General features: G+C 71.8%; 92 protein-coding genes (1 of these 92 running past the window's edge). 42 read left to right on the forward strand and 50 right to left on the reverse strand.

What is annotated here, in order from left to right; all coding sequences use genetic code 11:
* Nucleotides 1-369 precede the first annotated feature (369 nt).
* Nucleotides 370-1,653, reverse strand: coding sequence for a citrate synthase (locus tag ADL15_RS25505; RefSeq protein WP_067696233.1), 1,284 nt, complete (start codon nucleotides 1,651-1,653; stop codon nucleotides 370-372).
* A gap of 183 nt (nucleotides 1,654-1,836) precedes the next feature.
* On the opposite strand from ADL15_RS25505, the gene ADL15_RS25510 reads away from it, so the two are divergent.
* The 7 genes from ADL15_RS25510 (at nucleotide 1,837) to ADL15_RS25535 (ending at nucleotide 10,255) form a co-directional block, all read left to right on the forward strand.
* Entirely contained in the window at nucleotides 1,837-2,712 is an 876-nt protein-coding gene (locus ADL15_RS25510; RefSeq protein WP_067696236.1) for a universal stress protein, read from the forward strand.
* Nucleotides 2,713-2,793: 81 nt separating this feature from the next.
* Nucleotides 2,794-5,139, forward strand: a complete 2,346-nt coding sequence (locus ADL15_RS25515) for a putative bifunctional diguanylate cyclase/phosphodiesterase (RefSeq protein ID WP_067696239.1) — start codon at nucleotides 2,794-2,796, stop codon at nucleotides 5,137-5,139.
* A 112-nt stretch (nucleotides 5,140-5,251) separates the two neighbouring features.
* Nucleotides 5,252-5,377 (forward strand): hypothetical protein, encoded by a 126-nt coding sequence (locus ADL15_RS56525; RefSeq protein WP_269748377.1) that lies wholly within the window; start codon nucleotides 5,252-5,254, stop codon nucleotides 5,375-5,377.
* Nucleotides 5,378-5,402: 25 nt separating this feature from the next.
* A complete protein-coding gene (locus tag ADL15_RS25520; RefSeq protein WP_067696242.1) occupies nucleotides 5,403-6,176 on the forward strand; it encodes an exodeoxyribonuclease III in 774 nt (257 codons plus the stop codon).
* A 49-nt stretch (nucleotides 6,177-6,225) separates the two neighbouring features.
* Nucleotides 6,226-7,917 carry a PP2C family protein-serine/threonine phosphatase gene (locus ADL15_RS25525; RefSeq protein ID WP_067696245.1) on the forward strand — a complete coding sequence of 564 codons (1,692 nt, stop codon included), beginning with the start codon at nucleotides 6,226-6,228 and terminating at the stop codon, nucleotides 7,915-7,917.
* Entirely contained in the window at nucleotides 7,914-8,966 is a 1,053-nt protein-coding gene (locus ADL15_RS25530) for a cobalamin B12-binding domain-containing protein (RefSeq protein ID WP_067696248.1), read from the forward strand. The genes ADL15_RS25525 and ADL15_RS25530 overlap by 4 nt, the downstream gene beginning before the upstream one ends.
* A gap of 359 nt (nucleotides 8,967-9,325) precedes the next feature.
* Nucleotides 9,326-10,255, forward strand: a complete 930-nt coding sequence (locus ADL15_RS25535) for an ADP-ribosylglycohydrolase family protein (protein ID WP_067696250.1) — start codon at nucleotides 9,326-9,328, stop codon at nucleotides 10,253-10,255.
* Nucleotides 10,256-10,271: 16 nt separating this feature from the next.
* Here the strand turns inward: ADL15_RS25535 and ADL15_RS51735 are convergent, their stop codons facing one another.
* The 5 genes from ADL15_RS51735 to ADL15_RS25555 all read right to left on the reverse strand — a co-directional run bounded on the left by ADL15_RS51735 (nucleotide 10,272) and on the right by ADL15_RS25555 (nucleotide 17,282).
* Nucleotides 10,272-10,514, reverse strand: a complete 243-nt coding sequence (locus ADL15_RS51735; RefSeq protein WP_083971721.1) for a hypothetical protein — start codon at nucleotides 10,512-10,514, stop codon at nucleotides 10,272-10,274.
* Between the two features lie 399 nt (nucleotides 10,515-10,913).
* The gene (locus tag ADL15_RS25540) at nucleotides 10,914-11,645 is read right to left on the reverse strand and encodes a LamG-like jellyroll fold domain-containing protein (protein ID WP_067696256.1); all 732 of its coding nucleotides are present in this window, start codon (nucleotides 11,643-11,645) and stop codon (nucleotides 10,914-10,916) included.
* Between the two features lie 66 nt (nucleotides 11,646-11,711).
* A complete protein-coding gene (locus ADL15_RS25545; RefSeq protein WP_067696258.1) occupies nucleotides 11,712-12,092 on the reverse strand; it encodes a DUF6401 family natural product biosynthesis protein in 381 nt (126 codons plus the stop codon).
* Nucleotides 12,093-12,187: 95 nt separating this feature from the next.
* A complete protein-coding gene (gene hrpA, locus ADL15_RS25550; RefSeq protein WP_067696261.1) occupies nucleotides 12,188-16,120 on the reverse strand; it encodes an ATP-dependent RNA helicase HrpA in 3,933 nt (1,310 codons plus the stop codon).
* A 64-nt stretch (nucleotides 16,121-16,184) separates the two neighbouring features.
* Nucleotides 16,185-17,282, reverse strand: a complete 1,098-nt coding sequence (locus ADL15_RS25555; protein WP_067696264.1) for an LCP family protein — start codon at nucleotides 17,280-17,282, stop codon at nucleotides 16,185-16,187.
* Between the two features lie 163 nt (nucleotides 17,283-17,445).
* Here ADL15_RS25555 and ADL15_RS25560 point away from each other — a divergent pair, with 163 nt between their 5' ends.
* Complete coding sequence (locus ADL15_RS25560; RefSeq protein WP_083971723.1) at nucleotides 17,446-17,826, forward strand: response regulator; 381 nt, start codon at nucleotides 17,446-17,448, stop codon at nucleotides 17,824-17,826.
* 25 nt (nucleotides 17,827-17,851) lie between these two features.
* Here ADL15_RS25560 and ADL15_RS25565 read toward each other — a convergent pair whose 3' ends face one another.
* Together ADL15_RS25565 and gsmA are read right to left on the reverse strand one after the other, a co-directional pair.
* On the reverse strand, nucleotides 17,852-20,185 hold the full coding sequence (locus tag ADL15_RS25565) for an ATP-binding protein (protein ID WP_232344327.1): 2,334 nt from the start codon (nucleotides 20,183-20,185) through the stop codon (nucleotides 17,852-17,854).
* A gap of 78 nt (nucleotides 20,186-20,263) precedes the next feature.
* Nucleotides 20,264-21,406, reverse strand: a complete 1,143-nt coding sequence (gsmA, locus tag ADL15_RS25570; RefSeq protein WP_067696271.1) for a sporangiospore maturation cell wall hydrolase GsmA — start codon at nucleotides 21,404-21,406, stop codon at nucleotides 20,264-20,266.
* 197 nt (nucleotides 21,407-21,603) lie between these two features.
* Between gsmA and ADL15_RS25575 the strand changes: the two genes are divergently transcribed.
* On the forward strand, nucleotides 21,604-22,530 hold the full coding sequence (locus ADL15_RS25575; protein ID WP_067696534.1) for a phosphatase PAP2 family protein: 927 nt from the start codon (nucleotides 21,604-21,606) through the stop codon (nucleotides 22,528-22,530).
* Nucleotides 22,527-23,192: a general stress protein gene (locus tag ADL15_RS25580; RefSeq protein ID WP_232344328.1), complete on the forward strand. Its 666-nt coding sequence runs from the start codon at nucleotides 22,527-22,529 to the stop codon at nucleotides 23,190-23,192. Before ADL15_RS25575 ends, ADL15_RS25580 begins: the two co-directional genes overlap by 4 nt.
* Before the next feature lie 1,217 nt (nucleotides 23,193-24,409).
* Here the strand turns inward: ADL15_RS25580 and ADL15_RS25585 are convergent.
* On the reverse strand, nucleotides 24,410-25,198 hold the full coding sequence (locus ADL15_RS25585) for an RNA polymerase sigma factor SigF (RefSeq protein ID WP_067696275.1): 789 nt from the start codon (nucleotides 25,196-25,198) through the stop codon (nucleotides 24,410-24,412).
* A gap of 270 nt (nucleotides 25,199-25,468) precedes the next feature.
* Between ADL15_RS25585 and ppgK the strand changes: the two genes are divergently transcribed.
* A complete protein-coding gene (ppgK, locus tag ADL15_RS25590; RefSeq protein ID WP_067696278.1) occupies nucleotides 25,469-26,239 on the forward strand; it encodes a polyphosphate--glucose phosphotransferase in 771 nt (256 codons plus the stop codon).
* Nucleotides 26,239-26,706, forward strand: coding sequence for a PPOX class F420-dependent oxidoreductase (locus tag ADL15_RS25595; protein ID WP_067696281.1), 468 nt, complete (start codon nucleotides 26,239-26,241; stop codon nucleotides 26,704-26,706). The genes ppgK and ADL15_RS25595 overlap by 1 nt, the downstream gene beginning before the upstream one ends.
* A 173-nt stretch (nucleotides 26,707-26,879) precedes the next feature.
* On the opposite strand, the gene ADL15_RS25600 is transcribed toward ADL15_RS25595, so the two are convergent.
* Nucleotides 26,880-27,482 (reverse strand): hypothetical protein, encoded by a 603-nt coding sequence (locus ADL15_RS25600; protein WP_067696284.1) that lies wholly within the window; start codon nucleotides 27,480-27,482, stop codon nucleotides 26,880-26,882.
* 437 nt (nucleotides 27,483-27,919) lie between these two features.
* Here ADL15_RS25600 and ADL15_RS25605 point away from each other — a divergent pair, with 437 nt between their 5' ends.
* Genes ADL15_RS25605 through glgB form a run of 4 tightly spaced genes read left to right on the forward strand, consistent with a single transcriptional unit; the run spans nucleotide 27,920 to nucleotide 35,137 of the window.
* Nucleotides 27,920-29,884: an alpha-1,4-glucan--maltose-1-phosphate maltosyltransferase gene (locus ADL15_RS25605; RefSeq protein ID WP_067696540.1), complete on the forward strand. Its 1,965-nt coding sequence runs from the start codon at nucleotides 27,920-27,922 to the stop codon at nucleotides 29,882-29,884.
* 11 nt (nucleotides 29,885-29,895) lie between these two features.
* Complete coding sequence (gene treS / locus ADL15_RS25610; protein ID WP_067696287.1) at nucleotides 29,896-31,653, forward strand: maltose alpha-D-glucosyltransferase; 1,758 nt, start codon at nucleotides 29,896-29,898, stop codon at nucleotides 31,651-31,653.
* Nucleotides 31,650-32,963 carry a maltokinase N-terminal cap-like domain-containing protein gene (locus tag ADL15_RS25615; protein WP_067696289.1) on the forward strand — a complete coding sequence of 438 codons (1,314 nt, stop codon included), beginning with the start codon at nucleotides 31,650-31,652 and terminating at the stop codon, nucleotides 32,961-32,963. The genes treS and ADL15_RS25615 overlap by 4 nt, the downstream gene beginning before the upstream one ends.
* Before the next feature lie 23 nt (nucleotides 32,964-32,986).
* Nucleotides 32,987-35,137 (forward strand): 1,4-alpha-glucan branching protein GlgB, encoded by a 2,151-nt coding sequence (gene glgB / locus ADL15_RS25620; RefSeq protein ID WP_232344329.1) that lies wholly within the window; start codon nucleotides 32,987-32,989, stop codon nucleotides 35,135-35,137.
* Nucleotides 35,138-35,178: 41 nt separating this feature from the next.
* Here the strand turns inward: glgB and ADL15_RS25625 are convergent, their stop codons facing one another.
* The 3 genes from ADL15_RS25625 to ADL15_RS25635 all read right to left on the reverse strand — a co-directional run bounded on the left by ADL15_RS25625 (nucleotide 35,179) and on the right by ADL15_RS25635 (nucleotide 38,983).
* Nucleotides 35,179-35,742 carry a GNAT family N-acetyltransferase gene (locus ADL15_RS25625; RefSeq protein ID WP_067696545.1) on the reverse strand — a complete coding sequence of 188 codons (564 nt, stop codon included), beginning with the start codon at nucleotides 35,740-35,742 and terminating at the stop codon, nucleotides 35,179-35,181.
* Nucleotides 35,743-35,837: 95 nt separating this feature from the next.
* The gene (locus ADL15_RS25630) at nucleotides 35,838-38,162 is read right to left on the reverse strand and encodes a discoidin domain-containing protein (RefSeq protein WP_067696291.1); all 2,325 of its coding nucleotides are present in this window, start codon (nucleotides 38,160-38,162) and stop codon (nucleotides 35,838-35,840) included.
* Nucleotides 38,163-38,263: 101 nt separating this feature from the next.
* On the reverse strand, nucleotides 38,264-38,983 hold the full coding sequence (locus tag ADL15_RS25635) for a PP2C family protein-serine/threonine phosphatase (protein ID WP_067696295.1): 720 nt from the start codon (nucleotides 38,981-38,983) through the stop codon (nucleotides 38,264-38,266).
* 245 nt (nucleotides 38,984-39,228) lie between these two features.
* Here ADL15_RS25635 and ADL15_RS25640 point away from each other — a divergent pair, with 245 nt between their 5' ends.
* Nucleotides 39,229-41,730: a Tex family protein gene (locus tag ADL15_RS25640; protein WP_067696548.1), complete on the forward strand. Its 2,502-nt coding sequence runs from the start codon at nucleotides 39,229-39,231 to the stop codon at nucleotides 41,728-41,730.
* A 93-nt stretch (nucleotides 41,731-41,823) separates the two neighbouring features.
* Here ADL15_RS25640 and ADL15_RS25645 read toward each other — a convergent pair whose 3' ends face one another.
* Complete coding sequence (locus ADL15_RS25645) at nucleotides 41,824-43,695, reverse strand: serine/threonine protein kinase (protein ID WP_232344330.1); 1,872 nt, start codon at nucleotides 43,693-43,695, stop codon at nucleotides 41,824-41,826.
* Nucleotides 43,696-43,943: 248 nt separating this feature from the next.
* On the opposite strand from ADL15_RS25645, the gene ADL15_RS25650 reads away from it, so the two are divergent.
* Both ADL15_RS25650 and ADL15_RS25655 read left to right on the forward strand, forming a co-directional pair.
* Nucleotides 43,944-44,192, forward strand: coding sequence for a PspC domain-containing protein (locus ADL15_RS25650; RefSeq protein ID WP_067696297.1), 249 nt, complete (start codon nucleotides 43,944-43,946; stop codon nucleotides 44,190-44,192).
* A gap of 67 nt (nucleotides 44,193-44,259) precedes the next feature.
* Nucleotides 44,260-44,532 (forward strand): hypothetical protein, encoded by a 273-nt coding sequence (locus ADL15_RS25655; RefSeq protein WP_067696300.1) that lies wholly within the window; start codon nucleotides 44,260-44,262, stop codon nucleotides 44,530-44,532.
* Here ADL15_RS25655 and ADL15_RS25660 read toward each other — a convergent pair.
* From ADL15_RS25660 to ADL15_RS25670, 3 genes are read right to left on the reverse strand one after another with little or no spacing between them, the layout of a single operon-like run.
* Nucleotides 44,529-45,065, reverse strand: coding sequence for a TlpA family protein disulfide reductase (locus ADL15_RS25660; protein WP_083971740.1), 537 nt, complete (start codon nucleotides 45,063-45,065; stop codon nucleotides 44,529-44,531). The genes ADL15_RS25655 and ADL15_RS25660 overlap by 4 nt on opposite strands.
* 26 nt (nucleotides 45,066-45,091) lie before the next feature.
* A complete protein-coding gene (locus ADL15_RS25665; protein ID WP_067696302.1) occupies nucleotides 45,092-46,570 on the reverse strand; it encodes an NADH-quinone oxidoreductase subunit NuoF family protein in 1,479 nt (492 codons plus the stop codon).
* Complete coding sequence (locus ADL15_RS25670; RefSeq protein WP_067696304.1) at nucleotides 46,567-48,333, reverse strand: translation initiation factor III; 1,767 nt, start codon at nucleotides 48,331-48,333, stop codon at nucleotides 46,567-46,569. The genes ADL15_RS25665 and ADL15_RS25670 overlap by 4 nt, the downstream gene beginning before the upstream one ends.
* 375 nt (nucleotides 48,334-48,708) lie before the next feature.
* Here ADL15_RS25670 and ADL15_RS25675 point away from each other — a divergent pair, with 375 nt between their 5' ends.
* Nucleotides 48,709-49,506: a hypothetical protein gene (locus tag ADL15_RS25675; protein WP_067696305.1), complete on the forward strand. Its 798-nt coding sequence runs from the start codon at nucleotides 48,709-48,711 to the stop codon at nucleotides 49,504-49,506.
* 51 nt (nucleotides 49,507-49,557) lie between these two features.
* Nucleotides 49,558-50,133 carry a DUF3455 domain-containing protein gene (locus tag ADL15_RS25680; protein WP_198171009.1) on the forward strand — a complete coding sequence of 192 codons (576 nt, stop codon included), beginning with the start codon at nucleotides 49,558-49,560 and terminating at the stop codon, nucleotides 50,131-50,133.
* Between the two features lie 4 nt (nucleotides 50,134-50,137).
* On the opposite strand, the gene ADL15_RS25685 is transcribed toward ADL15_RS25680, so the two are convergent.
* From ADL15_RS25685 to ADL15_RS25710, 6 genes are all read right to left on the reverse strand, one after another.
* A complete protein-coding gene (locus tag ADL15_RS25685) occupies nucleotides 50,138-50,887 on the reverse strand; it encodes a PP2C family protein-serine/threonine phosphatase (RefSeq protein ID WP_067696310.1) in 750 nt (249 codons plus the stop codon).
* Nucleotides 50,884-51,492 carry a hypothetical protein gene (locus ADL15_RS25690; RefSeq protein ID WP_067696313.1) on the reverse strand — a complete coding sequence of 203 codons (609 nt, stop codon included), beginning with the start codon at nucleotides 51,490-51,492 and terminating at the stop codon, nucleotides 50,884-50,886. Before ADL15_RS25690 ends, ADL15_RS25685 begins: the two co-directional genes overlap by 4 nt.
* Nucleotides 51,489-51,953 (reverse strand): MarR family winged helix-turn-helix transcriptional regulator, encoded by a 465-nt coding sequence (locus tag ADL15_RS25695; RefSeq protein WP_067696316.1) that lies wholly within the window; start codon nucleotides 51,951-51,953, stop codon nucleotides 51,489-51,491. Before ADL15_RS25695 ends, ADL15_RS25690 begins: the two co-directional genes overlap by 4 nt.
* A gap of 97 nt (nucleotides 51,954-52,050) precedes the next feature.
* Nucleotides 52,051-53,850, reverse strand: a complete 1,800-nt coding sequence (locus ADL15_RS25700; RefSeq protein WP_067696319.1) for a glycoside hydrolase family 6 protein — start codon at nucleotides 53,848-53,850, stop codon at nucleotides 52,051-52,053.
* Nucleotides 53,851-54,920: 1,070 nt separating this feature from the next.
* Nucleotides 54,921-55,655 carry an HAD family hydrolase gene (locus tag ADL15_RS25705; protein WP_083971726.1) on the reverse strand — a complete coding sequence of 245 codons (735 nt, stop codon included), beginning with the start codon at nucleotides 55,653-55,655 and terminating at the stop codon, nucleotides 54,921-54,923.
* 36 nt (nucleotides 55,656-55,691) lie between these two features.
* Nucleotides 55,692-56,252 carry a hypothetical protein gene (locus ADL15_RS25710; protein ID WP_067696321.1) on the reverse strand — a complete coding sequence of 187 codons (561 nt, stop codon included), beginning with the start codon at nucleotides 56,250-56,252 and terminating at the stop codon, nucleotides 55,692-55,694.
* Nucleotides 56,253-56,475: 223 nt separating this feature from the next.
* Between ADL15_RS25710 and ADL15_RS25715 the strand changes: the two genes are divergently transcribed.
* Entirely contained in the window at nucleotides 56,476-57,960 is a 1,485-nt protein-coding gene (locus ADL15_RS25715; RefSeq protein ID WP_232344331.1) for a sensor domain-containing diguanylate cyclase, read from the forward strand.
* Between the two features lie 29 nt (nucleotides 57,961-57,989).
* Here the strand turns inward: ADL15_RS25715 and ADL15_RS25720 are convergent, their stop codons facing one another.
* Nucleotides 57,990-59,132, reverse strand: a complete 1,143-nt coding sequence (locus tag ADL15_RS25720; protein ID WP_067696327.1) for an acyl-CoA dehydrogenase family protein — start codon at nucleotides 59,130-59,132, stop codon at nucleotides 57,990-57,992.
* Between the two features lie 44 nt (nucleotides 59,133-59,176).
* Between ADL15_RS25720 and ADL15_RS25725 the strand changes: the two genes are divergently transcribed.
* Nucleotides 59,177-62,125, forward strand: a complete 2,949-nt coding sequence (locus ADL15_RS25725; protein ID WP_067696329.1) for a glycine--tRNA ligase — start codon at nucleotides 59,177-59,179, stop codon at nucleotides 62,123-62,125.
* Between the two features lie 83 nt (nucleotides 62,126-62,208).
* The gene (locus tag ADL15_RS25730) at nucleotides 62,209-64,980 is read left to right on the forward strand and encodes a hypothetical protein (protein WP_067696332.1); all 2,772 of its coding nucleotides are present in this window, start codon (nucleotides 62,209-62,211) and stop codon (nucleotides 64,978-64,980) included.
* A gap of 148 nt (nucleotides 64,981-65,128) precedes the next feature.
* On the opposite strand, the gene ADL15_RS25735 is transcribed toward ADL15_RS25730, so the two are convergent.
* The 3 genes from ADL15_RS25735 to ADL15_RS25745 all read right to left on the reverse strand — a co-directional run bounded on the left by ADL15_RS25735 (nucleotide 65,129) and on the right by ADL15_RS25745 (nucleotide 67,698).
* Complete coding sequence (locus ADL15_RS25735) at nucleotides 65,129-65,851, reverse strand: DUF2306 domain-containing protein (RefSeq protein WP_083971730.1); 723 nt, start codon at nucleotides 65,849-65,851, stop codon at nucleotides 65,129-65,131.
* A gap of 96 nt (nucleotides 65,852-65,947) precedes the next feature.
* On the reverse strand, nucleotides 65,948-66,598 hold the full coding sequence (locus ADL15_RS25740; protein WP_067696335.1) for a response regulator transcription factor: 651 nt from the start codon (nucleotides 66,596-66,598) through the stop codon (nucleotides 65,948-65,950).
* Nucleotides 66,595-67,698, reverse strand: a complete 1,104-nt coding sequence (locus tag ADL15_RS25745) for a sensor histidine kinase (protein WP_067696337.1) — start codon at nucleotides 67,696-67,698, stop codon at nucleotides 66,595-66,597. Before ADL15_RS25745 ends, ADL15_RS25740 begins: the two co-directional genes overlap by 4 nt.
* Nucleotides 67,699-67,862: 164 nt before the next feature.
* Here ADL15_RS25745 and ADL15_RS25750 point away from each other — a divergent pair, with 164 nt between their 5' ends.
* On the forward strand, nucleotides 67,863-68,960 hold the full coding sequence (locus ADL15_RS25750) for a glycerophosphodiester phosphodiesterase (RefSeq protein WP_067696559.1): 1,098 nt from the start codon (nucleotides 67,863-67,865) through the stop codon (nucleotides 68,958-68,960).
* A 315-nt stretch (nucleotides 68,961-69,275) separates the two neighbouring features.
* Here ADL15_RS25750 and ADL15_RS25755 read toward each other — a convergent pair whose 3' ends face one another.
* The 6 genes from ADL15_RS25755 to ADL15_RS25780 form a co-directional block, all read right to left on the reverse strand.
* On the reverse strand, nucleotides 69,276-69,584 hold the full coding sequence (locus ADL15_RS25755; RefSeq protein WP_067696338.1) for a hypothetical protein: 309 nt from the start codon (nucleotides 69,582-69,584) through the stop codon (nucleotides 69,276-69,278).
* Between the two features lie 11 nt (nucleotides 69,585-69,595).
* Nucleotides 69,596-70,840, reverse strand: coding sequence for an inorganic phosphate transporter (locus ADL15_RS25760; protein WP_067696340.1), 1,245 nt, complete (start codon nucleotides 70,838-70,840; stop codon nucleotides 69,596-69,598).
* A 246-nt stretch (nucleotides 70,841-71,086) separates the two neighbouring features.
* Nucleotides 71,087-73,156 carry a PQQ-dependent sugar dehydrogenase gene (locus tag ADL15_RS25765; RefSeq protein WP_067696343.1) on the reverse strand — a complete coding sequence of 690 codons (2,070 nt, stop codon included), beginning with the start codon at nucleotides 73,154-73,156 and terminating at the stop codon, nucleotides 71,087-71,089.
* Nucleotides 73,156-74,058 carry a sugar phosphate isomerase/epimerase family protein gene (locus ADL15_RS25770; protein ID WP_067696345.1) on the reverse strand — a complete coding sequence of 301 codons (903 nt, stop codon included), beginning with the start codon at nucleotides 74,056-74,058 and terminating at the stop codon, nucleotides 73,156-73,158. Before ADL15_RS25770 ends, ADL15_RS25765 begins: the two co-directional genes overlap by 1 nt.
* A gap of 210 nt (nucleotides 74,059-74,268) precedes the next feature.
* Nucleotides 74,269-75,564 (reverse strand): aspartate aminotransferase family protein, encoded by a 1,296-nt coding sequence (locus ADL15_RS25775; protein ID WP_067696348.1) that lies wholly within the window; start codon nucleotides 75,562-75,564, stop codon nucleotides 74,269-74,271.
* A 38-nt stretch (nucleotides 75,565-75,602) separates the two neighbouring features.
* Nucleotides 75,603-76,967, reverse strand: coding sequence for an aminotransferase-like domain-containing protein (locus ADL15_RS25780; RefSeq protein ID WP_067696351.1), 1,365 nt, complete (start codon nucleotides 76,965-76,967; stop codon nucleotides 75,603-75,605).
* A gap of 188 nt (nucleotides 76,968-77,155) precedes the next feature.
* Between ADL15_RS25780 and ADL15_RS25785 the strand changes: the two genes are divergently transcribed.
* From ADL15_RS25785 to ADL15_RS25815, 7 genes are read left to right on the forward strand one after another with little or no spacing between them, the layout of a single operon-like run.
* Nucleotides 77,156-77,998, forward strand: a complete 843-nt coding sequence (locus ADL15_RS25785; protein ID WP_067696354.1) for a nitrilase-related carbon-nitrogen hydrolase — start codon at nucleotides 77,156-77,158, stop codon at nucleotides 77,996-77,998.
* Nucleotides 77,995-79,395: a dihydropyrimidinase gene (gene hydA, locus ADL15_RS25790; RefSeq protein ID WP_067696357.1), complete on the forward strand. Its 1,401-nt coding sequence runs from the start codon at nucleotides 77,995-77,997 to the stop codon at nucleotides 79,393-79,395. Before ADL15_RS25785 ends, hydA begins: the two co-directional genes overlap by 4 nt.
* A 13-nt stretch (nucleotides 79,396-79,408) precedes the next feature.
* On the forward strand, nucleotides 79,409-80,404 hold the full coding sequence (locus tag ADL15_RS25795; protein ID WP_067696360.1) for a TIGR03842 family LLM class F420-dependent oxidoreductase: 996 nt from the start codon (nucleotides 79,409-79,411) through the stop codon (nucleotides 80,402-80,404).
* Nucleotides 80,401-81,243: an ABC transporter permease gene (locus tag ADL15_RS25800; RefSeq protein ID WP_067696363.1), complete on the forward strand. Its 843-nt coding sequence runs from the start codon at nucleotides 80,401-80,403 to the stop codon at nucleotides 81,241-81,243. Before ADL15_RS25795 ends, ADL15_RS25800 begins: the two co-directional genes overlap by 4 nt.
* Complete coding sequence (locus ADL15_RS25805; RefSeq protein ID WP_067696366.1) at nucleotides 81,240-82,010, forward strand: ABC transporter ATP-binding protein; 771 nt, start codon at nucleotides 81,240-81,242, stop codon at nucleotides 82,008-82,010. Before ADL15_RS25800 ends, ADL15_RS25805 begins: the two co-directional genes overlap by 4 nt.
* Nucleotides 82,007-82,774, forward strand: a complete 768-nt coding sequence (locus tag ADL15_RS25810; RefSeq protein ID WP_067696369.1) for an ABC transporter permease — start codon at nucleotides 82,007-82,009, stop codon at nucleotides 82,772-82,774. Before ADL15_RS25805 ends, ADL15_RS25810 begins: the two co-directional genes overlap by 4 nt.
* A gap of 31 nt (nucleotides 82,775-82,805) precedes the next feature.
* Nucleotides 82,806-83,945 (forward strand): ABC transporter substrate-binding protein, encoded by a 1,140-nt coding sequence (locus ADL15_RS25815; RefSeq protein ID WP_067696372.1) that lies wholly within the window; start codon nucleotides 82,806-82,808, stop codon nucleotides 83,943-83,945.
* Nucleotide 83,946: 1 nt separating this feature from the next.
* On the opposite strand, the gene ADL15_RS25820 is transcribed toward ADL15_RS25815, so the two are convergent.
* The 7 genes from ADL15_RS25820 to ADL15_RS25850 all read right to left on the reverse strand — a co-directional run bounded on the left by ADL15_RS25820 (nucleotide 83,947) and on the right by ADL15_RS25850 (nucleotide 93,337).
* Nucleotides 83,947-84,723, reverse strand: a complete 777-nt coding sequence (locus ADL15_RS25820) for a hypothetical protein (protein WP_067696560.1) — start codon at nucleotides 84,721-84,723, stop codon at nucleotides 83,947-83,949.
* 48 nt (nucleotides 84,724-84,771) lie between these two features.
* Nucleotides 84,772-85,656: an SCO6745 family protein gene (locus ADL15_RS25825; RefSeq protein WP_083971733.1), complete on the reverse strand. Its 885-nt coding sequence runs from the start codon at nucleotides 85,654-85,656 to the stop codon at nucleotides 84,772-84,774.
* Entirely contained in the window at nucleotides 85,644-86,150 is a 507-nt protein-coding gene (locus tag ADL15_RS25830) for a hypothetical protein (protein ID WP_067696375.1), read from the reverse strand. The genes ADL15_RS25825 and ADL15_RS25830 overlap by 13 nt, the downstream gene beginning before the upstream one ends.
* A gap of 36 nt (nucleotides 86,151-86,186) precedes the next feature.
* The gene (locus ADL15_RS25835) at nucleotides 86,187-88,511 is read right to left on the reverse strand and encodes a putative bifunctional diguanylate cyclase/phosphodiesterase (protein WP_067696378.1); all 2,325 of its coding nucleotides are present in this window, start codon (nucleotides 88,509-88,511) and stop codon (nucleotides 86,187-86,189) included.
* On the reverse strand, nucleotides 88,508-90,352 hold the full coding sequence (locus ADL15_RS25840; RefSeq protein WP_067696381.1) for a sensor domain-containing diguanylate cyclase: 1,845 nt from the start codon (nucleotides 90,350-90,352) through the stop codon (nucleotides 88,508-88,510). Before ADL15_RS25840 ends, ADL15_RS25835 begins: the two co-directional genes overlap by 4 nt.
* A 98-nt stretch (nucleotides 90,353-90,450) precedes the next feature.
* The gene (locus tag ADL15_RS25845) at nucleotides 90,451-91,851 is read right to left on the reverse strand and encodes a serine/threonine-protein kinase (RefSeq protein WP_067696384.1); all 1,401 of its coding nucleotides are present in this window, start codon (nucleotides 91,849-91,851) and stop codon (nucleotides 90,451-90,453) included.
* A 475-nt stretch (nucleotides 91,852-92,326) separates the two neighbouring features.
* Nucleotides 92,327-93,337, reverse strand: coding sequence for a LacI family DNA-binding transcriptional regulator (locus tag ADL15_RS25850; RefSeq protein ID WP_067696387.1), 1,011 nt, complete (start codon nucleotides 93,335-93,337; stop codon nucleotides 92,327-92,329).
* 201 nt (nucleotides 93,338-93,538) lie between these two features.
* Between ADL15_RS25850 and ADL15_RS25855 the strand changes: the two genes are divergently transcribed.
* Genes ADL15_RS25855 through ADL15_RS25865 form a run of 3 tightly spaced genes read left to right on the forward strand, consistent with a single transcriptional unit; the run spans nucleotide 93,539 to nucleotide 96,594 of the window.
* Nucleotides 93,539-94,537 (forward strand): GlxA family transcriptional regulator, encoded by a 999-nt coding sequence (locus ADL15_RS25855; RefSeq protein WP_067696390.1) that lies wholly within the window; start codon nucleotides 93,539-93,541, stop codon nucleotides 94,535-94,537.
* A gap of 4 nt (nucleotides 94,538-94,541) precedes the next feature.
* Nucleotides 94,542-95,534 carry a type I glyceraldehyde-3-phosphate dehydrogenase gene (gap, locus tag ADL15_RS25860; RefSeq protein WP_067696393.1) on the forward strand — a complete coding sequence of 331 codons (993 nt, stop codon included), beginning with the start codon at nucleotides 94,542-94,544 and terminating at the stop codon, nucleotides 95,532-95,534.
* 43 nt (nucleotides 95,535-95,577) lie between these two features.
* Entirely contained in the window at nucleotides 95,578-96,594 is a 1,017-nt protein-coding gene (locus ADL15_RS25865; RefSeq protein WP_067696396.1) for a LacI family DNA-binding transcriptional regulator, read from the forward strand.
* Nucleotides 96,595-96,829: 235 nt separating this feature from the next.
* Here ADL15_RS25865 and ADL15_RS25870 read toward each other — a convergent pair whose 3' ends face one another.
* From ADL15_RS25870 to ADL15_RS25880, 3 genes are all read right to left on the reverse strand, one after another.
* A complete protein-coding gene (locus tag ADL15_RS25870) occupies nucleotides 96,830-97,276 on the reverse strand; it encodes a hypothetical protein (protein WP_067696399.1) in 447 nt (148 codons plus the stop codon).
* Nucleotides 97,277-97,378: 102 nt separating this feature from the next.
* Nucleotides 97,379-99,577 carry a polycystic kidney disease 1-like 3 gene (locus ADL15_RS54425; RefSeq protein ID WP_067696402.1) on the reverse strand — a complete coding sequence of 733 codons (2,199 nt, stop codon included), beginning with the start codon at nucleotides 99,575-99,577 and terminating at the stop codon, nucleotides 97,379-97,381.
* Entirely contained in the window at nucleotides 99,574-99,966 is a 393-nt protein-coding gene (locus tag ADL15_RS25880) for a hypothetical protein (RefSeq protein WP_157441599.1), read from the reverse strand. Before ADL15_RS25880 ends, ADL15_RS54425 begins: the two co-directional genes overlap by 4 nt.
* Before the next feature lie 157 nt (nucleotides 99,967-100,123).
* On the opposite strand from ADL15_RS25880, the gene ADL15_RS25885 reads away from it, so the two are divergent.
* Nucleotides 100,124-100,837 carry a hypothetical protein gene (locus ADL15_RS25885; RefSeq protein WP_067696408.1) on the forward strand — a complete coding sequence of 238 codons (714 nt, stop codon included), beginning with the start codon at nucleotides 100,124-100,126 and terminating at the stop codon, nucleotides 100,835-100,837.
* A gap of 128 nt (nucleotides 100,838-100,965) precedes the next feature.
* Here ADL15_RS25885 and ADL15_RS25890 read toward each other — a convergent pair whose 3' ends face one another.
* A complete protein-coding gene (locus ADL15_RS25890) occupies nucleotides 100,966-102,126 on the reverse strand; it encodes a hypothetical protein (RefSeq protein WP_067696411.1) in 1,161 nt (386 codons plus the stop codon).
* 395 nt (nucleotides 102,127-102,521) lie between these two features.
* On the opposite strand from ADL15_RS25890, the gene ADL15_RS25895 reads away from it, so the two are divergent.
* Nucleotides 102,522-103,235, forward strand: coding sequence for a DUF1963 domain-containing protein (locus ADL15_RS25895; RefSeq protein ID WP_067696414.1), 714 nt, complete (start codon nucleotides 102,522-102,524; stop codon nucleotides 103,233-103,235).
* A gap of 280 nt (nucleotides 103,236-103,515) precedes the next feature.
* On the opposite strand, the gene ADL15_RS25900 is transcribed toward ADL15_RS25895, so the two are convergent.
* The 6 genes from ADL15_RS25900 to ADL15_RS25925 are packed head-to-tail and all read right to left on the reverse strand — an operon-like array spanning nucleotide 103,516 to nucleotide 110,387.
* A complete protein-coding gene (locus ADL15_RS25900) occupies nucleotides 103,516-104,808 on the reverse strand; it encodes a pectate lyase family protein (RefSeq protein WP_067696417.1) in 1,293 nt (430 codons plus the stop codon).
* A 13-nt stretch (nucleotides 104,809-104,821) separates the two neighbouring features.
* Nucleotides 104,822-105,157, reverse strand: coding sequence for a cupin domain-containing protein (locus ADL15_RS25905; protein ID WP_067696420.1), 336 nt, complete (start codon nucleotides 105,155-105,157; stop codon nucleotides 104,822-104,824).
* Nucleotides 105,135-106,220, reverse strand: a complete 1,086-nt coding sequence (locus ADL15_RS25910) for a Gfo/Idh/MocA family protein (protein WP_067696423.1) — start codon at nucleotides 106,218-106,220, stop codon at nucleotides 105,135-105,137. Before ADL15_RS25910 ends, ADL15_RS25905 begins: the two co-directional genes overlap by 23 nt.
* The gene (locus ADL15_RS25915; RefSeq protein WP_067696426.1) at nucleotides 106,217-107,668 is read right to left on the reverse strand and encodes a mannitol dehydrogenase family protein; all 1,452 of its coding nucleotides are present in this window, start codon (nucleotides 107,666-107,668) and stop codon (nucleotides 106,217-106,219) included. The genes ADL15_RS25910 and ADL15_RS25915 overlap by 4 nt, the downstream gene beginning before the upstream one ends.
* Nucleotides 107,665-109,074: a glucuronate isomerase gene (gene uxaC, locus ADL15_RS25920; RefSeq protein ID WP_198171010.1), complete on the reverse strand. Its 1,410-nt coding sequence runs from the start codon at nucleotides 109,072-109,074 to the stop codon at nucleotides 107,665-107,667. Before uxaC ends, ADL15_RS25915 begins: the two co-directional genes overlap by 4 nt.
* On the reverse strand, nucleotides 109,071-110,387 hold the full coding sequence (locus tag ADL15_RS25925; RefSeq protein WP_067696433.1) for a Gfo/Idh/MocA family protein: 1,317 nt from the start codon (nucleotides 110,385-110,387) through the stop codon (nucleotides 109,071-109,073). Before ADL15_RS25925 ends, uxaC begins: the two co-directional genes overlap by 4 nt.
* Nucleotides 110,388-110,599: 212 nt before the next feature.
* Between ADL15_RS25925 and ADL15_RS25930 the strand changes: the two genes are divergently transcribed.
* The 5 genes from ADL15_RS25930 to ADL15_RS25950 form a co-directional block, all read left to right on the forward strand.
* Nucleotides 110,600-111,625 (forward strand): LacI family DNA-binding transcriptional regulator, encoded by a 1,026-nt coding sequence (locus tag ADL15_RS25930; protein ID WP_067696436.1) that lies wholly within the window; start codon nucleotides 110,600-110,602, stop codon nucleotides 111,623-111,625.
* A 9-nt stretch (nucleotides 111,626-111,634) separates the two neighbouring features.
* Nucleotides 111,635-112,915, forward strand: a complete 1,281-nt coding sequence (locus ADL15_RS25935) for an ABC transporter substrate-binding protein (RefSeq protein WP_067696439.1) — start codon at nucleotides 111,635-111,637, stop codon at nucleotides 112,913-112,915.
* A gap of 5 nt (nucleotides 112,916-112,920) precedes the next feature.
* Nucleotides 112,921-113,895, forward strand: a complete 975-nt coding sequence (locus tag ADL15_RS25940) for a carbohydrate ABC transporter permease (RefSeq protein WP_067696566.1) — start codon at nucleotides 112,921-112,923, stop codon at nucleotides 113,893-113,895.
* Entirely contained in the window at nucleotides 113,895-114,761 is an 867-nt protein-coding gene (locus ADL15_RS25945) for a carbohydrate ABC transporter permease (protein WP_067696442.1), read from the forward strand. Before ADL15_RS25940 ends, ADL15_RS25945 begins: the two co-directional genes overlap by 1 nt.
* An 86-nt stretch (nucleotides 114,762-114,847) precedes the next feature.
* A protein-coding gene (locus ADL15_RS25950) for a hypothetical protein (protein WP_067696445.1) crosses the window boundary here: on the forward strand, nucleotides 114,848-115,343 show its 5' portion. 92 nt of this gene lie beyond the right edge of the window; 496 of the gene's 588 nt are visible here — the first part of the coding sequence; its start codon is at nucleotides 114,848-114,850; the stop codon falls past the right edge of the window.

Below are 115,343 nucleotides of genomic sequence, written 5' to 3' on the forward strand. Positions count from 1 at the left end.
GGGTGGGGGTGGGCTGTGGATGGTGGTGAGGTGTGGAAATGGGGACTCGCCTCGTCATGGGCAGGAGCTGGGGGTTTCCGGGACCACCCGCGGACGTCGCCCCGGAGGGTTTCGCGTTCTGGACGCGTAGCGGCCAGCGGAGCCCGCAGGGGTCCCGGCGGGAGCGACGGTCCGCACCACAGCGGACGCACGACAAAAAGCTCTTGATCTTCTGTACGTGGCCGGGGACGACAAACGCCCCACCGACCATCCGGTGGGGCGTGCTTCACGTCGGTCGTGCGGCGCCGCCTCGCCCGGGCCGCGCCGATCATGCCGCCGTCCCGGGAGCGGCTGCGCCTCTTCAGCCGCGCCGGGATATGACGGTGGAGCTCAGCGGTCGCCGATCGCGGTGATGTCGCGGACCGGGGCGCCGGTGTAGATCTGCCGCGGGCGGCCGATCTTGTTGGCCGGGTCGTGCATCATCTCCTGCCACTGGGCGATCCAGCCCGGCAGCCGGCCGATGGCGAACAGCACCGTGAACATCTTCGTCGGGAAACCCATGGCCTTGTAGATCAGGCCGGTGTAGAAGTCGACGTTCGGGTACAGCTTGCGGGAGACGAAGTAGTCGTCGTTGAGCGCGATCTCCTCGAGCTGGAAGGCGATCTCCAGCAGCGGGTCCGGCTTGTCCAGGGTCGACAGCATCTCCTGGGCGGCCTTCTTGACGATGGCGGCGCGCGGGTCGTAGTTCTTGTAGACCCGGTGGCCGAAGCCCATCAGCTTGACGCCCTTCTCCTTGTTCTTCACTCGCGTGACGAAGGAGTTGACGTCGCCGCCGTCCTTGCGGATCTGCTCGAGCATCTCGAGCACCGCCGCGTTGGCGCCGCCGTGCAGCGGGCCGGAGAGCGCGCCGATGCCGGCCGAGACCGAGGCGAACAGGTTGGCCTGCGCGGAACCGACCAGACGGACGCTCGACGTGGAACAGTTCTGCTCGTGGTCGGCGTGCAGCACGAACAGCATGTCCAGGATCTTGGCGATCTTCGGGTCGACGTCGTAGTTGACGGTCGGCAGGCCGAACGTCAGACGCAGGAAGTTCTCCACGTAGTCCAGCGAGTTGTCCGGGTACGGCAGCGGGTGACCGATGGACCGCTTGTAGATGTACGCGGCGATCGTCGGAAGTTTCGCCATCAGCCGGATCGCGGAGATCTCCACCTGCTCGTCGTCGAGCGGGTCGAGCGCGTCCTGGTAGTACGTGGACAGCGCGGTGACCGCCGAGGAGAGCACCGCCATCGGGTGCGCGTCACGCGGGAATCCGGAGAAGAAAGTGCGCATCTCCTCCTGCAGGAGCGTGTGCACCCGGATCTTGTCCCCGAAATCACGCAGCTGCGTGGCGTTCGGCAGTTCGCCGTTCATCAGGAGATAGGACACCTCCAGGAACGTGGACTTCTCGGCCAGCTGCTCGATCGGGTAACCCCGGTACCGCAGAATGCCGGCGTCGCCATCGATATAGGTGATCGCCGACGTGGTCGACGCGGTGTTCACGAAACCCTGGTCCAGGGTGACGTACCCGGTCTCCTTCAGCAGAGCACTGACGTCGATGCCGCCCGGCCCGTCGACGGCCTCGCGTACCGACATCGACAATTGGCCACCAGGGTGGTCGAGCTTGACATCCGTCATGTATTTCCCTCACTTCACCGGCAGATGTCCCAAAGATTTTGCCGTTCACCGTAAACCCTCAACCTGAATGGGTCATCAGGTGGCCACCCGTTGAGGCATTGGTCACCAGTACGTACAGCCCGTTGCGCCATAGATGACGATCGGTATATTGCGAGAACGTTACGGGGAGCGGAGGTTCGACCGATGCAGATCCCGAATCGGCCACCCGTGGTGGTCGGGGTCACCGGAACCGCGGCCGGCCTGGCCGCCGTACGCCTAGCCGCGCGAGAGGCGGTCTCCCGCGGCACCTCGTTGTCGGTCGTGCACGCGTTTACCTGGACGGAGTCCGAGGTCGCGTGGGCTTCGGCCCGTCACGCCGCCGCACACGTCGTCGAGGCGGCGGTCGCCACCGCCCAGCGTTCCACACCCGGCGTCGACGTGCGCGGTCAACTCGTGGATGGACCCGCCGGCCGGGTGCTGCGCAAGCTCAGCCGCACCGCCGTGCTCCTGGTGCTCGGCGACGACGACCTGGCCGCCACCGGCCGGCTCACCGCCGGATCCGCCCTGATGGAGGCGGTGACGCAGGCCTGGTGCCCGGTCGCGGTGGCCCGCGGCCCGCGCCCGCCGTCCGGCCGGGTGCTGGCCGCCGTGGACGGTTCCGCGTCATCTGTACTCGCGCTGCGGTTCGCCGGCGAGGACGCCCACCGGCGCGGCGTCCCGCTGGACGTGGTGCACGTGGTCGCACCGGGCCGCGAGGCCGCCGGGCACCGGCTGCTGGACGAGATGATCGCCGCGGTGCCCGGCCTGCCCGCGCCGCGCCGCCGGCTGCTGACCGGCCCGGCGGCGGCGGCCCTGGTCAGCGCGTCGCGCCGGGCCGGGCTGATCGCGCTCGGACCGCGCGGGGCCGGTGGCGCCGCCCGGTTCGGCGCGGTGGCGGGCGAGCTGCTGCGCCGCGGCGGCTGCCCGACCGTCTTCGCGCACGGCCGCCGCGCGCCGGCCCGGCACATCGGCGCGCCCGGGTCGGGCCGGGAGACGGAAACCGGGTCGGGGCGCGGGATCGAAACCCGGTCGCTCAACTAGGCCGTTTCCCCTCCGATGCCGATACGCCCATTGCTACGGTGATCAAACTTTATTCTTTGGGCAAAACGGGAGGAATGGCCGGTGCGTTCCGTGCTCCCGCCCGGCATCGCCCGCCGCCAATGGCAAGCGATGGCCGCGATCGGGATCGTGGTGCTCGCGCTCTACGCGTCCCGATCCGCATCGGACATGGCCTCGGCGAGCCTGGTGACGCTCGGTGTGCTCACCGTGGTGGCGTGCTTCTTCGGGCCCCGCCGCTGGGGTGCCGAGCCGCCGGTGGCCTGGCTGCTGATGGCCGTGGCCGCGCTGCTGTTCCTGGTCGGGCTGGTGATCCGCCCGATCGTCACCGACCTGGCGATGCCGCTGCCGCTGCTCGCCGACGCGGCCAGCTTCACCGCGTACCTGCTGCTCGGCGCGTTCCTGTTCATGCTGCTGCGGGCCCGGCAGAGCCTGGAACGGCACGCCGTGCTGGACGGGCTGATCGTCTGCCTGGCCGCCGGGCTGACCAGCACCCTGCTGCTGGCCGCCCCGGCCGCCGCGATCTCCGGCCGGCCCGCGCTGCTCTCCATCATCCAGGGCACCTATCCACTGCTCGACGTGGTGCTCGCCCTGCTCGTGATCAACCTGGCCTTCACCACCAAGAGCTGGCCGGTCAGCATGGTCGCGCTGCTGGTGATGATGGTCGGGCTGTTCGTCGGCGACACCGCGTACGCGATCGTCGGCGTGAACGGCCAGATCTACGCGTCGCCACTGCTCAACCTGCCGTACGTGGTGGCGTACACGGCGCTCGGCGTGGCCGCCCTGCACCCGAGCGTGACCGAGATGAGCCGCGCCGACCGGCTGCCGGTACAGGCCTGGTCCTGGCAGCGGCTGGCGATCCTGCTGCCCGCGCTGTTCCTGCCGTTCGGCCTGCTGCTGACCACCGGCACCAGCGCGGTCTCGCACCGGGCGATGGTCGCCGTGGCCGGCGCCCTGATGGTGGTGCTGCTGCTGGCCCGGGCGATCTCCGCGGTGCAGGCCCAGGTCGCCGCCGAGCTGCACTCCGAGCACCAGGCGCTGCACGACCCGCTCACCTCGCTGCCGAACCGGCAGTCGATGTCGGCCGCGATCGAACGGCTGGTCACCTCGGTCGACACGCACACCACCGAGCGGGTCTGGGTCTACATGCTCGACCTGGACGGCTTCAAGTGGGTCAACGACTCCTGGGGCCACGACACCGGCGACCAGCTGGTCATCGAGGTCGGTCGCCGGCTGCGCGCCGCGGTGCCCGAGTCGGTGCCGGTGGCCCGGGTCGGCGGCGACGAGTTCCTGCTCGCGTTCGTCGGCGACAAGGCCGGCGCGCTGCGGCTGGTGGACGACATCCGCGGCTGCTTCGCCCGGCCGCTGCCGGTCCGTGACACCGAGGTCGTGATCAGCGCGTCGATCGGCATCGCGCACTCGGTCGGCGACGCGGCCCGGTCCGCGGTGACCGCCGAGGCGCTGATGCGGGACGCGGACACCGCGATGTACCGGGCCAAGAGCGAGGGACCGGGCCGGTCCACCATCTTCGACACCTCGATGCACGAGCAGGTCCGCGAGCGGATCGAGCTGGAGGTGGCGCTGCGCCAGGCGCTCGCCAAGAACCAGCTGCACGTGGCGTACCAGCCGATCGTCCGGCTGGAGACCGGGATGCCGGTCGGCGCCGAGGCGCTGGTCCGCTGGGAGCACCCGGAGCGCGGCTCGATCCCGCCGATGCTGTTCATCCCGATCGCCGAGGACTCCGGCATGATCTCGGAGATCGGTACGTTCGTCCGCAACGAGGCGCTGCGCCAGCTCGGCGTGTGGCGCTCGCAGGGTGTCGTCTCGGAGAGCTTCTACCTGTCGGTGAACGTGTCGCCGCGCCAGCTCAGCGAGCCGGAGCTGCCGCTGATCTTCTCCGGCGAGCTGTTCCGGTACGGCGTGCCGGCCCAGTGCGTCGCGCTGGAGATGACCGAGTCGGTGATGGTCGACGGCTCCAGCGTCACCGCCCGGGTGCTCTTCGAGCTGCGCCAGCTCGGCGCCAAGCTGCTGGTCGACGACTTCGGCACCGGGTTCTCCGCGCTCGGCTACCTGCGTCGTTTCCCGGTCACCGGCGTCAAGATCGACCGCTCGTTCGTGACCGGCCTGGGCAAGAACGACCAGGACGACGAGATCGTCCGCGCGGTGGTGGCGATGAGCCACGCGCTCGGGCTGAGCGTGATCGCCGAGGGTGTCGAGACGAAGCTGCAGCGCGAGGCGCTCTACCAGGTCGGCGTGGTGAACGGGCAGGGCTGGCTGTGGGGCAAGGCGGTCCGGGCCGAGGAGTTCGCCGCGGTGTGGCACCTGGGCGCGGCGATCCCGGCGATCCCGCTGCCGGTCGCCTCGGTGACCGACAACTCCGGCCGGCACCGCCGCGGCGACGCCGACCGCTGACCGGCGCCCGTTGCCCGCCGGGCGACAAACCCTCCCGGTGGACTGGTGCGACACCGGCGACTGGGGCATTATTCGCTCACGGAGCAGCCAGCGGAATCCCCCGGGAGGCGACATGACGCACCTGATCGGCACCGAGGGCCGGGCGGTCTGGCTGGTCATGCTGCTGCTGATGCTGGCCGGAGGCCTGGCGGTGGCCCTGGTCGCCGCGACTCGCGGAGGCATCCCGCCGCGCCGATGAGCCCGCCGGGCGGCACACTTGACGGATGCGCTTCGCCACCTGGAACGTGAACTCGGTCAAGGCCCGGCTCCCCCGCCTGCTCGACTGGCTGGAGACGGCCGCCCCCGACGTGGTCGCCCTGCAGGAGACCAAGGTCGGCGAGGACGCGTTCCCGGCCGGCGAGGTCGCGGAGCTGGGCTACCAGACCGCCGCGTACGGTCAGGGCCGCTGGAACGGCGTCGCCCTGCTGTCCCGCACCGAGCTCACCGACGTCCGCCGCGGATTCCGCGGCGAGCCCGGGTTCCCCGGCCCGGAGGCCCGCGCGATCAGCGCGGTCTGCGACGGGATCAGATTCCATTCGCTGTACGTGCCGAACGGCCGCACCCCCGACGACCCGCACTACGCCTACAAACTGACCTGGCTGGCCGCGCTGCGCGACGTGCTCGCCGAGGACCTGGCGGCCGGCCCGCTGGTGGTGGCCGGCGACTTCAACGTGGCGCCCACCGACGCCGACGTCTGGGATCCGGCGCTGTTCGCCGGGTCCACGCACGTCACGCCGCCGGAGCGGGCCGCGATCGCGGCGCTGCGCGACCTGGGGCTCACCGACGTGCCGGCCCGGGCCATGAAGGGCGACCACCCGTTCACCTATTGGGATTACCGCGCCGGCATGTTCCACCAGAACAAAGGCATGCGGATCGATCACGTCTACGTCGGCGCCGACCTGGCCTCCGCGGTGACGGATGCCGTGGTGGACCGCGAGGCGCGCAAGGGCAAGGGCCCCTCCGACCACGCACCGGTGATCGTCGAGCTCAAGCGCTGACGGCTCGCAAAAGGCGCGTTCCCCGGCGAGTCCCCGTAGGCTGGCACCCATGCCGCTCCGCAGACCTCGGGTTTCGACCGTCCCGGTGGCCACCCCGGCCCTCCTCCGGGCCGTGTTCGACGCCGCCGCCGAGGCCATGCTGCTCTGCTCGGCCGAGGACGACACCGTCCTGCTGGCCAATCCGGCGGCGATCGCGCTGGTGCCCGGCCTGACACCGGGCGGCCCGCTGACCGAGGCGCCACTGCCCGCGCTGGTCACCGCCGCCGCCGCGGGCGACGACAGCTTCCGGTCCGACCATCACCACCGATTCTTGTACGGCATGCGCCGCGACCTGGACGCCGCCCACTACGCCTGGTATCTCCGCGACCACACCGACGAGCGGGACCGGACGGTCGCGCTGGAGGCCGAGCGGGCCCGCGCGGCGTTCCTCGCCGACGCCGGTCGCCGGCTCTCCGCCTCGCTGCACCTGCGCCGCGTCCTGCGCACCACCGTCGAGCTTGCCGTCGAGCACCTGGCCGACGCCGCCGTGGTGGTCCTCCCGCCCACCAAACGGCAGAGCGGCTGGATCCGGCTGCTGCCCGGCCACCCGGTCGAGGAGGGCACCCTCGCCGAACGCAACCTCGCCGACGTCCCCGGCCTGATCGAGGCGCTGGACGGCTTCCCGCCGATCCCCAGCCGCTGGCTCGACCCGGCTCAGGCGCCCGGCTGGCTCTTCCCGGCCGCGCTCGGCCCGATCGGCGCGCTGCTGGTCATCCCGCTGCCCGGCAACGCCGAACCGGCCGGCGCGCTGATCCTGGCCCGCACCGGAACCCGGACGTTCCAGGAGGACGACGAGGCCCTGACCCGCGTGTTCGCCTCCCGGGCCGGCGCCGCGCTGGCCGCCGCCGGGCTCTACCGCGACCAGGTCGACGTCACCGAGGTGCTGCAGGCCGACCTGCTGCCGCCGGAGCTGCCGGAGACCGAGGGCTTCGAGCTGGCCGGGTCGTACCAGGCGGCCAGCGACGTGCTGCGCATCGGCGGCGACTTCTACGAGGTGTTCGGCCCGTCCGCGGCGCACACCGACACCATGATCGCGCTCGGCGACGTGTGCGGCACCGGGCCGGAGGCGGCCGTGCTGACCGGCAAGGTCCGCCAGACGCTCCGCGCGCTGCGCCTGGTGCAGGCCGGCCCGGAGACCATGCTGCGGGTGCTCAACCAGGCGCTCACCGAGAGCGGCCGGTCGCAGCGGTTCGTCACCCTGGTGGTCGGCTCGGTCTCCCGGGCCGAGCAGGGCCGGGTCCGGCTCGAGCTGGCCAGCGGGGGCCACCCGCCGCCGCTGGTGCTGCGGACCGACGGCACGGTCGAGGAGGTGCCGGCCCGCGGCACCCTGATCGGCGTGCTGCCGAAGACGACCGTGCACCCGGCCACCGCCGAACTCGCCCCCGGCGAGCTGTGCCTGCTCTACAGCGACGGGCTGACCGAGGCGCGCGGCGGGCCGACCGGCACCGAGCAGTTCGGCGAGGACCGGCTGCGGCGGGCGCTGGCCGACTGTGCCGGGCTGCCCGGCGCGGTCACCCTGGAACGCCTGCGCCAGCTGGTCTCCGACTGGCTGCACGGCGGGGCCAGCGACGACATCGCCATGCTGGCGGTCCGCGCGCGCACCCGGCCGCCGCTCAGCCTGCGCGGCGGCGGCGTGCCGAACCAGTCGCCGTACCTGATGACCAACCGCCGAGCCGACCGGCGGGTGCGCCCCCGCGCATGATCACCTCGATCACCTCGCACCCGCTCGACGACCCGGAGCTGTTCGAGGAATACCTCGCCCTGGTCGGGGACGGCGACGAGTACGCCGCCACCGGGATCGCCGTGGCGCTGCTCGACGCCGGCGTGCCCGCGCAGCGGATCATGGTCGAGTTGATCGGCGGCACCCAGGCCCGGGTCGGTGAGCTGTGGGCCGGCAACGACTGGTCGATCGCCCGCGAGCACGCCGCCACCGCGGTCAACGAGCGGGTGCTGGCCGCCGTCACCGGCCGCCTGCGGGTCAGCCCGTGGCGCGGCCGGATCACCCTGGCCTGCGTCGACGGCGAATGGCACGGCCTGCCCGCCCGGATCCTGGCCGAGACGCTGCGCCTGGACGGCTGGCGGGTCGACTACCTCGGCGCCAGCGTCCCGGGCCGCCACCTGATCACCCACCTGCACCAGACCGGCCCGGACGCGGTCGCCCTGAGCTGCATGATCCCGACCCGGCTGCCCCGCGCCCACGCCGCCATCACCGCCTGCCGCGCCGCCGGTGTCCCGGTGATCGCCGGCGGCCGCGGCTTCGGCCCGGGCAGCCGCTACGCCGAACGCCTCGGCGCCGACGCCTGGGCGTCCACCGCCGCGGAGGCGGTCGACCGGCTCGCCTCGCACTGGCCCCCGCCCCCGGCGCCGGAGTTCCCCGGCTCCCCGGTCCGCGACTATCTGGCCGGCGAGGAGTACACCCACCTGGTCCGCTCCCGCGCCCAGCTGATCGCGACCGCGATGCAGCGCCTGGCCGACCGCTACCCACCGGCCCGGGACTACGACGAGTACCAGCGCGAGTCGACCGCCGAGGACTTCGGCCACCTCGCCGACTTCCTGGCCGCGTCGCTCTACATCGGCGAGCCCCAGGTCTTCCTCGACTTCACCCACTGGACCGCGGCGGTCCTGACCGCCCGGCAGGTGCCGATCTCCGCCTTCCGCGGCGGCCTGCACCTGATCCGCGACCAGCTCGTCGACTTCCCCACCGCCACCAGCACCCTCGACCAGGCCCTGGCCAACCTCACCACCCCCTGACCGCCGGCGACCCGCGGTCCGCACCGCCGCTCCCGGCCGCCGGTGGTCCCTGTCCTCCCCCGAGGTGGGCATCCGGTCCCGGCACCTGGTCCGGCGCGGGCATGCGGGGGGCCGGTTCCAGCCACACGGTACGTCGTGGAGCACGCGACGTTCCGCGTTCCAGCACGGCACCGGCGCGAGTCGCGGCCCCCGGCTGGCCCTCACGGCCCTTTTCCGCCCGTCACCACGGCCGTCAGAACCAGCTGAACCCGACCGGCTCGCTCCGCGACAGCGCAAGCACCACCGGCGCTCGCCGGGACGGGAGGCGCGGGGCAACCCGGTGGCGCCGGCGGGCCGGGTGGGGAGATCATCGGGCCGTGATGAATCGGGTGGCCGCGGTGGCGGCGGTGCGGGGGCTGGCGCTCGGGGACGCGTTCGGGGAGGCGTGGCTGCTGCGGCCCGCTGCGGAGTTCGAGAGCGCGGTTCTCGAGCGGCGGCTGCCGGACGGGCCGTGGCCCTGGACCGATGACACCGCGATGGCGCTGTCCGTGCTGCGCACCCTGGACCGGCACGGACACATCGACCAGGACGTGCTCGCCACGGCATTCGCCGATGCTTACGCCGAGGACCCGTACCGTTCCTACGGCGGTTCCATGCATGAGGTGCTGCGCGCGATCGGCCAGGGCGAACCGTGGCCGGTCGTCACCCGGCGCAAGTTCGGCGGGATGGGATCCTGGGGCAACGGCGCCGCCATGCGGGTCGCGCCGCTCGGCGCCTGGTTCGCCGACGACCTGGACGCCGTCACCGTCCAGGCGACCCGCTCGGCGGAGGTGACCCACGCCCATCCGGAGGCGGTCGCCGGGGCCGTCGCGGTCGCTCTCGCCGCCGCGGCCGCCGTCCGGGGCGCACCGGCCGGCGACCTGATCACCACGGTCGCCGCCGGCACGCCGGACAGCGAGGTCGCCTCGCGTCTGCGCCGTGCCGCCCGGATCGCCCCGTCCGCCGACCCCCGGCACGTGGCCGGCATGCTCGGCTGCGGCGAGCAGATCTCCGCGGTGGACACCGTCCCCTACGCGATCTGGTGCGCCGCCCGGCACCTCGACGACCTCACCGAGGCCCTGTGGGCCACCGTCCTGCCCGGCGGCGACACCGACACCACCTGCGCCATCGCCGGCGGCATCATCGCCGCCCGCACCACCCTGGCCGGCATCCCGAGCGCCTGGCTGACCGCCTGCGAACCCCTGCCACCCTGGCTGACCCCGGAGCCCGACACCGCCGCGGACGACGACAACCAACCATGGCCCGACTGATCGCCGGCCGCGGGGATCAGCTGCGGCGGAAGGCGTAGCTGCGCCCGCCACCGGCCCCGGCAGCCCTCCCGGACCGGGCCCGCTCCGATCGCTGCCGAGCAGCCAGCCGTTCATCCCGGGCACCGTGATGCGCCACCTCCACCGCACCACCCTGCCCACTGTCCGCACCGGACGACACCGGCCGGGTCAGCGCCGCCGCGATGTCCCGGCGCGCGAGTTCATCACGGTCCGGTCGTACCGAAAAAGCTACTGCAGGCATGCCGCCACCTCCAGGGAAATCAGAGTCTGATGCCCGGTCCGGGGTCCGGGCGAACCCGGCGCCGATCCATCCGCCTGAAGCAGCGGGAATGATCGAAGGCCGGAAGAAAGGCGACCGCAACGGACCTCCAGGCGTCCCCATCGGACACCGAGATCAGCAAGTAAAGCGCAGGTCGCCAGGCACGAATCACAGCATGCCGCCAACCTATGCCCGAAGCAGAAAGCCCCGCCACTGATTTAATCCAGCACCCGCGGCACCCACCCTGACCAGGCAAGGCTTTGGGCGGGGCCGGCCCCGCCCAAAAGGCCACGCCGCACAAAGCCATGCCGCACAAAGCCATGCCGCACAAAGCCAAGCGGGCCAGCCCAAAAGAGGGCCGGCCCGCATCATGGAAAAGAATCAGCCCACCTGGATGTAAACGTCGTCCAGCTGGCCGTGGTACATGTCGCTGGACGCCCCGAAGTTCGGCCCGCCCACCCGCAGCGGCATGGTGTTGTCCACCGCGAGCGTCGCCGGGATCGTCACCTTGGCACCGGCCTCCCCGTCCACCGAGATCGACAGGCTGGTGGCCGACCGCTCACAGACGATCTTCTTCCAGGCGCCGTCGGCCACCGGCTTCGCCGAGGTGGCGCTGAAGGTCTGCCCGGTGCCCTTGCCGGTCATGATGCACTGCGCCCGCCCGGTCTTCCCGGTGAGCTGCAGCTTCCAGACGCTGGCGGCGCCGGCCAGGCCCTTCTGCATGATGTTCGCCTTGCCGCGCAGCTGCGCCGCGGTCACCCGGACGCTGGCCGCCCACCGGAACGTCCGGATGCCCGGGTTCAGGTCGGGCGCGTTCGGGGCCTCGAGCAGGGCCCGCCCGCAGGTGCCGGTGGTCGGGCACAGGGCGGGGAAGGAGGCGTACCGTCCGGCGCCCTCGGTGTTGATCGCGACGGTGCCGTTGTCGGCACTGCGGACCGTCAGGCTGGAGCCCTTGCCGGACAGGTCGGAGATCTTGCCGGCGACCGCGCCGCCGTCGAAATTGTAGCGAGCCACCAGTGTCGGTGGCTGGTCCACCGAGGGCGCGGCGACCGCGGGGGCGGCCAGTGCCGGGACCGTCAGAAGAACCAGAGTCGTGAGCTTGAACATCCTCATGTCCCAGAAGATGCCTCATCGTGCCGGTTTGTGGGGTAAACAACCCGACTAAGTAGATCGTACGGGTCAGAGAACACCCGCGGACACGGCGATCTGGCACACAGCAACCAGTCGCAGGAGCGGCCAACCGGCGTTGGTCCATTCGGCCACCGTCATCGGAGCCTCGCCCGCGGCGGGCAGCGGACGGCGCATCCGGACCGCGGCGAAGGCGATGCTGCGGGCGTACGCTGCCAGCCCCTCGGCGTCGATCGCCCGGTCCGCGTCGTGCAGCGACTCCCGGATCGCGGCCGCGTGCTGGTCGACGGTGGCGAGCAGACCCGGCTCGGCGAACGCGGCGGTGAGGCCGTCCACGCCCACCCGGGCCATCATCTCGTCGAGGTACGCGTCGGCGGAAACGGTGGCGATCGGGGCGGCGATCGGGGCGAAGGCGATGCTCTCGTTCGTCATGGGAGAGACGTTATGGGGCGCCGCCCGGTCACGACAGGGACGTGACCGAACGGCACCACAGGCGCACCGAGCTGCACCTGAACGACCCGCCGAGGCTAGAGCGGCAGCGCGTCCATGGCCTTGAATATGCGCTTGTCAGAGACCGGGTACGCGGTCCCCAGCGCCTGCGCGAAGAAGTTGATCCGCAACTCCTCGAGCATCCAGCGGATCTCCCGCAACCCCTCCGAGGCCGGCCCGCCGACCGGCGCCTCGGCCTTCAGCTCGCGGTACTCCGTCTCGATCTCGTGGAACTGCGTGGTCAGCTGCCGGTCCCGCCCGGCGCCGGCCGCGAGCCGGTCCAGCCGGTGCACGATGCCGCGCAGGTACCGCGGCAGGTGGTGCAGCTGACGCCACCCGGTCTCGGTCACGAACCCCTGGTAGACGAGCCCCTTGAGCTGGCCACGGATGTCGGCGAGCGCGGGCAGCAGCGCCGGGTCCTTGACGACCCGCAGGCGCTGCTCCACGTCGTACGCGGAGGAGAGCACGGCCTGGACCTGGGTGACCACGTTGGCCACCGCGTCGACGAGGTCCTCCCGGACCGTGTCGCGCAGTGACGCGAACTCGACCGACGACCAGACCGGCCCGCCGGCGTCCGCGACCAGCTTGTCCACCGCCGCGCCGGCGCAGTCGTCGAGCAGGTCGGCGATCGACCGGTACGGGTTCGACCGGGACAGCTCCAGCTTCGCCCGGTTGTCCAGCCGGCCCTGCAGGAACCGGGCGGCCGGCGGCAGCGTGAGCAGCAGCAACCGCCGGGTGCCGGCCCGCATCGCGACCTGCTGCTCGGCCTCGGTCTCGAACACCTTGACGCCGATGCTGGCGCCCTCGTCGACCAGGGCCGGCCAGACGTTGACCTGGTAGCCGCCGCGGGTCTGCGCGACCCGGCGCGGCAGGGCGCCGAAGTCGTTCGTGGTGATCCCGGTGCGTTCCAGGTTGCCGGCCGCGCGGGAGATGGTGGCCTGCACCTTGGGCGCCAGCTGGCGCCGGAGCACCTCGATGTCGCGGCCCTCGGCGACCACCTCGCCGTGCTCGTTGATCACCCGGAAGTTCATCCGCAGGTGATCCGGGACCTGGTCGGGGCGCCAGGCGTCGCGGGGCACCACGGTGCCGGTGAGCCGGCGCAGCTCGGCGCCGATCGCGTCGGGCAGCGGGCCGCGCCGCACCGGTGCCCGGTCGAGGGCCGCCTCGGCCCAGTCCGGCACCGGGACGAAGCTGGTGCGCAGCGCCTTGGGCAGGGCCCGGATCAGCGCGACGACCACGTCCTTGCGGAACCCGGGCACCGACCAGCCGAAGTCGTCCGCGTCGATCTTGTTGATCAGGTCGAGCGGCACCTTCACGGTGACGCCGTCGGCGTGCGAGGTCGGCTCGAACTCGTAGATCAGCGGCAGTTTGACGCCCGCCGACATCCAGGCGTCCGGGAACGCGTTCGGGTCGACGGTGTCGCGGCCCGCGTTGACCACGTCATCGCGGGTGAAATGCAAGAACTGCGGATTGTCGTGCTTGGCCTTTTTCCACCAGCCGTCGAAATGGCGGGAGGACACTACGTCAGCCGGGATGCGCGCGTCATAGAGCGCATAAACCGTCTCGTCGTCGACGGCGATGTCCCGGCGTCGCGCGCGGTTCTCGATCTCGGTGATCTGCTTCAGCAGGCGCTGGTTGGCAGCGAAGAACGGGTGGTGCGTCTCCCAGTCGCCCTCGACCAGGGCGTGCCTGATGAACAGGTCACGGGCCGCCTCCGGGTCGACCTTTCCGTAACCGACGCGGCGGCGCGGGATGATCGGCAGGCCGTACAGGGTGACCTTCTCGAACGCCATCACGGCGCCCAGCCTGCGGTCCCAGTGCGGTTCACTGTAGGAATGTTTGACCAGGTGAGGGGCGAGTTTTTCGGCCCACTCCGGCTCGATCCGGGCGTTCACCCGGCCCCACAGGCGGCTGGTCTCGACCAGCTCGGCCGACATCACCCAGCGTGGCTGCTTCTTGAACAACGCCGAGCCCGGGAAGATCGCGAACTTCGCGCCGCGGGCGCCCAGGTATTCACGTTTGTCGGTGTCCTTGAGCCCGAGGTGGCTGAGCAGACCCGCGAGGAGGGCGGTGTGCACCGGTTGCGGCGCGACTCCGGCTTCCCAGTTCTCCTGGAAAGGCAGATCGAGGGTACGGACGACCTGCCGCAGCTGGGCATAGATGTCCTGCCATTCCCGGATCCGCAGGTAGTTCAGGAACTCCGACTTGCACATCCGGCGGAACTGGTTGCCGGAGAGCTCCTGCTGCTGCTCGCGCAGATAGCGCCACAGGTTGAGGTAGCTGAAGAAGTCCGATTCCTTGTCGGTGAACCGGGCGTGCTTCTCGTCGGCCTGCTGCTGCTTCTCGGCCGGCCGCTCCCGCGGGTCCTGCAGCGACAGCGCGGCCGCGATCACCATGACCTCGGCGACGCACTCCTGCTTACCGGCCTCGATCACCATCCGGGCCAGCCGCGGGTCGACCGGCAGCTGGGCCAGCTGGCGGCCCATCGGGGTGAGCTTGCGGTCCTCGAGCGCGCCCAGCTCCTCCAGCAGCTTCACGCCGTCGTTGACGTTGCGCTTGTCCGGCGGGTCGATGAACGGGAACTTGGCCAGGTCACCGAGGCCCAGGTTGGTCATCTGCAGGATGACCGAGGCCAGGTTGGTCCGCAGGATCTCCGGCTCGGTGAACTCCGGGCGCCCGGCGAAGTCCTCCTCCGAGTACAGCCGGATGCAGATGCCGTCCGAGGTGCGCCCGCAGCGGCCCTTGCGCTGGTTCGCGCTGGCCTGCGAGACCGCCTCGATCGGCAGCCGCTGCACCTTGAGCCGGCTGGAGTACCGGCTGATCCGGGCGGTGCCCGGGTCGATCACGTAGCGGATGCCGGGCACCGTCAGCGAGGTCTCGGCGACGTTGGTGGCCAGCACGATCCGGCGGCCGGTGTGGCGTTCGAAGACCTTGTGCTGCTCGGCCGCGGAGAGCCGGCCGTAGAGCGGGACCACCTCGGTGTTGCGCAGGTTCTTCTTGTTCAGCGCCTCCGCGGCGTCCCGGATGTCGCGCTCGCCGGAGAGGAAGACCAGGATGTCGCCGTCGGCCGGCAGCTCGTCGACGGCCGCGCTGATCCCCTCGAGCTGGTCGATCGGCTCCTCGCGCAGCTCCTCGTCGTCGAGCACGGTCGTGGTGACCAGCGGGCGGTACCGGACCTCGACCGGGAACGTGCGCCCGGACACCTCGATCACCGGCGCCGGTTTCCCGTTCGCGTCGGCGAAGTGCTCGGCGAACCGCTGCGTCTCGATGGTCGCCGAGGTGATCACGAGCTTGAGGTCGGGCCGCTTCGGGAGCAGCTCACGCAGGTAGCCCAGGATGAAGTCGATGTTGAGGCTGCGCTCGTGGGCCTCGTCGATGATCAGCGTGTCGTACCGCCAGAGCATCCGGTCGGTCTGGATCTCGGCCAGCAGGATGCCGTCGGTCATCACCTTGACCAGGGTGTCCTCACTCACCTGGTCGGTGAACCGGACCTTGTAACCGACCGTCTTGCCGAGCGGCCGGTCGAGCTCCTCGGCGATCCGCTCGGCGACGGTCCGGGCCGCGATCCGGCGCGGCTGGGTGTGCCCGATCTGACCGCGGACGCCCCGGCCCAGCTCCAGACAGATCTTGGGGATCTGGGTGGTCTTGCCGGAGCCGGTCTCGCCGGCCACGACCACCACCTGGTGGTCGCGGATCGCCGCGGCGATGTCGTCCTTGCGGGCGCTGACCGGCAGCAGCGGCGGATAGGTGATCGGGGGCACGCCGGCGATCCGGCTGGCCAGGCGCGACTGCGCCCGGTCCACCTCGGCGGCGATCTCGGCGATCGCCGCGGACCGGGCGGTGTCCTCGCGGATCCGCCTGGTCCCGTCGAGGCGGCGCCGGAGCCGGTGTTCGTCACGGGGCAGGAGCTGGGAGATCCGGTCGCGGAGCTCGTGCGTGGGAGCCGGAGCGGGAGGAGGCGTTATCGACATGGCGCGACAAGAATAGGCGGATCCGCAGCGGAACGCCTGGTGATTAACGCCGCCCTCGGCCCGGTCAGTTGCTTGCCGTGCTGTCCGGGTTCGCCAGCAGCCACTGATCGATGGTGTCGTTCTTGATCGCGGCGAACATCGCGGTCGAGGCGTCGTAGTCGAGATCCACCGCGGAGCCGGCCGGCGTCTTGAGGTTCGACGAGGCGTACGGCACGGTCGCGAACGTGATGTTCGCCGGGCGGATGTCGCGCACCGCCAGGGTCAGGTCACGCAGGTCGAGGTTCTCGTCGACGGTCAGCGAGTCGGCCGCGATGCCGAGCAGCGAGTCCAGGGCGAGCGGCTTGAACAGCATGTTGTTCTTGGCCACCTTGGCGATCACCGCCTTGACCACGAGCTGCTGGTTGCGGATCCGGCCGAAGTCGCCGCCGGGCACGTTGTAGCGCTGCCGCATGAACTCCTCGGCGACGTCACCGTCCATGTCGTGGCAGCCCTGCTTCCACTCCCGGGCCGAGAACGTGGACTTCACGTCGTACGGGACGCAGACGTTGACCCCGTCCACCGCGTCGACCAGGTCCACGATGCTGGCGAAGTTCGCGATCATCGCGCCGTCCAGCGGGACGCCGGTGAGCTTGCGTACGGTGGCGGCGGTGAGCGCCGCCCCGCCGAACGCGAACGCCGCGTTGATCTTGTTCTTGCCGCCCTTCCAGCTCCCGCCGGCCGGCACGTCGACGTAGCTGTCCCGCGGGATCGAGACGATCGTCGCCTTGTCCCGGCTCTTGGCGATGTGCACCAGCATGATGGTGTCCGACCGTTCGCCGATCGGGCTGGTCCCGCCGGGCTCGGTGGCCCGCGAGTCGGAGCCGAGCATCAGCAGGTTCAGCGCGCCGGAATCCCAGTTCTCCTTGCTCTGCTCGGCCTCCCCGGCCGGGACGGACGGCAGCAGCGCGGCCCGGTCCACCTTGCCGGAGTACCGGCTGACCAGCAGGTACCCGCCACCGACCACGCCGGAGACGGCGACCACCAGCAGCACCGAGAGCACGATCAGGGCTTTCTGCCATCCCGGCCGTCGCCGGAAGCGCCCCTTTCGTCCGGTCGGGGTCTCGGTGGCCGGCTCGGCGGTCGCGTCGGGCGCGGTACCGGGATCCTGATGATCTGAATTCACCCGCCTCACTGTCGGGGCGGCGGGCCCGCCGGTCAAGCCGGAGGCCTCCCCCGTTCAGCCCTTTCGCACCGGCCGAGGCGGCCGGTGACATCCCGTTTCCCCGGGGCGCCCTGGATCGATATCCCGGATGACGGGATACCGAGTAACCGAATCGAGGTCGAGGGTGATCGTTGTCGCAGAGGACCACGACGACATCCGGTACGTGCTCAAACGCTCCCTGGAGCGGGCCGGGCACCGGGTGGTGGTGGCCGCGGACGGAGCGGCGGCCCTGGAGGCGATCCGGGAGCATCGGCCGGATCTGGTGGTCACCGACGTCGACATGCCGCAGATGACCGGGCTGGACCTGTGCCGGGCGATCCGGGCGGACGACGACCTGCGGCACATCCCGGTGGTGGTGGCCAGCGGGTCGCTGATGCCCGGGGACAAGCAAGCCAGCGACGCGGGTGCGTCGGCGACACTGCTCAAGCCGTTCGTGCCGGCGCAGCTGCTGGCCCTGGTGGCGGCGCTGCTGCCGCAGACCGCCAAGGACGGTGTCAGCGGATAGGGATGCCGGTCAGCCCTGGTGCCGGTCAGTCCTGTTGCTGATGGTCGGGCACCGGGGCGTGCAGGCGGGCCGCCGCCGGGTCGTGCGACGACGGCGCGGCGGACGGCAGCGCGCCCATCCCGGGCAGCCGGCTGTCCAGGATCGCGGCCCGCTCGGCCAGGGCCCGGTCCAGCGCGGCGCGGACCTCGGCGTCCTCGTCCCCGACGGGTTCGGCCGGAATGTGGTTCATCGTGTCGTCCTCTCCGACGGCCGCGGCCGGCAGGGTGAAGTGGAAGCGGGTGCCCCCGCCGGGGTTGTCCTCGACGCCGATCTCGCCGCCGTGCCGGTCCACGATCCGCTGGCAGATGGCCAGGCCCAGGCCGGTGCCGGCGTAGGCGGCCGACCCCTGCGCCCGGTGGAACGACTCAAAGATCCGGGCCTTGTCCGGGTCCGGGATGCCGATCCCGGCGTCACTGACCTCGATCCGCGCCCAGCCCGGCGCCGCCACGCCGGACGTGACGGTCGCGCGCGGCACGGCGCCCGGCCGGACGTACTTGAAGGCGTTGCCGATCAGGTTGTCCAGCACGTGCCGGAGCATCGCCGGGTCGGCCCGGACCGCGGGCAGCGGCTCGACCGACCACTCGGGTTCCGGCCCGCTGCCGCGCAGCGCCGCGGCCCGCTCCTGCAGCACCTCCCGGATCAGCGGCTCCAGCGCGACGTCGCCGATCCGCAGCGGCGCGTCCCGCGCGGTGCTGTACGCCAGCAGCGTCTCGATCAGCGTGTCCATCCGGTCCACCGACCGGATGATCCGGCTCAGCGAGTACTGCAGCTCCTGCTCGTCACCGTGATCCTCGATGGCCAGCTCGCAGTGCCCGCGCACGATGGCCAGGGGTGCCTTCAGGTCGTGCGCCACCACGCCCGCGAAGATCGCCAGGTCCTTCTCGTACCGGCGCAGGTCGGTGATGTCCCGGGAGACCGCGACCGCGCCGCGCAGCCCGGCGCTCGGGTCCAGCGGCCGCCCGTCGACGCTGAGCAGCACCCCGTCCGGGCGCCCGGCGTTGCGGATGAACACCTCGACCCCGTCGGTCTGCTCGCCGTGCAGCGCCCGGATCAGCGGCATCTCCTCCAGCGGCATCGGGGTGACCCCGTCCGCCCGGTACGCGCCGTAGTGCTCCTGCCAGGTCTCCGGGTGGCCGCCGATGTCGCCCACGCCCATCAGCCGCCTGGCCGCCGGGTTCTCCAGCAGCAAACGGCCGTCGCCGTCGACGACGCTGACCCCGTCACCGAGGGTCGTCATGATCGCGCCGAGCAGCCCGGCCTGCCGGCGGCTCTCCACCTCGGCGGCGCGCAGCTCGGCGGTGGCCTGCTCGACCCGGGCGCGGGCCCGGGCCCGGCCGGTGGCCAGCACCAGGACCAGCCAGCCCAGCAGGCCGGTGAGGATCAGCCCGCCGGTCAGCACGATGGCCGGCAACCGGCTACCGGCGCCGGGCAGCCGTGCCGAGTCGGCGCGCAGGCCGAGCTCCCAGACGTGGTCGGCGACCGGGACCGGATCCACCCGGCTCAGGTCCGGATCGCCGGGGACGCTCAGCCGGGCCACCTCGGCGCGGCTGCCGTCGTTGTTGACCGCGACCAGGCTGCCGTCCAGCTGGCCCTGGCTGACCGTGTCCAGCACCCCGGCCAGGAAGTCGCCGCCGCGCAGGCCGAGGACCACCCAGCCGCGGAACACCGGGGCGTTGGCCCGGGTCCAGACCGGCGCGGCGAAGACGAACGACTGCTGCTGCCGGCCCGCGGGCAGGCCGCGGTCACGGACCAGGACGTACGTGTCGGAGACCGTGGGGCGCATGGTCTGCTCGGCGGCCCGCAGCGCGGCGGCCGGCTGGGGCACCCCGCCCAAATCGGTTCCGGTCCGGCCGGCGCCGTCCTGCTCGTTCAGCATCCGGGTGAAGACCGGGAAGTAGTGGTCGTCGCGCCCGGGCTCGGGACGCAGGGTCAGGTCGCTGGCGCCGGCCGCGCGCCAGTGCGCCTGGGCGGCCGGGATCTGCGCGGTGGTGACCGGCACGACGTACGCGACGGCGACCGCCCCGATCAGCCCGGCGGACGCCAGCGGCGCACTGGCCAGGTCGAAGTCCGCCCAGTTCAGCTCGTCACCGGCGGCGATCCCGGCGGCCGTGGTCGCGAGCAGGGTGCGGTACCGGTCGGTCTCGGCGCGGACCGCGGCGAGGGCCATCTGCGCGCGCTGGTCCATCACCCGCTGGCTGCCGTCGTGTTGCGCGGAGCGCAGCCCGGCCACCACGAACAGGGTGGCGAGCACACCGCCGAGCACGACGGCGGCCGCCAGCGCCGGGCCGGTCCACCGGCTCCGGACCCGTCCCGCGGTCACCCCTCGCTCCACCATGAGGAGCGTAAGCCGCAAAACGCCCCCATCGGCCTGACTTCGGCCAATGGGGGCGCGGCGGGGCTATTTCCAGGTGTCGTACTGATAAAGGTTGTAGGTCGCCATGATCCCGGTGACCTTGGTGTAGTAGTTCGGGTCGGTGGCGTAGCCGGCCTTCCACACCTGCCAGATGAAGTTGTTGGCGTCCTTGGTGTAGACGAACGCCGGGGTGTACCGCTTGTTGACCTTCAGGAAGTTGCCGTGGTCGCGGAACGAGTGGGTCATGCTCGCGTAGGTCCGGAACGCGTCCGCGGTGGCGAAGCACTTGCCGGTCTTGTCGCACTCGGTGGTCTGGTAGACGTGGCAGCCGCTGGCGATCGTCCCGTACCCGCCGCTCTGGCACTTGATCCCGAAGTAGTTCTTGTCGACCGAGGCCAGCCCGCTCCGGCCCCAGCCGGACTCCAGCACGGCCTGGGCGATGGTGACCGACGGCGGGACGCCGTACTGGCGCCAGCCGAGCTGCGCGCCGGGCACCGCCGCCGCGATGAACTGGGCCGGCGTCAGGGCCGGTGCGGTGGTGGCGGGCGTGGTGGCGGGTGCGGTCGCGCAGGCCTTCAGGGTGGCGGCGACGACGTACGCGTGCGACACGTACATCCCGTCGGTCAACCGGTCCCACTGGGTCGTGGTCCGGACGGTCCCCCGCACCGAGGTGCCGGGCACGGCGCAGACCAGCTGCACCGCCGCCCCGTTCAGCACCTTGCGCACCGAGGCGCCCTGCGTCGACGGCGCGGTACGCACGTTCACGCCGCCGTCGGCCGTCTTCACCCTGGCCAGGACGTACCCCGGATCCTGGGTCCTGGGTTTGGTCTTGACCTTCTCGGCGGCCGGCGTCCCGGAACACGACGGGATGCTCCGCGCGCTGGTGATGTACGAGTGCGACACGTAGTACCCGCTGCTCAGCCTGTCCCAGGCGGTCGTGGTGCGCAGCTTGCCGCGCACGTTCTGGCCGGTGACCGAGCAGACCACGGTGATCTTCTGGCCGTCGTGCAGGGTGCCCTTCACCGCAGACGCCAGCGACGGCGTGGCCCGCACCTTGAGCTGGCTGTTCACGTCGACCACGGCGGAGACGCCGGCTGCCTGCGCGGCCGACGGGGCAGCGCCCAGCCCGGCCCCGGCGGCGAGCACCAGCAGCGCGCCGGTGAGCAGTCGTCGGGAGCTGTGCCTCATGAAGATGGTCCCCTTCGGTCCGGATGTCGTCGTTCGTCTACGAAGATCCGGTCCGGGTGGTGCGTAGCAAGAGCGCAACAGGGTGCGAGTAGGTTGCTGTGACCGGTGAGGCGGATGTGACCCGCGACGCGCTTGAAAACCGGCGCTTCGGGGAAAGCCCGTGACCACATCCGAGCGTTGATGATCAAGGAGTGGCGATGACTGTGGTCGCACCACGTCAGGCACGCGGCGACACCACGGCCCCGAGCGGCAGCTCGACCACCCCGAGCCGGTGGCACGCCATATCGCCGCTGCTCGTCGCCCTGCTCGCGGCGGGCGGCGCCGCGCTGATGTACGAGGTGTTCATCCGTACCGGCCTGGGCCAGACCGTGGACACCAACGCGATGCGCGGCGGCGACGTGCACCACGAGCAGTTCACCGAGGTGCTCAGCCGTACGCTCAACGCCACCCAGCTGGTCGTCCTCGGCGTGGTCTGCCTGATCGCGGTCATCGTCGGTGCGCTGCGCCGGCGGTTCGACCTCGCGATCGGCGTGGTCCTGCTGGTGATCTCCGCGAACATCGCGGTGCAGCAGCTCAAATCGCACCTGGGCCGCCCCGACCTGGACGGCTCGGGGATGTCCAACTCGTTCCCCAGCGGGCACACCGCGGCCGCCGCGTCGGTCGCCTTCATCCTGATCATGGCGTTCCCGCGGGCACTGCGCGGCGCGATGGGCCTGCTCGGCGCCACCTACGTCACGATCGTCGCGGTCGCGACGGTCTGGGCCGAGTGGCACCGCCCCAGCGACACCATCGCGGCCCTGCTGATCGTGCTGGCCTGCGGCTCGCTGATCATCTGGGTGATCCGGCTGCGCCGCTTCGGCAACCCGCGCGCCTCGTTCACCCCGGCCCGGGTGGCCACCCTGCCGCTCACCCTGGTCGGCGCCATCTCCACCGCGGCCGCCCTCTTCGGGCTGGCCACGCTGGCCGTGTCCGAACGCGTCATGCCGGACCTGGTGTCCGGCCGGTTCGCGTTCCTGACCGGCGTGGCGGGCATCGTCGCCGCCGTCGCCGGAACGTTCTATTTCTGGGTCCGGCTCACCGCGGGTGACCCGCTACCCGGACCCGTCGAGGGAGGCACCACATGACCAGCCCCACACCCGCTTCTGACGGCACCGCCGGCCCCGCTTCCGGCCCCGTTTCTGATGGCACCTCCGCACCGGCCACCGGCACCCCGCCGATCGTCGACGAGCCGGCCGCCGCCGCACCGGGCACCTCCGCCGGCACGGTCCCGCCCGGCCCGGCCGGCGTGCCGCTGCTGCCCGCGCAGACCCCCGGCCGGAAGGGCCACACCGGCCCCACCGTGGTCGTCGGCACCTACGCCGACTACCCGCTCGCCCAGCAGGCCGTCGACCACCTCTCGGACAACAAGTTCCCGGTCGAGCGCACCTCGATCGTCGGCACCGACCTGCGCCTGGTCGAGACGGTCCTGGGCCGGCTCACCACCGCCCGGGCCGCGGCGGCCGGCGCGGCCAGCGGCGCCTGGTTCGGCCTGTTCATCGGCGTCCTGTTCGGCCTGTTCAGCGATTCGAACTGGTTCGCGGTCATCCTCACCACGGTCATCGTCGGCGGCGTCTGGGGCGCGATCTTCGGCGCCATCGCCCACGCCGCCACCGGAGGCCGCCGCGACTTCAGCTCCCGCAGCTCCCTGCAGGCCGCGCAGTATGCGGTCATCGCCGACGCCGAGGTGGCCGACGAGGCCCGCGCCCTGCTGGTCCGCCTGAACTGGAAGGCCAGCGGCGCGGAGTAAGCCGCCGAGACAAGATCAAATTCAAGAACGGGATGTCGTGCGTCCGCCGGGGTGCGGACCGCCGCTCCCGCCGGGACCCCTGCGGGCTCCGCAGGCCGCGGGCGCGGCCAGAACGCGAAGCCCTCCGGGGCGACGCCCGCGGGTGGTCACGGAAAACCCCTGGTGGTGGGGGTGCGGCGAAAAGCGCTGCGTCCACAGTCCGGCACCATCCACAGGACACCACCCCGCCCCTCCCCTCCCCCACCACACTGTCTGTGGGGGAGCCCCCAGGGAGGGGCGGGCTCTGCGTCTGGGCCAAGATCGCCACAGCCGGGGCCGGCTCCACCCGCCCCAAGCGAGGGCGCACCCCGTGAGCGTGTGAAGTTACGGCGCGCTCCGCACCCAAACTCCCCACACAACGGCCGAAACCACCAACCGTGTGAAGTTGAGGTGCGCAGCGCACCCAAACTCCCCACACAACCGCTGAAACCGCCGACCGTGTGAAGTTAAGGTGCGCAGCGCACCCAAACTCCCCACACAACCGCCGAAACCACCGACCGTGTGAAGTTCAGGCTCGGAGCCGACACGACCACGACCACCGCGACTCACCCAGCGGGTCGAATGACTGCGGAAGCCCCCAACACCGCTACAAGAGCCAGCCACAACCGCCCGGCTGGTGCTCACGGCCGGCAAAACGGACTTGAGACACCCCTCAGCACCAGCCGAGACCGTCCGGCTGGTCCTCAGGGCTGTCAAAACGGACCCGAGACACCCCTCCACGCCAGCCGAGACCGTCCGGCTGGTGCTGAGGGGTGTCAAAACGGACTTGAGGCGACCCTGAGCACCAGCCGGGGACACCTGGCTGACGTCAGCCGAGGCTCGAGACGACCGTGGGGACCACAGCTGGGGAATGCCGCGCCGGGCCACGGGACGGCAACGCGGCGTATCCCGTACACAAGCTGCCCCCGATGACCTCGCACCGGACCCACCATCGGGACCGAGCACCCACCCAGGACCACGACCGGCGCAGCGAACCGTCACCGGCAGACTCCGGCGCCCAGCAAGCCGCCCAGCAAGCCGCCCGCAGCCACCCACTGCCAGCAACCAGCCGGCGAAACACCAACCGGCGAGACACCAGCCGGCCGAGCAGCAACCGGCCGAGCAGCAACCGCGGCAACGCCGGAAAACCACGAGCACAAGCGGTGCGGAGACAAACCCCCGCACCGCTCAACGACCGGTCAGAGCTCGTTCGCCAGCTGACTGCGCAGCTTGCCGAGCGCCTTGGTCAGCAACCGCGACACGTGCATCTGGGAGATGCCGATCTGGTCGGCGATCTGCGACTGGGTCAGGTTGCCGTAGAACCGCAGGGTCAGGATCTTCTGCTCGCGCTCGTCCAGGGACGCCAGCGCCGGCCCGAGGGCGACCCGGGTCTCGGCGAGTTCGTACTCGTGGTCCTCGCCGCCGAGGGTGTCGCCCAGCTCGGTGCTGCCGTCGGCGCTGATCGGGGTGGAGAGGCTGGTGGCGTTGTAGGCGCGGGCGCCTTCCAGGCCTTCCAGCACGTCGTCCTCACTGATGCCGAGGTGGCGGGCGATGTCCGGGACCAGCGGGGAACGGCCCAGCTTGTGGGTGAGCGTGGCGTTGGCCTCGGTGATCGCGAGGCGGAGCTCCTGCAGGCGGCGCGGGACCCGGACCGACCAGGTGCGGTCGCGGAAGTGCCGCTTGATCTCGCCGATGATGGTCGGGATCGCGTAGCCGGCGAAGTCGACGCCGCGCTCCGGGTCGAATTTGTCGACCGCTTTGATGAGGCCGACGGTGGCGGTCTGCACCAGGTCGTCGGTGGGCTCACCGCGGCCTGAGTACCGGTTGGACAGATGCCGGGCGAGAGGCAACCACGCCTCGATCGCCCGGTCCCGCAGCCGGGCGCGGGCCCGGCCGGCCGGCGCGACGGCCATCGCGGCCAGCAATTCGGTGGCGGTCGCCTCGGGTGAGAGGTGCGCCGGCGGGGTATACGGCTCGGTGACTGTCATGGGTGGTCCTCCATCAGCGGGCAGAGAGCCGTGCCCGCACGCGGCGACCGTTCTGAAAGTGCAGTGCCTCTGAGACGCAACGCTAGCCGACAAGCCTAGGCCTGCCTAGCCGAAAGTATGAGTGACATTACGTGAATGCGGGATCTACAGAGCGGATTCATCCTAGGGAGTCACCCGCTCTTCCGCAGGGGCGCGCAGGATTTGCTGTCGGACCCTCGTGGTAGACAGCACGGCAGAGTGACCAGCAGCAAGAAGACGGGAAGACAACGGATGACCATCCTCGGCATCGACATCGGCGGCTCGGGCGTCAAGGGAGCACGGGTCGACACGGTGCGCGGCGAGCTGCTCGACGAGCGGTTTCGCGTGCCCACCCCGCAGCCCGCTGACGTGGACAGCGTGGTGGACGCGGTCGCCGAGGTGGCCGCCCAGTTCGAGGGGTTCGACAGCGTCGGCGTGACCTTCCCCGGCGTGGTCGTCGACGGTGTCACCCGCACCGCCGCCAACGTGCACAAGTCCTGGATCGACGCGCCCGCCGCGGAGCTGTTCCGCGAGCGGCTGGGCAAGCCGGTGACGGTGCTCAACGACGCGGACGCGGCCGGCGCGGCCGAGGTGGCGTTCGGCGCCGGGCGCGACCAGTCCGGCCTGATCATGATGGTGACCCTGGGCACCGGCATCGGCACCGCGCTGTTCCTCGACGGCGTGCTGCTGCCGAACACCGAGCTCGGCCACCTGGAGATCGACGGCAAGGACGCCGAGTTGCTGGCCTCCGACCGGATCCGCGAGTCCGAGGACCTGAGCTGGGAGAAGTGGGCTCACCGGGTCAGTAAGTATCTCCGTCACGTGGAGATGCTGCTCGCCCCGCGGCTGTTCATCATCGGTGGCGGCGTCAGCAAGAAGTCGGAGAAGTATTTCCCGCTCCTGGAGGTGCGCACCCCGATCGTGGCGGCCACCCTGCTGAACAACGCCGGCATCATCGGCGCGGCCGTGTCCGCCAGCCAGGCGCTCACCCTGGACACGATGACCGCCGGGCAGGCCGGCTGATGGCCCGCTCGATCGCCACGAACACCACGGTGAGCCGCGAGGAGCTCGTCGCGTTCCTGCGCCCGCGGCACCACGCGATCCTGATGACGGTCCGCCGGGACGGCCGCCCGCAGTCCTCGCCGAACACCTGTGGTGTCGACGCCGAGGGCCGGATCGTGATCTCCAGCTATCCGGAGCGCGCCAAGGTCGCCAACCTGCGACGCAACCCGCAGGTCACGCTCTGCGTGCTCTCCGACGAGTGGAACGGGCCGTGGGTCCAGGTCGACGGCACCGCCGAGGTGATCGAGCTGCCGGAGGCCGTCGAGCCGCTCGTCGACTATTTCCGCAGCATCTCCGGCGAGCATTCCGACTGGGAGGAGTACCGCCAGGCCATGCGCGACCAGGGCAAGTGCCTGATCCGGGTGACCATCGACTCCTGGGGCCCGCTCGCCACCGGCGGCTTCCCGCCCCGGCTGGCCGAGAGCTGACGTCAAAGACAGAAGGACAAAAGGCCGCGCGGCCCGGCACCCCAGGAGGACGAGGGTGCCGGGCCGCGCGGCTTCCAACCCGCTTCCCGCGCTGTCCGGCGGGCCTGAGCCCCAGCGCACCGTACGAAGAGGGTTGAGCGCGATCCCTGCCGAGCGGAGCGAGGCCAGCAGGCTCAGCTGGTCTGGTTGCCGCCGAGCTGCGCGAGACCGTCCGACGGGACCTCAGCGTCCAGCAGATAGAGCAGCGTGTCGCGGTGCATGGCGGCGATCGGGTCCAGCAGGTCGGGGTGACGCAGCAGCGTGGCGGCCTCCCGGTCCCGGGCGTCCGGCTGCAGCAGCCGCCGGAACTCGGTGGGCAGCCCGCCGGCGCGGCGCGAGTGCGGCCGCGGCCGGGGCTCCGGGATCGGCATCGCGGCGATCACCGAGTCGACACCGCGGCGGGCCAGCATCGGGTCGGCGAGCAGGCACGCGGCCCAGCTGACGACGACCTCGTCGACCCAGGTGCGCCAGCCCTCGCCCTCGGCGAACTCGTCCTCCGGCTCGCTGCCGGCCTTCCAGTCCAGCACCGCGGAGCCGCCCGGCCCGGCGATGGCGACCAGCGCGGCGTCGATCTCGGTCGGGTAGCGCAGCCAGGCGGCGACCGTCACGGCCTGCCGGGCCTGCAGCTCGGCGAGCGTGTGTGCGACCGTGTTCGACTCCCCACCGGGGTACGCCCGGGCCAGCCAGTGGGTGCTGGCGGCGATCACCGGGGACAGTGCGGTCGACGGTCCGGCCACGACGTTCTCCTTGCCTCAGGCGCCGCCGATGCGTCGGTGGCGTCACCGGAATAGCTCGGTCGCGCCGTACCCGCCGTTAGCGGGGTTCCTCGATGGCAACGCACGGCAACCGACACACTCCCGAGCGCGGGAGACGCCGCCGGCGCGGGCGGTGGTCACGACCGCGGGGCGACACCCGGCAGTCGATGGGGAGGTCACCCATTCCGGGGTACGAGGTGAGCGCGCGGGGTGGAGCTGTAACGCCCAGGTGAACTTGTCGTGTTTTCCAGCGGCGCGCGGCCGCGTATGGATGCGAATCGGTACGGGGTCTCCGGTAGGTTTGGCGGTAACGGCGATCGGCCGTTTCAAAAACTCCACTCCGGAGAAGTCATAGGACGACCGCGGTGGTTTTTCCGGTCGCCGGGTCCTGCCCAGCCCCTCTGACTACGGTGGAGATCATGACCGGTCGCTTCCCCATCGAAGACGTGACACCGGCGGTGTCCGGTGGCCGCTACCCCGCTAAAGCGGTGGTCGGCGAGCTCGTACCGGTATCCGCGGTGTCCTATCGCGAAGGTCATCACGCACTTGGTGTGAACGTGGTATGGCGCGGCCCCGACGGGGAGACGCAGCCTTTCACCCGAATGACCCCCGGCGCGCCGGGGCTCGACCAGTGGCACGCCACGATCCGGCCGGACCGGGTCGGCCGGTGGACGTTCACCGTGGAGGCGTTCGACGATCCGTACCGGACGTGGCGCGACGCCGTGGTGAAGAAGATCGGCGCCGGGCAGGGCGCCGAGGACCTGGCGAACGATCTCGCCGACGGTTCCGACGTGCTGGACCTGGCCACCAAGATCGTCCCGGCCGAGTTCGAGGAGCGGGTCCGCGACGCGGCCGCCGCGCTGCGCGACGAGCAGCGGTCGCTGTTCTCCCGGGTCACCCCGGCGCTCGACCTCGAGGAGCTGCTCTGGCACAACCCGGTGCGGCACCTGGTCACCACGACCCGGTCGTTCGCCGTCTGGGTGGATCGCACCCGGGCGCTGTACTCGGCGTGGTACGAGTTCTTCCCGCGCTCGGAGGGCGCCGTGGTCGGGCCGGACGCCACCCCGATCAAGCACGGCACGTTCCGTACCGCCGCGGAGCGCCTGCCGGCCGTCGCGGCAATGGGCTTCAACGTCGTCTACCTGCCGCCGATCCACCCGATCGGCAAGATCAACCGTAAGGGCCGGAACAACACGCTGATCGCGCGCCCGGAGGACGTCGGCTCCCCCTGGGCGATCGGCTCGGACGAGGGTGGCCACGACGCGATCCACCCGCAGCTGGGCACGCTCGAGGACTTCATCGCGTTCCGCGAGAAGGCCGAGGAGCTCGGCATGGAGGTCGCGCTCGACCTCGCCCTGCAGGCCGCGCCGGACCACCCGTGGGTGAAGGAACACCCGGAGTTCTTCACCACCAAGGCCGACGGCACGATCGCGTTCGCCGAGAACCCGCCCAAGAAGTACCAGGACATCTACCCGATCAACTGGGACAACTCGTACCGCGCGCTGCGCGACGAGGTGTACCGCGTGGTGATGCACTGGGTGAACGCCGGCGTGAAGATCTTCCGGGTGGACAACCCGCACACCAAGGCGGTCAACTTCTGGCAGTGGCTGATCCCGAAGGTCAAGGAGACCGACCCGGACGTGCTGTTCCTGGCCGAGGCGTTCACCCGGCCGGCCATGATGAACGGGCTCGGCAAGATCGGCTTCACGCAGTCGTACACGTACTTCACCTGGCGCACCACCGCCGCGGAGATGCGCGAGTACATGCAGGAGCTGCTCACCTCGATCGACTGGATGCGGCCGAACTTCTGGCCCAACACCCCGGACATCCTGCACGAGTCGCTGCAGCACGGCGGCCCGGCGATGTTCAAGATCCGCGCCGTGCTGGCGTCGATGCTCGCCCCGTCCTGGGGCCTGTACTCCGGTTACGAGCTGTTCGAGCACGTGGCCCGGCCCGGCGCCGAGGAGTACATCGACAACGAGAAGTTCGAGCTCAAGCCGCGCGACTACGCCGCCGCCGAGAAGGCCGGGCGCTCGCTCGCGCCGTACCTCACCAAGCTGAACCGGATCCGCGAACAGAACCCCGCGCTTCACTGGCTCCGCAACCTGCGATTCCACGAGATCGACAACGGCTCGCTGCTGTGTTTCTCCAAGCGTGACCCGGAGACCGGCAACACCGTGCTGGCGATCGTCTCGTTCGACTCTGCCAACGTGCAGTGGGGTAACACCACTCTGGACATGCCGGCGCTCGGCCTCGACTGGCACGAGCGTTTCACCGTGATCGATCAGATCAGCGGGGCGACGTACGAGTGGGGGCAGTACAACGCGGTCCGGATCGACCCCTATGTCGAGCCGGCGCACATCTTCGTGGTGCAGGCGGGGTAAGGGGACACCTGATGGAGTTGACGAGCGAGCACGACCCGGCAGAGGGCAGTCACACCGAGGACGGCGTGGTCGAACACCCGTCCGCGGACGACTTCGGCCATGCCCGGGCGCTGCCGGCGGACCGCACCTGGTTCCAGCGTGCGGTCTTCTACGAGGTTCTGGTCCGGGCGTTCTACGACTCCGGATCGGACGGCGGCGGCGACCTGCGCGGCCTGATCGAGAGACTGGACTACCTGCAATGGCTCGGCGTCGACTGCCTCTGGCTGCCGCCGTTCTACGACTCGCCGCTGCGCGACGGCGGGTACGACATCCGTGACTTCTACAAGGTGCTGCCCGAGTTCGGCACGGTCGAGGACTTCGTGGCGCTGCTGGACGCGGCGCACAAGCGCGGCATCCGGGTGATCACCGACCTGGTCATGAACCACACGTCCGACTCGCACCCGTGGTTCCAGGCGTCCCGGCACGAGCCGGACGGCCCGTACGGGGACTTCTACGTCTGGAACGACACCAGCGACAAGTACCAGGACGCCCGGATCATCTTCGTCGACACCGAGGAGTCGAACTGGACGTTCGACCCGGTGCGGCGGCAGTTCTACTGGCACCGGTTCTTCTCGCACCAGCCGGACCTCAACTACGAGAACCCGGCCGTGCAGGAGGCCATGCTCGACGTCCTGCGGTTCTGGCTGGACCTGGGCATCGACGGGTTCCGGCTGGACGCGGTGCCGTACCTCTTCGAGGAGGAGGGCACCAACTGCGAGAACCTGCCGGCCACCCACGCGTTCCTCAAGCACTGCCGCAAGGTGATCGACGACGAGTTCCCGGGCCGGGTGCTGCTGGCCGAGGCGAACCAGTGGCCGGCCGACGTCGTCGAGTATTTCGGTGACGCGAAGTCCGGCGGCGACGAGTGCCACATGGCGTTCCACTTCCCGCTGATGCCGCGGATCTTCATGGCGGTGCGGCGCGAGTCGCGCTTCCCGATCTCGGAGATCATGGCGCAGACGCCGGCCATCCCGGAGAACACCCAGTGGGGCATCTTCCTGCGCAACCACGACGAGCTCACGCTCGAGATGGTCACCGACGAAGAGCGCGACTACATGTTCTCGGAATATGCCAAGGACCCGCGGATGAAGGCCAACGTCGGCATCCGCCGCCGGCTGGCCCCGCTGCTGGAGAACGACCGGAACCAGATCGAGCTGTTCACCGCCCTGCTGCTGTCGCTGCCCGGCTCGCCGGTGCTGTACTACGGCGACGAGATCGGGATGGGCGACAACATCTGGCTCGGCGACCGCGACGGCGTGCGGACCCCGATGCAGTGGACGCCGGACCGCAACGCCGGCTTCTCCACCGCGACTCCCGGCCGGCTCTACCTCCCGGTCAACCAGGATCCGGTGTACGGGTACCAGGCGGTCAACGTGGAGGCCCAGCGGGACAGCGCCACGTCCCTGCTGAACTGGACCCGCACCATGCTGGCAGTGCGCCGCAGGCACGAGGCGTTCGCCGTCGGCACGTTCCGTGAGCTGGGCGGATCCAACCCCTCGGTGCTGGCCTACCTCCGGGAGTACGGCGACGACGTGGTGCTCTGCGTGAACAACCTGTCGCGGTTCCCGCAGCCCATCGAGCTCAACCTCCAGCACTGGAACGGGTACACCCCGGTGGAGCTGACCGGGCACGTCAACTTCCCGCGCATCGGCCAGTTGCCGTACCTTCTGACCCTCCCGGGACACGGTTTCTACTGGTTCCAGTTGTGCGGGTCTGAGGAGAAGCAATGACGCTGCCCTACGCCGAATGGTTACCGACACAGCGCTGGTACGCGGGACGCAGCCGGGTGCTCGCCTCGGTGAAGCAGGCCTCGGCCACCCCGCTGGGTGACAGCCTCGAGCTGGTCCTGCTCGACGTCTCGTACACCGACGGCAGTTCGGAGCGCTACCAGCTGGTGGTGGCGTACGGATCCCTGCCGATCCCGGAGTACAGCGCGGTGGCCACGATCGGCACCGACGACGAGGGCCGGACCGGCTACGACGCGCTCTACGACGCGTCGGCCGCCCGGCACCTGCTCGAGCTGATCGACCGGTCCGAGCCGGTCGGCGACCTGATCTTCACCAAGGAGCCGGGCGTCGACCTGCCGCTGGACAGCTGGCCGCGGGTGTTCGACGCCGAGCAGAGCAACACCAGCGTGATCTTCGAGCAGGACGCGATCCTCAAGCTGTTCCGCCGGGTCACCTGCGGGATCAACCCGGACATCGAGCTGAACCGGGTGCTGGGCCGGGCGGAGAACCCGCACGTGGCGCGCTTGCTCGGGTCGTTCGAGGCCTCCGACGACGGTGGCCAGTGCTCGCTGGGCATGGTCACGGCGTACGCGGCGAACTCGGCCGAGGGCTGGGCGATGGCCACCGCGTCGGCCCGTGACCTGTTCGCCGACGCCGAGCTCGCCGCCGACCAGGTGGGCGGGGACTTCCAGGGCGAGTCGTACCGGCTGGGCGAGGCGGTCGCCTCGGTGCACCTGACCCTCGCCGCCGAGCTGGGCGCCGGACCGGCGCCGTTCCCGCTCGACGCGGTCCTGGCCCGGCTGCGCACCGCCGCCAACGCGGTGCCCGAGCTGCAGCAGCACGTCCCGGCGATCACCGAGCGGTTCACCGCGCTGACCGGTGAGCAGGTGACCGTCCAGCGGGTGCACGGCGACCTGCACCTCGGCCAGGTGCTGCGCACCCCGGAGGCCTGGCTGCTGATCGACTTCGAGGGTGAGCCGGGCCAGCCGCTGGACGAGCGCCGGCTGCCGGACTCCCCGCTGCGCGACGTGGCGGGCATCCTGCGCTCCTACGAGTACGCGGCCTACCAGCTGCTCGTCGACCAGGACGACGACGAGCACCTGGCGGCCCGGGCCCGCGAGTGGGTGGACCGCAACCGGGCCGGGTTCTGCGACGGGTACGCGCACGCGGCCGGCGTCGACCCGCGCGAGCAGCCGGCGCTGCTGGCGGCATACGAGCTGGACAAGGCGGTCTACGAGGCCGCGTACGAAGCCCGGCACCGTCCCGGATGGCTGCGGATCCCCCTGCGGTCCATCACGCGGCTGGTCGGCTGAGACCCCCTGTGAAGGAAGCGAAGATGATCGGGCACACCACCCCTGCGCTCGCCGCCGACCAGCGCGCGATGAACGCGGTGATCTCCGGCGACACCCACGATCCGCACGCCGTGCTCGGCGCGCACCCGGGCGGGGGCCATACCGTCATCCGGACCCTGCGCAAGGGCGCCGAGAAGGTCACCCTCCTGGTCGAGGGCGAGCCGCACGAGATGACCAAGGTCCACGACGACGGGATCTTCGCGGCCGAGCTGCCCGGGACGGTCCTGGACTACCGGCTCGACGTGGACGGGACGCAGCACGACGACCCGTACCGGCACCTGCCCACCCTGGGCGAGCTGGACCTGCACCTGATCGGTGAGGGCCGGCACGAGAAGCTGTGGACGGTGCTCGGCGCCCAGGCGCGCGAGACCGGGGTGGCGTTCGCGGTGTGGGCGCCGGGCGCCCGCGGTGTCCAGGTGGTCGGCGACTTCGCCGGCTGGGGGCCGCAGGACGGCTGGCCGATGCGCTCGCTCGGCTCCAGCGGCGTCTGGGAGGTCTACGTCCCGGCCGCGCACACCGGCACCAAGTACAAGTTCAAGATCCTCGGACGGGACGGGGTGTGGCGCGAGCACGCCGACCCGATGGCCCAGCACAACGAGATCCCGCCGGCCACCGCCTCGGTGGTGTTCCAGTCCTCGTACGAGTGGCAGGACGCCGCCTGGATGCGCGAGCGGGCGACCAAGTCCTGGCACCAGGAGCCGGTCAGCTGCTACGAGGTGCACCTCGGCTCGTGGCGGCCCGGCCTGTCGTACGTGGAACTGGCCGAACAGCTGGTCGCGTACGTCGTCGAGACCGGCTTCACCCACGTCGAGCTGATGCCGGTGATGGAGCACCCGTTCGGCGGCTCGTGGGGCTACCAGGTCACCGGCTATTTCGCGCCGACGTCCCGGTTCGGCAGCCCGGACGAGTTCCGGTTCCTGGTCGACAAGCTGCACGAGGCCGGCATCGGGGTGATCCTGGACTGGGTCCCGGCGCACTTCCCGAAGGACGAGTGGGCGCTGGCCCGCTTCGACGGCACCCCGCTCTACGAGCACGGCGACTGGCGGCGCGGCGAGCACCCGGACTGGGGCACGTACGTCTTCGACTTCGGCCGCAAGGAGGTCCGCAACTTCCTGGTGGCCAACGCGCTCTACTGGTGCGAGGAGTTCCACGCCGACGGCCTGCGGGTCGACGCCGTCGCGTCGATGCTCTACCTGGACTACTCGCGCAAGGAAGGCGAGTGGACCCCGAACCAGTACGGCGGCCGGGAGAACCTGGACGCGATCAGCTTCCTGCAGGAGATGAACGCGACCGTCTACAAGAACCACCCCGGCGTGATCACCATCGCCGAGGAGTCCACCGCGTGGCCGGGTGTCACCCGCCCCACCCACCTGGGCGGCCTGGGCTTCGGGTTCAAGTGGAACATGGGCTGGATGAACGACACCCTCTCCTACATGGAGAAGGAGCCGATCCACCGGCAGTGGCACCACCACCAGATGACCTTCGCCACGGTGTACGCCTGGAGCGAGAACTACGTCCTGCCGATCAGCCACGACGAGGTGGTGCACGGCAAGGGCTCACTGACCGGCAAGATGCCCGGTGACCAGTGGCAGAAGCTCGCCAACACCCGGGCGCTGCTCGGTTTCATGTGGGCGTTCACCGGCAAGCAGCTGCTGTTCATGGGCGCCGAGATGGGCGACCTGCGGGAGTGGAGCGAGGAGCGCGGGCTCGACTGGGATCTGCTCCAGGACCCGCAGTTCGGCGGGATCAAGGGCCTGGTCAGCGACCTGAACCGGGTCTACAAGCAGTCGCCGGCGATCTGGACGCAGGACACCTCGGCGTCCGGCTTCCGCTGGATCACCAGCGACGACTCGCAGCACAACACGTTCTCGTTCGTCCGCTTCGCACCGAACGGCGACACCCTGGCGTGCATCGTCAACTTCGCCGCCGTCCCGCACGACAACTACCGGATCGGCCTGCCCCGGGCCGGTCGCTGGACCGAGGTCATCAACACCGACAGCGAGCTGTACGGCGGCTCCGGCGTCGGCAACATGGGCGCGGTCGAGGCCGAGCACATCCCGTGGCACGGCTTCGACTCCTCGGCGGCCCTGCGGGTGCCGCCGCTCGGCGCCCTCTGGCTCAAGCTGGAGAGCTGATCGTCGCGGGCGCGTCCCCGGCCGGGGGCGCGCCCGCCCGGTCAGACCAGGTCGGCGTCGAGGTGCGCGGCGGAGTCGCGGGCCAGCCACTCCTGATCGAGGATCCCGAAGATCAGGTCGTCGGTCCACTCGCCCTTGATGAAGGTCTGCTGCCGCAGCAGCCCCTCCCGGGTGAAGCCGAGCCGCTCCATCAGCGCCGCCGACGCCACGTTGCGCGCGTCGCACTCCCCCATCACCCGGTGCAGCCCCTGCAGCCGGAACAACCGGTCCAGCACGGCGCTCACCGCCTCGGTCGCCAGACCCCTTTTCTGGTACGCCGTGGCCAGCGTGAAACCGATCTCCGCCTGCCGCCCGTTGTCGTGCAGCCGCACCGCCACGTCCCCGACCAGCACCCGTTCCGCGGTCAGCTCGATCGCGTACTGGAACCAGCCCGGCTTGTCCGGCGAGCTCTCGGCGAAGTTCCGCACCGCGAGGTCGGCCTTGTTCAGCGGGAACGGCGCGTCCCACGACTGGTACCGCGCCACGCCCGGATCCGACCGGTACTCGGCGAGCGCCTCCGCGTCCGACGCCCGAAACCTCCGCAGGATCAACCGCTCCGTAGCCATCAGCACCCGACGAGGATACGTCGTACCTTCGGCAGGAACGCTGCGGCGGCGGCTCCGGGACGCGGGGCGCCCCGGAGCCGGGTGGGCCGGGTGGGTCAGGAGCTGAGCAGGATGTCGTCGACGACGATGGTGTCGCCGACCGGGGCGGTGCCGCCGCTGGCGAAGGCGTACCCGAGCAGCGCGGTCGTCCCGGTGACCGTGGGCGCGACGGCGGTGGCGACCACCGTGCCGCCCACCGCGACCGTCGCGGCGGCCGGGGTGGCCTGCACCCGGATCGTGCTCCACCGGCCGACCGGCACCACGCCGGCGCCGGTGAGCACCCGCCAGGCCGACCCGTCGTACCGGGCCAGGCTGCCGTCGGCGCGGACCGCGAAGTGGTACGCGACCACCGACGCGCCGGCACTGGTGCGTCCCAGCACGTCGACGAGGAATCCGCTGGTCAGCGCGACCGGCTCGGCCCGGAACTCCAGCGTGCGGGTCGCCGCGGCGGCGGCCGGCCAGGCCACCTTGGCCATCGCGGTCGCCGACGAGTCGGACAGCCGCAGCGCCCGGCTGCTGCCGTCGACGCCGCTGCGGGTCACCCACGCCTGGCTGAGGTCGGTGAAGCCGCGCGGCCGGTTGTTCACCGGGTCGTTCTCGAACGAGTTCACCGTCGAGTACAGCTCCAGCTCGTTCAGGAACACGCAGCCGGCGCCGAGCTCGGCCTCGCACGACGCGGACGGGTCGACGACCACCCGGAGGTAGCGCGCCGTGACCGCGGCCAGGGTGAAGTACTCCAGCGCCAGGTGGGTCCGGTTCGCCGCGGTCACGATCGGGGCGCCCCAGGTCACGCCGTCGGTGGAGGCGTAGACCGTGGCGCTGGACGCCAGGCCGTGGCGCAGGCTGAGCCCCAGCCGGGTGAGCTGGTACTCGCGGTCCAGCCGCAGCTCGTAGGTGCCCGCTCCGCTGCCGGCCGCCCGTACCGCGCTGGACCAGTAGTCGGTGCTGCCGTCGAACGCGGCCGCCGGGCCGGTGCGCGGGTGCGCCGCGGGTGCGGCGGTCAGGTCCGTGGTGACCTGCACCTGGCCGAGGCGGTACTTGGTGGCCAGGTCGATCTTGCCGACGTCCGGGGTGAGGACGTCGACGTAGCGGCGCCAGATCCGGTTGCCGTCGTCGATCGTGTACCCGCTGTCCCCGGCCGGGCAGGACCAGGTCACGTCGCAGTTGTCACCGACCTGCAGCAGCCGGTTGCTCTCCACCCCGGCCACCGCGGTGTTGCCGGTCGAGCCGTGCGAGCGGTACCCGTCGGTCGGGCAGTTGCGGTAGGTCAGCTGGCCGACCCAGCCGGTGCCCTGGCCGTTGGTGGAGATCGCCACCCAGTTGTCCGGCCGCCCGCTGCTGAGCACCATCACGCCGTTCGGCATCAGCTGCAGCTGCGGGAAGATGCCGAGCAGCTTCGGGTTGGCGTCGTCGAACTGGTCGTACCCGTTCGGGAACGACACCGCGAGGGTCTGCAGGGCGGCCCAGGTGGCGCCGCCGTCGGTGGACGTCGTCCAGCGCGGGGTGTCCAGGTTGAAGGCGGTCGCGCCGTTCCAGAGGTGGTGCCGGGTCACCGCGAGCAGCTTGCCGCTGGGCAGGGCCGCGATGCCGGCCTCCGGGTAGCCGTGCGTGCCGGTGCTGTCGTAGGCGATGGTGCCGCGGGTGACGAAGCTGCGCCCGCCGTCGGTGCTCGCGGCCACGTACGACGCGTGCTGCCCGGCCCGGCCACCGCCCGGGTGGTTCGCGCCGAACGAGAGGTAGTAGCTGACCAGCACGGTGCCGTCGCCGAGCTGCAGGGGCGCGCCGTGCGTCCGGATGCCGCCGTCCAGGACGGCGCCGCCGAGCTGCACGACGGCCGGGGTGGTGGTCCAGGTGAGACCACCGTCGGTGGACCGGTGCACGCCGAACGTGGCGCTGCTCGTGGTGATCGCGGCCGGGATGAAGTCGATGCCGAGCAGCGACCCGTCCCGCAGCGAGGTGACCGGGACGCCGGGGTCGTGGGTGTAGGAGGCGGCCGGGAACGTCAGCCCGCCGTCGGTGGAGGTCACCTGGCCGGGCGGGGTCCGGTCGCTGCCGACGTCCAGGCCCTCGCTGAAGGTGGCGGTCACCGTCCGGCGCGGGCTGCCGTCCGCGTTCACCTCGTCCCGGGCACTGACCTTGGGGAAGGCCGCCTGGGCGCCGGTCGTGGCGTGGACCGTGCCCAGCTCACCGGCCCCGCCGACGTTCAGCACGTAGTCGGTGGCGCTGGGGCCGGTGCCGGAGACCGGGCTGCCGGTGACCGGGGTGGCGCAGGTCGCGTCGTCCGAGGTGGCCGCGTGCGCCGCGGACGGCGGCAGGGCGAGCCACCCGGACACCGCGATGAGTACCGCGACCGTCAGTGCTCCCGTGAATCTGCGTGACATCAAGTCCTCGTCTCGTGCCGGATCGACGGCACGAGACTAAGGAGGAGATCGATGCCCCGCGCTACCGGGGCCGACGACGGGCGTCGATGTTCACCGAGTGTTCAGACCTCCACGACGTCGGCGATGATCACGGTGACGTTGTCCGGGGCGCCGTTCTCCAGGGTGCGGTTGACCAGCTCGGCGGCGCAGGTGCGCCGGTCCGGGTTGTCGCGCAGGGTCTGCGCGATCACCGCGTCCTCCACGTAGTCGGACAGGCCGTCGCTGCAGAGCAGGTACCGGTCGCCGACCCGGGCCGGGATCATCCGGCCGGCCGGGCGGAACGGGCCGCCCTGCACGGCCTGGGTGACCAGCGCCCGCTGCGGGTGCCGGCGGGCGTCGTCCGGCGTCAGCACGCCCTGGTCGACGAGCGCCTGCACATACGTGTCGTCGCGGGTGAGCTGCTGGAAGTCGCCGTCGCGCAGCAGATAGCAGCGCGAGTCGCCGACGTTCAGCGCGGCCAGCCGCTCGCCGGAGAGCAGCAGGGCGGTCACCGTGGTGCCCATCCCGTCGCGGGCGTCGTCGTCGGCGACGGCCTTCTCGATCTGCTTGTTCGCGGTCTGCAGCGCCTCGATCAGATCCTGTAGGGGCTCCCCGGTGTCCGGCTTCTGATCGACCTCGCCGAGCGCCTGAACCAGGATGTCGCTCGCAAGCTCGCCGGCGGGCAACCCGCCCATGCCGTCCGCGACCACGAAGAGGCGATTGCCAACGAAGACAGCGTCCTCGTTGTTGGACCGGACCAGGCCCTGATCGGTGGCGGCGACCGCCCGGACAGCAAGCGTCATGGTGCAAGAGTGCCAAAGCCCCGTTGGGTTGTCTCTAGTAAACGTGCACCTCCGCGTACGGCGTGTCGGGCGATCCGGCGTTTCCGCAGGTCACGACGGTGCACGCGGTGGGGCGGTTCACCCGTGGGCCGAACTTGCGCGCGGCGCGGCGCGCCGGGCGGCCCGCCGCCGTACGGGTGATCATCTTCTCGGCGGTCTGCGGGGCGGCGCGACAAGCTCCGGCGGACTCGGTAACAATCGTCACCGTGACGACAGCGATCCATCAGCGCATTGCCTCCGAGCTCGGGGTCCGCGAAGGGCAGGTCACCGCCGCGGTCGAGCTGCTCGACGGCGGGGCCACCGTGCCGTTCATCGCCCGCTACCGCAAGGAGGTGACCGGCACCCTCGACGACACGCAGCTGCGCAACCTCGAGGAACGGCTGGGTTATCTGCGCGAGCTGGAGGACCGGCGGGCCGCGGTGCTGGAGTCGATCCGCTCCCAGGGCAAGCTGGACGAGGCGCTGGAGCAGCAGATCCTCGAGGCCGACACGAAGGCCCGGCTGGAGGACATCTACCTGCCGTTCAAGCCGAAGCGCCGGACCAAGGCGCAGATCGCCCGGGAGGCCGGCCTGGAGCCCCTCGCCGAGGGTCTGCTGTCCGACCCCACGGTCGACCCGAAGGCGGCCGCGGCGGCGTTCGTGGACGCCGAGAAGGGTGTCGCCGACGCGCAGGCCGCGCTGGACGGCGCCCGGTCGATCCTGATCGAGCGGTTCGCCGAGGACGCCGACCTGATCGGCGAGCTGCGCGAGCAGATGTGGACCCGGGGCCGGCTGGTCGCCAAGGTCCGCGACGGCAAGCAGACCGACGGCGCCAAGTTCTCCGACTACTTCGAGTTCGGCGAGCCGTACACCAAGCTCCCCTCGCACCGCATCCTGGCGATGCTGCGCGGCGAGAAGGAGGAGGTCCTCGACCTCACCATGGAGCCGCACCCGGAGGAGGACGAGGGCTACTTCGAGGGCCGGATCGCCGGGCGCAACGGGGTCACCGACCACGGCCGGCCGGGCGACAAGTGGCTGATCGACACGGTCCGCTGGGCCTGGCGCACCCGGATCCTGATCCACCTCGGCGCCGACCTGCGGGTCCGGCTGCGCGAGGCGGCCGAGGACGAGGCCGTCCGGGTCTTCGCCGCGAACCTGCGCGACCTGCTGCTGGCCGCCCCGGCCGGCACCCGCACCACGATGGGCCTGGACCCGGGTTTCCGCACCGGCGTGAAGGTCGCCGTGGTCGACGCGACCGGCAAGTGCGTCGCCACCGACGTGATCTACCCGCACGTGCCGCAGAACAAGTGGGACGAGTCGATCCACCGGCTGGCCGCGCTCGCCTCGAAGCACCAGGTCGACCTGATCGCGATCGGCAACGGCACCGCGTCGCGGGAGACCGACAAGCTCGCCGCCGAGCTGATCAAGCGGCACCCGGAGGCGAACCTGACCAAGGCGGTGGTCTCCGAGGCCGGCGCGTCGGTCTACTCCGCCTCCGCGTACGCCTCGCAGGAGCTGCCCGGCATGGACGTGTCGCTGCGCGGCGCGGTCTCCATCGCCCGCCGCCTGCAGGACCCGCTCGCCGAGCTCGTGAAGATCGACCCGAAGTCGATCGGCGTCGGCCAGTACCAGCACGACCTGTCCGAGGTGAAGCTGGCCCGCTCACTGGACGCGGTCGTCGAGGACTGCGTGAACGGCGTCGGCGTGGACGTCAACACCGCCTCCGCGCCGCTGCTCACCCGGGTCTCCGGGATCACCGCGGGGCTGGCCGAGAACATCGTGATGCACCGCGACCAGAACGGCCCGTTCCGGAACCGCAAGGAGATCAAGAACGTCGCCCGGCTCGGCCCGAAGGCGTTCGAGCAGTGCGCCGGCTTCCTGCGCATCCGCGACGGCGAGGACCCGCTCGACTTCTCCAGCGTGCACCCCGAGTCGTACCCGGTGGTCCGCACGATCGCGGCCGACGCCGGCGCCGAGATCAAGGCGCTGATCGGCAACAGCCCGCTGCTGCGCGCCGTCCGGCCGGACAAGTTCGTCACCGAGGCGGTCGGCCTGCCGACCATCACCGACATCCTCAAGGAGCTGGAGAAGCCGGGCCGCGACCCGCGCCCGGCGTTCACCACGGCCACCTTCGCCGAGGGCGTCGAGAAGATCGCCGACCTGACGCCGGGCATGGTCCTGGAGGGTCAGGTCACCAACGTGGCGGCGTTCGGCGCGTTCGTCGACATCGGCGTGCACCAGGACGGCCTGGTGCACGTGTCGGCGCTGTCCGAGAAGTTCGTGCAGGACCCGCGCGAGGTGGTCAAGTCCGGCGACGTGGTCAAGGTCCGGGTGCTCGAGGTGGACCCGCAGCGCAAGCGGATCTCGCTGACCATGCGGCTCTCCGACGAGCCGAACCGGGGCCGGCAGCCGCGCGAGGACCGCGGCGGGCAGGGCGGCCAGACCGGTCAAGGCGGTCAGAACGCCCAGGGCGGCCCGCGTGGCGGTCAGGGCGGACAGGGTGGCCAGCGCGGCGGCCAGGGCGGTCAGCGTGGCGCTCAGGGCGGTCAGGGTGGCCAGCGCGGCGGCGGCCAGGGTGGTCAAGGCGGTCAGCGCGGTCAGGGTGGCGGCCAGCGCGGCGGCCAGCCGCGGCAGGGCGGTGGTCAGCGCGGTGGCGGCAGCAGCGGTGGCGGCTTCGGCAACGACGCGATGGCCGACGCGCTGCGCCGGGCCGGGCTGACGAAGGACTGACGGCAGGCGGGGCTTCCGGTCACGGCGATTTCTCGTACGTACGGAAGCCCCGGCCGCAGCCGTGACCCGCGACGAGCCGGGACGGGCGAGCGGTCAGTTCCAGATCTTGATGTCGCTGAAAGCGACCTGGTACGGACCCAGCACGGGAGCGTCGCGCTCGCTGAAGACGCCCAGGTGCAGCTGGCCCGCGCCGAGATCCTTCTCGGTCAGCGCGGCCGAACCCACCTCGGCGCCGTCGCGGCTCACCGTCACCGTGCCGCCCCGCACCCGCAGGGTGATCCGGGTCGGCTCGGCGTTCAGCGCGATCGGCTCGGGCAGCACGAACGTCCGCAGCGTGCTGACGTCACCGTCGGTCTGGTGCAGCCCGACGTAGATGTGGTTCTCGCAGACCCGGGCCTGGTAGCCGTGCAGTTTCGGCACCCGGACGAACCGGAACCAGATCCCGGCGCAGCTGCCCGGCGCCTCCAGGCGCACCCCGACCTCGGCGGTCAGGTCGGCCGGCAGCACGTCGGCCGGACCCTTGCAGCGGTACACGTCGTTGTTCTCCCGGACCGCCACCAGCTCGCCGTCGACGAACGCGCAGTGCGCGCCCTGGTTGACCGGCGCCTTGTCCAGAGCGGTCGGGATCCAGAACTTCGGGGCGGCCAGCGCGTCGCTGATCAGCGGAGCGCCGAGCGCGGCACCCTCGGTCACCCGGGGCGTGGCGGCCGCGTCCTTCGCCGCGTCGCCGGACCGGGACTTCATCACCGCGGCCGCGATCGCGATGCCCGCCACCAGCGCCACCGCGAGCAGGGCCACCGCGGCCGGGAGCACCCAGCGGCGCGCCGGCTCGGGCGACCGGGAACCGCCGGACACCGTGGTCGAGGCGGCCGGCGAGATCGGCACCGTGACGATCGAGTTCTCGTCGTACCCGACCAGGCCGGGCGGGATGTCCAGGACCGGCGCCGTGGTCGCCCCGGCGGCGGTCGCGGCGACCGGCGTGGTCACCGGCGCGGCGGTCCGGCCGGTCACCGCGAACCCGGTCACCGCCTGCGCCTCGACCGCGGCGGCCTGCAGGTCGGGCTGGTCGGCCAGGGCGGCCGCCACGGCCGCCGGGTGCTCGCCGGAGATCAGCAGGTCGAGCAGCTCCCGGGCGCTGGGCCGGTTGGCCGGGTCCTTCTCCAGGGCGTGCGCGACCAGGTTGCGCAGCGGGCGGTGCAGGCCGTGCAGGCGGGGCGGCTGGGTGAGGATCCGGGCCGCGGTGGCCGGCGGCGAGTCCGCGTAGAACGGGGTCTTGCCGGTCCCCGCGTACGTCACCACGCTCCCCCAGGCGAACACGTCCGCGGCCGGGGTGATGATCGGGGTGTCCGCGTCGGTGTTGAACCGCTCCGGCGCCATGTACGCCACCGTGCCGACCATCTGGTCGGGCCGGGTGTTCTCGCTGGCCATCGCCATGGCGCGGGCGATCCCGAAGTCGATCACCTTGGGGCTGCCCGGCGCGAGCAGCACGTTGCGCGGCTTGAGGTCACGGTGGATCACGCCGGCGCCGTGGATCGCGGTCAGCGCGGTGGCCACGCCGATCGCCACGCTGTGCAGGTTGGCCGAGGTCAGCGGGCCGCGCTGCTCGACCACCTCGGCCAGGGTGGGTCCGTCGACGTACTCCACCACCAGGTAGGGGCGCTCGTGGTCGGGGTCGGCGTCGAGCACCTCGGCGGTGCAGAACGGCGGCACCTGCCGGGCCCGGTCCACCTCGCTGCGGAACCGGCGGCGGAACTCGTCGTCGTGCGCCAGGTCGAGCCGGACCACCTTGACCGCGACCAGCACGTCGCTCTTCTGCCGGCGGCCCAGATAGACCGTGCCCATTCCGCCCTCGCCGAGGCGGCCGAGCAGCTCGTAGTCGCCGAGCATGCCCGGATCGTGCGGACGCAACGGTTGCGTCCGTTCCCCCGGCAACGTGCTGTCGACCATGTTCTTCGCGCCCCCCATATTCCCCGCTGGCACTGTAACGGGCGGCTCCGCGGTCGCAGTAGACCCGGTGGCCCGGTTGGCACCGAACCGACACCAGAAATCGAGCGCGCTCCGGGGTGGCTCTGCGACGGCTCTGCGGGTCAACCCTGAGAGCGCGGATCAGGGGGCGATCCGGGCGGTGCCGGATGGAAAGTGCCGGATCCGGGTAGCAAGCTTGAGGCATGACTTCCCCACCCCGGGGACGAGACGAAGGAAAGCGAGACCCCATGAACGCCGTGCACGACACGATGGCCCGCCAAGGCCTGGTCCGCCCGCGTGACGGCCGCATGGTGGGCGGCGTCTGCGCCGGTCTCGGCCGGCGCTTCGGGCTCGACCCGTGGATCGCCCGCCTGCTCTTCGTGCTGATCCTCTTCGTGATCCCGGGCAGCCAGATCCTGGTCTATCCGATCCTCTGGGTCCTGATGCCGTCCGAGCAGACGGAGTTCTCGGCGACCACCCCGCCGGCCACCTGGTGACGCACCGGGCCGGGGCAGCCTCGCTGTCCCGGCCCGGTTTTTTCCGTGCTGATGTGAGGAGCGCCGCATGACCGTCGTCGCCACGCTGGTGATCGAGGGACCGTCCCGGTCGCTCACCACCTTCGCCCGCGCCGTCCCGATCACCGTGGACGGCCAGGCCAAAGGTCAGGTGCGGGCCGGCAAGCGGCTGACGCTGGCCCTGGCGCCCGGCTCGCACACCGTCCGGGCACACGGCGGCGCGGAGCTGCCGGTCCGGCTCGGGCCGGGCCTGACCACCCGGGTCCGGGTGGAACGCGACGCGGCCGGCCGCTGGCACGTCACCGACGCCGGTCCGGGCTAAGCGACCAGCTTCTTCAGCGCCGCGGTGAGCTGCTGGTCGTCCAGGTAGCTCCGGGTGACCATGGTGCCCGCGGCGTCCAGCAGGACGTAGGTGCTCTGCTCGAAGATCGCGAAGCGCTTCCAGATCTTGCCGGTCGGGTCGTTCAGGTGGGTGACCGCGCCGACGTCCATGTCCGCGACGAACTCGCGCATGGCCTTGGTGGTGCCCATCCCGGCGACGCCGAGGAAGGTGAGCCGGCCGGCGTACTCCTCCTGGTCGTCGGCCACCGACTGGGCCTCGCCGGCGCAGGTGGCGCACCAGGGCGCCCAGAACCACAGCACCGCCGGTTTCCCGGCCAGCTGGGCGGCGTCGTAGGTGGCGCCGTCCAGTGTCGTACCGGAGAACTTCAGCGTCTCGGGCACCGGCGGGGCCGGCGGCGAACCGGCCACCGGCGACCCACCGGCGGCCGGCCGTGCGGCCGCCGGAGGCGACGTGGCACAGCCGGCGGCCAGCATGGCCAGCGGAAGCGTCAGCAGAGCCCGACGGGTACCCACCAGCGCTCCTTCCGGCATCGGTGTCACTAGTGGGCCGCGGCGGCCGGGTCGATCAGCCGCAGGGCCAGCGCCGGGCAGACGTTGACGGCCTTGCGGGCGCCGTCCTCCAGCCACGGCGGCAGCGGCGTCTGCGGGAACGCCGGGAAACCGTTGTGGTCCAGCCGGATGATCTCCGGGGCGACCGCCGAGCAGAGCCCGTGCCCGTCGCACCGCGACCAGTCCAGCGCCAGCCTCCGGGCGCCCTTCTCCGCGGTGTACGGCAGCGGCAGGATGCCCCGCACCTGCTTCCCGCAGCCCTCCCCGTTCGCGTGCGCCTCGACGTCCTTGTGGAACACCTCGAGCGCGGAGAGCGCGAACCGGGACGTGCCGTCCGGGTGGCTGCACGCGCCCCGGCCCTTGACCAGACCGGCCGCCTGACGCACCTGCTCCAGCGCGGAACCGCCGAGCGACACCAGGGTGACCGCCCGGGCCAGGTCCGGCAGGCCGAGCCGGCACGGGCCGCACTGCCCGGCCGACTCACCGGCGAGATACTGCACGACCTGGGCGACCTCGCCGAGCGCGCAGGTCTTGGAGCCGATCGGGATCAGCATGCCGGCGCCGAGCGTGCCGCCCACCTTGGCGAACCCCTTGCGGGAGATCGTCACGGTGGCCGCCTGCTCCGCACTGATCCACTTGCCGTGGTAGCCGCCGACCAGCAGCCCCGGGCCGATGTCCGCGCCGCACATGGTGAGCACGTCCATCAGCGGGGTGCCGCTGGGCGCCTCGACGACCGCGGGCGCGGTGGCCGAGCCGCCGACGGTCAGCATGACCGTGCCGGGCTCCTCCGGGATGCCGACCGAGTTGTACTCCCACGGCCCGAGCCGGGCCGCGATCGCCAGCTGCGAGTACGTCTCGGCGTTGGAGAGCAGGGTGGGCAGGCCCATCACGCCGTTGTCGCTGGACCGGACCTTGCGGCCGGGCGGGATGTGCGCCTCGCCGTTGATCCCGCGGACCAGCGCGCCGCCCTCACCGGAGATGAACCGGTGCGGGACCGTGACGATCCGGGTCGGGCAGGGCATCTTCCGCTCGGCCAGGGCCGCGGTCAGCGAGTTCTGCCCGATGCCGTCGTCGGCGATGCCGATGACGATCTCCTCCGCGTCCAGGGCGGCGGCGGCCAGAGCCGCGCCGTCCAGGATCAGGTGCGGACCGCGGGTCAGGATCGACTTGTCCTTCCAGGACGGCGGCTCACCCTCGGTGGCGTTCACCACGATCACCGGAGGCAGGTCCTGCCGCTTGCAGGAGTCGATCACCGCGCGCACCTTGCGGGCGAACGGGAAGCCCGCGCCGCCACGTCCGCGCAGCTCGATCCGGTCGGCGAGCCCGATCAGCTCACCCGACGAGAGGGCCGCGAACCCGCCGTGCACCTCCTGGTGCGCCTGCAGGTCGAGGCGGCCGTACTCGTCGAAGCCCGCGGTGATCCGCGGGACGCCGATCGAGGTGACCGGTGGGACTTGTGCCGTGCTCAATTCGATTCACCGCGCAACTGCGAGAAGTAGGCGTCGTCGTCGTCGCCACCGCGGCCACGGCCACGACGGGACGGCGCGACGGGGGCGCCGCCACCGCGGACCACCTCGGTGGACGGCCGGCGGGCACGCCGGGATCCGGTGTCGACCAGGGAGTCGTCATCGGTGTACTGGTCGTCGGCCAGGTCGACGAACTGGCTGCGGCTGTGCCGGCCGTCGTCGGCGCGGCGGCGGCCACCGGTGGGTTCCTCCTCCTCGTACCGGGGGGCACGCGGGCGGGGGGTCTCCTCGTACACCTCGTCGGCACGACGGCGGGCACGCGGAGCGGCCTCCTCGTAGTAGTCGTCGTCGGCACGGCGGCGGGCCCGGGGGGCGGGCTCGTCGTCGTCGGCGTACCGGCGCATCCGGGTCTGGGTGTCGTCCATCCGCATCCGGGTGCCGGTCTCGGACAACTCGTCCCGGCGCATCCGGGTCTGGGTGTCCTCCATCCGCATCCGGGTGCCGGTCTCCGACAACTCGTCCCGGCGCATCCGGGTGCCGGTCTCGTCCGGGCGCAGCCGGGTTCCGGTCTCGTCGGGGCGCAGGCGGGCGCCGGTGTCCTCCAGCGACGAGCGGCGGGCCCGGGGGTCCTCCTCGTCGTCCGCGTACCGGCGGCTGCGCGGGCGCGGGCCGTCGTCGTAGTACTCCTCGTCACGACGGCGCGCGCGGGGGGCGGGCTCCTCGTACCGGTCGTCCTCGAACTCGCGGCGGGAGATCGCCCGGGTCGGCTCGTCGAAGCGCTCGTCCTCGACGGGACGCCGCTGGCGCGGGGCCGGGGCCTCGAGCTCGGCGAGCATGGCCGGTTCCGGGATGACCTGGGCGGGCGGGGCCGGAACGGGCGGTGCGACGGGCGGGGCCGGCGGCGCTGCGGCGGGCACCCAGCTGCTCAGGGTGGCCGGCTCGGCGGGCGCTGCCAGGTCGGCGCCACCACGGCCGCCGCCACCGCCGAAGCGGTTGCGGGTGGTGCCGGCGGTGGGCGCCGTGCTGGCCGGTTTGACGGCGCCGAGGCCGGCGGCGGACGAGAAGTCCTTGCGCCGGTTCAGGCTGACCGACAGTCGCACCGCGAGGCCGATGAGCACGGCCAGGACGCAGATGACGTAGCTGACGATGACCCAGGTGGCCGCGGCCCGGCCGGCGCCGAGGCCGTGCATCAGGGCGATCGGCCACATCAGGTACGAGACCGAGTGGATCGCGCGCCACATCCACGGCTTGCCGCGGCCGATGAACCGGGCCCGGATCAGGCCGCTCCAGGTGACCATGAACAGGACGTACCCGGAGATCTGCCCCAGCCCGATGTACAGCGTGTTCGTCGGGGTGAGGAACGGGATGAAGATGTCGATCACCCGGATGTGGTGCTCGACGGTCTTGGTCCACAGGTGCACCACGAGCGACGAGATCGCCATCACGCCGGTGGTGCGGTGGGTGGACTGCAGCAGCACGCGCTGCCGGATGGAGAGCACCAGCCGGTCGGTGGAGACGAGCCCGACCATGATGGTGATGGAGAGGGACACCAGGGTGAGCACACCCATGTAGAACTCTGCGTACGTGAAGAAATAGACGTACCCGACGCGGCCGGGCTTGGTCATCATCGCGACCGCCCAGATTGCCGCCAGGACGCTTACCACCAGCAGGATGACCGCGCCCGTGGGCACGGTGCGAGTACCGGTGGAGCCGATGTCGACCGCCACCCTACTGGCGGTGCGCTCATTGTTCTTCGACCGGGCCATTGACTCCTCTTTTTCCGCAACGGTCACGTCCCGTGGGCGGTGGGACGCCGGTGTCCGTGGGGAACACCCCGTGCTCAAGTTGTTCTGGACCCGGCCGTGGCGTGCTTTCCCCTGCGATGCCCCGGCCGTGTCCTCCCCGGATTACGTGCCGGGCGGGGCTTCGGATGAACGCGTGCGAAATTTCTGGCCGACTCTTTTCGGTGATCGCGTCGCTACTTTTTGCATTTGGCACCTGAGCTGCGAAAACAGGGGTTCACCGGGGTTCTTAAGGCAAAAATAAGATGCGCCATGGAGTGACCCGGGCCACGAGGTGAACCATTCGGGGCAGCCCGGCGAACTTACTGGGTGAGGGGACCACGAACGAGGGGGGACGCTGTGCGGATTTTCACCGCGCTGCTCGGGGCCACGATCGCGGGGGCGACACTGGGCGCGGCCGGACTGACGGCGGCGCCGGCGCGTGCCGACGTGCCGGGCTTCGGCGTACGGGTCACCGCACCGGCCACGTTCAAGGCGAGCGGCAACACGAAGACCCTGACCGCGGTCAGCACGTCCGACCAGCGCCAGTGCCGCAAAGTGCGCTGGACCCTGATCGTACGAGGCGGCGACGTCCCGCTGGACCGGATCCGGGTGACCCGGATCGAGAACAACACCGCGTTCGCCACCCGGGTCAGCCTGGACGGGGACACCGCGACGCTCGTCGACGAGCAGCTCGACCCGGGCACGCTGTGCCGGGGCCGGACGGTGACCGGCCAGTGGCAGATCGGCTTCGCCGGGCGTGACGGCGGCCGGGTCCGGTTCGAGGTGCGGGCGTTCGACGAGGCGAACACGCTGCTCACCGCGGGTGGCGCGACCACCGAGGTGACCGGCCAGGTGGCCACGTCGTCACCGACGCCGTCACCGTCGAAGACCTCCGCCTCGCCGGAGCCCACCGAGGACGAGGAGGAGGAAGCGACGCCGGCCGACACCACGCCGCCCACCCGGGCGGCCGTGACGCAGAGCCCGCAGGCCCTCTCCCCCGCGGCGAGCGACAGCAACCTGCTCGGGCCGGGCCTGATCGTCGGCGGGGTGTTCTTCTTCCTCGGCCTGCTCCTGCTGCTGCGGCTGCGGTCCCGGACGAAGGCGGCGCGCCAGCAGGCCCAGACGCTGCCGACCGGTTTCTACACGATGCCGTAGACGGCCGAAATACCCGACAAACGGCGCGAAAGGGACTAAAGTTCCCTTATTGTGATCGTTCCTCGGGAGGACTTCGTGGCCCGTACCGCCAGGATCGCGGGTGTGTTCAGCGCGCTCGCCCTGATCTCCGCCGCCCTGCCCGCCGGGGTGGCGTCCGCCGCGCCGGCCGTGGGCACCCCCGGTGCGCCGGTCGTGCCGGCCGCGCTGCAGCCACCGGCCGGCAACGCGGTGCACGCCGTGCTCCGGGCGCGTGGCGTGCAGATCTATGAGTGCAAGCGCAGCATGTGGCAGCCGCTCGAGCCGGCCGCGTCCCTGACCGGGACGACGGTGAACCCGGCCCGCAAGGTCACCGCGGTGCACTTCCGCGGCCCGGCCTGGGTCTCCGACCAGGACGGCTCGATGGTCCAGGGCACCGACCCGGTCACCGAGCCGGCCACCGAGCCCGGCAGTCTGCCGCTGTCGCTCTACCGGGCCACCGGCAACCGGGGCGGCGGCCTGTTCGGCCCGGTCACCTGGATCCAGCGCATCGACACGCACGGCGGCGCGGCCCCGGCCACCTCCTGCGGCGGCGACCAGCCGGTCGCGGTCCCCTACCGCGCGCTCTACCGCTTCTTCACCAAGAAGTGACCCGTCACTGCGTGACCGCCAGGACGATCGCGGTCGCGTTGTCCTGACCACCGGCCGCCAGCGTCGCGTCCAGCAGGGCCCGGACCGCGGCGGCCGGCCGGCCTTCGCCCAGCAGGCGGGCCAGCTGCTGGTAGCCGAGCTGGCCGGACACCCCGTCGGTGCAGAGCAGCAGACGGTCACCGGGGCGCAGCGGCACGTCGAGCACGTCCGGGTCGGGCCGGTCCGGGTGGCCGGCGTACCGGGTCAGCCGGTACCCGTCGGCCTGCGCCTGCGGGTCGGCGGCGGCGTACCAGCCGTGCACCAGGCCGAGCCAGGCGACCGTGTGGTCGACGGTGAGCAACTCCAGCAGGCCGGCGCGCAGGCGGTAGGCGCGGGAGTCGCCGAGCTGCACGATCCGGACGGCGGCTTCGCCACCGCCGTCACCATCCACGCCGGTCACGGCGGTCAGGGTGCATCCGGTCAGGTCACTCAGGGTTCGTGCTTTGTCTCGTACGAGGGAATGCACCTCGGCGACGACTCCCCGCAGCGCGGCCGGAGCCGGATCGGCGCACCGCGTCGCGAACGTCTCCACCGCGAGCCGTCCGGCGGCGGCGCTGCCCTCACCCGCGCCCATCCCGTCCGCGACGATCGCGAGCGGCCGGTCCGCGGCCAGGTGCAGCACGTCGTAGTTCCGGTCGTAGCGCACACCGGTGACGCTCCCGGCGGCCGCGACCACCCGGCACGCGCCGATCCGCCAGGACGCCTCGGCGCTCACGCCTCACCGACCCGGGTGTTCAGGTGCTCGCGGGCCGCGGCGACCAGCGCCTCCGGCTCGTCGGCGTGGAACCGGATCGTGGTGGCCGGCTGCCCGCGGGTCTTGCGGACCGCGACCACGGTGGGCTCGGTCAGACGCACGTCGACGCTGGTCTGGCCGGCCATGCCGAACGAGAGCACGCCGTCCTCCAGCTGGGTCTGCCCGCCCGGTGGCATCGACCGGCGGCGTACCTCGATCGCGGCGATCCGGTCCCAGGGGATCGGCAGGTCGAGGGTGAGGCTGTTGCGGATCCGCAGGCCGGACGGGCCGACCAGGTGCTGGTGCACGTGCATGGTGGCGAGCAGGCCGACCATCCAGAACAGGCCGTAGACGCCGAGCGCCAGCGACGCGATCCGGATCGTCTCCCAGGGCAGGACGAAGTGCAGGATCGGCAGCTCGATCACCGAGACGCCGAGGAGCGCGCCGAGGATCAGGTTGACCGCGCGGTGGTAGGTGAACCGCTGGGCGCCGGGCTCGAGCGGCAGCGGCCGGCGAAGGATCCAGCGGAAGAGAGCGGCCCAGAGGCGCAGCTCGTAGAGCACGACTTTTTTCCCGAGGCCGATCACTCCGTCACCCCCGGCTGGTGGACCAGGCCCAGGCCGTGCAGGGTGGCGAGCACGTCGTCGAGCCCGGCGACCAGGGCGTCGAAGCGGGCGGCCGGCATGTGCGCGAACAGCTGCCGGCCGAACTCGCGCTGCTGCCCGGCGATCTCGTCGAGCAGCGCGGTGCCCCGCTCGGTGCAGGTGACCAGCGTGGCGCGGCGGTCGGCGGGGTGCGGCTCCCGGGTCACCAGGCCGCCCGCGACCAGGCCGTCGACCAGGCCGGTGATCGCCCGCGGGGTGACCCGCAGCGCCTCGGCGAGGGCTCGCTGCGGGCTCGGGCCCAGGCTGCGCAGCGTCCAGAGCAGCGTCATCCGGGAGACGCTCAGGCCCTGCGCCGCCAGGCTCTTCGTCATGTCGTCATTGAGCAGCACGACCAGCTCGAGGATCCGGTCGAGGCCGCCGGCATAGCGTTCGTCGTCACCCATATCGTGACGGTACTTCATCATGTACCAGGTTCACAATATTGCCCGCCGCATGCGGGAGCCCCCGCACCGTTTCCGGCGCGGGGGCTCCCTGAGGTGGTTACAGCGCCGGGTAGGCGTTCGCCATCAGCTGCTGGAACTGGGCGGAGAACCAGGCACCCGAGATCGGGGCGTTCGGCAGGGCGCCGCTCAGGCTGTTGCCGTTGCGGGCGTTACCGGTGTAGGTCGGGTCGCACATCCGGTCGAAACCCTTGCCCTCGTCGTTCGGGATCAGCGAGGAGGAGCCGTCCGACTCACCCGGGGGCTTCACCCAGACGTACGCGTCGATGCCCGCGGCCGGAGCCGCCTTGGGACGCTCGCCGAGGCCGGCGCCGGACTGGTTGCACCAGTTGCCGGCGTGGATGCGGCGGTCGATCCGCGACTCGTTGACGTAGGTGTCCACGACCGTGGAGGTGCTCGCCTTGGTCGGCCGGGCCGAGCCGCCCCAGCCGTTGCGGGACGTGTCGATCAGCATGCCGATGTTGCTGTTGAAGCCGATCGAGACCAGCTTCGTCCGGAACGCCTGGGCGAACGTCAGCTCATCGGTGTACTGGTTCCAGTCGACCCACTTGGACTGCCGGACGCTGGTGCCACCGACCGTGGTGGTCGGCTGGACCCACGGCTCCTGCAGCGCCGAGTAGTTGGCCGTGTTGGTGATGAAGCCGGTGACGTTGTTGACGCTGCCGGAGGCCTGCGCGGCCTGCAGCATGATGTCCGCGGTCGGGCCGAAGTTCGAGTCCCAGCCGATCCAGCCGTGGTGCGCGGCGTCGACGTAGTTGTAGGTGTTGCTCAGCGCGCCGAGCTTGTTCAGGGCGTAACCGATGCCCTGCACGTACCCGCCGTTGGCCTTCATGGTGTCGCACATCGCCGTGCCGCCGGCCTGGCCGGAGGTGTTGGTGACGAGGTTCGGCAGCGAGTCGATCTCGACGATGTTGATGATGCGCAGGCTCTTGTACTTCGCGTCGGCCTGGATCGCGGCGATCGGGTCGATGTACTCGGCCTTGTAGCGCGGCAGGTCGTTCGGGCCCAGCTCACCGTTGGAGGCGAGCGCGGCGCAGTCCCGGCCCGGCAGGTTGTAGATCACGAACTGGATGTAGCCGGCGCCCTGGGCGAGAGCCGCGTCCAGGTGCGCCCGGACCCCCATCGCGCCGTTCGAGCTGCTGTCCGTGGTGCCCGCGATCGCGGCGATCCGGTCCAGCCAGACCGCGGTCGGGTTGTTCGAGACCCGGCTGCCGCCGGTCTCGGCGTCGGCCTTGGCCTTCCACTCCGGGTTGATGTAACCCTTCGCGCCCGAGTACGGGTTGTCGACCTTGACGCCCGGGCTCGTCGACGTCGAGGGGCTGGTCGACGGGCTGCTGGACGGGCTGGTCGACGGGCTCGTCGAGGGGCTCGTCGAGGGGCTCGTGGACGTGCTGGGCGATGTGCTCGGCGACGTCGGGACGCTGCCGGTGCAGGCGACGTTGTTCAGCTTGAATGTGGCGGGCGTGGCGTTGGTGCCCGAGTAGTTCGCGTTGAAGCCGAAGTTCGCCGTGCCGTTCGTGCCGAGCGAGGACGCCCAGGACGGGTTCGTCGCCGTGACGTTCTGGCCGGACTGGGTGACGGTGGCGCTCCAGGCCTGCGTGACCGTCTGGTTGCCGGCGAAGGTCCAGGTCAGATTCCAGCCGCCGGTGATCGCGTCACCGAGGTTGGTGACCGTGACGTTGCCGGTGAAACCAGTGCTCCACTGGTTCACCGAGTAGTCGACACGACAGCCCGCGGCCGCGCTGGCGTCGGTCGTCACGGCGACCGCGCCGGCACCGGCCACGACACTCACGGCGGCGGCTGCCGTGAGGGCGCGGGCCCGGGTGGAAATGGGTCTCATCAGGACTCCTCGAGACGTACGGCGGCGCCAATGATGAACGCCAATGGGAGCGGCGACCAACACATCGGTGGGGATCGTTGGCCGACGCGGACAGCATTACATGGGAGCGCTCCCAGCGCAATGATCCGGAAACAGTTGGGCAACCCCTGGTTCACGCGGGGTGCGGCAGGCCGCCGGAGGGTGTTTCCCGCAGCGTGGGGCGGGGCGATCGGGGCGCGTGATCCGGGGCGCAAGGGCGGCGAGTGCACGCAATCGGCACCCGCGGGGCGGCAGGAGCACGCGATCGCCGCTCACGGGCGGCAAGAGCACGCGATCCGCGCCCGCGGGGCGGTAGGAGCACGCGATCGGTCGAGTCCGGGGGCGGTGGCGGTGCGCGATGGGGTTGTGCGGGCTGCCACCGCCCCTATGAGGGCGGCAGCGGCACGCGAACCCGCAGCGCGGACTTCCACCGCCCCGCTCCAGGGCGGCGAACCACGTGATCGGTACATCTCAGGCGCGGCACAGTCCCGCCCCCGGACCGCAAGCGCGAGCACCGACCCCGGCTGGTGCTGAGGGTTGTCTCAAGCACCGCGAGGCAACCCTCAGCACCAGCCAACGCCGACCGGCTGGTAGTGAGAGCTGTCTCGAGCACCGCGAAGCAACCCTCAGCACCAGCCAACGCTGGCCGGCTGGTGGTGAGGGCTGCTTCCAGGGGCCGGAGGGAGCCGTTTGCACCAGCCGGGGGCGCTACGTGGGGACTTCAGGCACAAAACGGACCGAAACCACACACACAGAGCCCGCCCCTCCCTGGGGGCTCCCCCGCAGACAGTGTGACGGGGAGGCGTTTGGGGGTGGGGGTGGCCTGTGGACAGAGCCGGACGGTGGAAAACGCCCCTCACCCCCGGCCACAGCGCCACCAGCGGGTTGACCGCGCCCACCCACGGACATCGCCCCGGAGGGCTTCGCGTCATGGACGCGCCAGCGGCCAGCGAAGCCCGCAGGGGTCCCGGCGGGAGCGACGATCAGCGGCCAGCGAAGCCCGCAGGGGTCCCGGCGGGAGCGACGATCCGCACCCCGGCGAACGCACGACCTCAAGCCCTTGAACTTGATCTTCCAACTCCCCCCGCGGCGGAAGCTCCTCCCGCGGAACCTCCCGCCGCAGACGCTCCCCCCGGCAGCCGCGCCAGCACCTCCTCCAGCGACACCCCCGCAGCCCTGTCCAGCAGCACATCCGCGTGCGCATAACGATCCCGCGCGGTGAACCCGTTCGGGATCGCCACGCACCGCATTCCCGCGGCCTGCGCCGCCACCACCCCGTGCGGGCTGTCCTCGAACGCCACCGCCTCCTCCGGCGTCACCCCGAGCCGGGACAGCGCCAGCCGGTACACCGCCGGGTCCGGTTTGTGCCGGTCGACCTCGTCGCCGCAGGCCAGGACGTCGAAGCGGTCGAGGTCGCCGGTCCGGGCCAGGTTCGGGCGCACCCAGGTGGCCGGTGAGCTGCTGGCGACCGCGAGCCGCAGCCCGCGCCGCTGCGCGGCGGCGAGCCAGGGACCGATGCCGTCGATCAGACCGAGGGTGGTGTGGATCTTTTCCCGGTACGCCATCCGCCGCGAGTGACTGGCCGGACGGTCGAACCCGGACCCCACCGCGCGGGCCAGCGCCGTGTACCGCGACTCGCTCACGTCACCGCCGTGCTCGGCGAAGAAGCCGGACGTGTCCAGTTCCAGCCCGTGCTGACGCCACTCCCACTGCCAGCTGTCCAGCAGCGTGGCCTCGGTGTCCATCAGCAGCCCGTCGAAATCGAAGATCAACGCCTGGATCGCCATGGCCCGATCATCCCGGACCGGGCGTGGTGCACCGGGTCAGCGGGGTGGGTCGAGGCGACGGGGGACACAGTGCGCCGCGCTGATCGTGTGGCACCAGCCGGTCACCGCGTCCTGGTCCGGGAAGTCACCGAGCGCGACGGTCAGCCAGCTGCCCGGCTCGCTCACCGGATGGTTCAGGTCGGTGCTCCGCAGCAGCACCACCTGGTGGTCGTCGCTGGCCAGGTCGCGGCGCAGGCGCTGGTGCTCGGCGAGGACCGCGGCCGGGTCGGTGCGGCCGGCCGGGGGCGCGGCGAGTTCGGCGGCGTACTGGCCGAGCAGGTCGAGGGCGGCCAGGTCGTCGCGGTGGGTGAATTCCAGCTCGGCCTGCGGGCCGGTGCCGAGCGGCCAGGACTCCGGGCTCGGGCCGAACCCGACGGTCGGCTGGGCGGCCGGGAGCAGCGGGACGAGCGTGGTGGGCGGGGCGGCCCGGTCGAACCGGGCCAGGATCGCAGCCGTCAGTGCGGCCGCGCCGAAGACGGTGATCGCGGCGACGGTCACCGCCCGGGAGCGGGGCCGGGCGGGCGGGGCGGGCGGGGCGGTTTTCCGGTACGCGTCCACTGGCCCTCCGGCTCGTTCAGCACGCGGGTCTCCTCGACGCTAACCGGCCAGCGAGTCGATTACCAGGGCATACGTCGTTTTCAGTCGTCCGGGTGGGCTGCGGCGGGGATCCGCTCCCGAACTGCGACCCGGGTCTCGGCCGGCACGGCTCAACCCCGGGCCCGGAGTGCCGACCTTGGGGACCATGAGCGTGGGCAGCGGATTGCACACAGCCGGACCTCTGGTGGAGGCCCCCGGCGACACGGGCGTGACGCCGGACCGGCAGGTCCTGCTGCTGGCCGAACTGGTCGGCTTCATGACCAAGGACACCCCTTCGGTCCAGCACGTCCTCGACCTGATGACACCGCACCTGCGGGAACTCGCCGGGCTGACCGCGGCGACCGTCTTCGAGCTGGACTCGGAGACCGGTCTGATGACCGGCACCGCCCAGTTCGGCGAGCCGGGGCGCCGGGACCAGATGGTTGCCGGCAAGGTGTTCCGGGCCGCGGCCGGTGGCCCGCCGGTGATCAGCGGTCAGCAGATGGCGATCCGGCTGCGGATCGGCGGCCAGACCGTCGGTGTGCTGCTGCTCACCGGCGACACCCTGGCCGAGCTGCGCCAGGACACCATCTCGACGGTGGCGCTGCACTTCGCCACCACCCTGCAGGGTCTGACCGCGGAGAAGGCCCGGCAGTTCGTGGCGCACACCAGCTCCACCATCCAGGAGCTGTTCGAGAAGGGGATGACCGCGGGCAGCGTGGAGGAGGCGGCCGAGCTGCTGACCCACTCGTGCGCCACGGCGTTCCGCACCGAGCACGCCAGCCTGCACCTGATCGACAACGACGGGCGGATCCGGTACGTCTACGGCGTCGGCTGCCCGGACGAGCGCCTCGACCAGCTGCGCACCAACCTGGTCGGCAAGTCCGCGATCGAGTCACCGGTCTGGCGCAGCATCGTGGAGTCCGGCGAACCCTCGCTGATCAACAACGCGTCCACCACCAAGACCCGGCTCGGCGGGATGGCGCAGACGCTGGGGCTGGGCTCGTTCATCGCGATGCCGCTGATGTCCGGTTTCGGGCCGGTCGGCATGGTGATGTGCGGCGACTCCTCGGGCACCCGGGAGTGGACCGCCCGGGACCGCATCCTGGCGCAGCAGCTCGCCGCCGAGGGCGCGCTGATCATGGACAGCGCCCGGATGCGCCAGGCCAACCAGATGCACATGCAGGAGCTCACCCGGCAGGCGTTCCACGACTCGCTGACCGGTCTGCCGAACCGTAAGCACCTGCTGGACCGGGGCGAGCAGGCGATCGAGATCGCGATGGGCACCGGTACCCGGATGGCGCTGCTGATGCTCGACCTGAACGGCTTCAAGCAGGTCAACGACACCATCGGGCACCACGCCGGCGACGTGCTGCTGCAACTGGTCGCGATGCGGCTGGACGCGCTGGTCCGCTGGCCGGACATGGCCTCCCGGCTCGGTGGCGACGAGTTCTCGATGCTGCTCACCGGCAACCCGGACGACCGGTCCGCGGTCGAGGTCGGCGAGCTGATCTGCGAGCGGCTGCGTGAGCCGTTCGAGATCGACGGCCGCGAGGTCAAGATCGGCGCCAGCATCGGCGTCGCCCTGTTCCCGCGGCACGCCATCGAGTTCGGCGCCCTGATGAAGGACGCCGACGCCTCGATGTACCTGGCCAAGCGCTCCGGCGGTGGCGTGCACCTGGCAAAGTAGAACGCCAGGTAGAACGCCGAGGTGAGAGCTCAGACGAACGCGCCGTGGCCGGTGATCGCCCGGCCCACGATCAGCGTGTTGATCTCACGGGTGCCCTCGTACGAGTAGAGCGCCTCCGCATCCGCCACGAACCGCCCGATGTTGTAGTCCAGCACGATGCCGTTGCCCGCGAGCAGCTCACGGGCCCAGCCCACCACCTCGCGCATCCGGGTGGTGCAGTACGCCTTGGCCAGTGCCGAATGCTCGTCCCGGTACTGGCCGGCGTCCTGCAGCTGGGCCAGCCGCACGCACATCCCGAGCGCGCCGGTCACATTGCCCACCATCCGCACCAGCAGGTCCTGGACCAGCTGGAACTTCGCGATCGGGCGGCCGAACTGCTCGCGCTCGCCGGCGTACGCCAGGGCGATCTCGTAGGCCGCCAGCATCACGCCGACCGCCTGCCAGGCCACCCCGCTGCGGGTCTCCCGCAGGATCTTGGCGGTGTCCTTGAACGAGTTCGCGTTCTGCAGCCGGTCGGCCTCCGGCACCCGGACGTCCACCAGCTCGATGTCGGCGTTCTGCACGATCCGCAGCGCGATCTTGTTCTCGATCTTGGTGGCGGTCAGGCCGGGCGCGTCGCCGGGCACCACGAAGCCCTTGACCTGGTCGTCCGCGACGTCACGGGCCCAGACCACGATCAGGTCGGCGAACGTGGCGTTGCCGATCCAGCGCTTCTGCCCGTCGAGCACCCAGGTGTCGCCGTCGCGGCGGGCCGTGGTGCGCAGACCGGCCGCCACGTCCGACCCGCCGGTCGGCTCGGTCAGCGCGAACGCGCCGATCTGGTCGAACGCGGTCATCCCGGGCAGCCAGCGTTCGCGCTGCTCCGGCGAGCCGCAGGTCTGGATGCTGCCCATCGCGAGGCCGGCGTGCACGCCGTAGAACGTGGCCATGGACGCGTCCGCGTGCGCCATCTCCAGCGCCAGCCAGCCGTTGAGCAACGAGGAGCGTTCGTGGCCGGCCAGGCCGAGCCCGGCGAACCGTTTGATCAGGTGACTCGGGAACTCGGCCCGGGCCCAGTGGTCGTTGGCGATCGGGACCACTTCGGCGGTCAGGAAGTCGCGGACCCGGTGCACGGTCGCGGCCTCGTCCTCGGACAGCAGTCCCTGAAAGGCGTAAAGATCTCCGGCGAGCATATTCGCTTACATGCCCAGCGGGGCCGCGCCCTAGACTTCGGCGCATGCTCACCATGCAGGAGGCTCTGACCCGGTTGACGGCGTACTGGACCGAACAGGGATGCCTGATCGTCCAGCCGATGAACACCGAGGTCGGCGCCGGCACCTTGAACCCGGCCACATTCTTGCGGGTACTCGGTCCCGAGCCGTGGCGGGTCGTCTACGTCGAGCCCTCGGTGCGGCCCGACGACTCCCGGTACGGCGAGAACCCGAACCGGCTGCAGACACACACCCAGATGCAGGTGATCCTGAAGCCCGACCCGGGCAACCCGCAGGAGCTCTACCTCGGCAGTCTGGCCGCCCTCGGCATCGACGTGGCCGCGCACGACGTGCGCTTCGTCGAGGACAACTGGGCCTCCCCCGCGCTCGGCGCCTGGGGCCTGGGCTGGGAAGTCTGGCTCGACGGCCTCGAGATCACCCAGTTCACCTACTTCCAGCAGGCCGGTGGTCTGAACCTCGACCCGCCCTCGGTGGAGATCACCTACGGGATCGAGCGGATCATCATGGCGCTGCAGGACAAGCAGCACTTCAAGGAGATCGAGTACGCGCCGGGCGTCAGCTACGGCGAGGTCTTCGGCCAGTCCGAGTACGAGATGTCCCGCTACTACCTCGACGACGCCGACATCGACGCGAACCGCCGGCTGCTGGAGCTCTACGCCGGCGAGGCACAGCGGATGATCGACGCCGGGCTGCCGGTGCCCGCGCACAGCTACGTGCTCAAGTGCTCGCAGGCGTTCAACGTGCTCGACTCGCGCGGCGCGGTCTCCACCGCCGAGCGGGCCTCCGAGTTCGCCCGGATGCGCCGGCTCGCCGGGGAGGTCGCCAAGCTCTGGGTGGCCCGCCGCGCCGAGCTGGAGCACCCGCTCGGCCTGGTCGCCGACCTCGAACCGGCCCGTCCGGCGGGTGCCGCGCAGACCGGTGACCGGCCGCGCACCCTGCTCTTCGAGATCGGCGCCGAGGAGCTGCCGCCGGCCGAGCTGCGCAACGCCCGCGCGCAGCTGCAGCGTCTGCTGACCGAGGGGCTCGCCGCCACCCGGCTGGAGCACGGCGAGATCCGGGTGTTCGGCACCCCGCGGCGGCTGATCGCGGTGGTCCAGGCCGTGGCCGCGCGGGAGGAGGATTTCGTCCGTACGGTGCGCGGGCCCAAGACGTCGGCGCCGGCGAAGGCCATCGAGGGCTTCGCGCGGGGTCACGGGGTCACCCCCGAGGAGCTGGCGACCGAGGAGTTCAACGGCGTACCCCATCTGGTCCTGCACAAGCAGGAATCCGGTGGCGCGGCACCGCAGGTCCTGACCGCGGTCCTGGCGAAGGTCGTCGGCGGTCTGCGCTCGGCGAAGAACATGCGGTGGAACGACCCGAAGCTGGCGTTCAGCCGGCCGCTGCGCTGGCTGACCGCGCTCTGGGGCGACGACGTGGTGCCGGTCACCGTGTCCACCCTGGCGGCCGGTCGCCAGACCCGGCTGCTGCGCACCGCGGCCACGCCGATCGTCGAGATCGCCTCGGCCGAGACGTTCGTGGAGACGCTCGGCGTCAACGGCATCGTGGCCGACCACGACGACCGGCGCGAGCTGATCGTGGTGGGCGCGCAGGACCTGGTCTACCCGGACGGCCGGATCGACGTGACCGGCGAGTCCGCGCTGATCGACCAGATCACCGACCTGGTGGAGCAGCCGCTGCCGCTGCTCGGCACGTTCGACGAGGGCTACCTGACCCTGCCGGACGCGGTGCTCACCACGGTGATGCGCAAGCACCAGCGCTACCTGCCGGTCCGCGACGAGGACGGCAAGCTGCTGCCGATGTTCGTCACGGTGGCGAACGGCCCGGTCGACGTGGAGCTGGTCCGCACCGGCAACGAGGCGGTGCTGCGCGCCCGGTACGAGGACGCCCGGTTCTTCTACCGCGCCGACCTGGACACCGCGCCGGCCGACATGCGGGCCAAGCTGACCCGGCTCACGTTCACCGACAAGCTCGGCTCGATGGCCGACCGCGCCGACCGGATCGGCACGCTCGCCGGCCAGCTCGGCGAGCGGCTCGGCCTCGGCTCACCGGCCCTGACCCGGGCCGCCGAGCTGGTCAAGTTCGACCTGGGCTCGCAGCTGGTCACCGAGATGACCAGCCTGGCCGGGGTGATGGCGCGGGACTACGCGCTGCGCGGCGGTGAGTCCCGGGCGGTCGCCGAGGCGGTGTTCGAGGCCGAGCTGCCGCGCAACACCGGCGACGCGCTGCCCCGGACCATCCCGGGCGCCCTGCTCTCCCTCGCCGACCGCCTCGACCTGGTCACCGGCCTGGCCGCCACGGTCGGGCTGCCGACCGGGTCCAGCGACCCGTTCGCGGTGCGCCGGGCGGTGCTCGGCCTGCTCGCGGTACACCGGTCCACGCCGGAGTTCGCGTCGCTGTCGCTGGTGGAGGCGCTGTCGCTGGCCGCCGCCGCGCAGCCGGTGCCGGTCTCCGCCGAGGTGCTCGCCGCGACCGGCGACTTCCTGGCCAAGCGTCTCGAGCAGATGCTGACCGAGGAGGGCCAGCCGGTCGACCGGGTGCGGGCCGTGCTGCCGCACTTCGCCCGGCCGTCGGTGGCCGACACGCTGCTCGCCCAGCTCGCGACGGCCGTCGGCGACGCGGACTTCGCCTCGGTCACCGCCGCGATCCAGCGGGCGCGGCGGATCGTTCCGGAGGGGACCCCCGCGACGTACGACGCAGGCGCCCTGAAGGAGCCCGCCGAGCTGGCCCTGCACGACGCGGTCACCACGGTCCGCGCCGCGCTCGACCCGGCCCTGATCGACCTGCCCCGCTTCGTCACGGCCACCGGCCCGCTGGTCGGCCCGGTCAACACGTTCTTCGACGACGTGCTGGTGATGGCGGACGACCCGGCGATCCGGGCCGCCCGCCTGGGCCTGCTCGCCACGGTCCGCGACCTGGGCGACGGCCTGCTGGACTGGCCGGCGCTGCGCCTCTGAGTCCCACCCGCTGTTCCCCTGGCCCGGTTCGCCTCGTGCGGACCGGGCCGGTTCTTGTCACACCCCGGGGTTAGTTTGCCGGTGTGCCGGAGTTGACCTGGGAGATCGTCGCCCGGTTGGCGTACGCGCGTGACAGCGCGGCGCTGACCGGGCTCCTGCTCGACGCGTCCGAGGCCGAGAGACTGGCCTTCGGGCCCGTGCTGGAGTCCGGGATCCGGGCGACGCGCGAGGACGACTGGTGGCACGGCTCCTCGCCCGGCGGCGGGCTCGCCCTCGCCGCCATCGCCTGCCTGCCCACCGCGGCCCGGGTCGCGGCACTGCTCGGGCGCGGCGAGATGCGCCGCTGGCCGGAGATCCCGGCCGACCGCTTCCTGGAGATCGCCGCCGCCCGCGGCCTGCCCTGGCTCGGCGACCTGGGTGTCCGGCTCGCCGACCGGCTGCCCCGGCGCGACGTCTGGCCCGACACCTGGCGTTTCGCCGACACGCTGCTGGCCACCACCGGGGCGGTCCCGCCGATCACCGAGGGCTTCGTGCGCGGCTGGCTGCGGGCGGTGCACGAGAGCCGGTGGACCGGGCGGCCGACTCCCCTCGCCGACTGCTTCCGGGACAGCCGGTGGCTCGATCTCCTGCTGCCGCACGTCTTCGAGCGCGACGAGCTGGCCGGCGAGCTCTCCCCACCGTGGTTCGACGGCACCGGCTGGACCAGGGTCCCGGCCTTCCCCGGTGCGATCGCCGAGCTGGTCGCGGACGGGCGGCTGGAACGCACGACCGTCCTGGACGCCACGGTCGACCGGCTGCTGCGCGGCGGTAAGGCGACCTGGCTGCGGCCGTTCGCGCTGCTGCACGACGAGCTGGCGCCGACAGTGGACGAGCTGGCCGGGCACGCCGCCGACTACGCGCGGTTGCTCGGCGGAGCGCCACCCCCGGTGGCCGGGCTGGCCCAGCGAGCCCTGCGGGTCCTCGACGACGCCGGGCGCCTCGAGGTGACCATCCTGCTCGAGGCCGGCGCGGGAGCCCTGACCCGACCGGAGAAAACCCTGGTCACGGCAGAGTTGGCGGCGCTGGAGCGGCTGGTGCGCCGCCTGCCGGACGGCGACGGGCGCGTAGACGAGGTGCTGGAGACCATGGCGGGGGCGTTCCATCACCCGTCCCTCGACCTGCGCGAGATGGCCCTGGCCCGGATCACCGGGCTGTCCACCCGGCTGACCCCCGGCGGCCGCGCCCGGCTCGCCGAGGCGTCCGCCGTCCTCACCGGCGAGGCCGCCACCCGGGCCGCGGCACTGTTCACCCCGGCCGCGCCGCCGCTCGTCCGAGGCGGCCCACCGCTCGCCCCGGCCGGGCCGCCGCTCGCCCCGGCCGGGTGGCAGCCCGCCTCCCCGGCGGCGGTGCCGGACCTCGCGGTGGCCCCGCGGGCGGCGCCCGCACCGCCGCCGATCGGCACGCCCGCCGAGCTGGCGGAGGAGATCGTGGCGCTGGTCCACGACGAGACCTCGACCGGCTGGGAGCGGGTGCTCGCGGGGCTCATCACGCTGGCGGCCGCCGACGGCCTCGCCGCCGTGCTCACCCCGGTGCTGCTGCGGTACCCAGGGCAGCTGATCGAGCGCCGCTGGGGACGCCTGGTCTTCCTCGGCGAGGCGATCCGCGCGGCCACCGGCGCCACCGAGGTCACTGCCGCGACCCGGGTCGCGTGGCAGTCCGTGCACGACAGCACGGACCCGTCGCTCATCGACATGCCCGACGGCGTGCTGACCCTGCGCGTCGCCGAGATCGCGGCCCGGTGGGCGGCCGGGCCGGTGCCACTCCTGCTCGCCATCCCGACCCGGGTCGACGGCAGCATCGACGCGGCGACCCTGGTCACCCGGATGGCCAGCGCTGAGGCCGGAGGCTGGGAGCCGTGGCCGCTCGACTTCGAGCAGGCCCTGCTCCGCGTCGGCCCGGCCACCGAGGCGGTACTCGACCGGGCCGCGGGGCTCGGCTCCGCCCGCGGCCGCCAGCTCGCCGCCTGGCTCCGCTCCGGCGGGCTGCCCGACCCGGTGAGCACCCCGTTCGAGCAGGCGAGCCACGACCGGGAGGGCCGGCTGGTGGCCCGCCGCGTCGTCGCCGTCCTGGACTCCGGCCGCAACGACGACGCCGGCCTCGTCCTGGAGACCGCGCTGGTCACCCTGGTCCGGCGGCCCCGGCCCGGATACGACGGCGCCCACGAGTACCGCCCGGACATCCTCGCCGCGGTCCTCCCCCGGCACCGCGAGGTGATCGCCGCCTGGGCCCTGCCCGACCTGGCCGCCCTCGCCGCCCTCGCCGACGCGGACGGCCGCGACGCCACCCTGCTCCCCCTGCTCGCCGAGTGCTCCGGACCGGCCGGGCCGGCCCTGGTGCTCGCGGTGACCTACGGCCTCGGCGCCCGGCACGAGCCGGACCGAGTCGCGGCCACCGACGCTTTCCTGCTGCTCAGCGCCGAGTCCACCACGGCGGCGCTGCCCGGCGCGGCGTCCTTCACGACCGCACTGGGCACGCGGCCTGGCGCGGCGTCCTTCACGACCGCGGTGGGCGCGCGGCTGGGTGACCTCGGCGCGGACGGCACGGTGAAACTCGGGCGGGTGACGTCCGCGCTCACCAACGCCGCGGGAAGCGCGCCGGGCGCCGTGTGGGCGGTGCTGAGCGCGGCGCTGCCACCGCTGCTGCGCGCGCCGCACACCCCGCGGAACCTTCCCGATCTGCTGGAACTGGGCACCCACGCGGCCGGCGCGTCACACGCCCGCGGCGAGATCACCGAGCTGGCTGCCGTGGCCGGCCGTTCCGGCGGGTCCCGCCTGGTCCGGGAGGCGAAGCGTCTGCACGGCTGGCTGACCCGATAGGGGGACCCGGATGGAAACTCACGGCGTACCCGAAACGGGTGGACAGCGGCCCCGAGCGGCATCGCGCCGGACAGCGGACCCGTTGGCCCGCCCGGCCGGGCTCCGTGCACCACGATGGGCTGGGCGTTCACGGACAACACCACGAGAATCAGCGCCTCGCTCGGCGACGCCGGCGGACCGGGCGGCCTCGGATGATCCACTCGGCGACCAGGATGTTGATCACCCAGCCGGCGGCCATCAGGAACGCGCGGGCGCCGACGCCGGGCGTCCCGATCGCGAGGGTCCACGGCAGGTGGGTGAAGACCTGGGTGCCGGCGCCCTGGCCGAGGGCGTAGGCCCGGATCATCCAGGCCCGGTGACCGGCGATGTCACGCCGGCGGATCAGCAGCACGGCCAGGACCAGCGCCACGATCATGACGGTGCCGACGATCAGGCGGGTCACCTCCACCACGGCGCCGTCGATCGGCGGGAGGTCGTAGGCGACCGCCATCCACATCCCGCTGACCGCCACGACCAGCCCGGCCGCGACCAGGATCCGGCCGGCGACCCGGTGCCAGGCCGGCCGCCGGCGCCGGAACGCCGGAGCGAACTGGAACGCGCCCAGCACGCAGTAGAGGACCGCGGCGACGATGTGCGCCACGACCGGCGCCGGCATCGCGAAGAAGCGGGCGTTCTCCGCGGTGACCGGGACGCCGGTGGCCAGCTCGCCGAGCCGGTGCGCGCCCGCCAGCGACGGCACCAGGCTCAGCGCGATCAGGGCCGCCGGGATCCGCCAGCCACCGCGCTGCCGCCGGCGCGCGCCGCGCTCCCCGGCCGGTTCCGGCCGGGTGTCGCTGTCGGACCGTGCCGGTTCCAGCCCCGCATTCGTCATGCGTCGATCGTGGCCGTCCGGGGTGGGCCGGGGCATCGGCCCGCGGACCGGGCCCGGCTCCTGCCGGGGAACGGGGAAGAACCGTACTTCCGGCCGTTACCGGCGACCGGTCTCGTATGCCCAGATGGCCATCTCGACCCGGTTCCGCGCCCCGAGCTTGGCCATCAGGCTGGCCACGTGGGTCTTCACGGTGCTGAGGCTGATGAACAGCGCGCCGGCGATCTCGTGGTTCGTCCGGCCGGCGGCCACGGCCAGCAGCACCTCCTCCTCCCGGCCGGTCAGCGGTTCGACCGGCTGCCGCAGCGGGCCGCCGGTGCCGCTGCGGGCGAACGCCGTCAGCAACCGTCCGGTCACCGCGGGCGCGATGATCGCGTCGCCGGCCGCCGCCGCCCGGACCGCCTGGGCCAGCAGCTCCGCACCGGCCTCCTTGAGCAGGAACCCGCGGGCGCCGGCCCGCAACGCCCCGTAGACGTGCTCGTCCAGGTCGAACGTGGTGATCACGACGACCGCGAGGGGGTCGGCGACGCCGGGGCCGGCCAGTTCCCTGGTCGCGGCGATCCCGTCCATCCCGGGCATCCGGATGTCGAACAGGCACACGTCCGGGCGCAGCCGGCGGGCCAGCTCGACGGCCTGGTGCCCGTTCGCCGCCTCGCCGACCACCTGGATGCCCGGCTGCACGTTGAGGATCATGGTCAGTCCGGTACGGACGATCTCCTGATCGTCGGCGACCAGCACCCGCAGGGTCACGACGGCAACACCGCCTCCACATGCCAGCCACGCTCCGGGCCGGGTCCGGCCACGCACGTGCCGCCGAGCAGTTCGGCGCGCTCCCGCATGCCGCTCACCCCGTACCCCTCGATCGTGGCACGCGGGCCCGGAGCCGCGCCGTCGTCCTCGACCCGCAGGCGCACGCGTGATTCCTCCGCGGTGACCCGGACCCGGATGTGTGTCGCGCCCCGGGCGTGCCGCCGCGCGTTGGTGACCGCCTCCTGGACGATCCGGTAGACCGCCGCGCCGGTCGCCGGCGCCACCGCACCGAGCCCGGCGCCGACCTCGATCTCCACCGGCGGGCCCGCGCCCGCGGCCAGCCCGCTCAGGTCGGCGAGGCGCGGCGTGTCCGGCTCGTCGGTGCGCAGCGCGCGGAGCACCGTGCGCATCTCGGCCAGCGCCTGTCTCGCCTCGTTCTCGATCAGGCGCAGCGCGTCGGTGGCCGCGTCCGGACGGGTGCCCGCGGTGGCCAGCCCGGCCTGGGCGCGGATCGCCATCGCGGACACGTGATGCGCCACCGTGTCGTGCAGGTCGCGGGCGAGACGCTCGCGTTCGGTGGCCCGGACCTGGTCCAGTTCCCGGGCCCGGGCACCGGACCGGTACCGGACCGCCGCACCCAGCGCGAAGACCGCGATCGTGATCGCCGTCCCGCCCGCCGTGTCACCGGGCGGCTCCTGGCTCAGCGCGAGCGCCGCCACCTGCTTGACCATGACCACCAGGAGCCCGAGCGCGGCCTCCCGGCCGGAACCCCAGCGGAACAGCGCGTAGAGCACCACCAGCAGGTAGACCAGTGCGCCCTCCTCCGCCTTGACCCCGCCGGTGAAGGCCGGAGCGATCAGCGTCGCGCCGAACGCGACGGTGACCGCGAGCAGCGGCCGGCTGCGCCGGATCAGCAGGACCGGAGCGAGACCGGCGGCCAGCAGCACCGCGACCACCCCGCCCGGCTGGCCGGGACGCAGCGCGCCCTCCAGCAGCGCCGCGCCGGCGCAGACCGCGGTCAGCAGCCAGTCGCGCCAGGACAGCGGCGGGGCGCCCGGCGGCCGCGGTTCCGCCAGCAGCGATCGGAGCGGGGCGGGCATGCGCCGATGGTACGGCGGGCACGGGCTCCCGGCGCCTGACGACCATTGGCCGACCGTTTGCGGACACGCCACGAAACCGTCGCTTCGGCGACGATTCGATCGCGTCGACTGCCCTTCGGACATCACGGCGACCAGCGCCGGATGCCGATTCCGTGGAGGAAACCGTGGCAGATCGCCGTCAGATGCTGCGCTTCGGTGCGATGGCCGCCGCCGCCCCGGCGCTGGGTGGGGCCATCTCGGCTCCGGCGTTCGCGCACGACAAGCCGAGCCGGCACCCGTCGACGCTGGTCGTCGGGCACCGGGGAGCGTCCGGCTACCGGCCCGAGCACACCCTGGCCTCCTACGAGCTGGCTGCCCGGATGGGCGCCGACTACATGGAGCCGGACCTGGTCAGCACGAAGGACGGCGTCCTGGTCTGCCGGCACGAGCCGGAGATCGGCGCCACCACCAACGTCGCCTCGAAGCCGGAGTTCGCCGCCCGCAAACGCACCGTCGTCCTGGACGGGGTGAGCGTCACCGGCTGGTGGACGCAGGACTTCACCCTCGCCGAGCTGAAGACGCTGCGCGCCACCGAGCGGATCCCGGCGATCCGCCAGCACAACACGCTCTACGACGGCCTGTTCCCGGTGCCGACCTTCCAGGAGGTCCTGGACCTGCGCAAGCGCCTCTCCCGCGAGCTGGACCGGGAGATCGGCGTCTTCCCGGAGACCAAGCACCCCACGTTCTTCCGCGGCATCGGCCTCGAGCTGGAGACCCCGCTGGTCCGGATCCTGCGCCGCAACGGCCTGGACCGCCGGGGCGCGAAGGTCTTCGTCCAGTCGTTCGAGGCGGTCAACCTGCGCACCCTCGCCGACCACCACCGGGTCGAGGTGCCGCTGGTGTTCCTCAGCAGCGCGGCCGGCAACCCGTTCAACGACCCGCGCAGCTACGCCGACTACCTCACGCCGGTCGGGCTCAAGGAGCTGTCCGAATACGTCGACGGCCTCGGCCCGGACAAGAGCCAGATCATCCCGCGCAACGCGGACGGCACCCTGGCCGCCCCGACCAGCCTGGTCAAGGACGCGCACCGGGCCGGCCTCAAGGTCATCCCGTACACGTTCCGCGCCGAGAACAGCTTCCTGCCGGCCGAGCTCAAGGTCGGCGCGGACGTCACCGCCTACGGCCGCGCCATCGACGAGCAGGTCACCTTCCTGCGTACCGGCATCGACGGACTCTTCACCGACCAGGCCGACGTCGGCGTCCTGGCCCGCAGCCTGGTCTAGACCGCTTTCAACCCCATTCGGTACGAGTACGGAGCGCCCGTCCGCAGGCTACGAGCCACGCTCACTGATGGTCTCGCGCCGGGCCGCGGGGACTCCGGACCCGGCCGCGCCGCCAAGTCCCGGCTGGCCCTCAGGGGTGCCTCCGGCACCCCGAGGGACCCCTGACAACCAGCCGCGGGTCGCTTCCACCCCTGGCTGGTGCCCACGGCTGTCTCCGGGGACCGGAGGCAGCCGCCAGCGCCAGCCGGGGGTGGAAACAGAGCAGCACCAGCCGTGGGTGGGCTGGTGCTGCGGGGACCGAAGCGGGCGGGTGGGCTACTTCGGGACGATGGTGGGGTAGATGTTCTCGAAGCTGAGCTTGTTGCCGAAGCCGGACGCGACGATGAACGTCAGGCCGAGCAGCACGCCGATCACGACCACGGCGAACAGCAGGTAGCCGACGGCCGTGCCGAGCGGGCGCTTGGCGCCCGGGGTGACGCCGGTGGCGTCGACCGAGGCCTCGCCGGCGCCCCAGGCCAGCGAGCGGATCCCGAGGGCGAACAGCACCGGCAGGCCGGCGCCGAGGACCAGACCGGCGAGGAGCACTCGCCACGCGCCGTCCAGCGCGAATCCCAGGTTGTGCATGTCGCCTCCGCTCAGTTCGCCGCGACGACGCGGACGGCTTCCTTGACGGCCGGGTCGGCCGGCGTCGTGGCCGGCGGGGAGTCCCAGTCGTCGTTGACGTTGTCGTGGTCGATCTGCTCGCCGCGCGAGCGCAGCCACATCGCCACCGACGCCGCGACCAGCAGCAGGAACACCACGATCGCGCCGGCCAGGCCGCCGATCGAGTGCCCGATCCACCACATCACGGCGCCGATCAGGCCGGCCGCGGGCAGGGTGATCAGCCAGGCGGCGACCATCCGGCCGGCGACACCCCAGCGGACCCGGGCGCCGGGGCGGCCGAGGCCGGAACCGAGCACCGAACCGGTGGCGACGTGCGTGGTGGAGAGCGCGAAGCCGAGCTGGCTGGACGCCAGGATCACGGCGGCGGCGCCGGACTGCGCGGCGGTGCCCTGCGGCGGGCTGATGTCGGTGAGGCCCTTGCCGAGGGTGCGGATGATCCGCCAGCCGCCCAGGTAGGTGCCGGCCGCGATGGCGACCGCGCAGGACACCTTCACCCAGAACGGGATGTTCTTGGTGTCGCTCCAGTCACCGCTGGCGATCAGCGCGAGCGTGATCACGCCCATCGTCTTCTGCGCGTCGTTGGTGCCGTGCGCGAGCGAGACCAGCGAGGCCGAACCGATCTGGCCCCACTTGAAGCCCTTGTCGGTGTAGCGCGCCGAGATCCCCTTCGTGATCTTGAAGATCAGCCAGGTGCCGAACGACGCCACCAGCGCGGCGATCACCGGCGAGAGGACGGCGGGCAGCAGCACCTTGCCGACCACGCCGTCGAGCTTCGAGCCGTCGCCGTTCCAGTTGACGCCGGCCCAGCCGAGCCCGGCGACGGTCGCGCCGATCAACCCGCCGAACAGCGCGTGCGAGGAACTGGAGGGGAGGCCGACCAGCCAGGTCAGCAGGTTCCAGACGATACCGCCCACCAAGCCGGCCAGCACGATCAGCAGCAACCCGGATCCCCGGTCGGCGAGCAACTCGGCCTTGGGGGCACCGGTCTTGTCCTGGATCTTGACCACCGCGTTCGTGACGGTGAGCGCGACCTCCACGGACAGGAAGGCGCCGATCAGGTTCAGCACACCGGAGAGGGCTACGGCGGTCTTGGGCCGCAGGGCTTTGGTCGCGATGGAGGTGGCCATCGCGTTCGCCGTGTCGTGGAACCCGTTGGTGAAGTCGAAGGCGAGAGCCGTCATGACCACCAGCGCGAGGATCACGGATGTTTCAGTCACGCCGTGATCGTTACCGAGTTACCGGCCGGCTGCCAGAGGCCGAACGGGACATGTACAAGATTCCGCTCTCGTTAACCTGATGTTTCCCTAAATTTGCCTCCAGGTGGCTGGAAGCGCACGGACAGTGTCTGTCAACAAAGGATTGGTGAACATTTCCCAGCTAATACCCCTCAGCTGATCGGTCAGTCGCGGAGCGACCGCGAGCCGGCCGGGCCATGCGGCCCGGCCGGCTCATTCCCGAAGAGATCAGCTGGTCGGGGTCAGGACCACGGTCGCGGTCCCGGTCTGCGGCGGGTTGCCGGTGTCGGTGTACGACGCCACGAACACCGCGGTCAGGTTCCCGGCGCCGGCGTGCCCGGCGTCCACGAACGTGGTGATCGACCCGGTGCAGCCCGACGACGTGGACAGCGGATGCCCGTGCTGGTCATGGCCGAGGATGTACGTCACCGTCACGTTCGCGCAGTTCACCGGCGCGTCGTCGGCGACCGTCACCTCGTAGTTCACGGTCTGCCCGAACGCGAACGGCTGCCCCGCGACCGGGCTCACGAACGTCACCTGCGGCGCGAGCGTCCCGACCGGCAGGATCACCTCGGCCGAGGCCGACCGCCCGGTGCTGTCGGTGACCTTGAGGACCGGCCGGTAGTTCCCGTTCACGGTGTACGTGTACGCGGGGTTCGCCGCCGTCGAGTCCACCGTCCCGTCCGCGTCGAAGTCCCACGCGTAGGTCAGCGCGTCCCCGTCCGGATCGACCGTCCCGGCGCTGGAGAACTGCACGGTGAGCGGCGCCTGCCCGCCACCGGGGTTGGCGCTGGCCCGCGGGATCGGCGTCCGGTTGCCCCGCACGTAGTCGATCCGGGCCAGCTGGGCGTCCGGGTTCTCGCTGAAGTACCCGTCGCCGTACTCGAGCACGTAGAGCGCCCCGTCCGGCCCGAACTCCAGGTCCATCGGGTTGTCGAAGACGATCTCCGGCAGCACCGGGTCGATCTGGGTGACCTGGTGACGCCGGTCCAGGTGGAACGCCTTCACGTAGTCGCGGGTCCACTCGGCGAACAGCGGCAGCCCGTCGAACGACGACGGCCACTTCACCGGCGACCGCAGGCGCTCCGAGTACCGGTAGGCCGGCCCGCCCATCGGCCCGATGCCGCCCGTGCCCAGCTCGGGCCACGCGGCGCTGGCGCCGTACGAATAGATGACCTCGGCCTTCTCCACCGGCGGCAGCACCCGGAGCCCGGTGTTGTGCGGCGACTCGTTGACCGGTTTCGCACAGTTGAACGGCGCACCGGACACCCCGGTCGCGAAGTCGTAGTCCACGTACGGCTGGTCCGGCGCCACGCAGTACGGCCAGCCGTAGTTCGCCGGCTTGTCGATCGCCATCCAGCGCCCCTGCCCGGCCGGGCCGCGCAGCGGGTCGGCGACCTGGGCGTCCGGCGAGTAGTCGGCCAGGTAGACCACGTCGGTGACCGGGTCGAGGGTGAACCGGAACGGGTTCCGCAGCCCCATCGCGTAGATCTCCGGCCGCGTCTTCGGGGTGCCCGGGCGGAACAGGTTGCCGCGCGGGACGGTGTACCCGCCGTTGCGCCCCACCGTGATCCGCAGCAGCTTGCCGCGCAGGTCGGCGGTGTTCGCCGCGGAGCGCTGGGCGTCGAAGACCGGGTTGCGGTTCGCCCGCTCGTCGATCGGCGCGTAGCCGCTGGAGAAGAACGGGTTGGTGTCGTCGCCGGTGGACAGGTACAGGTTCCCGGACCGGTCGAAGTCGATCTTGCCGCCGACGTGGCAGCACATCCCCCGGTCGGTGCCCACCTCGATGATCTTCTGTTCGGTGTCCAGCCGCAGCGTGTTCCCGGCCAGCTTGAACCGGGACAGCCGCATCACGCCCTTGAACGGCGCGAAGTCGGCGGCGGTGCCCTCGGCGGGCGCGTCGCCCTCATTGACCGCCGGCGTGGCCGGGTCGTCGACCGGCGTGTTCAGCACCGGCGAGTAGTAGAGGTAGACCCACTTGTTGCGGGCGAAGTCCGGGTCGATCGCGACCCCCTGCACGCCCTCCTCGTCGTGCAGGTAGACCGGGATCTTCGCGGCCAGGACGTTGCGGCCGGTGGACGGCTCGTGGATGCGCACCTCGCCGCTGCGGGCGGTGTGCAGCACCCGGCGGTCCGGCAGCACGGCGAGCGCGATCGGCTCGCCCGGGAAGTCGTCGAGGGTGACCTTCTGGAAGTCCGAGGACGGCGGCAACTCGTGACCGGGATGGGCCACGGCCACGGCCGGCGCGGCCAGGACGGCTGCTCCGACAGCGCTGAGCAGAGCGAGACGGGAGAACATCAGAATCTCAACCCTGACAGGTACGCATACCCGCGCCGTGCGGTGACCAGGGCATCGGCGGGTGTCCGGGGCGGTGTGCCGGCGTCGTCGCGCTCGACGATGTACTCGATCAGCCCGGCCTCCCGGGACCGTTGGAAGATCCGGCCGAAGTCGATCAGGCCGTCACCCGGGTCGGCGAAGCTGCCCGCCACGTTCAGGTCCTTGACGTGCACCTGCTTGATCCGGCCGCGGTGCTCGGCGATCAGGTCGACCGGGTCGTGCGCGCCGCGGAACGCCCAGAACAGGTCCACCTCGAGGTGCACCAGGCGCGGATCGGTCTCGCCGGTCAGGATGTCGAACCCGGTCCGGCTGGTGCCGTCCTGGCGGAGGAACTCGGCCTGGTGGTTGTGGTAGCCGAAGTCCAGCCCGGCCCGGCGGGCCAGCTCACCGGCCTTGTTGAGGTCGCGGGCGAAGGCCCGGTAGACCGCGGCGTCCCGGATCGGCCCGGACGCGCCCTGCCCGAAGAACGGGTGGACGATGAACCTGTTGCCGACCACCGCGGCGTCGTCGAGCGCGCGCTGCCAGGTGGCGGCGTCGAACGGCTGCGGGATCCCGACGTGCCCGGAGGTGGCGCGCAGGCCGGCGGCGTCCAGGGCGGCGCGGAACTGCGCCGCGGTGCGCCCGACGAAACCGGCGTGCTCCACCCGGGTGTAGCCGATCGCGGCGAGCTCGGCGAGGCTCGCCTCCAGGTTGATGGCGAGCTGGTCGCGCAGCGTGTAGAGCTGCACGCTGATCTGGTCCTTCGGCACCCGGTGCAGGGCGCCCGACCCGCCCGCGGCGGCGGCTCCGGGAATCCCGACGGTGGCGGCGGCGCCCGCGGCGGCGGCGCCGAGAAGATGACGGCGGCTGAGTGACGGCGACATTGCGGTCCCCCTCTATCGATAAATCGATATGCCTGAGGGACGTTACCGAGAAGTTTCGTCTGAAGAGAAGGGAAGTTTCTTCAGAACAAGCGAAAGTTCACGAGCCATCGACAAAACGTGCAAGGCGGGGTGCGGGTCGGGTGGCTGGTTCTCAGGGGTGCCTCAGCACGGCTGAGGCACCCCTGAGAACCAGCCACCGACCCGGCGGCGTCAGGAAATCCGGGACTCGGCGTCGGCGGTCGCGATCGCGTCGGCCAGGATCGCGAGGCCTTCGCGGGCCTCCTCCTCGGTCAGGGTCAGCGGCGGCCCGATCCGGATCACGTTGCCGTACAGGCCGCCCTTGCCGACCAGCAGACCGCCGGCCCGGCACAGGTCGAAGACCCGCAGCGTCGCGACCGGGTCCGGCTCGCCGGTGCCGGGCCGCGTGAACTCCAGGCCGATCATCAGCCCGCGACCGCGGACTTCACCCAAAATGTCGTACGAGAGCGCGCGCAGCCCGTCCAGCAGCACCGCGCCGACCCGCTTGGCGTTGCCCTGCAGGTCGTGCGAGAGCACGTAGTCGAGCACCGCGTTGCCGGCCGCCGCGCTGACCGGGTTCCCGCCGAAGGTGGAGAAGCTGATCGCCGGCACCGCGTTCATCACCTCGGCCCGCCCGACCACCCCGCCGAGCGCGAACCCGTTCCCGATCCCCTTGGCGAAAGTGATCAGATCCGGGGTGACGCCGTGCGCCTGGTGGCCCCAGAAGTGGTCGCCGGTGCGGCCCCAGCCGGTCTGCACCTCGTCGGCGATCAGCAGGATGCCGTGCTCGGCGAGCACCTTCCGGTATGCCCCGAGCAGCCCGTCCGGCCCGGCCACGAACCCGCCGACACCCTGGATCGGCTCGGCGATCAGCCCGGCCACGTCGCCGGCGCTGACCGTGGCGAGCACCTCTCGCAGGTCGTCCACCGCCGCGTCGATGAGATCGCTGTCGGACAGCCCGGCCATCCGCCCGCGGAGCCGGTCGGCCGACGCGAGCCAGTGCACGGTGAGCGGGCTGAGCGAGCTGGACGACCAGCTGCGATGCCCGGTGACCGCCATCGTGGCGAAGGTCCGGCCGTGGTAGCCGTTCTTGATCGCCAGGATCTGGTTGGAGCGGCGCAGGTTCGTGGCGAACAGCAGCGCCGACTCGTTCGCCTCGGTGCCGGAGTTGGTGAAGAACACCCGGGCGTCCGGGATGCCGGAGACCCGGGCGATCTTCTCGGCCAGCTCGACCTGCTGCCGGATCAGGTAGAGCGTCGAGGTGTGCGCCACGCCCGTACCGACCTGGGCGCGGACCGCGTCGCTGATCTCGGCGATGTCGTAGCCGACCATCGTGGTCAGCACGCCGCCGAAGAAGTCGAGGTAGGAGCGCCCGGCCGCGTCGGTGACCCGGCGGCCGGAGCCGGCCACGATCTCCAGCGCGTCGTCGCCGTAGTAGACGGGCATCCAGGTGGGCATCACGGCGCGATGCCGGTCCAGCAGGGACATGTCAGGCTCCTGATCGTGAGTTCGACGAGAACGGGGGATCACCGCCAGCCGTGCGGGTGCCCACGGCCGCGGGGGCCGCTGCCGCGGCCGGTCTGGAAGGCGGCCGCGGCGAGCGCCGTGGCCAGGTCGGTCTGCCCGCCGGACACCAGGCCGGCGGTCAGGCGCAGGTGGTCGCTGCCGAGCGGGGTGACGCAGAACGGCGCGCCGGGCGCCGCGGCGATGCCGTGCGCGGCCAGGGTGACCATCGCGTTCTGCTGATCCGGAACGGACATCCAGAGGTTGATGCCGTCGGCCGCGGTGGCCGTCACGCCGTGCCCGCCGAGCGCCGCGAGCAGGGCGGCCCGCCGCTCGGCGTAGATCCCGCGGGCCTCGGCGACCCGCGCGATGGTCCGGGCGTCGGTGAGCAGGTCCAGCAGCACACCCTGCAGCAGCCGGCTGGACCAGCCCGGCCCGAGCAGCCGCCGGTCGATCACCTGCTCGACCACGGCGGCCGGTCCGCCGATCGCGGCCAGCCGCAGGTCCGGGCCGTGACTCTTGGAGAAGCTGGCCACGTGCACGGTCCGGCCGGGCAGGTGGGTGCCGAGGCTGACCGGCGGCGCGGTGGCGATGTCCCCGGCGTGGTCGTCCTCCACCACCAGCAGGCCGGGCGCGTCCCGGAGCAGGCCGGCCAGCGCGGCGGCACGCCCGGCGGTCATGCTCACCCCGGTCGGGTTCTGCGCCCGGGGCTGCAGGAACAACGCCACCGGCCGGCGCTCGCCGAGCACCTGGCGCAGCACCTCCGGGTCGAGGCCGTGCTCGTCGAGCGGTACCCCGATCACGGTGGCGCCGAGCGTCTGGAGCAGGTCGAGCAGCGGCGGGAAGGCCGGGTTCTCGACCAGCACGTGGTCGCCGTAGCGCAGCACCGCCGAGGCGATCCGGTCCAGGGCGTCCATCGCGCCGTCGACCACGGTGAGCCGCTCGGGCGGGAACGGCCAGCGCTCGCGCAGCACCGCTTCGAGCTCCGGCAGCACCGGCTCCTCGAGGTAGCTGCCGGCCCAGCGGCCGTCCCCGATCCGGCGCAGCGCGCCGCTCAGGTCGGGCAGCAGCCCCGGGTCCGGCACGCCGGTGGAGAGGTCGGTCGCCAGGGTCACCGGCGGCCGGCTGAGCCGGGAGAACCGGGGCTTGGCCAGGCCGGAGACGAACGTCCCGGACCGGCCCCGGGTCTCGATCGCGCCGGCCAGGGTGAGGTTGCGCCAGGCCTCGCTGACCGTGGTGGGGCTGACGCCGAGCTCGCCGGCGACGGCGCGCACGGTGGGCAGCCGCTCCCCTGCCGGCAACCGGCCGGCGGTGATCAATCGGCTCACGGCCGCGGCAATTCCCCGGGCGCTGCGGTCCTCGACCGCCCCGGTGATCAGGGGAAGCAAATTACCTCTCCGAAACAATCGGTTACATACCAGCAATTGTTCGCTTGAATGTGTGTCGTTAAGGTCCTACGGCATCGGACGGCGACAAGCAAGACCTGGCGCTGGTGGTATGACAGGGAGTAGACACACGATCACAGGCGCTTTTGCGGCGCACTGCGCGTGCGGGAGATCAACAGAAAGGGGTCGTCATGACGACCGGAGTCGTTCGCGCCGCCCTCGTCCAAACGAATTGGACGGGCGACAAAGAATCGATGATCAAGGCACACGAGGACTACGCTCGTGACGCCGCCGCCCAGGGTGCGAAGGTCATCTGCTTCCAGGAGCTGTTCTACGGGCCGTACTTCTGCCAGGTGCAGGACGCCGCGTTCTACGAGTACGCCGAGGCCATCCCGGGCCCGACGACCGAACGCTTCCAGGCCCTCGCCGCCGAGCTCGGCATGGTGATGATCCTGCCGATGTACGAGAAGGAGCAGGAGGGCGTCCTCTACAACACGGCCGCCGTCCTGGACGCCGACGGCACGTACCTCGGCAAGTACCGCAAGAACCACATCCCGCAGGTCAAGGGCTTCTGGGAGAAGTTCTACTTCCGTCCCGGCAACCTCGGCTACCCGGTGTTCGACACCGCGGTCGGCCGGGTCGGCGTCTACATCTGCTACGACCGGCACTTCCCGGAGGGCTGGCGGGCGCTCGGCCTCAACGGCGCGCAGATCGTCTTCAACCCGTCGGCGACCAGCCGGGGCCTGTCCAGCTATCTCTGGCAGCTGGAGCAGCCGGCCAGCGCGGTGGCGAACGAGTACTTCATCGGCGCGATCAACCGGGTCGGCGTCGAGGACCTGGGCGAGAACGACTTCTACGGGCAGACGTACTTCGTCGACCCGGAGGGCAAGTTCGTCGGCGAGGTCGGCGACACGCACCACCCCGAGCTGATCATCCGGGACCTGGACCTGAGCCTGCTCGGCACGGTCCGCGACCGCTGGCAGTTCTACCGCGACCGCCGCCCGGACAGCTACAACGGGCTGGTGCAACCGTGAGCATCCTGATCAAGGGTGGCACCGTGGTCGGGCCGACCGGGGCGAGCCCCGCCGACGTGCTGATCGACGGCGAGACCATCGTCGCGCTGTTCGCACCCGGCCAGGCGCCCGAGGGCCCCGAGGTCATCGACGCGACCGGCAAGTACGTGATCCCGGGCGCCATCGACGCGCACACCCACATGCAGATGCCGTTCGGCGGGACACAGGCCAGCGACACCTTCGACACCGGCACCAAGGCCGCGGCGATCGGCGGCACCACCACGATCATCGACTTCGCCATCCAGAAGTACGGCGAGGTGGTCCAGGACGGGCTGGCCGCCTGGCACGGCAAGACCGCCGACCAGTGCCACATCGACTACGGCTTCCACATGATCCTCGGCGGGGTCGACGACGACTCGCTCAAGGCCATGGACCAGCTCGTGGCGACCGAGGGCATCACCAGCTTCAAGCTGTTCATGGCGTACCCCGGGGTGTTCTACTCCGACGACGGTCAGATCCTGCGGGCGATGCAGAAGGCGCGCGACAACGGCGCGATGATCATGATGCACGCGGAGAACGGCCCGGCCATCGACGTGCTGGTGAAGCAGGCCCTGGAGCGCGGCGAGACGGATCCGAAGTTCCACGGCCTGACCCGGCCGCAGGAGCTCGAGGCGGAGGCCACCAGCCGGGCGATCTGGCTGGCCAGCGTCGCCGCCGACTGCCCGCTCTACATCGTGCACCTGTCCGCGTCGAAGGCTCTCGAGCAGGTGCGCAATGCCCGGGACCTGGGCCGCAACGTGTTCGCCGAGACCTGCCCGCAGTACCTCTACCTGACCCTGGAGGACCAGCTCGGCGCGCCCGGTTTCGAGGGCGCCAAGTGGGTCTGCTCCACCCCGCTGCGCAGCGGCGAGGAGAGCCACCGGGCCGATCTGTGGCAGGGCCTGCGCACCAACGACCTGTCCGTGGTGTCGACCGACCACTGCCCGTTCTGCATGAAGGATCAGAAGGAGATGGGCATCGGCGACTTCTCCAAGATCCCGAACGGCATCGGCAGCGTCGAGCACCGGGTGGACCTGCTCTACCAGGGTGTGGTCGACGGCAAGCTGTCGCTGGCCCGCTGGGTGGAGACGATCGCGACGACACCGGCCCGGATGTTCGGCATGTACCCGAAGAAGGGCATCATCGCGCCCGGCTCGGACGCCGACATCGTGCTCTACGACCCGAACGGGCGCACCCGGATCAGCGTCGAGACGCACCACATGAACATGGACTACTCGGCCTGGGAGGGCTGGGAGATCGACGGCAAGGTCGACACGGTCCTGTCCCGCGGCGAGGTGATCTCCCGGAACGGCGAGTACACCGGCCGTCCCGGCCGCGGGAAGTACGTCCCGCGCGGCCTCTCCGACTACCTGCTCTGAACGGAGGGCGCACATGGACATCGGTGTGGTGATGCAGAACGACCCACCCGCGCTCGCCCTCGTCGACTGGGCGAAGAAGGCCGAGGCGGCCGGCTTCAGCCACTTCTGGACGTTCGACTCGCACGTGCTCTGGCAGGAGCCGTACGTGGTCTACTCGGCGATCCTCGGCGCGACCGACCGGATCGTGGTGGGGCCGATGGTGACCAACCCGGGCACCCGGGACTGGACGGTCACCGCCTCGGCCTTCGCCACGCTCAACGAGATGTACGGCAACCGGACCGTCTGCGGCATCGGCCGGGGCGACTCGGCGCTGCGGGTCCTCGGCCTCACGCCGCAGACCCTCGGCCAGCTCCGGGAGAGCGTCCAGGTGATCAAGGGCCTGGGCAACGGGGAGAAGGTGACCGTCCGGGGCAACGAGATCCAGTTCGCCTGGGCCGCGGAGAGCAGCCTCGAGGTGTGGGTCGCGGCGTACGGTCCCAAGGCTCTGGCCCTGACCGGCGAGGTCGGTGACGGTTACATCCTGCAGCTCGCCGACCCGGACATCGCGGAATGGATGATCACGGCGGTGCGGCAGGCCGCGAAGAAGGCCGGGCGCGACCCGGAGTCGATCACGTTCTGCGTGGCGGCGCCGGCCTACGTCGGTGACGACCTGGCGCACGCCCGGGAGCAGACCCGCTGGTTCGGCGGGATGGTCGGCAACCACGTGGCCGACATCGTGGCCCGGTACGGCGAGAGCGGCGCGGTGCCGCAGGCGCTGACCGACTACATCAAGGCGCGGCAGAGCTACGACTACGCCGAGCACGGACGGGCCGGCAACAGCCACACCACGTTCGTGCCGGACGAGATCGTGGACCGGTTCTGCGTCCTGGGCCCGGTGGAGAACCACGTCAAACGCCTCGAACAGCTCAAGGCGCTCGGCGTGGACCAGTTCGCCGTCTACCTGCAGCACGACAACAAGGCCGAGACCCTCGCCGCCTACGGCGAGCACATCATCCCGGCGTTCTCGTGAGGCGCGCGCTCGCGATCCTGGCCGGCATCGTCACCCTGGCGCTGCTCTGGGAGGGCTACAAGGCGGTCGGCGACCCGGAGGGGACGGTGCTGTTCGGCGTACGGGTGCTGCCCCGCGCCGACGACCTCTCCATGCCGCACCTGTGGACCGTCCTGCAACGCCTGGGCCGGCCCGAGCTGGCCGGCGGTGACCCGGTGTGGCAGGTGGTGCTGCGCGCCTGCCTGTTCACGCTCGGGATCACCGCGGCCGGGTTCCTGGCCGGCACCCTGGTCGGGCTGCTGCTGGCGATGGCCATGCAGCGGTTCCGGATCGTCGAGCGCGGGCTTCTTCCGTACGTGATCCTGTCCCAGACCGTGCCACTGGTGGCGCTCGCGCCGCTGGTGGCCGGTTGGGGCGGCACGCTGATGCCGGCCTGGGCGACCGTCGCGGTGATCGCGGCGTACCTGGCCTTCTTCCCGGTCGCGGTCGGGATGCTGCGTGGCTTGCAGTCGCCGTCCGCCAGCGGCGCCGAGCTGATGCGCAGTTATGCCGCGGGGTGGTGGCGCACGCTGGTGAAGCTCCGCTTCCCGGCGGCGCTGCCCTACCTCTTCCCGGCGCTGCGGCTGGCCGGCGCGGCGGCCGTGGTCGGCGCGGTGGTCGGCGAGATCTCCACCGGCACCCGGGGCGGGATCGGCCGCCTGATCATCGAGTACTCCCGGGAGGCCACCTCGGATCCCGCCAAGGTCTACACGGCCATGCTCGGAGCGGCGCTGCTCGGGCTGGTCGTCGCGGGCGCCGTCAGTCTGCTGGAGGTACCGCTGATGCGGCACCGCCGCCACGTGGAAGTGGTGACTCTGTGAGTGCCGTGGTCATCGACAACGTCGTGAAAATCTTCAACCAGGGCCGCAGCGACGAGGTCCTCGCGCTGTCCGACGTCGATCTCACCGTCGGCGACGGCGAGTTCGTCTCGCTGATCGGGCCGTCCGGCTGCGGCAAGAGCACCCTGCTCCGGCTGATCGCCGACCTGATCCCGGCGACCACCGGCACCGTCACGGTGGCCGGCAAGCCGGCCGGGCAGGCCCGCCGCGAGCAGGCGTACGGTCTCGCCTTCCAGCAGGCCGGCCTCTTCGAGTGGCGCACGGTCCGCAAGAACGTGGAACTCCCCCTGGAGTTGCGCGGCATCGGCCGGGCCGAGCGCAGGACCCGCGCCGAACAGATGCTGGCGCTGGTCGGGCTCGCCGACTTCGCCGGGCACTACCCCGGCCAGCTCTCCGGCGGCATGCAGCAGCGGGTGGCGATCGCCCGGGCCCTCGCCGTGCAGCCGCCGCTGCTGCTGATGGACGAGCCGTTCGGCGCGCTCGACGAGATGACCCGGGAGCACCTGCAGTCCGAGCTGCTGTCGATCTGCGCCACCACCGGGACCAGCACGGTCTTCGTCACCCACTCGATCTCCGAGGCGGTGTTCCTCTCCGACCGGGTGGTGGTGATGTCGGCCCGGCCCGGCCGGATCACCGCGTCGATCGCGGTCGACCTGCCGTCCCGGGACGACGCCGGCCGGCAGTCCCCGGCCTTCTTCGAGAAGATCACCGAGGTCCGCCAGGCCCTGCGAGGGGTTCCGGTGGCATGAGACGCGCCCTTCCCTCGCTGGTACCACCCCTGCTCTTCGGCATCCTGGCCCTGGCCGGCTGGGAGCTGTTCGTCACGCTCGGCCGGGTCGCGCCGTTCATCCTGCCCGCGCCGTCGGCGATCTGGCACGAGCTGACCGTGCAGCGCGGCAACGTCTGGGACGCGGCCCTGGCCAGCGGCGCCAACGCGCTGATCGGCCTGGTCGGCGGCACCCTGGTCGCGGTGCTCGCGGCGCTGGCCACCAGCCGGTTCCGGCTGCTCGGCGAGGTGTCGGTGCCGTTCGCCGCGGTGCTCAACGCGCTGCCGATCATCGCGCTCGCGCCGATCCTCAACAACATGTTCGAGTCGACCAGCAGCGTCCCCCGCCGGCTGGTCACCGCGATCGTGGTCTTCTTCCCGGTCTTCCTGAACACGCTGCGCGGCCTGCGCGAGGTGGACCCGGTGCATCAGGAGCTGATGCACACGTACGCGGCCAGCGGCTGGACGTTCGCGGTCAAGGTGCGGCTGCCCGGCGCCCTCGGGCACCTGTTCACCGGCCTGCGCCAGGCCTCGTCGCTCGCGGTGATCGCCGCGGTGGTCGCCGAGTACTTCGGCGGGCTGCAGGACGGGCTGGGCTCGCGGATCACCTCGGCGGCGGCGTTCACGGCGTACCCCCGGGCCTGGGCCTACGTGGCCGGCGCGTGCCTGCTCGGTCTGACTTTCTATCTGGTGACGCTGCTGTTGGAGCGTCTGGCGATGCCGTGGCGTCAGCGGCTGATCGCCTGATCCCCTCGTAACCTAACCGGAAGAGGACACTTTGCGACTGACTCGGATATTTACCGCTATTGCCGCCAGTTCCGCCCTGGTGCTCGCCGGGTGCGGTACCGCCGACCCGGCCAGCACCCCCGCACCGGGCGCCAGCGGCGCGCTCACCCCGATCAAACTGCAGCTGCAGTGGTTCTTCCAGGCCCAGTTCGCCGGCTACATCGCCGCCGTGGACCAGGGCTTCTACAAAGAGCAGGGCCTCGACGTGCAGCTGCTCGAGGGCGGCGTGGACATCGTCCCGCAGACCGTGCTCGCCCAGGGCCGGGCCGACTACGCGGTGGCCTGGGTGCCGAAGGCCCTGGCGTCCCGGGAGCAGGGCGCCGGGATCACCGACGTCGGGCAGATCTTCGGCCGGTCCGGCACCTACCAGGTGGCCTGGAAGGACAGCGGCATCACCAAGGCCGCCGACCTCAAGGGCAAGAAGGTCGGCAACTGGGGCTTCGGCAACGAGTTCGAGCTGTTCGCCGGGATGACCAAGGCCGGGATCGACCCGGGCAAGGACGTCACCCTGGTGCAGCAGCAGTTCGACATGCAGGCGCTGCTGAAGAAGGAGATCGACGCCGCCCAGGCGATGAGCTACAACGAGTACGCCCAGCTCCTGGAGGCGAAGAACCCGAAGACCGGCAAGCAGTACACCGCCGACGACTTCTCGATCATCGATTGGAAGACCGAGGGCTCGTCGATGCTGCAGGACGCGGTCTGGGCGAACACCGAGAAGCTCAACGACCCGGCCTACCAGCAGCAGACGGTGAAGTTCCTGACCGCCACGATCAAGGGCTGGGCGTTCTGCCGGGACAACGCGGAGAAGTGCCGTGACCTGGTCGTCGCGAAGGGTTCCAAGCTCGGCAAGAGCCACCAGCTGTGGCAGATGAACGAGGTCAACAAGCTGGTCTGGCCGGCCACCGGCGGGATCGGCGTGATCGACGAGACGGCCTGGAACCAGACCGTGCAGCTCTCACAGACCACCAAGAACCAGACCGGTGACACCGTGCTGACGAAGGCGCCGGAGGGCCTGGCCTACACGAACGACTACATCAAGCAGGCGATCGAGCAGGCCAAGACCGCCGGCGTCGACGTCAACGGCACCGCGTTCCAGCCCGCGACGGTAACCCTGAACGAGGGCGGGAGTTGAGCTAGATCGGCATGAGCCGGGCGGCGAGGGCGACCGTGGTCAGGTCGCCCTTGCGCAGCTTCGCCGCCGCGTCCCCCTCGCCGAGCCCGGCCAGCCGCACCGCCGACGCGTCGATCAGCGACTCCTCGCCGTCCAGCAGCCGGCGGGCCAGCCGGGCCTGCGCCGGGCTGAGCTCCGCGTAGGCGCACCGGTCCAGCGCGGTGATGGTGTCGTCGTCCAGCTCGCCGGCCATCGCCCGCTCGGTGACCACCTTCAGCAGCCAGCTCGGCCACCACGAGTACTTGCCGACCACCTGGCCGGAGTGCAGGGCCAGCCGCGGGTCCTGCCCGGCGGAGAGCAGCTTGACCGCGAGGTTCGTGTCGAACCGCTCCAGCCGCAGCGCCGCGACGAACGACCGCAGGATCACCTGGGGCTTCAGGAACGGCTCGGCCGCGTGCGCCGCGTCGCCGGTCCGGCCCTGCAGCAGGTAGATCAGCGCCCGCGCCTCGCGCAGCTCGAACCCGTCGCTCGACCGCTCCTCGAGCCGGTCGACGGTGGCGGCCAGCCGGGCCACCGCCTGCTCGGCCCGCACCGACAGCTCCTCGCTGGCCGGCTTGTTCAGGAACCGCACCATGATGTTCAGCGCGATCTCGGCCTCCCGGCGCAGCAGCGGCGACGGGATCTTGGCAACGATCTCGTCGCCCAGGCTCTCGGTCAGAGAGCCCAGGTCGAATCTGTCGGAGACCTGCTGGAACTGGTCCCACCACGACGCGGGGTGCTGCTGCGGCTGTCGGATCACGTGACCAAGCGTGACCCGTTTGCTACCGAGCGACAAGCGTTTTGGGCATCATGCGGGGTGCGAACGATCACCGGTGGAAGATGTCAGACCGGCCGGGTCCAGCAGGCCGGCCTTGACGACGACCCGGCTCAACGGCCGGGTCAGCTCGGCCAGCCGAAGGCACCCCGCGTCACCCAGAGTGGCGTAGGCGGGCTCGGCCAACCGGTCGGTGGTCGCCTCCAGCTCGGCGCCGAGCCGGCGGCCCTCGTCGGAGAGCTCGTCGCCGGCCAGCAGCCCGCGCTCGCGCAGCCCGTCGGCGGCGGCCGCCCACTGCTCCGGCCTCCAGCCCCGGGAGGCCAGCAGGAACCGGCCGGTGACCTGGTCGGCGGCCCCCTTCAGGACGATCGACTCCAGGCCGCTGATCCCGGCGGTCAGCAGCGCCGCGATGTGCCCGTCGCCGCGGAACTCGCGCAGCAGCATGTGCGCGTGGAAGAGCACCAGGTGCGGTGCGTCCGGCCAGGGCAGCTCGGCGTGCGCGGCGAACAGCGGCCGGCCGTGCGGCATGGTGGCCGCGTGCAGCGCCGCCGTCCGGGCCAGCTCGGCCGCCTCGGCCACCTCCGGGCCGGCCAGCGTCGCGACGCCCAGCGCCCGGGTCAGCGCGGCGTCCGCGACCGCCAGGCGGGTGGCCACCATCTGCTCCGGGGTCACCGTGTCCCACGCGGCCGGGAGGGTCTTGGCGATCACGGCCGGGTTGAAGTTGTAGAACGTGGCGGCCACCAGCGCCGCGCCCGCCGGGCCGAGGGCGGCGGCGCGAGCGGCGAAGTAGCCGCCCATCGGGTGCAGCCCGAGCCGGGCGTAGGCCGCCGGGCCCTCCGGCACCAGGTAGACACAGGCGTGCAGCGGCTCGGTGACCCGCCAGGCCAGGCGGGACGGGCTCTCGGTCACGGTTCCCACGGCAGCTCCTCGGCTTCGGTGACGACGGGCGCGGACCCGGAGTGCTCCGGGGCAGGTCGTTCGGACACGGTAGACCAGCGACCCGACCGGCGGGCTGCCTGGACGGTCACCAGGTGCACCGGCAGCGGCGGCGGCACGAACGGGCCGATGCCCCAGCGCACCCAGATCGCCACCCGGCCGGCGGCGGCCTCGGCGAGCAGCTTGTCGACGGTGCGCTGCCGGTCCAGCCGGTCCACCTCGACCGCGACCGGGGCGGCGCCGCCGGGCCGGGCGCAGGCCACGTCGAGCACCGAGTTGCCGCGCAACGGCGGCGGCAGCGGGACGACGCTGGGCGCGCGGCGGTAGACCCGCCACTGCTGCCAGGTGGCCCACTCCTCGATCGCGGCGAGGATCCGGGCGGTGGCCTCGTCCGCTGTCAGGTCGGCGAAGGTCAGCCGCTCCAGCCAGGTGGCGAGGGAGTGTGCCGTAGAGGTGCCGTCGTCCGCCGTGTCCATTGTCCGTACCCTATCGGGGTCCGGATTTTGATCTTGTCAGGCGGCCGCGGGCAGATCCTTGTCCACCGTCATGACGGTGGACGGGTGCCGGGCCTGCGCGGCGAGCAGCGCGGTGAAGTCCTCGGCGCTGACCGGACGGCCCAGGTGATAGCCCTGCCCGACGGTGTAGCCGAGCCTGAGCAGCCGGTCCGCCTGCTCCTGGTTCTCGATGCCCTCGGCGACCGTGTCCAGGCCCAGCGCGTCGGCGAGCTGGACGACCGCCCGGGCCACCGCCTGCCGGGCACCGGCCGCCGCGCTGCCCGGCTCGTCGACCTCGATGTTGTCGACGAACGACTTGTCCAGCTTGACGATCGCGGCCGGGAACGCGCGCAGCAGGCTGAGCGACGACTCGCCGGTGCCGAAGTCGTCGAGGGCCAGCCGCACCCCCATGTCGTGCACCTCGTGCAGCACCTTGAGCACCTGGTGGCCGCGCAGCACGGCGGACTCGGTCAGCTCCAGCACCAGCCGGTTCGCCGGCAGGCCGGTGTCGGCGAGCGCGGCCCGCACGTCGGCGACGAAGTCCGGGTCGTGCAGCTGGCGCACCGACACGTTCGGCGAGGCCTTGCGCAGCGCGTCCGGGCCGAACTCGGCGAGCCACGCGGCGGCCTGCCGGCACGTCTCGCGCAGCACCCAGCGGCCCAGCGGCACGATCAGGCCGGTCCGTTCGGCGGCCGGGATGAACTCGATCGGCGGCACCGTGCCGCGTTCCGGGTGCACCCAGCGCACCAGCGCCTCCACGCCGACCACCCGGCCGTCACGCAGGTCCACCAGCGGCTGGTAGACCAGCCGGAACTCGCCGGCGTCCAGGGCCCGGCGCAGGTCGCCGCCGAGCTGGGCGTGCGCCTGGGCGGGCTTCTCCATGCCGGGGGCGTACCGGATCCAGTTGGCCTTGCCGCGCTGTTTCGCGGTGTACATCGCGGCGTCCGCGTCGCGCAGCAGGTTCCGGGCCGCGGTGCCGGCCGGCGCCGACGCGATGCCGGCGCTCGCGTGCACCAGCAGCCGGTGCCCGCTGATCGGTGCGGCGATCGCCGTCATGATCCGCCGCGCCACCGCCTCGTCGACGCCGGGCGTGGTGACCAGCACCGCGAACTCGTCACCGGCCAGCCGGGCCGGTTCGCCGTCCGCGCCGGCCGCGACCCGCAGCGTCGCGGCGAACGCGATCAGCAGCTCGTCGCCGACGTCGTGGCCGAGCGAGTCGTTCACCGCGTTGAAGTCGTCCAGGTCGACCAGCAGCACGGTGGCGCCGGTGGTGGCCAGCGCGGCGCCCAGGCGCTCGCGGAACAGCACCCGGTTGCCGAGGCCGGTCAGCGCGTCGTGGGTGGCGTCGTACTGCAGCCGGGCCTCGGAGGCCTCCCGCTCGTGCAGCAGCCGGGTGTTGTCCCGGTTGACCACCCACTGGCGGACCGACACCAGCGTGCTGACCAGGGCGGCGCCGCCGATGACCAGCCGGCCCTCGCCGATCGTGTCCAGCCGGGGCTCGCCGAACAGCACCTGCGCGAGCGGCACGTCGGCGGCCAGCATGGCCAGGTACGGCAACCACGAGTCGGACCGCAGCGTACGGGCGACCGGCGCGTGCCGCTGACGCAGCGCGGCCAGCGTGATCAGCACCGGCACCAGGGGCAGCAGCACCGCCTGGGCCGGGATCGAGCCGTCCTCCGGCCGGGCGACGGCGAGCAGCGCGAACGCCGCGGCGACCAGCCCGGTGCCGGCCACCAGCCGGACCGCGGTGCGATCCACCGGCCCGCCCGGGATGTACGACACCTTGGTGACCGCGCCGGCCGCGAACAGGAACGCCATCAGCACCACGGCGAGCACCCCGGTGCTCCAGCGCTGCTCCGCGGCGAACATCGGGTACAACCCGAAGTGCCCGAGCAGCACGGCGCAGCCGAGGAACGCGATCGACCGGTCCAGCCACTGCCGGCCCCGCTCGGCCCAGCTGGTCACGCCGAGCGGCACGGCGCCGACCCCGATCATCGCGGCCAGCAGTCCGAGACCGATCAGCACGGTGCTGGGCAGCGGCAGGTACGGCAGCGCCGGCGACGAACGGAACGCCGCGACGGCCAGGACCGCGTACCCGGCGGTGAGCAGCACCGTGGCGACCTCGAGCAGCAGCCAGAAGCGGCGGCCGGCCCGGGGCAGCACGACGTCGCGGCGCAACGCGTGCACCGCGGGGACGGCGATCGCGCCGGCGATCGGCATGACCAGGTAGGCCAGGGCGGCCGGGCCGGTCGGGGCCAGGCACCACCAGACGTACCAGAGCACGCCGGTCAGGGCGGTGGCGCCGCTGAGCGCGGCGTAGCGCCAGTGCCGCTCCCCGGTCACCGGGTGAGCTCCCGGGACCGTTGCTTGTCGGCGTACATCCGCAGGTCGGCGACGTGCAGCAGGTTGTCCGGCTGGTCGGCCGGGCCGGACGCCACCCCGATGCTGGTGCCCACCGTGAGCATCCGGCCGCCGAGCTCGACCGGCACGGCCAGCGCCGCGCGCAGCCGGGCGCCGATCCGGTTCGCCTCGTCCTGCCCGGCGCCGACCAGCACGGCGAACTCGTCGCCGCCCAGCCGCGCCGCCAGGTCGTCCGGCCCGCCGCTGGCCAGCAGCTGCGCGGCCACGTGCCGCAGCACCGCGTCGCCGGTGGCGTGCCCGTACGTGTCGTTGATCTGTTTGAACCCGTTCAGGTCGACGAGCAGCACCGCCACCTCGCCGGCGCCGGACTCGCCGATCCGGTCGGTGAACAACCGGCGGTTCGCCAGCCCGGTCAGCGCGTCGTGACCGGCCTGGAACCGCAGCCGTTCACGCAGCTCGCGCTCCTCGGTCATGTCCCGGGCGTTGATCACCACGCCGCTGATCCCGCGCTCGGCGACCAGGTTCACCCCGACCACGGAGAGCCAGCGCCAGCTGTCGTCCTCGTGCTGCACCCGCATCTCGAAGGCCACCTTGGCGCCCGGGGTGGCGTAGACCCCGGCCATCTCGGCGGCGACCCGGTCCGCGTCGTCCGGGTGGATCATGTCGAGCATCTGCCGGCCGACGTACTCGTCGAGGGTGCCCCCGATGATCCGTTCGACGGCCGGGTTCAGGTACTTCACGATGCCGTCGGTCCGTACGATCGCGGTGATGTCGGACGCGTGCCGCAGCAGCGCCTCCTGCCGGCGCTCCCGGCGCCGGATCTCGGCCAGGCTCTCGTCGAGCTGATCGAGCAGGGTGTTGTTCTCGGCCAGCGCGAGCAGCTGCCGGGCCACCACCAGCGCCACGTTGATCAGCAGCCCGGCCAGCGCGCCCCAGGCCGACAGCCCGAGTCCCTGGGTGAGCAGGGTGATCACCAGAGTGCCGGCGCAGACCACCGTGCCCAGGTAGGGCAGCGGGCTGTACCGCCGCCCGGATACGGCCTCCCGGCGGGCCGTCTCGCCCCGCCCGGCCCGCGCCTCCAGCAGCTGCAGCCGCGGCGCCGCGACCATCAGCAGGCACGGGCCGAGCACCAGCAACGACGGGACGATCACCCCGCCGACGCTGGCGGTGGGCAGCAGTACGTTGCCGATCGCCTGCACCGCGGTGGAGGCGACGATCGGGACGGCGGCCGGCATGGCGATCGGGCTCGACCCGCTCAGGCCGACCTTCACGGTCAGGAGGCCGCCGCAGAGCACCACGCCGCAGCCGAACAGCGCGGAGACGTAACCGGCCGCGCCGGCGTCGCCCATCGAGGTGCGGGTCAGCAGGGCCCAGACCACCACGCCGGCCGCGGTGTTCACCGTCGCGGCGTCCAGTGTGACCCGGATCCGGCTGCCCCTCGACCACACCTGACTGGGGTGGACCAGGGCGACACCGACGACCATCAGCACGCCGACCACGCCGAGCAACTGCTGCGCGGGGTGCAAGACGAACGTGTCGCGGCCCGGCTCGGACAGCACGTAGCCCAGCTGGGTGACGTCACCGGCCGCGAAGACCAGCCCGGCGAGGCCCATCACCCGCCAGAACCGCCGGCTCGCCGGGCTCAGCGCGAGCGTGCGCCACACCTGCCGGGACAGCGCGAACAGCGCCAGGTCGGTGAGCGGCGCGACGACCCAGCAGAGCAGCAGTTTCTCCCGGGTGGTACCCAGATCGAGGGCGTAGCCACCGATGACGACCAGGGCCGACAGGACCAACGGGGCCAGCACCGGATCACGCCAGCGCATGCCCCACCCCCTACCGCACCCGAGTCACATCCGTCCTTGCAGCGATCGGCCCGGGAGGGGCGGTTGTTAGCGTTTTCTGCGCGCCGACCTGACCCTTCCTACGCGCCTGCCTGCCCCAGATCGGTCAGGCGCTCCTGGAGGACGGCGGCCTGACCGGCGGTCAGCCCGCCCTCGCCGAGGCGCTGCCGGACCTTCTTGCGGAGCAGGTCGACCTCGCCCGGCACGTCCGGATCGTCGGAGACGGCGAGCTGGCCGAGGATGTTGCGGAAGTCCTGGGCGACGTCCGGCCGGATGTCACCGGACTGCTCCCCCTTCTCCACGGCGTCCTGCACCCGGCCCAGCGCGACGTCGACGGTCAGCGGGGCGGTCGTCCGCTCCACCGTCGCCTTCGCCGACGCCGACGGGCTCGGCGAGGGCGGCGCGACGGACGGCACGACCGACGGCACGACCGACGGCGCCACCGACGGCACGACCGGCGGCTGGGGCTGCCCGGCCAGGTCGTCGTCGGCCTGCGACACCACGTGCACCAGGGCCAGGAACGCGACAGCGGTCGCGCCCAGCGCCGCCCCCACCGCGATCTTGCGGCCGCGGCTGTTCCGCACCGCCGGCGTCTCGGCCGGCACCCGGGCGTGCCCGGTGGGACGGGCGCCGGGCAGCGGCACGGTCGGCGCCTTGTTGTCCTCGGACGGTGCCAGCTCGGCGAGCACCTTCCACGCCTCGGCCGCGGACGGCCGGCGTTCCGGGTCGTCGAGCAGGCAACGCTGGATCAGGTCGACGAGCGGGGTGGGCAGGCCACCGGGCAGCGGCGTCGGGCCGGACTGCCGGGCGATCGCCAGCTCCTCCCAGGTGTCCACGCTGTAGGGCGGCTCCCCGGCGACCATCTCGAAGAGCAGCACGCCCAGCCCGTACAGGTCGGTGGCCGGCTCGGCGGGCTCGCCGTCCAGGCGTTCCGGCGCGGCGTAGGCCGGTGTGCCGAACGTGGCGCCGGTGTCGTCGTCGTCCGGTTCGCCGGCGGTGGCGCTGATCCCGAAGTCGAGCAGCTTCACGCCGCCCTTGCAGAGCATCACGTTGCCCGGCTTGATGTCGCGGTGCACCACCCCGGCGGCGTGCGCGGCGGCGAGCGCTCCGGCCACCGCGGCGCCGACGGCGGCGGCGGCCGGCCACGGCACCGGGCCGTCGCAGAGCCGGGCCGCCACGGTCTCGCCGGAGAGCAGCTCCATCACCACGAACGGCACGACCGAACCGTCCGGCCGCACCGCCTCACGGTAGTCGTGCACGGCCGCGATCCCCGGGTGCGAGAGCCGCGCCGCGAGCCGGGCCTCCCGCCACGCGAGGTGCGCGGCCCGGACGTCACCGGCCGGGAGTTTGACCGCCACCGGACGGTCGAGCAGCTCGTCGGTGGCCCGCCAGACCTGCGCCATGCCGCCCGTCTCGAGCAACGTGACGAGGCGGTACCGCGAGACCAGGAGGGCACCCGGCGCCGGCCATACATCGTGCATGCCGGAACATTCGCCCACGCCGGTCGCTGTGTCAACCGCAGGGGGGTTTTCCCAGGCGAGCGTCAAAATCAAGATCACAAAACCGACGTCGTGCGTCCGCCGGGGTTCAGATCGCCGCTCCCGCCGGGACCCCTGCGGGCTCCGCAGGGCGCCGGCGCGCCCAGAACGCGAAGCCCTCCGGGGCGACGTCCGCGGGTGGTCCCGGTTAAACCCCCGGCAGAGCCACTACCGCCCGGGAGAACGGTTTCCACCGTTCGCAGCCGTCCACAGACCCCCACCACCCGCACGCCTCTCCCCGTCACACTGTCTGCGGGGGAGCCCCCAGGGAGGGCGGGCTCTGCGCGGGCCGCTTTTCCCCACCGCCGGCCGGACGGCGCGCCGGGGCCCGGACCCGGCCGCCGCCCCGCGCGAGACCGTCACGGGACGCGGCTCGTAGCCTGCGGACGGGCGCTGGAGTATCCGTACCGAAGAAGGGTTAAGCGCTGCCACGCAGGATCAGGCGGGTGGGCATGACGGTCTCGCGCTCGACCGGCTCCTCGCCGTCCAGTTTCGCCAGCAGCAGCCGGACCGTCTCCTGGCCCATCTGCTCGACCGGCTGGTAGACGCTGGTCAGCGGCGGATCGGTGTGCCGGGCGATCACCGAGTCGTCGAAGCCGATCACGGCGACGTCCTCCGGCACCCGGCGGCCCGCGCGGCGCAGCACCCGCAGCGCACCGGCCGCCATCATGTCCGATGCCGCGAACACCGCGTCCAGCTGCGGATAGTTGGTGAGCAGCCACTCCATCGCCATCGCGCCGCTGATCTCGCCGAAGTCGCCGGCCGCGGCCGGGCCGTCGCCGACCACGTCGCGGTAGCCCTGGTAGCGGGCCACGCCGGGGGCCATGTCCATCGGGCCGGTGATCGTGGCGATGCAGCGGCGGCCCTGCTCGCGCAGGTAGGACACCGCGGCCCGGGCACCGCCCCGGTTGTCCGCGTCGACGAAACTGACCGGCTCCGGGTGGACCGGGCGACCGACTCGGACCGTCGGCACGCCGCGCTCCTCGAGCAGCGCCGGCAGCGGATCGTCGCCGTGCAGCGACAGCAGCAGCGCGCCGTCGACGTGCTGGCGGGTCAGGTAGCCCTCGAGCTGGCGGCGTTCCTCCGGGGCCTGCGCGATCATCAGGACCATCTGCAGGTTCCGGGCGACCAGCACGGACGAGACGGACTGCACGATCCGGCCGAAGAACGGCTCGGCGAAGAACCGCTCGCCCGACTCGAAGACGACCAGGGCGATCGAGTCGGTGCGCTGGGTGACGAGCGCGCGGGCCGCGCGGTTCGGCACGTAGCCCAGGTCCTCGATGGCGTCCTGGACGAGTTTGCGGGCTTTCGGGCTGACCTGGGCCGACCCGTTCACCACCCGGGAGACGGTACCCCGGCCGACGCCGGCTCGCGCCGCGACCTCCTCCAGGGTCGGCCGCCCGGCCGAACGGTTGCTGTGGTCCCTCATGGCCAGCCGTCCTTTCCGCGTCACCGGCTGGAGACAAGGTACAACCGCCGAGCCGCCGGGCCGATGATTCTAGTGGTCGACTTTCGGACCGCGGGAGCGCTCTCGGCATTCCGGACGGAAGGGGTCCTTGGCGGGATCCTTGCGGTTACCGCCGTTACAGCCACTTCCGGGGTACGCGCTGCGCCCGGCACAGTGGGTGGCATGCCGGAACACAAGGTCGCCATGCTGGTTCTGCCCGGGGCCGCGCCCCTCGACGTCGGCATCCCCGCGCAGGTCTTCGCGCCGCGGCACGGCCTGGGCTACCGGCCCGTGCCGTGCGCGGCCCAGCCCGGCGCGGTGCCCGGCCGGGACGGTCTCGGCTTCACCGTCGAGGCCGGTCTGGAGGCGTTCGACGACGCCGGCACGGTCATCGTGTGCGGCTTCCGGAACCCGACCGGCCCGATCGACGGCCGGGTGCTCGACGCGCTGCGGGCGGCCGCCTTCCGCGGCACCCGGATGGTGGCCATCTGCACCGGGGCGTTCGCGCTGGCCGCGGCCGGGGTGCTCGACGGCCGGCGGGCCACCACGCACTGGCAGATGGCCCCGGTGCTGGCCCGGGAGTACCCGAAGGTACGGGTCGACGGCGAGGTGCTCTTCGTCGACGAGGGCCAGGTGCTGACGTCGGCCGGGGTGGCCGCCGGGATCGACCTGTGCCTGCACATCGTCCGGCGTGACCACGGGGTGCGCGCGTCGAACACGATCGCCCGGGTGCTGGTGGCCGCGCCGTACCGCAGCGGCGGCCAGTCCCAGTACGTGCCGCGCAGCCTGCCCGAGCCGCTCGGCGACGTGTTCGCGGCGACCCGGGAGTGGGCGCTGCGGCATCTCGAGACGCCGCTCACGGTGGACGGGCTGGCCCGGCACGCGGGGGTGTCGGCGCGGACGTTCGGGCGGCGCTTCGTCGAGGACACCGGGTACACGCCGATGCAGTGGGTGCTGCGGGCGCGGGTGGACCTGGCCCGGGAGCTGCTCGAACGTACCGTCCTGGGTGTCGACCAGATCGCCGCGCGGACCGGTGTCGGCACCGGCGCGAACCTGCGGATGCACTTCCAGCGGATCCTCGGCACCTCGCCGAGCGAGTACCGGCGGACATTCGCTGGCGGAAAGCTTGCGACAGCTGACGTCCCGGCACCTGCCGGGCACCTGACAGCGGCGGCACGCTGAGGACATGACAACACGAGTGGCCGTCAACGGCTTCGGACGCATCGGGCGCAACGTTCTCCGCGCCGCCGCCGGCAGTGACGTCGAGATCGTCGCGATCAACGACCTGACCGACCCGGGCACCCTCGCGCACCTGTTGCGCTACGACAGCTCGCTGGGCCGGTTCGCCGGCACCGTCGAGGCGCACGAGGACCACCTGCTCGTCGACGGCCGCCGGATCGAGGTGACCGCCGTCCGCGACCCGGCCGAGCTGCCGTGGAAGGAGTTCGGCGTGGACGTCGCGCTGGAGTCGACCGGCCGGTTCACCGCCGCCGCCGACGCCCGCGCGCACCTGGCCGCCGGCGCGCGCAAGGTGCTGGTCAGCGCCCCGTCGAAGGGCGCCGACCTGACCGTGGCGTACGGCCTGAACCACGGCGACTACGACCCGGCCGCACACGACGTGGTCTCGAACGCGTCGTGCACCACGAACGGCCTCGCCCCGATCGCGTCGGTCCTCGACGACCTGGCCGGCATCGAGACCGGTTCGATGACCACGATCCACGCGTACACCCAGGAGCAGAACCTGCAGGACGGCCCGCACCGGGACCTGCGCCGGGCCCGCGCCGCCGCGCTGAACATCGCACCGACCACGACCGGCGCGGCCACCGCGATCGGCGCGGTGCTGCCCCGGCTGGCCGGCAAGCTCACCGGGTACTCGGTGCGGGTGCCGGTCCCGGTCGGCTCACTCGTCGAGCTGAACGCGATCGTCGAGCGCCCGGTCACCGCCCAGGAGATCAACAGTGCGTTCGAGGCGGCCGCGCACGGCCCGCTGCGCGGCATCCTGGAGTTCTCCGCCGACCCGCTGGTCTCCACCGACATCACCGGCAACCCGGCATCGTCGATCTTCGACTCGCTGCTCACCACCGCGAACGGCCGTCTGGTGAAGGTGGTCGCCTGGTACGACAACGAGTGGGGCTTCGCCAACCGGGTGATCGACACGCTCTCCCTGCTGGGTCGTTAGCTCCGGCCACACGGCGTCCGGTCCGCTTATCTATGCTGTCCGGATGGCGGTCACCCTGTCCGATGTCGCCCGGCTGGCCGGGGTCTCCCCCGCCACCGTCTCCCGCGTGATCAACGACAGCGCCAAGAAGGTCGCTCCCGAGCTCCGGGAACGCGTGCTGGCCGCCGTCGCCGAGTTGCACTACGTGCCGAACGCGCACGCGCAGAACGTCGCCCGGCCGCGCAAGTCCGCGGTCGGGGTGATCGTGCACGACGTCTCCGACCCGTACTTCGCCGAGATCACCCGGGGCCTGCAGCGGCAGGCCGGTGCGCACGACCGGCTGCTGGTGATCTGCAACAGCTACCGGGAGCCGGAGCGCGAGCTGGCCTATGTGGCGCTGCTGCGCGCCCAGCAGGTGCACGCGCTGATCCTGGCCGGTTCCGGCTATCACGACGACGCGTTCACCGCCCGGCTCAACGGGGAGCTGAACGCGTACCAGCAGGGTGGCGGCCGGGTCGCGGTGATCGGGCGGCACGAGCTGGTCGGCAGCGCGGTGCTGCCGGCCAACGAGACCGGGGCGTACCAGCTGGGCTGCCGCGTCCTCGGCCTCGGCCACCGCCGGATCGGCGTGATCGCCGGCCCGCGCGCGCTGACCACCACCACCGACCGCCTCACCGGCATCCGCCGCGCCGCCGCCGAGCTGGGCGTGCCGCTGCCACCCGACCAGATCGTCTACGCCGACTTCACCCGCGACGGCGGCGCCACCGCGGCCACCGAGCTGCTCGCCGCCGCCCCCGGCCTGACCGCGATCCTGGCCCTGAACGACTCGATGGCCGTCGGCACCCTGGCCACCCTCCGCGACCGCGGCATCGGAGTCCCCGACCAGATCTCCGTGACCGGTTTCGACGACATGCCGATCGCCCGCGACGTGACGCCGGCCCTGACCACGGTCCGCCTCCCCCTGGTCGGTATGGGCGAACGAGCCATGGCCCTGGCCCTGGGCGACGACGCCGGCCCCATCTCCGAACCCGCCACCGCCGAAATCATCTGGCGCTCCAGCTGCACCGCCCCCTCCCTCTGACCCCACCGAACCATCCGCAACCCCAGACCGCTCCGCCCCCGGGCCGCAGCGCGCGTCCAGCTGCCCGGCTGGCTTCCAGGGGTGCCTCCGGGGCTGCGAGACACCCCTGGGGGCCAGCCGGCTGCGTGGGGGCGCGCTGCGGGCGGGGGGTGGGGCGGTGTCGCGGGGCCTCACGGGCGGGACTCGGCTTGTAGCCTGCGGACGAGCGCTCCGTGATTCGTACCGAATGGGGGGTTTAATCCAGCAGCCAGCGGAGCAGGTCGTTGCCGTAAGGGCTGGCGGCCAGCGCGATCAGAATCAGCCAGATCACGGTGAGCACGGCCAGCCGGAGGAACGTGCGCCGATCGCCGGAACGCCAGGTGTGCGCCAGCGTCGCGGCGCCGAGCAGCAGCATCGCGATGCCGATCGGATAGATCAGCCAGGCGATCAGCCGGCACCCCGCGAAGATCCAGACCAGCGGGTTGACCAGCGAGTCCGGGCCGACACCGGGCAGCGAGTCCTTCGGGTCGCCGAGGCGCTCCAGGCCGGGGTGCAGGATCGCCCCGAGATCGTCCGCGCGCGCCGCCGCCAGGATCAGGACCACAAAACTGCCTGTCAGGTACGCGATCAGAAACGCCACCTGGACCCAGACCACCGCGCGCCCGGGCTTGGAGGTCCGGCGGTCCCCGGCGAGATCGGTCATGGCGGCAATGTACCCAGATCGCGCCGCACCGACCGCCCCGGATACGGCGAAGCGGCCCTGGAGCCCCAGGGCCGCTTCGATCGTTCACCGTGCCGGATCGGCTCAGGCCGGAGTGCTCTCCGCGGCCTGGTCCTCGATGGCCGCCCGGATCCGGTCGGCCTGGAGGCGGCTCTTGACGCCGGTCAGCGCGGTCACCCGGTAGCGGGTGAGCTTGCCGGTGGTGCGCAGGTGCTCGTGCAGCTGGACGCCGTACTGCTCGAGGACCTCCTCGTCGCTCGGCCCGCGGCCACCCTGCGGCCGGGGCAGCAGGTGCATCCACGGCTGGTCGGCGCCGGACGGCTGACCGCCGAGCGCGGAGAGGTAGTCGCTGACGAACTCGCGGACGGTGGCCTCGTCGAGGCGCGGCACGCTCGGCGCGAGCATCATGGCGAGCTCGCGGGCGTCGGTGACGTCGCTGCCCTCCATCTCCTCGATCAGTGCGGTCCGCAGGTCCTCGATCGCCGCCATCCAGACCGCCGAGCCCACCGGCGCGGTGACCGGCTCGGGGAGCAGGTCCCGCCACGGGTACGCGGCGTCGCCGGGCTCGCCGTTCATCTCGCGCACGTAGTCGTTGACGAACGACCGGACGACGCCCTCGCCGAGGTCCGGGACCCGCGGGGCCAGGGAGCGGACCAGCTCGGCGACCCGGGAGTAGGTCATCTCGGGCAGGTTGTCCGCGGTGACCTCGCTGGCGACCATGCGGCTGAGGCGTTCGACCGCGAGCCGCCACCACGGGGAGCCGACGATGTTGACGGCGCGCTGGGCGCCGGTCGGGGTGGCCGCCCAGGACGGCAGGTTGTGCTGCCCGTTCGTGCCGTTGGTCCCGTTGGTCCCGTTGGTGCCGTTCGTGCCGTTCGTGCCGTTGGTGCCGTTCGTGCCGTCGGCGCTGTGACTGCCGTTGGTGCCGTTCGAGGGCGCGGCCACATACGGGCGGGGCGCGGGAATCGCCGGGATGGAGCCGAGCACGGCCGGGACCGCGCCGGGCACCGCGACGTCCTCGGCGGACCGGCGCTGGGCCGGCACCTCGGTGCCGTTCGCCGGCATGCCGAGCATCTCCTCCGGGGTCACCGCCGCGGCCAGCCGCTCACCCAGGCTGCCGGACTCGGCGGTCGAGTTCACCAGCGCGGCGAGCCTCGCGACCGTCGGCCGGACCGGCCCTTGTTCGTCAGCCTCCAGCGAAGCCGAAGCCGAAGCCGGGACCGGAGCCGGAGCCGGGACCGAGGCCGGAGCGGCAACAACCGGCGAGCTGGCCACCGGCGCGACCGGAGCGGTCGGCGCGGCAGCCGGCGGCATGAACTGCACGGGCTGCACCGGCTGCGCGGGCTGCCCCGAGGACACCGGCGGCGCCGACGGGACCGCGGGGGCGGACCGGATCGGCTCGGTGACCGGCTCGGCTGCCGCCGCCACCGCCGCGACCGGCGCGGGCGCAGCGGGCAGCGGGGCCACCGGCGCCGCCGGCCGCGCGTCGGCCGGGATCAGCAGGTCCATCACCCGCTGGATCCGGGCGAGCTGCTCGATGACCTCCTCGACCTCCGGCTCACCGGCGGTACGGGCGTCCTTCAGCAGGCGGTTGCGCCACCACGACTTCGGCCAGCGGGCCGAGCTGACCCGGTGGTGGTTGACCACCATCCGGCGTACCTGCCGCTCGTTGCCCATCCGGGCCAGGTCCGGGTCGTCGTCCGGGATCAGCCAGCCCCAGCGCTCGGCGAGACGCCGCGGGCTGTACGCGAACCGGCCGCGCCGGACCCGCTGTCCCGCCGCGGTCAGCGCCGCCCACCACATCAGGAAGATCACGCAGGGCACCGCGAGACGCAGCAGCTTCTCGGTGCCGGTGACCGCGTTGCTGGCCACGATGACACCGGACACGCCGGCGATCAGGGCGGCGATCCACAGCATCGGGCCGGGGTGGCCGGGTGTCTCGATCCGGCCGTCCTCGCCGTAGACCGAGGTGTTGCGGTACTGCTCGGCGGCGAGGCTGGTCGCGGTGAGGAAGCAGATCTCGAAGACCGCGAAGACCAGTACCGCGAAGACCTTGGGCAGGTTCAGCTGGTCGGTGGCGATCACCCACATGCCCTCGGCGTTGAGCAGCAGCGCCAGGTTCATGCTGAACGACAGGGCGATCGGGCGCAGCGGCTTGCCGGACCGTTTCGCCCAGATCGCGAAGCTGATCAGCAGGAGCACGCCGAGCACGCCTCCGGCCAGACTCGCCAGGGCGGCGTAGTCCGTCCAGAAGTTGCCTATCTGGGCGTTGAGGTCTTTCATCCGGGGGAGCCCTTCATCGGAACCGGAAGGTACGCGTCGAGTGCGGCCGCGATCAGCGCGGACCGGTTGCCGGCGGTGTGCGTGCAGGCCAGCCCGTCGATGACGGCGAGGTTCTCCGGGTTGGGCCGGATCGACACCTGCACCTGATCCTCACGGTGCTGCCGGCGCGCGGGTCGCTGGGCCACGAAAATGCCGTCCTGGGCGTGCTCCGGCAGGGGGTTGCCGGTGAGCTCGGCCAGGCGGTGATGGGTGTCGTTGAGTGCGTCGAAGACGATCTGGGTGTGTGACCGACCGGCCGCCGCGGAGTGTTCCCGGAGCCGGGACCGCAGGCTGACCGCGAGATAGACGACCACGCTGCTGGCGGTGATCGTGCGTGCACTGCCTGGCACCGCGGGTCCTCCTCGTCGTCGGGGCATTCTTGCTGGCGCGGATTTCTATCACGTAACCGCCCCCGCACGCGAAAGCGAGTGCTATCCGATAGCTACCGGCCCCATTGGAGGAGGACAGGTCTGGGCCGGGTGGCGATCACCGGGCAGAATCGTCGGTGTGCGGGTGTACCTGGCCGAGGGCGTGCAGGAGACGGTGGTCGGCCTGCGGGCCCCGGCGTCGTCGGTGCCGTGCGATCAGCTGGAGCTCGGCTCGATCGTGGTGCTCCGCCCCCGCCCCGGATTGCACGGGCAGCTGCGGGTGTCCTTCGAGGTGCCGAGGGCGGCCGGCTGGCGGCTGTTCGGGCGCTCGCCGTCCGACTACCGCTTCGTCGTGCAGCAGGACGACCGCGCCGACCTGCGCCGGGCCGTCGACGCCGCGGTGCTGACCATGGACCGCTGGCCGGTGCTGCGCGACCACGTCGGACTGTCCGATCCGAGCCCGAAGCTGGCCCAGGCGGTCTGGGAGCTGGCCGGCCTGCTGACCGACCGTGACCGGGTCCGGCTGACCTGGGAACAACTCACCGAGGCCGACCCGGACGTGCCGCGGGGCAGCCCGCTCCGCGCCGAGCTGGCCGCGCGCGCCACCCACGCCCGGGCCCGCCTGCGCGAGCTGGACGTGGCGGCCGGTTCCCGGGTCGGTCATCTCACCCGGCTCGCGGATCAGACCGAGGCGTTCGTCCGCCAGCAGCAGGCGCTCGCGAACGCCCGGGCGCTGCTGCGCGAGTCGGACTACCTGATCGGCGCACCGTCCCCGGCGCCCGGTCACGAGACCCTCGACCTGGCCGAGCACACGTCCGCCGTACTGACCGCCTATCGCGAGCTCACCGTGTGAAACCGAGCGGCGCGCCGCACCACTTCCGGCAGACGTCCGTCCACAGTCTCCCCCGTTTTCCCTCGAACCGCAGGGGAGCATAGACGCACAGAAAAGGGGCCCCGGAGGGCCCCTTTCCCGTCATTTGCCTACTGGGTGAGAGAGCAGGTGGAAAGGCCCTCGGCGTTCAGGTTCGGCTTCGCGGCGGTGCGGCCGATCGCGGTTTCCATCCGGTTGATGGTCGAGAACCGCTTGTCCTTCAGCGGGCCGAGAATCGCATTCTGGATGAAGTTCGCGCCGCCCTGACCCTTGGTCGAGACGATCCGGTTGTTGGCTTCCTGGATCTGGGTCTGCAGCAGCGCCAGGTTCCGATCGATTTCGGCCTGGGCCGACGCCGGGATCGCCACGTTGATCGTCACGTCCGGGCAGTTGACCGTCGCGGTGCCGGTGTTGTTGCCGGCCGGCGCGGTGGTCGCGCCGGCGGTCGGCGCGGCCGTCGCGGTCGCGGTCGGTTCCGCCGTGGCGCCACCGCCGGCGGCGTCACCCGCTTCGTTCAGCGAGCAGGCCGACAGGCCCTCGGCGTTCAGGTCCGGCTTCGCGGCCTGGCGACCGATAGCGGTCTCCATCCGGTTGATCGTGGCGAACCGCTTGTCCTCCAGCGGTCCGAGGATCGCGTTCTGGATGAAGTTCACGCCGCCCTGGCCGATCGTGGTGGCCAGGCGGTTGTTCGCTTCCTTGATCTGCGTCTGGAGCAGCGCCAGGTTCCGATCGATCTCGGCCTGGGCCGACGCCGGGATCGCGACGTTGATCTCCACGTCCGGGCAGTTGACGGTCGGCGCGGCGGCCGCGCCACCGGTCGAGCCGGCGGCACCGGTCGCGGCCGGGACCGCGGTCGGCTCGGGAGCCGCGTTGCCGCCGCCGTTCTGGTTCAGCGCGCAGGTGGCGAGCGAGTCGACCGGCAGGTTCGGCTTGGCCGCAGTGCGCCCGATCGAGATCGCGATCCGATCAATAGTGGACGCTCGCTTGTCCTTCAGCGGGCCGAGGATCGCGTTCTGGATGAAGTTCACCCCGCCCTCGCCGACCGAGGTCGACAGGCGCTTGTTGGCCTCCTGGATCTGCGTGTTGAGCAGCGCCAGGTTGCGCTCCACCTCGGCCTTGGCCGACGCCGGGACGGCCGGCAGCGCCGGCGCGACCTGCGGGCAGTTCACGGTGGGCACGGCCTCCGAGGTCGCCGCGTTCGCCACACCGAGACCCACGCCGGCCAGGGCCACCGCGATGCCCGCGATGCCGACGCCTCGCCAGCGCCGCACATTGGATCCTCCCGCGTTACTCCGGTAGCTCCGGTAGCGCTTCATGTGTGTCGCCTTCCCCTCGGACCACGTTCGTGTTTCTCAATCCGTCCTTACGGGAACGCTCCCACTGCGGATCGAACTAAAGGAAAACTTAAGGATCAAGGGGCAGACGTCTTAAGGTCGCGCTTATTCTTCGGCTCCCCGCCATTCCCGGAAAATCTCCGCTGAACTGCGAAAACCATGCCCGGCGCAGGGTTCGCCGTTTTCCCCTGATCGACAACAAACCTTTCTTGTACGAACGGGGGGCATCCGAACGCAGTGTCGCCGTCCGGTAGCTCCCCGCGTCCGCCGCTCCTGCCGGGTCTTCCCGAACGCCGATTCCCCGGCGGGTTCCTGTGTCAGACTCGGCGACCATGACCCTGCCTCCCGAGGTCCGCGCGATCGTCCGAACCCGCCTCGCCCCGGAGATCGCGACGGCCTACCTGAACCTGGCCCGCCCCTCGATCGGCTACGCCCCGGCCGACGAGGGCTGGAGCGCGTTCGGCGGCGACCCCTCGGTGGCGGCCTTCGTCTGGCCCTGGTTCCAGGGTCGTCCGATGCTGATGCTGGCCCAGATCGACTGCGCCGAGTCCGTCGAGCTGCTCGGCCGCGAGTGGCCGTTCCCCGCCGAGGGCCGCCTGCTGTTCTTCCACGACGACGACTTCTCGGCCGGCTTCCCCGGCGACCACGGTGACGACGGCTGCCAGGTCCTGCACGTGGCCGACGCCCCGGTCGCCCCGCTCCCCGAGCCGCGCCGCACCATCCCCGCGCTCCCCCTGGTCCCGACCGCCCGGGGAGCGATCCCGAACTGGCACGACGACCTCGCCGAGCACCTGGGCCTGACCATCCGCGAGCTGATCGACCTGTCCGAGGACCTGACCCCGCACCTGCCCAAGCCCCGCCACCGCCTGCTCGGTTACCACGACAACCGGGACATCCCGGTGACCGGCCACCGCCCGCTGCTGCAACTCGCCGCCGAGGAGGGCACGACGTGGGGAGCGGTGACCAGCGTGACCTTCTGGATCACCGAAGCCGACCTGCGCACCGGCATCCTCGCCAACGTCCGCCGCTCCTACGCCTCCCCCTGACCCCCGCCGGGGGTGGCAAGCACACGCACCACCCGATCGCGTGCGGCTGCCGCCCCGAACCCGACGGATCGCGTGCACCCGCGGGCCGCCGGCACCGGACTGGGCACTTTCGGTCAGCGGTGACGGCGGTCATCCCTGCGGACGCCCGGTGGCGATGGGGCGGAGTTCCGGCGCGGAACACGCGACCACCCCGCCCGGCGGGCACGCCCCGGCCCGGTGCGGGCAGAAGCGTGCCGCCACAGGGCGGGGTGGCTGCGGTCAGTGCGTACCGAAAAGGGGGTTATCGCAGGCAGAGGCGGCCGGCGCCGGACTGCGCGGTGACCACCGCCGGGACCTGCGCCGTCGGGGTGAGCGGGCCGGCCCGCAGCACCGGCGTCCACCCGGCATCCGCGCCCAGGTCCGGGTCGTGCGTCGCGTTGTACTCGGACAGCAGGTTGACCGCGGTGACCGGGCCGGTGCCGATCCGGGTCAGCGTGCCCTTCTCGGTCAGCGCGGTGCCGCCCCAGTTGTAGACGATCTCGTCGAGGCCGATGTCGGCGCTGCGGAGCAGGAAGTTGTTCTCCGCGTAGATCGCCGAGTAGACGCCGGCGCCCCACGAGTACTGGTAGGTGTCCTCGTCGGTGGCGTAGTAGTAGTTGTCGTAGACGTCCACCTGTCCGAATCGGACACGCGGCGCGCGCTGGCCGACGTTGGCGAACTTGTTGTGGTGGACCGTGACGCGGAGTTTGCCGACGTCCGCGCCGACCGTGTTGGTGGAGCCGATCAGCATGGTCTTGTCGTGCTCCTGGAACACGTTGTACGAGATCGTCACCAGGTCCGAAGCCCGGATCACGTCGAGCGCCCCGTCGTGCACCTGGTACGGCCGCCCGAAGTACTCCGGCTGCCCCGAGTCCACATTGTTCCCGTCACTGAACGTGTTGTGGTCGGCCCAGACATGGGTGCCGCCGGTCAGCGTGATCAGGTCGTACGCGGAGTTCCAGTTGCCGGCCGCGCCGTCGGTCGGGTCCCAGAGCGGGAAGCAGTCGGCGGCGTCCTCGAGGCGCAGGTTCCGGATGATCACGTTGTCGGCGGTGGAGACGAGCAGGTTCAGCCCGATCAGCCGGGCGTTGGCCAGCCCGACGATCGTGGTGTTGGACGGCACCTTGAGCTGCACGTCGGCGGCCTGGTTCTTCGCCGACCGCACCCGGGCCTCCTCGAGCGGCCCGGCCGGCTTGACCGTGGTCCCCTCGTACGCGGCCAGGAACGCGTCCAGCGAGTACGCCGGGTCGGCGTACGTGGCGCAGTCGCCGTTGCGCCGCAGCGTGCCGGCGACCAGCACGATCCGGGGTGCGGTGTCGGTCCCGGCGAGCGCGGCGGCGAGCTCGTCCCGGGTCCGGACGACATAGACGTGATCGTCGGCGGCGGCGGAGCCACCGGTGGTCCCGGTCCCGGACGCCGCCCAGCCGTCGGAGGCGGGAAGGACGTCCCGGGCGATTGCGGGGACGGTGAAGGAAACAGCGGACACGGGGGTGATGGCGACGCCGGCGAGGAGGAGGCCGGCGGTCACCGCGAGAGCGGATTGTCGAAGAAGCATGACGTGCTCCGATTCAGGCGACGGGTTCTAGATGCATCCAGGTGAAGACCAGCGGGTCGGCGCCCTGACTGATCAGGTGGTGGTCCTCGCCCGGTTCGAACACCACGACGTCACCGGCCTGGAACCGGTCGGCCTCGACACCCTCGATCTCGATGGCGCCGCTGCCCTGCACGATGACGAAGACTTCGGGGACGGTGTGCACGTGCCGGCCCGGCTCGTCGTGGGTGCGGAAGCCGGGCTGGGCGTAGACCCGGAACCCGCCCCGCTCCACGACGTGCCCGGGCAGGACGCTGGTGAAGGTCGGACCGCGGTGGTGGTCCGCCAGGTCAGTGAGCTTCAGTTTGCGCATGGTGCAGGGCTCCCTTCCATGGGCTGACCGCCCAGGCGATGTCACTTTCGGACGGCAGGAGGCCGGTGGCGGCGACCTGCCGGACCAGGTCGTCGGCGCCGGGCAGGATGTTCCCGCCGCCGTCCGGGTGCGGCCGCAGGAACGAGGCCGGGATCGGCTCCGGCGGCGCCGAGGAGACGATCGCCTCGGCCACCGCGGTGAACGTCCGGGTCCGCTCGAGCGGCACGATCAGCGGGTCACCGGAGAGCAGGTTCTCCAGCAGACCGATACGTCCGGATATTTCGTGAAAAGTCGAATCGAAAGCCAAACGCAAGCGATCCGTCGGGTACTCCAACACGTCCGCCCCGACCCGGATCTCCCCGGCCACGAACACCGACGACGCCAGCGTCACCGCCACCGTGATCGTCCGCTGATCGGAGCCGGTCAACCGGAGGAACGTCGTGTCGTCGGTATCGATCTCCCGGGTCCGATAGCGCTCCAACTCCATCGTCACCGGCTCGAACCCGTCCGCCACGGACAGCGCCTGCATCAGCGCGTGCGCGAACGGGTTGACCAGCGCCCCGTCGAACGTCGCCTGCCGACCGGCCCACGGCGCCCGCCGGTAGTAGGAGTCCGCCCGCCACCACGCCCCGGCCGCGGACACCGGTGTAGCGCTGCCCGCGGTAGCTGTCCGGAACCGGTCGAGCGCGGCCGACCCGAGCGCCTGGAAACCGACCTGGCACCGCCGCCCGCTGTCCCGGATCGCCGCGGCCAGCCGGTCGTGCTCGGCGAGCGTGGTCACCGGCGGCTTCTCCAGGAGCAGGTCCGCGCCGGCCGCGAGACAGTCCAGGGCGATCGGCAGGTGGGTGTGCGGCGGCGTACAAATGATCACCGCATCCGGGCGGACGGCCCGCAGCATCGCGGCGTGGTCGTCGAAGAACGGCACCCCCGGTTCGGGCTCGACCGGACTCCGGTCACAGAGGGCGGCGATCTCCAGATCGCCGCGATCGGCAAGATCTTTGAGGGTACGGCGGTGCGAGACCCCGTGACCCCCCGCGCCGATCAGCGCGACCCGCGGCGTCATCGGCCGGCCGCCGCGATGGTGGCCGCCGCGCCGTACCGTTCCAGCTCCCCCACCCAGCGGATCAGCTCGGCCCGCAACTCGCCGTCGGAGGCCAGCGCCGCCGGGAACACCTCGTCGAGCCCGAGCAGCGCGTCGACCAGCCCGGCCGGCGTGTCCGGCTGCTGCGTGACCACGTCCCGGATCCGCGCCGCCAGAGGATCGTCGAGCGGCAGGGCGGACCCGTCGTCGGCGACGCCCCGCGCGAAGCGCATCCACCCGGCCAGCACCAGCGCGGCCCAGACCGGCACGGCACCGGCGCGCCGCCGGTCGGCGATCGTGCCGAGCAGCCGGTACGGCAGTTTCTGGCTCCCGTCCATCGCGACCTGGTGGGTCCGGTGACCCAGCTCCCGGTTGGCGAACCGCTCGAGCACGGTCTCGCCGTACCCGAGCACCGTCACCCCGGCCGGCGGAGTCATCGACGGCGCGATGTCCTCGGCCAGGAACCGCCGCAGCAGCCCGCCCATCCCGGGCAGCTGGAGCGCGTCCGAGATCATCTCGCGGCCGGCCAGCGCGCCGAGGTACGCGCACGCCGAGTGAACCGAGTTCAGCGCCCGCAGCTTGAGCGTCTCCCACGGCTCCACGTCGGTCGTCATGATCGCCCCGGCCGCGGCCCAGTCCGGCCGGCCACCGGGGAACCGGTCCTCGATCACCCACTGGTGGAACGGCTCCGCGACGACCGGCACGCTGTCCTGCGCGCCGAGCGCGGCGGCCGCCCGGCGCAGGTGGTCGGCGCTGGTCGCCGGCACGATCCGGTCGACCATGGTGGCCGGGAACGCCACCCCGGCCGGCAGCGACGCGCCGGCCACCTCGAGGGCCTGTTCCACCATCCCGCGGATCCGGGGGCCGTTGCCCTGCAGGTTGTCGCAGCACAGCACGGTCAGCGGGGTGCCGCGGGCCATGATCCCGCGGGCCAGCAGCGCGGGCACGCTGGTCGGTGGCGCCGCCCCGGTCAGTTGCGCGCGCAGCTCGTCGTCGACCAGCAGCCGCCCGTCCGGTCCGAGCCGGTACGCCTTCTCGGTCACGGTCAGCGACACGATCCGGATGCCCGGGTCGGCGATCGCGGCCAGCACGCCGTACGGGTCGCCGGCCGCGTGCCCGAGCCCGGACAGGATGCCGACCGCCCGCGCGTGGTCCGGGCCGTCGCCGACGGTGAGCACGCTGTAGAGCCGGTCCTGGGCGCGCAGCTTGTCGACGATGGCCCGGGAGCGCGGCGCGACCCCGACGATGCCCCAGTCGCCGCCGGCCGCCGCGACCGCGGTCTCGGTGTAGACGGCCTGGTGCGCGCGGTGGAACGCGCCGAGCCCGAGGTGCAGGATGCCGGGCCGGACGGCGCCGGGCGGTACGGCGGGACGGCACTCCGGTGCGAGCCCGGCGAGCGCGGCGAGGCGCAGCGTGGTGGTCACCGTCATGCCGTTCGGTCCAGCCGGAAGACCTTCTTCGGCAGGTGGTACGCCAGGTCGGCGATGGTCTCGGCGGCCTCGTCGAGCGGCAGCCGGCCCTCGGCGACCAGCCGGGCCAGGTATCCGGCGTCGACCCGGCGGGCCACGTCGTGCCGGGCCGGGATCGAGCAGAACGCGCGGGTGTCGTCGACGAACCCGGCCGTGTTGTAGAACCCGGCCGACTCGGTGACCGTCTCGCGGAACCGGCGCAGGCCCTCCGGGCTGTCCAGGAACCACCACGGCGCGCCCAGGTAGATCGCGGCGTACCCACCGGCCAGCGGCGCGAGCTCCCGGGTGAACGCGGTCTCGTCCAGGGTGTAGAGCACGATCCGCAGCCGTGGGTCGTCGCCGTAGCGGTCCAGCAGCGGGCGCAGCGCCTGCACGTACTCGGTGCCGGACGGGATGTCGCCGCCGACGTCGCGGCCGTGCCGGGCGTGCAGCGCCCGGTTGTGGTTGCGCACCGAGCCCGGGTGCAGCTGCATCACCAGGCCGTCCTCGAGGGACATCCGGGCGAACTCGACGAGCATGTGCGCCCGGAACGTCTCGGCGTCCGCCGCGTCGGCGGCCCCGCCGAGGCCCTTGCGGTACAGCACGGCGACGTCGGCGTCGCTGAGCTCGACCGTCGCGGCGGTCGGGTGCCCGTGGTCCGAGCTGGTGGCACCGGCGGCGACGAACAACTCGCGGCGCGCTCTCAGGGCCGACAGGAATCCGGGGTACGTCCCGACGTCCAGCCCGGTCAGCTCGCCGAGCACGGCCACCCGCTCGGCCCAGCCGGTCCACTCCATGTCGACCAGGTTGTCCGGCCGGAACGTGGTGATCACCCGGCCGCCCGGCCCGCCCCAGCCGTCGGCGGCGAGTTTCGCGTGCACCGCGAGGTCGTCGATCGGGCTCTCGGTGGTCGCCAGGACCTCGATGTTGAACCGGGTGAACAGCGCCCGCGGCCGGTACTCCGGTTCGGCCAGCCGGGCGGACAGCTCGTCGTAGATCTCGTCGGCGGTGTCCGCGCCGAACCGTTTCTCGATCCCGAACACCTCGGCGAAGACCTTCTCGGTCCACAGCCGGGACGGTGTGCCGCGGAACAGGCGCCAGTTCGCGGCGAGCAGCCGCCAGATGGCCCGGCCGTCGGTCTCCACCGCGCTGCCGTCGACGCTCGGCACACCCAGCCGGGCGGGCGGGATGCCCTGGCTGTTCAGCATCCGGGTGACGTAGTGGTCGGGCACCACGAAGAGCCGGGCCGGGTCGCCGAACGGTTCGTCGTTCGCCAGCAGCGCCGGGTCGACGTGGCCGTGCGGGCTGATCAGAGGCAGGTCGCGGGCGTGGGCGTAGAGCTCACGGGCGATACCGCGCTGGGTCGCCTCGGCGGGGAACAGGGTCACTTGATCTCCTCGAGATCTAGGAGGTCCGATACGCGGACGGCCTGTCCGGTTGCCAGTGACTCATTGGCGGCCAGGCCGGTGAGCAGGGCGCGGGCGCCGTCCACGGCGTTCGCGGTCCGGCCGAGCGGGTCGGGCGGCGCGTCCGGCCGGATCAGGTCGGCGAGCATCCGCACGTCGGCTCCACCGTGCCCCTGCCGGGAGTACCCGTCCACAGTGATCTCACGCGGCGGGGCCCAGAACGGCCGGACCAGCAGGCGCCGCCAGCCCTGCTCGGCGCTCGACAGCGAGCCGGGCTCGCCCTTGACCGCCCCGGCCGCGCCCGGTGCGACGTGATCGGTCTCGACCACCTCGAGTTCGAGGCGGCCCCTGCTGCCGTTGACCATCACCCGGTAGCCCTCCCAGGGTGCGTACGCGGTGAGGTGGTAGCTCATCGACGGGCCCCGGGCGTAGCGGACCAGCACCGCCATGTCGTCCTCGATGGTCACCCCGGGCGCGAAGACGTTCTGGTCGCGCAGGTAGCCGTCGTGCTGCTCGGCCTGCAGGTACAGCTCGCGCATCGCGGGCTCGTCGGCCATCCGCAGCGCGAACGGGTCACCCTCGGCGGCGGCCGCGCCGTGCGCCCGGTCGTAGTCGCGGGCGTACCCGTGCCGCCGGCCCTGCTCGCCGTAGAAGAACAGCCGCCCGGCCGCGAACACCTGGTCCGGCGCGTCGTCCAGCCACCAGTTGACCAGGTCGAAGTGGTGGCCGGCCTTGTGCACCAGCAGCCCGCCGGAGTTGGCCTTGTCCCGGTGCCAGCGGCGGAAGTAGTCGGCGCCGTGCCGCACGTCGAGCAGCCACTCGAAGTGCACCGAGCCGATCTCGCCGATCTCCCCGGACGCGAGGACCTGTTTCACCGCCTGATGCAGCGGGTTGTAGCGGTAGTTGAAGGTGACCCGGACGCGGCGGCCGGTGCGGGCCTGCGCCGCGAGGATCCGGCGGCAGCCGGGCACGTCGACGGTCATCGGCTTCTCGGTGACCGCGTCGCAGCCGGCCTCCATCGCGGCGACCAGGTACTCGTCGTGGTACCTGTCGACCGTGGTGACCAGCACGACGTCGACCCGTTCCCGCTTGAGCATCTCGGTGAAGTCGGAAGCGGCGTAGAGCGGCACCTGGGCCTTGCCCTCGGCGGCCAGCCGTCTGTTGTGGACGGCCAGGCGTTCCGGGTTGGTATCGGCCAGGGCGACCAGCTGGGCCACATCGGCGTGGTCGTCGGTGAGCGCCCGGATGAACATCCCGGCCCGGGCGCCGGCACCGACCAAGGCGTAGCGGAGCATGCGATCGCCTCCGTTCGGCAAACGTTTGCAACAGATTAGGTACGAGACCTCGATCGAAGTCAATGGACGGTCCAAATATGCCCCAGTTTGCCGCATCTACGTCATGCATCGGCAACAGAAGGGACATCGAAGGGCGTTGACACGTCAGCAACCGTTTGCATTAATGGCTCCACCAGAGAGAGCCGGATCACACTCTTTGCCGGGAGGCATCCGTGGCCGTGACCATCCGGGACGTCGCCAAGGCGTCCGGAGTGCACATCTCCACGGTGTCGCGCACCTTCTCGGCGCCGCACCTGGTCAACCCGGATACCCGTACCCGGGTGCTGGCCACCGCGGAGGAGTTGGGCTACCGCCCGAACCGGGCCGCCCGGGCGCTGATCACCGGACGGACCCACAACATCGGCCTGATCGTGGCCGACATCGCGAACCCCTTCTTCCCGCCCATGATCAAGGCGGCCGAGACCCACGCCCGGCGACGTGACTACCACGTCTTCGTCGCCGACACCGACGAGGACCCGGTCGTCGAGTACGACCTGGTCCGGGCCTTGGCCAAGCAGGTCGACGGGATCCTGCTCTGCAGTCCCCGGATGAGCGACGACCAGATCGAGCACCTGCGCCGTGAGGTGCCCCTGGTCGTCGTGAACCGCCTGATCAACGGGCTACCGGCGGTGGTGATGGACGTCGGCACGGGCGCACGCTCGGCCGTCCGCCATCTGGTCGACCTGGGCCACCGTCACCTCGTCTACCTGTCCGGTCCGCGCGGGTCGTGGACCAACCGGGAGATCCGCAAAGCCGCCGGGGCTGCCGCCCGGGCCGGCGGAGCGGAACTCACCGTCCTCGGTCCGCACGTGCCGGTCTCCCAGGCCGGTGCGGACGCCGCCGGGGCGGTGCTCGCCACCGGCGCCACCGCGGTGCTCGCCTACAACGACCTGATGGCCATCGGCCTGCTCCAGTCGTTGCAGGACCGCGGCGTCGCCGTGCCACGGCAGATCAGCGTCGTCGGTTTCGACGACATCGCGACCAGCGCACTGGTCCGCCCCACGCTCACCACGGTGGCGAACCCGACCGCGGCCGCCGGGCGCGCCGCCGTCGACATGCTGCTTCAACAGGGCGACGACGGCGCCACCGGACAGGTCACCCTCCGGACCGATCTGGTCATCCGCAACTCCACCGGGCCCGGGCCCTACGCCCCGGCCGGCGCGACCACCGCAGAGGTCGCCGCATACGCCAAGGAGTGACCCACCCCCATGACCGCACCCCGCATGATGCGCGGCCTGATGGCCGCCGTGATCGCCCTGCCGCTCGCGCTGCTCGGCGCCTGTGGTGGCGACGATTCCAGCAGTGACGGCAAGACCGAGCTGACCTTCTTCTGGTGGGGCGGCGAGGCCCGGGCCAAGCTCACCGAGCAGGCCCTCGCGCTCTACACCCAGAAGCACCCGGACATCACGTTCAAGACGACCTGGCAGGCCAACCAGGGCTACTTCGACAAGCTCGCGACGCTCACCGCCGGCTCGGACGCCCCGGACATCTTCCAGATCGACGACAACTACCTCGCCGAGTACGGCACCCGCAACGTCACCGAGGACCTGACCAGCTACCAGACCTCGGGCAAGCTCGACCTCACCAAGTTCCCCGAGGGCCTGTGGAAGTACGGCCTCGTCGACGGCAAGCTGGCCGGGATGGCGATGGGCGAGAACACCCAGGGCCTGGTCTTCAACAAGACCAAGCTGGAAGCCGCCAAGCAGGAGCTCCCCAAGACCGGGATGAGCTGGGAGGACCTGATCGCCTGGGCGCAGAAGGCCGGCACCGCCACCAAGGTGGCCGGCACCATGGACCCGAGCGCCGACTACAAGGCGCTCTGGGTGTGGCTGCGGCAGAACGGCAAGCAGTTCTACAACGGCAACCAGCTCGGCTTCGCCAAGGAAGACGTACAGAAGTGGTTCGAGCTGTGGAAGGGCGCCCGCGACGCGAAGGCCACCCCGACCGCGGACGTGATCCACGAGGGCAACGCCACCGACATCACCAAGCAAACCGTGGTGACCGGCAAGGCGCTCACCTCGTGGGTCTGGGCCAACCAGATGCCGGACATCCAGAAGAACACCAAGGACACCCTGGGTGTGGTCGCCTACCCGGGTGACCCGTCCGCGCAGTGGGCCCGCGCCTCGATGTACTTCTCGGTCTACCGCGGCAGCAAGGACAAGGACGCCGCGGTCGACGTGATCAACTTCCTGGCCAACGACCCGGAGGCCGGCAAGATCCTCGGCACCGACCGGGGCCTGCCGTCCAACCTGGACATCCGCAAGCAGGTCGAGGCGACCACCACCGATCCTGCGATGAAGGCCTCGATCGCGCTCGAGAGCGAGCTGCTCCCGAAGTTCGGCACCCCGCCGAGCGTCCCGCCGAAGGGCCACAGCACGGTCAAGACCGAGCTGGTCAAGGCCGCCGAGGCCGCGCAGTTCGGCACCGCCACCCCGGCACAGGCCGCCGAGCAGTTCTTCACCGCCGCGCAGGCCGCGGTCGCCGGGTGAGCCCGGTGGCCGTCAGCACCCGGTCGCCCGCGCATCGGCCGCAGTCCGGTCCCGCCGCTTCCCAGCGGCGGGGCCGGCCCGCCCGGCACTCCGACGACGGGCGTGCCGGATACGTCTTCCTCGCACCCTGGCTGCTCGGGCTCGCGGCGATCACCGCGGTGCCGATGCTGATGTCGCTGTACCTCAGTTTCACCGACTACGACATCCTCAGCCCCTGGTCCGACGTGACCTGGATCGGCCTGGACAACTACCGCGAGATGTTCACCGCGGACCCGGCGTTCTGGCACGCGGTCCGGGTGACGCTGGTCTTCGCGCTGATCGGCACCCCGCTCAAGCTCGGCGCGGCGCTCGGCGTGGCGATGCTGCTGAACCGGTCGTTCCGCGGCTCCGGCGTGTTCCGCGGGCTGTTCTACCTGCCGTCGCTGCTCGGCGGCAGCGTCGCGGTCGCGATGATCTGGCGCAGCATCTTCGACCGGGCCGGCGCGGTCAACGCGTTCCTGTCCTGGTTCGGCATCGAGGGCAAGGCCTGGGTCAACGACCCGGACACCGCCCTCGGCACGCTGATCCTGCTGGCCATCTGGCAGTTCGGCGCCCCGATGGTGATCTTCCTGGCCGGCCTGAAGCAGGTGCCGCTCGAGCTGTACGAGGCGGCCGAGGTGGACGGCGCGAGCCCGTTCCGCAAATTCCTCAGCGTCACCCTGCCGATGCTCTCCCCGGTCATCTTCTTCAACCTGGTGCTCGAGACGATCCACGGTTTCCAGGGCTTCACCTCGGCGTTCGTCCTCTCCGGCGGCACCGGCGGCCCGGTCGACTCGACCCTGATGTACACGCTCCAGCTCTACCTCAAGGGCTTCGCGAACTTCGAGATGGGCTACGCCTCGGCGATGGCCTGGGTCTTCCTGCTCGCGATCGGCCTGGTCACGGTGGTCATCTTCCGGACCGGCCGGTTCTGGGTCCACTACTCGGACGGAGACGACTGATGGTCACCGTGGTCGCCGGGCGCCGGCCGTTCAGGCCCCGCTCACTGATCCGTCCCGCGGTCCTGCTGCTGCTGACCGCGCTGGTGCTGTACCCGCTGGCGTGGATGCTGGGCAGCTCGTTCAAGGCGCCGGACGAGATCCTGAACAACGTGGCGGTGCTGCCGCGGACCTGGACACCGGCCAACTATCCGAACGGCTGGAACCACTTCGACATCGCGTTCGGCAGGTACTTCCTGAACAGCTTCATGGTCGCGGCGCTGACCGTGGTGGCGAACTGCGTGTCCTGCCTGCTGGCCGCGTATGCCTTCGCCCGGCTGCGGTTCCGGCTGCGCGGCCTGTGGTTCGCCGTCATGATCGGGACGTTGCTGCTGCCCAGCCATGTGCTGATCGTGCCGCAGTTCGTGATGTTCCGGTCGTTCGGCTGGGTCGGCGGCCCGTGGCCGTACCTCCCGCTGATCGCGCCGCACCTGCTGGCCACCGACGCGTTCTTCGTGTTCCTCATGGTCCAGTTCATGCGCGGTATCCCCCGCGAGCTGGACGACGCCGCGAAGATCGACGGCTGCAGCGCGTACAGCGTGTTCCGCCACGTGGTCCTGCCGCTGTCCCGGCCGGCCCTGGTCTCCACCGCGATCTTCTCGTTCATCTGGACCTGGAACGACTTCTTCCGCCAGCTGGTCTACCTCTCCGACCTGGAGAAATACACCGCTCCGGTGGCGCTGACGCTGTTCATCGACTCCACCGGCCAGTCCGCGGTCGGCCCGATGTTCGCGATGTCGGTGCTGTCGCTGGCCCCGGTCTTCCTGTTCTTCGTCGCGTTCCAGCGTCTGCTGGTCGAGGGCATCAACACGACAGGCCTGAAGGGATGACGCCGCTTTTTTCCTCCGGCACGCGAGACACCGGGTCCGCTTCCGGACCGCCCACATCCGGATCGACCTTTTCCGGTACGACGGAAGTGCCGCCGAACTGGCCGGTCGACGACGTGCCGGCGGCGCGACCGGACTGGCGGGAGCGGCTGGCTCTCGGCGCCGACCTGGCGCTGATCGGGATCGCGGTGACCGCCCTGGCCCTGCCGGTGGTCACCGCCCCGGCGGCGCTGGCCACCGGCTCGGCTGCGGTGCGCACCCGCTATGCCGACGGGCGGCTGCCCCGCTGGCGCCCGCTGCTGCGCCAGTACCGCCGCGGCGTCCTGCCCGGTTTACCGGCTCTGCTCGCCGCGGCCGTGCTGCTGATCGACCTGGTCGCCGTCCGCGGCGGCTGGGTCCCCGGCGGCCCGGTCCTGCTCGGGATCACCGCGGTGGTCACGGCCTGGCTGGCCGGGGTGGCCGCGCTGACCCTCGTCGCCCTGGGCCGCGACCCGGAGCTGCCCTGGCGCACCGCCGCCGGCTGGGCCTGGGACCACCCGAAGGCCGCCACCGTCCTGGCCCTGATCGGCGTGATCGCGCTCTTCC

Origin of the sequence: Actinoplanes awajinensis subsp. mycoplanecinus (assembly GCF_001509495.1) — a bacterium.
Lineage (GTDB): Bacteria > Actinomycetota > Actinomycetes > Mycobacteriales > Micromonosporaceae > Actinoplanes > Actinoplanes palleronii.

Bases quoted from the DNA above. Each gene is read 5' to 3' on its own strand.
- ADL15_RS25505 (WP_067696233.1), bottom strand. From the start codon at position 1,653: ATGACGGATGTCAAGCTCGACCACCCTGGTGGCCAATTGTCGATGTCG.
- ADL15_RS25510 (WP_067696236.1), top strand. From the start codon at position 1,837: ATGCAGATCCCGAATCGGCCACCCGTGGTGGTCGGGGTCACCGGAACC.
- ADL15_RS56525 (WP_269748377.1), top strand. From the start codon at position 5,252: ATGACGCACCTGATCGGCACCGAGGGCCGGGCGGTCTGGCTGGTCATG.
- ADL15_RS25520 (WP_067696242.1), top strand. From the start codon at position 5,403: ATGCGCTTCGCCACCTGGAACGTGAACTCGGTCAAGGCCCGGCTCCCC.
- ADL15_RS25525 (WP_067696245.1), top strand. From the start codon at position 6,226: ATGCCGCTCCGCAGACCTCGGGTTTCGACCGTCCCGGTGGCCACCCCG.
- ADL15_RS25530 (WP_067696248.1), top strand. From the start codon at position 7,914: ATGATCACCTCGATCACCTCGCACCCGCTCGACGACCCGGAGCTGTTC.
- ADL15_RS25535 (WP_067696250.1), top strand. From the start codon at position 9,326: ATGAATCGGGTGGCCGCGGTGGCGGCGGTGCGGGGGCTGGCGCTCGGG.
- ADL15_RS51735 (WP_083971721.1), bottom strand. From the start codon at position 10,514: ATGCCTGCAGTAGCTTTTTCGGTACGACCGGACCGTGATGAACTCGCG.
- ADL15_RS25540 (WP_067696256.1), bottom strand. From the start codon at position 11,645: ATGAGGATGTTCAAGCTCACGACTCTGGTTCTTCTGACGGTCCCGGCA.
- ADL15_RS25545 (WP_067696258.1), bottom strand. From the start codon at position 12,092: ATGACGAACGAGAGCATCGCCTTCGCCCCGATCGCCGCCCCGATCGCC.
- hrpA (WP_067696261.1), bottom strand. From the start codon at position 16,120: ATGTCGATAACGCCTCCTCCCGCTCCGGCTCCCACGCACGAGCTCCGC.
- gsmA (WP_067696271.1), bottom strand. From the start codon at position 21,406: ATGAGGCACAGCTCCCGACGACTGCTCACCGGCGCGCTGCTGGTGCTC.
- ADL15_RS25575 (WP_067696534.1), top strand. From the start codon at position 21,604: ATGACTGTGGTCGCACCACGTCAGGCACGCGGCGACACCACGGCCCCG.
- ADL15_RS25580 (WP_232344328.1), top strand. From the start codon at position 22,527: ATGACCAGCCCCACACCCGCTTCTGACGGCACCGCCGGCCCCGCTTCC.
- ADL15_RS25585 (WP_067696275.1), bottom strand. From the start codon at position 25,198: ATGACAGTCACCGAGCCGTATACCCCGCCGGCGCACCTCTCACCCGAG.
- ppgK (WP_067696278.1), top strand. From the start codon at position 25,469: ATGACCATCCTCGGCATCGACATCGGCGGCTCGGGCGTCAAGGGAGCA.
- ADL15_RS25595 (WP_067696281.1), top strand. From the start codon at position 26,239: ATGGCCCGCTCGATCGCCACGAACACCACGGTGAGCCGCGAGGAGCTC.
- ADL15_RS25605 (WP_067696540.1), top strand. From the start codon at position 27,920: ATGACCGGTCGCTTCCCCATCGAAGACGTGACACCGGCGGTGTCCGGT.
- treS (WP_067696287.1), top strand. From the start codon at position 29,896: ATGGAGTTGACGAGCGAGCACGACCCGGCAGAGGGCAGTCACACCGAG.
- ADL15_RS25615 (WP_067696289.1), top strand. From the start codon at position 31,650: ATGACGCTGCCCTACGCCGAATGGTTACCGACACAGCGCTGGTACGCG.
- glgB (WP_232344329.1), top strand. From the start codon at position 32,987: ATGATCGGGCACACCACCCCTGCGCTCGCCGCCGACCAGCGCGCGATG.
- ADL15_RS25625 (WP_067696545.1), bottom strand. From the start codon at position 35,742: ATGGCTACGGAGCGGTTGATCCTGCGGAGGTTTCGGGCGTCGGACGCG.
- ADL15_RS25630 (WP_067696291.1), bottom strand. From the start codon at position 38,162: ATGTCACGCAGATTCACGGGAGCACTGACGGTCGCGGTACTCATCGCG.
- ADL15_RS25635 (WP_067696295.1), bottom strand. From the start codon at position 38,983: ATGACGCTTGCTGTCCGGGCGGTCGCCGCCACCGATCAGGGCCTGGTC.
- ADL15_RS25645 (WP_232344330.1), bottom strand. From the start codon at position 43,695: ATGGGGGGCGCGAAGAACATGGTCGACAGCACGTTGCCGGGGGAACGG.
- ADL15_RS25650 (WP_067696297.1), top strand. From the start codon at position 43,944: ATGAACGCCGTGCACGACACGATGGCCCGCCAAGGCCTGGTCCGCCCG.
- ADL15_RS25655 (WP_067696300.1), top strand. From the start codon at position 44,260: ATGACCGTCGTCGCCACGCTGGTGATCGAGGGACCGTCCCGGTCGCTC.
- ADL15_RS25670 (WP_067696304.1), bottom strand. From the start codon at position 48,333: ATGGCCCGGTCGAAGAACAATGAGCGCACCGCCAGTAGGGTGGCGGTC.
- ADL15_RS25695 (WP_067696316.1), bottom strand. From the start codon at position 51,953: ATGGGTGACGACGAACGCTATGCCGGCGGCCTCGACCGGATCCTCGAG.
- ADL15_RS25700 (WP_067696319.1), bottom strand. From the start codon at position 53,850: ATGAGACCCATTTCCACCCGGGCCCGCGCCCTCACGGCAGCCGCCGCC.
- ADL15_RS25705 (WP_083971726.1), bottom strand. From the start codon at position 55,655: ATGGCGATCCAGGCGTTGATCTTCGATTTCGACGGGCTGCTGATGGAC.
- ADL15_RS25720 (WP_067696327.1), bottom strand. From the start codon at position 59,132: ATGCTCGCCGGAGATCTTTACGCCTTTCAGGGACTGCTGTCCGAGGAC.
- ADL15_RS25725 (WP_067696329.1), top strand. From the start codon at position 59,177: ATGCTCACCATGCAGGAGGCTCTGACCCGGTTGACGGCGTACTGGACC.
- ADL15_RS25735 (WP_083971730.1), bottom strand. From the start codon at position 65,851: ATGACGAATGCGGGGCTGGAACCGGCACGGTCCGACAGCGACACCCGG.
- ADL15_RS25745 (WP_067696337.1), bottom strand. From the start codon at position 67,698: ATGCCCGCCCCGCTCCGATCGCTGCTGGCGGAACCGCGGCCGCCGGGC.
- ADL15_RS25755 (WP_067696338.1), bottom strand. From the start codon at position 69,584: ATGCACAACCTGGGATTCGCGCTGGACGGCGCGTGGCGAGTGCTCCTC.
- ADL15_RS25765 (WP_067696343.1), bottom strand. From the start codon at position 73,156: ATGTTCTCCCGTCTCGCTCTGCTCAGCGCTGTCGGAGCAGCCGTCCTG.
- ADL15_RS25770 (WP_067696345.1), bottom strand. From the start codon at position 74,058: ATGTCGCCGTCACTCAGCCGCCGTCATCTTCTCGGCGCCGCCGCCGCG.
- ADL15_RS25775 (WP_067696348.1), bottom strand. From the start codon at position 75,564: ATGTCCCTGCTGGACCGGCATCGCGCCGTGATGCCCACCTGGATGCCC.
- ADL15_RS25785 (WP_067696354.1), top strand. From the start codon at position 77,156: ATGACGACCGGAGTCGTTCGCGCCGCCCTCGTCCAAACGAATTGGACG.
- ADL15_RS25795 (WP_067696360.1), top strand. From the start codon at position 79,409: ATGGACATCGGTGTGGTGATGCAGAACGACCCACCCGCGCTCGCCCTC.
- ADL15_RS25810 (WP_067696369.1), top strand. From the start codon at position 82,007: ATGAGACGCGCCCTTCCCTCGCTGGTACCACCCCTGCTCTTCGGCATC.
- ADL15_RS25830 (WP_067696375.1), bottom strand. From the start codon at position 86,150: ATGGACACGGCGGACGACGGCACCTCTACGGCACACTCCCTCGCCACC.
- ADL15_RS25840 (WP_067696381.1), bottom strand. From the start codon at position 90,352: ATGCGCTGGCGTGATCCGGTGCTGGCCCCGTTGGTCCTGTCGGCCCTG.
- ADL15_RS25845 (WP_067696384.1), bottom strand. From the start codon at position 91,851: ATGCACGATGTATGGCCGGCGCCGGGTGCCCTCCTGGTCTCGCGGTAC.
- ADL15_RS25850 (WP_067696387.1), bottom strand. From the start codon at position 93,337: ATGAGGGACCACAGCAACCGTTCGGCCGGGCGGCCGACCCTGGAGGAG.
- ADL15_RS25855 (WP_067696390.1), top strand. From the start codon at position 93,539: ATGCCGGAACACAAGGTCGCCATGCTGGTTCTGCCCGGGGCCGCGCCC.
- gap (WP_067696393.1), top strand. From the start codon at position 94,542: ATGACAACACGAGTGGCCGTCAACGGCTTCGGACGCATCGGGCGCAAC.
- ADL15_RS25865 (WP_067696396.1), top strand. From the start codon at position 95,578: ATGGCGGTCACCCTGTCCGATGTCGCCCGGCTGGCCGGGGTCTCCCCC.
- ADL15_RS25870 (WP_067696399.1), bottom strand. From the start codon at position 97,276: ATGACCGATCTCGCCGGGGACCGCCGGACCTCCAAGCCCGGGCGCGCG.
- ADL15_RS54425 (WP_067696402.1), bottom strand. From the start codon at position 99,577: ATGAAAGACCTCAACGCCCAGATAGGCAACTTCTGGACGGACTACGCC.
- ADL15_RS25895 (WP_067696414.1), top strand. From the start codon at position 102,522: ATGACCCTGCCTCCCGAGGTCCGCGCGATCGTCCGAACCCGCCTCGCC.
- ADL15_RS25900 (WP_067696417.1), bottom strand. From the start codon at position 104,808: ATGCTTCTTCGACAATCCGCTCTCGCGGTGACCGCCGGCCTCCTCCTC.
- ADL15_RS25905 (WP_067696420.1), bottom strand. From the start codon at position 105,157: ATGCGCAAACTGAAGCTCACTGACCTGGCGGACCACCACCGCGGTCCG.
- ADL15_RS25910 (WP_067696423.1), bottom strand. From the start codon at position 106,220: ATGACGCCGCGGGTCGCGCTGATCGGCGCGGGGGGTCACGGGGTCTCG.
- ADL15_RS25915 (WP_067696426.1), bottom strand. From the start codon at position 107,668: ATGACGGTGACCACCACGCTGCGCCTCGCCGCGCTCGCCGGGCTCGCA.
- ADL15_RS25925 (WP_067696433.1), bottom strand. From the start codon at position 110,387: ATGCTCCGCTACGCCTTGGTCGGTGCCGGCGCCCGGGCCGGGATGTTC.
- ADL15_RS25935 (WP_067696439.1), top strand. From the start codon at position 111,635: ATGACCGCACCCCGCATGATGCGCGGCCTGATGGCCGCCGTGATCGCC.
- ADL15_RS25945 (WP_067696442.1), top strand. From the start codon at position 113,895: ATGGTCACCGTGGTCGCCGGGCGCCGGCCGTTCAGGCCCCGCTCACTG.